The 115,343-nt window shown below is 55.3% G+C and carries 86 protein-coding genes, 2 tRNA genes and 3 pseudogenes (2 of these 91 running past the window's edge); 45 read left to right on the forward strand and 46 right to left on the reverse strand.

What is annotated here, in order from left to right:
• Nucleotides 1-657 carry the start of an arginine--tRNA ligase gene (gene argS / locus VQ830_RS04260; protein ID WP_337266829.1) on the reverse strand. It extends 1,101 nt beyond the left edge of the window, so only the first 657 of its 1,758 coding nucleotides appear in the window; it begins with the start codon at nucleotides 655-657; the stop codon falls past the left edge of the window.
• Nucleotides 658-721: 64 nt separating this feature from the next.
• A complete protein-coding gene (locus VQ830_RS04265; protein WP_337267127.1) occupies nucleotides 722-1,939 on the reverse strand; it encodes a deoxyguanosinetriphosphate triphosphohydrolase in 1,218 nt (405 codons plus the stop codon).
• A gap of 176 nt (nucleotides 1,940-2,115) precedes the next feature.
• On the opposite strand from VQ830_RS04265, the gene erpA reads away from it, so the two are divergent.
• Together erpA and xth are read left to right on the forward strand one after the other, a co-directional pair.
• Nucleotides 2,116-2,448: an iron-sulfur cluster insertion protein ErpA gene (erpA, locus tag VQ830_RS04270; protein WP_337266830.1), complete on the forward strand. Its 333-nt coding sequence runs from the start codon at nucleotides 2,116-2,118 to the stop codon at nucleotides 2,446-2,448.
• 99 nt (nucleotides 2,449-2,547) lie between these two features.
• Entirely contained in the window at nucleotides 2,548-3,333 is a 786-nt protein-coding gene (gene xth / locus VQ830_RS04275) for an exodeoxyribonuclease III (protein ID WP_337266831.1), read from the forward strand.
• Between the two features lie 120 nt (nucleotides 3,334-3,453).
• Here xth and exoR read toward each other — a convergent pair whose 3' ends face one another.
• From exoR to VQ830_RS04300, 6 genes and pseudogenes are all read right to left on the reverse strand, one after another.
• Nucleotides 3,454-4,257: an exopolysaccharide production regulator ExoR gene (exoR, locus tag VQ830_RS04280; RefSeq protein WP_337266832.1), complete on the reverse strand. Its 804-nt coding sequence runs from the start codon at nucleotides 4,255-4,257 to the stop codon at nucleotides 3,454-3,456.
• Between the two features lie 648 nt (nucleotides 4,258-4,905).
• A complete protein-coding gene (locus VQ830_RS04285) occupies nucleotides 4,906-6,171 on the reverse strand; it encodes an OmpP1/FadL family transporter (protein ID WP_337266833.1) in 1,266 nt (421 codons plus the stop codon).
• 511 nt (nucleotides 6,172-6,682) lie between these two features.
• Complete coding sequence (locus VQ830_RS04290; RefSeq protein WP_337266834.1) at nucleotides 6,683-9,526, reverse strand: valine--tRNA ligase; 2,844 nt, start codon at nucleotides 9,524-9,526, stop codon at nucleotides 6,683-6,685.
• A gap of 210 nt (nucleotides 9,527-9,736) precedes the next feature.
• Nucleotides 9,737-9,943 (reverse strand): annotated as a pseudogene (locus VQ830_RS28780) (PopZ family protein); the annotation flags it as partial.
• Between the two features lie 524 nt (nucleotides 9,944-10,467).
• Nucleotides 10,468-10,603, reverse strand: a pseudogene (locus tag VQ830_RS28785) (DUF2497 domain-containing protein); the annotation flags it as partial.
• A 233-nt stretch (nucleotides 10,604-10,836) separates the two neighbouring features.
• Nucleotides 10,837-11,502 carry a protein-L-isoaspartate O-methyltransferase family protein gene (locus tag VQ830_RS04300; protein WP_337266836.1) on the reverse strand — a complete coding sequence of 222 codons (666 nt, stop codon included), beginning with the start codon at nucleotides 11,500-11,502 and terminating at the stop codon, nucleotides 10,837-10,839.
• 143 nt (nucleotides 11,503-11,645) lie between these two features.
• Between VQ830_RS04300 and VQ830_RS04305 the strand changes: the two genes are divergently transcribed.
• Complete coding sequence (locus VQ830_RS04305; protein WP_337266837.1) at nucleotides 11,646-11,801, forward strand: hypothetical protein; 156 nt, start codon at nucleotides 11,646-11,648, stop codon at nucleotides 11,799-11,801.
• Between the two features lie 421 nt (nucleotides 11,802-12,222).
• A complete protein-coding gene (locus tag VQ830_RS04310; protein ID WP_337266838.1) occupies nucleotides 12,223-12,369 on the forward strand; it encodes a hypothetical protein in 147 nt (48 codons plus the stop codon).
• Between the two features lie 403 nt (nucleotides 12,370-12,772).
• On the opposite strand, the gene VQ830_RS04315 is transcribed toward VQ830_RS04310, so the two are convergent.
• The 3 genes from VQ830_RS04315 to VQ830_RS04325 form a co-directional block, all read right to left on the reverse strand.
• Nucleotides 12,773-12,846: transfer RNA gene (locus tag VQ830_RS04315), tRNA-Cys, on the reverse strand.
• A gap of 244 nt (nucleotides 12,847-13,090) precedes the next feature.
• Nucleotides 13,091-14,995, reverse strand: coding sequence for a L,D-transpeptidase family protein (locus VQ830_RS04320; RefSeq protein ID WP_337266839.1), 1,905 nt, complete (start codon nucleotides 14,993-14,995; stop codon nucleotides 13,091-13,093).
• Nucleotides 14,992-15,261 carry a hypothetical protein gene (locus VQ830_RS04325; protein ID WP_337266840.1) on the reverse strand — a complete coding sequence of 90 codons (270 nt, stop codon included), beginning with the start codon at nucleotides 15,259-15,261 and terminating at the stop codon, nucleotides 14,992-14,994. The genes VQ830_RS04320 and VQ830_RS04325 overlap by 4 nt, the downstream gene beginning before the upstream one ends.
• A gap of 128 nt (nucleotides 15,262-15,389) precedes the next feature.
• Here VQ830_RS04325 and fumC point away from each other — a divergent pair, with 128 nt between their 5' ends.
• Together fumC and VQ830_RS04335 are read left to right on the forward strand one after the other, a co-directional pair.
• The gene (fumC, locus tag VQ830_RS04330; protein WP_337266841.1) at nucleotides 15,390-16,781 is read left to right on the forward strand and encodes a class II fumarate hydratase; all 1,392 of its coding nucleotides are present in this window, start codon (nucleotides 15,390-15,392) and stop codon (nucleotides 16,779-16,781) included.
• A gap of 270 nt (nucleotides 16,782-17,051) precedes the next feature.
• Nucleotides 17,052-18,131: a GGDEF domain-containing protein gene (locus VQ830_RS04335; RefSeq protein WP_337266842.1), complete on the forward strand. Its 1,080-nt coding sequence runs from the start codon at nucleotides 17,052-17,054 to the stop codon at nucleotides 18,129-18,131.
• 43 nt (nucleotides 18,132-18,174) lie between these two features.
• Here VQ830_RS04335 and VQ830_RS04340 read toward each other — a convergent pair whose 3' ends face one another.
• The 3 genes from VQ830_RS04340 to VQ830_RS04350 form a co-directional block, all read right to left on the reverse strand.
• The gene (locus VQ830_RS04340) at nucleotides 18,175-18,786 is read right to left on the reverse strand and encodes a pyridoxamine 5'-phosphate oxidase family protein (RefSeq protein WP_337266843.1); all 612 of its coding nucleotides are present in this window, start codon (nucleotides 18,784-18,786) and stop codon (nucleotides 18,175-18,177) included.
• 169 nt (nucleotides 18,787-18,955) lie between these two features.
• On the reverse strand, nucleotides 18,956-19,318 hold the full coding sequence (locus tag VQ830_RS04345; RefSeq protein WP_337266844.1) for a gamma-butyrobetaine hydroxylase family protein: 363 nt from the start codon (nucleotides 19,316-19,318) through the stop codon (nucleotides 18,956-18,958).
• A gap of 29 nt (nucleotides 19,319-19,347) precedes the next feature.
• A complete protein-coding gene (locus tag VQ830_RS04350; RefSeq protein WP_337266845.1) occupies nucleotides 19,348-19,929 on the reverse strand; it encodes a J domain-containing protein in 582 nt (193 codons plus the stop codon).
• Nucleotides 19,930-20,268: 339 nt separating this feature from the next.
• On the opposite strand from VQ830_RS04350, the gene VQ830_RS04355 reads away from it, so the two are divergent.
• A complete protein-coding gene (locus tag VQ830_RS04355; RefSeq protein WP_337266846.1) occupies nucleotides 20,269-20,442 on the forward strand; it encodes a hypothetical protein in 174 nt (57 codons plus the stop codon).
• A 10-nt stretch (nucleotides 20,443-20,452) separates the two neighbouring features.
• Here VQ830_RS04355 and VQ830_RS04360 read toward each other — a convergent pair whose 3' ends face one another.
• Nucleotides 20,453-21,691, reverse strand: coding sequence for a DUF763 domain-containing protein (locus VQ830_RS04360; RefSeq protein ID WP_337266847.1), 1,239 nt, complete (start codon nucleotides 21,689-21,691; stop codon nucleotides 20,453-20,455).
• A gap of 125 nt (nucleotides 21,692-21,816) precedes the next feature.
• Between VQ830_RS04360 and VQ830_RS04365 the strand changes: the two genes are divergently transcribed.
• The 4 genes from VQ830_RS04365 (at nucleotide 21,817) to VQ830_RS04380 (ending at nucleotide 26,568) form a co-directional block, all read left to right on the forward strand.
• Complete coding sequence (locus tag VQ830_RS04365; protein ID WP_438617317.1) at nucleotides 21,817-23,034, forward strand: HlyD family secretion protein; 1,218 nt, start codon at nucleotides 21,817-21,819, stop codon at nucleotides 23,032-23,034.
• Between the two features lies 1 nt (nucleotide 23,035).
• Nucleotides 23,036-24,646 carry a DHA2 family efflux MFS transporter permease subunit gene (locus VQ830_RS04370; protein WP_438617227.1) on the forward strand — a complete coding sequence of 537 codons (1,611 nt, stop codon included), beginning with the start codon at nucleotides 23,036-23,038 and terminating at the stop codon, nucleotides 24,644-24,646.
• Between the two features lie 97 nt (nucleotides 24,647-24,743).
• Nucleotides 24,744-24,950, forward strand: a complete 207-nt coding sequence (locus VQ830_RS04375) for a hypothetical protein (protein ID WP_337266849.1) — start codon at nucleotides 24,744-24,746, stop codon at nucleotides 24,948-24,950.
• Nucleotides 24,951-25,113: 163 nt separating this feature from the next.
• Complete coding sequence (locus tag VQ830_RS04380; RefSeq protein WP_337266850.1) at nucleotides 25,114-26,568, forward strand: cryptochrome/photolyase family protein; 1,455 nt, start codon at nucleotides 25,114-25,116, stop codon at nucleotides 26,566-26,568.
• Nucleotides 26,569-26,652: 84 nt separating this feature from the next.
• Here VQ830_RS04380 and VQ830_RS04385 read toward each other — a convergent pair whose 3' ends face one another.
• Nucleotides 26,653-27,288 (reverse strand): ChrR family anti-sigma-E factor, encoded by a 636-nt coding sequence (locus tag VQ830_RS04385; protein WP_337266851.1) that lies wholly within the window; start codon nucleotides 27,286-27,288, stop codon nucleotides 26,653-26,655.
• A gap of 238 nt (nucleotides 27,289-27,526) precedes the next feature.
• Between VQ830_RS04385 and VQ830_RS04390 the strand changes: the two genes are divergently transcribed.
• The 4 genes from VQ830_RS04390 to VQ830_RS04405 are packed head-to-tail and all read left to right on the forward strand — an operon-like array spanning nucleotide 27,527 to nucleotide 30,757.
• The gene (locus VQ830_RS04390) at nucleotides 27,527-28,567 is read left to right on the forward strand and encodes a cysteine synthase A (RefSeq protein WP_337266852.1); all 1,041 of its coding nucleotides are present in this window, start codon (nucleotides 27,527-27,529) and stop codon (nucleotides 28,565-28,567) included.
• Nucleotides 28,568-28,570: 3 nt separating this feature from the next.
• Nucleotides 28,571-29,311 (forward strand): alanyl-tRNA editing protein, encoded by a 741-nt coding sequence (locus VQ830_RS04395; RefSeq protein WP_337266853.1) that lies wholly within the window; start codon nucleotides 28,571-28,573, stop codon nucleotides 29,309-29,311.
• Nucleotides 29,312-29,322: 11 nt separating this feature from the next.
• A complete protein-coding gene (gene sseA / locus VQ830_RS04400) occupies nucleotides 29,323-30,192 on the forward strand; it encodes a 3-mercaptopyruvate sulfurtransferase (RefSeq protein ID WP_337266854.1) in 870 nt (289 codons plus the stop codon).
• 4 nt (nucleotides 30,193-30,196) lie between these two features.
• Nucleotides 30,197-30,757: a GNAT family N-acetyltransferase gene (locus VQ830_RS04405; protein ID WP_337266855.1), complete on the forward strand. Its 561-nt coding sequence runs from the start codon at nucleotides 30,197-30,199 to the stop codon at nucleotides 30,755-30,757.
• A gap of 163 nt (nucleotides 30,758-30,920) precedes the next feature.
• Here VQ830_RS04405 and ald read toward each other — a convergent pair whose 3' ends face one another.
• A complete protein-coding gene (ald, locus tag VQ830_RS04410; protein ID WP_337266856.1) occupies nucleotides 30,921-32,039 on the reverse strand; it encodes an alanine dehydrogenase in 1,119 nt (372 codons plus the stop codon).
• 141 nt (nucleotides 32,040-32,180) lie between these two features.
• Here ald and VQ830_RS04415 point away from each other — a divergent pair, with 141 nt between their 5' ends.
• From VQ830_RS04415 to VQ830_RS04425, 3 genes are all read left to right on the forward strand, one after another.
• A complete protein-coding gene (locus VQ830_RS04415) occupies nucleotides 32,181-32,642 on the forward strand; it encodes an Lrp/AsnC family transcriptional regulator (protein WP_337266857.1) in 462 nt (153 codons plus the stop codon).
• 104 nt (nucleotides 32,643-32,746) lie between these two features.
• On the forward strand, nucleotides 32,747-33,643 hold the full coding sequence (locus VQ830_RS04420; protein WP_337266858.1) for a DMT family transporter: 897 nt from the start codon (nucleotides 32,747-32,749) through the stop codon (nucleotides 33,641-33,643).
• A 161-nt stretch (nucleotides 33,644-33,804) separates the two neighbouring features.
• Nucleotides 33,805-35,793 carry a bifunctional 2',3'-cyclic-nucleotide 2'-phosphodiesterase/3'-nucleotidase gene (locus tag VQ830_RS04425; RefSeq protein WP_337267129.1) on the forward strand — a complete coding sequence of 663 codons (1,989 nt, stop codon included), beginning with the start codon at nucleotides 33,805-33,807 and terminating at the stop codon, nucleotides 35,791-35,793.
• 149 nt (nucleotides 35,794-35,942) lie between these two features.
• Here VQ830_RS04425 and VQ830_RS04430 read toward each other — a convergent pair whose 3' ends face one another.
• Entirely contained in the window at nucleotides 35,943-36,911 is a 969-nt protein-coding gene (locus VQ830_RS04430) for a LysR family transcriptional regulator (protein ID WP_337266859.1), read from the reverse strand.
• A gap of 127 nt (nucleotides 36,912-37,038) precedes the next feature.
• Between VQ830_RS04430 and VQ830_RS04435 the strand changes: the two genes are divergently transcribed.
• Nucleotides 37,039-37,653, forward strand: a complete 615-nt coding sequence (locus VQ830_RS04435; protein WP_337266860.1) for an FMN-dependent NADH-azoreductase — start codon at nucleotides 37,039-37,041, stop codon at nucleotides 37,651-37,653.
• A 73-nt stretch (nucleotides 37,654-37,726) separates the two neighbouring features.
• On the opposite strand, the gene VQ830_RS04440 is transcribed toward VQ830_RS04435, so the two are convergent.
• Entirely contained in the window at nucleotides 37,727-38,056 is a 330-nt protein-coding gene (locus VQ830_RS04440; protein WP_337266861.1) for an HlyU family transcriptional regulator, read from the reverse strand.
• Between the two features lie 116 nt (nucleotides 38,057-38,172).
• Nucleotides 38,173-39,423 carry a threonine ammonia-lyase gene (gene ilvA, locus VQ830_RS04445; RefSeq protein ID WP_337266862.1) on the reverse strand — a complete coding sequence of 417 codons (1,251 nt, stop codon included), beginning with the start codon at nucleotides 39,421-39,423 and terminating at the stop codon, nucleotides 38,173-38,175.
• 217 nt (nucleotides 39,424-39,640) lie between these two features.
• On the opposite strand from ilvA, the gene VQ830_RS04450 reads away from it, so the two are divergent.
• Nucleotides 39,641-39,725, forward strand: a tRNA-Leu gene (locus VQ830_RS04450).
• Nucleotides 39,726-40,833: 1,108 nt separating this feature from the next.
• Here VQ830_RS04450 and VQ830_RS28790 read toward each other — a convergent pair.
• Together VQ830_RS28790 and VQ830_RS04455 are read right to left on the reverse strand one after the other, a co-directional pair.
• A pseudogene (locus VQ830_RS28790) lies at nucleotides 40,834-41,238 on the reverse strand (recombinase family protein); the annotation flags it as partial.
• 284 nt (nucleotides 41,239-41,522) lie between these two features.
• Nucleotides 41,523-41,978, reverse strand: coding sequence for a recombinase family protein (locus VQ830_RS04455; protein WP_337266863.1), 456 nt, complete (start codon nucleotides 41,976-41,978; stop codon nucleotides 41,523-41,525).
• Between the two features lie 1,206 nt (nucleotides 41,979-43,184).
• Between VQ830_RS04455 and VQ830_RS04460 the strand changes: the two genes are divergently transcribed.
• The 6 genes from VQ830_RS04460 to VQ830_RS04485 all read left to right on the forward strand — a co-directional run bounded on the left by VQ830_RS04460 (nucleotide 43,185) and on the right by VQ830_RS04485 (nucleotide 57,692).
• The gene (locus VQ830_RS04460) at nucleotides 43,185-46,160 is read left to right on the forward strand and encodes a TrlF family AAA-like ATPase (RefSeq protein WP_337266864.1); all 2,976 of its coding nucleotides are present in this window, start codon (nucleotides 43,185-43,187) and stop codon (nucleotides 46,158-46,160) included.
• Nucleotides 46,161-46,457: 297 nt separating this feature from the next.
• Nucleotides 46,458-49,970, forward strand: a complete 3,513-nt coding sequence (locus VQ830_RS04465; protein WP_337266865.1) for a helicase-related protein — start codon at nucleotides 46,458-46,460, stop codon at nucleotides 49,968-49,970.
• Nucleotides 49,967-51,298 carry an AAA family ATPase gene (locus VQ830_RS04470; RefSeq protein ID WP_337266866.1) on the forward strand — a complete coding sequence of 444 codons (1,332 nt, stop codon included), beginning with the start codon at nucleotides 49,967-49,969 and terminating at the stop codon, nucleotides 51,296-51,298. The genes VQ830_RS04465 and VQ830_RS04470 overlap by 4 nt, the downstream gene beginning before the upstream one ends.
• 1 nt (nucleotide 51,299) lies before the next feature.
• Entirely contained in the window at nucleotides 51,300-51,938 is a 639-nt protein-coding gene (locus VQ830_RS04475; protein ID WP_337266867.1) for a retron system putative HNH endonuclease, read from the forward strand.
• 5 nt (nucleotides 51,939-51,943) lie between these two features.
• Nucleotides 51,944-54,841 (forward strand): DUF1156 domain-containing protein, encoded by a 2,898-nt coding sequence (locus tag VQ830_RS04480; RefSeq protein WP_337266868.1) that lies wholly within the window; start codon nucleotides 51,944-51,946, stop codon nucleotides 54,839-54,841.
• A gap of 13 nt (nucleotides 54,842-54,854) precedes the next feature.
• Nucleotides 54,855-57,692 (forward strand): ATP-binding protein, encoded by a 2,838-nt coding sequence (locus tag VQ830_RS04485; RefSeq protein ID WP_337266869.1) that lies wholly within the window; start codon nucleotides 54,855-54,857, stop codon nucleotides 57,690-57,692.
• Nucleotides 57,693-57,913: 221 nt separating this feature from the next.
• Here VQ830_RS04485 and VQ830_RS04490 read toward each other — a convergent pair whose 3' ends face one another.
• The 6 genes from VQ830_RS04490 to VQ830_RS04515 all read right to left on the reverse strand — a co-directional run bounded on the left by VQ830_RS04490 (nucleotide 57,914) and on the right by VQ830_RS04515 (nucleotide 63,928).
• Complete coding sequence (locus VQ830_RS04490; protein WP_337266870.1) at nucleotides 57,914-59,479, reverse strand: hypothetical protein; 1,566 nt, start codon at nucleotides 59,477-59,479, stop codon at nucleotides 57,914-57,916.
• A 183-nt stretch (nucleotides 59,480-59,662) separates the two neighbouring features.
• Nucleotides 59,663-60,751, reverse strand: coding sequence for a dsDNA nuclease domain-containing protein (locus VQ830_RS04495; RefSeq protein ID WP_337266871.1), 1,089 nt, complete (start codon nucleotides 60,749-60,751; stop codon nucleotides 59,663-59,665).
• Between the two features lie 112 nt (nucleotides 60,752-60,863).
• Complete coding sequence (locus VQ830_RS04500) at nucleotides 60,864-62,699, reverse strand: AAA family ATPase (protein ID WP_337266872.1); 1,836 nt, start codon at nucleotides 62,697-62,699, stop codon at nucleotides 60,864-60,866.
• A gap of 8 nt (nucleotides 62,700-62,707) precedes the next feature.
• On the reverse strand, nucleotides 62,708-63,214 hold the full coding sequence (locus tag VQ830_RS04505; RefSeq protein WP_337266873.1) for a hypothetical protein: 507 nt from the start codon (nucleotides 63,212-63,214) through the stop codon (nucleotides 62,708-62,710).
• Entirely contained in the window at nucleotides 63,204-63,590 is a 387-nt protein-coding gene (locus tag VQ830_RS04510) for a hypothetical protein (protein ID WP_337266874.1), read from the reverse strand. Before VQ830_RS04510 ends, VQ830_RS04505 begins: the two co-directional genes overlap by 11 nt.
• Nucleotides 63,587-63,928, reverse strand: a complete 342-nt coding sequence (locus VQ830_RS04515; RefSeq protein WP_337266875.1) for a hypothetical protein — start codon at nucleotides 63,926-63,928, stop codon at nucleotides 63,587-63,589. The genes VQ830_RS04510 and VQ830_RS04515 overlap by 4 nt, the downstream gene beginning before the upstream one ends.
• A gap of 174 nt (nucleotides 63,929-64,102) precedes the next feature.
• Between VQ830_RS04515 and VQ830_RS04520 the strand changes: the two genes are divergently transcribed.
• On the forward strand, nucleotides 64,103-64,408 hold the full coding sequence (locus VQ830_RS04520; protein ID WP_337266876.1) for a helix-turn-helix domain-containing protein: 306 nt from the start codon (nucleotides 64,103-64,105) through the stop codon (nucleotides 64,406-64,408).
• Nucleotides 64,409-64,711: 303 nt separating this feature from the next.
• On the opposite strand, the gene wrbA is transcribed toward VQ830_RS04520, so the two are convergent.
• Nucleotides 64,712-65,311, reverse strand: a complete 600-nt coding sequence (gene wrbA / locus VQ830_RS04525; RefSeq protein WP_337266877.1) for an NAD(P)H:quinone oxidoreductase type IV — start codon at nucleotides 65,309-65,311, stop codon at nucleotides 64,712-64,714.
• Nucleotides 65,312-65,639: 328 nt separating this feature from the next.
• Between wrbA and VQ830_RS04530 the strand changes: the two genes are divergently transcribed.
• The 3 genes from VQ830_RS04530 to gpt all read left to right on the forward strand — a co-directional run bounded on the left by VQ830_RS04530 (nucleotide 65,640) and on the right by gpt (nucleotide 68,137).
• Nucleotides 65,640-66,416, forward strand: coding sequence for a competence/damage-inducible protein A (locus VQ830_RS04530; RefSeq protein ID WP_337266878.1), 777 nt, complete (start codon nucleotides 65,640-65,642; stop codon nucleotides 66,414-66,416).
• A 90-nt stretch (nucleotides 66,417-66,506) separates the two neighbouring features.
• A complete protein-coding gene (locus tag VQ830_RS04535) occupies nucleotides 66,507-67,349 on the forward strand; it encodes a universal stress protein (protein ID WP_337266879.1) in 843 nt (280 codons plus the stop codon).
• 290 nt (nucleotides 67,350-67,639) lie between these two features.
• Entirely contained in the window at nucleotides 67,640-68,137 is a 498-nt protein-coding gene (gene gpt, locus VQ830_RS04540) for a xanthine phosphoribosyltransferase (RefSeq protein WP_337266880.1), read from the forward strand.
• 123 nt (nucleotides 68,138-68,260) lie between these two features.
• On the opposite strand, the gene VQ830_RS04545 is transcribed toward gpt, so the two are convergent.
• Nucleotides 68,261-70,171 (reverse strand): methyl-accepting chemotaxis protein, encoded by a 1,911-nt coding sequence (locus VQ830_RS04545; RefSeq protein WP_337266881.1) that lies wholly within the window; start codon nucleotides 70,169-70,171, stop codon nucleotides 68,261-68,263.
• A 713-nt stretch (nucleotides 70,172-70,884) separates the two neighbouring features.
• Here VQ830_RS04545 and VQ830_RS04550 point away from each other — a divergent pair.
• Nucleotides 70,885-74,697, forward strand: coding sequence for a vitamin B12-dependent ribonucleotide reductase (locus tag VQ830_RS04550; RefSeq protein WP_337266882.1), 3,813 nt, complete (start codon nucleotides 70,885-70,887; stop codon nucleotides 74,695-74,697).
• A gap of 295 nt (nucleotides 74,698-74,992) precedes the next feature.
• Here VQ830_RS04550 and VQ830_RS04555 read toward each other — a convergent pair whose 3' ends face one another.
• The gene (locus tag VQ830_RS04555; protein WP_337266883.1) at nucleotides 74,993-76,441 is read right to left on the reverse strand and encodes a GGDEF domain-containing protein; all 1,449 of its coding nucleotides are present in this window, start codon (nucleotides 76,439-76,441) and stop codon (nucleotides 74,993-74,995) included.
• A 158-nt stretch (nucleotides 76,442-76,599) separates the two neighbouring features.
• Complete coding sequence (locus tag VQ830_RS04560; protein ID WP_337266884.1) at nucleotides 76,600-80,616, reverse strand: PAS domain S-box protein; 4,017 nt, start codon at nucleotides 80,614-80,616, stop codon at nucleotides 76,600-76,602.
• Nucleotides 80,617-80,823: 207 nt separating this feature from the next.
• Between VQ830_RS04560 and VQ830_RS04565 the strand changes: the two genes are divergently transcribed.
• Together VQ830_RS04565 and VQ830_RS04570 are read left to right on the forward strand one after the other, a co-directional pair.
• The gene (locus VQ830_RS04565; protein WP_337266885.1) at nucleotides 80,824-81,417 is read left to right on the forward strand and encodes a dual specificity protein phosphatase family protein; all 594 of its coding nucleotides are present in this window, start codon (nucleotides 80,824-80,826) and stop codon (nucleotides 81,415-81,417) included.
• A 273-nt stretch (nucleotides 81,418-81,690) separates the two neighbouring features.
• A complete protein-coding gene (locus VQ830_RS04570; protein WP_337266886.1) occupies nucleotides 81,691-82,692 on the forward strand; it encodes an SDR family oxidoreductase in 1,002 nt (333 codons plus the stop codon).
• 26 nt (nucleotides 82,693-82,718) lie between these two features.
• Here the strand turns inward: VQ830_RS04570 and VQ830_RS04575 are convergent, their stop codons facing one another.
• The gene (locus VQ830_RS04575) at nucleotides 82,719-83,018 is read right to left on the reverse strand and encodes a hypothetical protein (protein ID WP_337266887.1); all 300 of its coding nucleotides are present in this window, start codon (nucleotides 83,016-83,018) and stop codon (nucleotides 82,719-82,721) included.
• Nucleotides 83,019-83,309: 291 nt separating this feature from the next.
• On the opposite strand from VQ830_RS04575, the gene VQ830_RS04580 reads away from it, so the two are divergent.
• The gene (locus VQ830_RS04580) at nucleotides 83,310-86,246 is read left to right on the forward strand and encodes a PAS domain S-box protein (RefSeq protein ID WP_337266888.1); all 2,937 of its coding nucleotides are present in this window, start codon (nucleotides 83,310-83,312) and stop codon (nucleotides 86,244-86,246) included.
• Between the two features lie 43 nt (nucleotides 86,247-86,289).
• Here the strand turns inward: VQ830_RS04580 and VQ830_RS04585 are convergent, their stop codons facing one another.
• From VQ830_RS04585 to VQ830_RS04600, 4 genes are all read right to left on the reverse strand, one after another.
• Complete coding sequence (locus VQ830_RS04585) at nucleotides 86,290-87,396, reverse strand: YihY/virulence factor BrkB family protein (RefSeq protein WP_337266889.1); 1,107 nt, start codon at nucleotides 87,394-87,396, stop codon at nucleotides 86,290-86,292.
• 133 nt (nucleotides 87,397-87,529) lie between these two features.
• Nucleotides 87,530-89,272, reverse strand: coding sequence for a glycoside hydrolase family 15 protein (locus tag VQ830_RS04590; RefSeq protein WP_337266890.1), 1,743 nt, complete (start codon nucleotides 89,270-89,272; stop codon nucleotides 87,530-87,532).
• Between the two features lie 238 nt (nucleotides 89,273-89,510).
• Nucleotides 89,511-89,747 carry a DUF378 domain-containing protein gene (locus tag VQ830_RS04595; protein WP_337266891.1) on the reverse strand — a complete coding sequence of 79 codons (237 nt, stop codon included), beginning with the start codon at nucleotides 89,745-89,747 and terminating at the stop codon, nucleotides 89,511-89,513.
• A 155-nt stretch (nucleotides 89,748-89,902) separates the two neighbouring features.
• Nucleotides 89,903-90,541, reverse strand: a complete 639-nt coding sequence (locus VQ830_RS04600) for a TetR/AcrR family transcriptional regulator (RefSeq protein WP_337266892.1) — start codon at nucleotides 90,539-90,541, stop codon at nucleotides 89,903-89,905.
• Nucleotides 90,542-90,633: 92 nt separating this feature from the next.
• Between VQ830_RS04600 and VQ830_RS04605 the strand changes: the two genes are divergently transcribed.
• From VQ830_RS04605 to VQ830_RS04630, 6 genes are all read left to right on the forward strand, one after another.
• Complete coding sequence (locus tag VQ830_RS04605; protein ID WP_337266893.1) at nucleotides 90,634-91,713, forward strand: efflux RND transporter periplasmic adaptor subunit; 1,080 nt, start codon at nucleotides 90,634-90,636, stop codon at nucleotides 91,711-91,713.
• Nucleotides 91,710-92,792, forward strand: coding sequence for an efflux RND transporter periplasmic adaptor subunit (locus VQ830_RS04610; protein WP_337266894.1), 1,083 nt, complete (start codon nucleotides 91,710-91,712; stop codon nucleotides 92,790-92,792). The genes VQ830_RS04605 and VQ830_RS04610 overlap by 4 nt, the downstream gene beginning before the upstream one ends.
• Nucleotides 92,789-95,851 (forward strand): efflux RND transporter permease subunit, encoded by a 3,063-nt coding sequence (locus tag VQ830_RS04615; protein WP_337266895.1) that lies wholly within the window; start codon nucleotides 92,789-92,791, stop codon nucleotides 95,849-95,851. Before VQ830_RS04610 ends, VQ830_RS04615 begins: the two co-directional genes overlap by 4 nt.
• Before the next feature lie 200 nt (nucleotides 95,852-96,051).
• On the forward strand, nucleotides 96,052-97,152 hold the full coding sequence (locus tag VQ830_RS04620; protein ID WP_337266896.1) for an alpha/beta hydrolase: 1,101 nt from the start codon (nucleotides 96,052-96,054) through the stop codon (nucleotides 97,150-97,152).
• Between the two features lie 2 nt (nucleotides 97,153-97,154).
• Nucleotides 97,155-98,159 (forward strand): Lnb N-terminal periplasmic domain-containing protein, encoded by a 1,005-nt coding sequence (locus VQ830_RS04625; RefSeq protein WP_337266897.1) that lies wholly within the window; start codon nucleotides 97,155-97,157, stop codon nucleotides 98,157-98,159.
• Nucleotides 98,160-98,276: 117 nt separating this feature from the next.
• A complete protein-coding gene (locus tag VQ830_RS04630; RefSeq protein ID WP_337266898.1) occupies nucleotides 98,277-98,798 on the forward strand; it encodes a DUF4334 domain-containing protein in 522 nt (173 codons plus the stop codon).
• A 36-nt stretch (nucleotides 98,799-98,834) separates the two neighbouring features.
• Here the strand turns inward: VQ830_RS04630 and VQ830_RS04635 are convergent, their stop codons facing one another.
• Nucleotides 98,835-100,616, reverse strand: coding sequence for an EAL domain-containing protein (locus VQ830_RS04635; protein ID WP_337266899.1), 1,782 nt, complete (start codon nucleotides 100,614-100,616; stop codon nucleotides 98,835-98,837).
• Between the two features lie 514 nt (nucleotides 100,617-101,130).
• On the opposite strand from VQ830_RS04635, the gene VQ830_RS04640 reads away from it, so the two are divergent.
• Nucleotides 101,131-102,096 (forward strand): magnesium and cobalt transport protein CorA, encoded by a 966-nt coding sequence (locus VQ830_RS04640; RefSeq protein ID WP_337266900.1) that lies wholly within the window; start codon nucleotides 101,131-101,133, stop codon nucleotides 102,094-102,096.
• Nucleotides 102,097-102,221: 125 nt separating this feature from the next.
• Here VQ830_RS04640 and VQ830_RS04645 read toward each other — a convergent pair whose 3' ends face one another.
• The 4 genes from VQ830_RS04645 to VQ830_RS04660 form a co-directional block, all read right to left on the reverse strand.
• Nucleotides 102,222-102,632 (reverse strand): hypothetical protein, encoded by a 411-nt coding sequence (locus VQ830_RS04645; protein ID WP_337266901.1) that lies wholly within the window; start codon nucleotides 102,630-102,632, stop codon nucleotides 102,222-102,224.
• A 254-nt stretch (nucleotides 102,633-102,886) separates the two neighbouring features.
• Nucleotides 102,887-103,078, reverse strand: coding sequence for a hypothetical protein (locus VQ830_RS04650; RefSeq protein ID WP_337266902.1), 192 nt, complete (start codon nucleotides 103,076-103,078; stop codon nucleotides 102,887-102,889).
• Between the two features lie 54 nt (nucleotides 103,079-103,132).
• Entirely contained in the window at nucleotides 103,133-104,026 is an 894-nt protein-coding gene (gene yghX, locus VQ830_RS04655; RefSeq protein WP_337266903.1) for a YghX family hydrolase, read from the reverse strand.
• A gap of 284 nt (nucleotides 104,027-104,310) precedes the next feature.
• Nucleotides 104,311-105,789: a hypothetical protein gene (locus tag VQ830_RS04660; RefSeq protein WP_337266904.1), complete on the reverse strand. Its 1,479-nt coding sequence runs from the start codon at nucleotides 105,787-105,789 to the stop codon at nucleotides 104,311-104,313.
• Nucleotides 105,790-106,022: 233 nt separating this feature from the next.
• On the opposite strand from VQ830_RS04660, the gene VQ830_RS04665 reads away from it, so the two are divergent.
• From VQ830_RS04665 to VQ830_RS04675, 3 genes are all read left to right on the forward strand, one after another.
• Nucleotides 106,023-106,547, forward strand: coding sequence for a (2Fe-2S)-binding protein (locus VQ830_RS04665; RefSeq protein ID WP_337266905.1), 525 nt, complete (start codon nucleotides 106,023-106,025; stop codon nucleotides 106,545-106,547).
• Nucleotides 106,544-107,560 carry an FAD binding domain-containing protein gene (locus tag VQ830_RS04670; protein ID WP_337266906.1) on the forward strand — a complete coding sequence of 339 codons (1,017 nt, stop codon included), beginning with the start codon at nucleotides 106,544-106,546 and terminating at the stop codon, nucleotides 107,558-107,560. Before VQ830_RS04665 ends, VQ830_RS04670 begins: the two co-directional genes overlap by 4 nt.
• Nucleotides 107,561-107,663: 103 nt before the next feature.
• Nucleotides 107,664-109,913 carry a xanthine dehydrogenase family protein molybdopterin-binding subunit gene (locus VQ830_RS04675; protein WP_337266907.1) on the forward strand — a complete coding sequence of 750 codons (2,250 nt, stop codon included), beginning with the start codon at nucleotides 107,664-107,666 and terminating at the stop codon, nucleotides 109,911-109,913.
• Nucleotides 109,914-110,066: 153 nt separating this feature from the next.
• Here the strand turns inward: VQ830_RS04675 and VQ830_RS04680 are convergent, their stop codons facing one another.
• The 3 genes from VQ830_RS04680 to ftsZ all read right to left on the reverse strand — a co-directional run bounded on the left by VQ830_RS04680 (nucleotide 110,067) and on the right by ftsZ (nucleotide 113,869).
• Nucleotides 110,067-110,594 carry a DUF992 domain-containing protein gene (locus tag VQ830_RS04680; RefSeq protein WP_337266908.1) on the reverse strand — a complete coding sequence of 176 codons (528 nt, stop codon included), beginning with the start codon at nucleotides 110,592-110,594 and terminating at the stop codon, nucleotides 110,067-110,069.
• Nucleotides 110,595-111,247: 653 nt separating this feature from the next.
• A complete protein-coding gene (locus VQ830_RS04685) occupies nucleotides 111,248-112,753 on the reverse strand; it encodes a PAS domain S-box protein (protein WP_337266909.1) in 1,506 nt (501 codons plus the stop codon).
• 93 nt (nucleotides 112,754-112,846) lie between these two features.
• Nucleotides 112,847-113,869 (reverse strand): cell division protein FtsZ, encoded by a 1,023-nt coding sequence (gene ftsZ, locus VQ830_RS04690; RefSeq protein WP_337266910.1) that lies wholly within the window; start codon nucleotides 113,867-113,869, stop codon nucleotides 112,847-112,849.
• 368 nt (nucleotides 113,870-114,237) lie between these two features.
• On the opposite strand from ftsZ, the gene VQ830_RS04695 reads away from it, so the two are divergent.
• Nucleotides 114,238-114,534, forward strand: coding sequence for a DUF1883 domain-containing protein (locus VQ830_RS04695; protein WP_337266911.1), 297 nt, complete (start codon nucleotides 114,238-114,240; stop codon nucleotides 114,532-114,534).
• Between the two features lie 2 nt (nucleotides 114,535-114,536).
• On the opposite strand, the gene VQ830_RS04700 is transcribed toward VQ830_RS04695, so the two are convergent.
• On the reverse strand, nucleotides 114,537-115,343 hold the 3' portion of the coding sequence (locus VQ830_RS04700) for a replication-associated recombination protein A (protein ID WP_337266912.1). Its footprint extends 510 nt past the window's final position; 807 of the gene's 1,317 nt are visible here — the last part of the coding sequence; its start codon lies beyond the right edge, outside the window — the gene reads right to left on this strand; its stop codon occupies nucleotides 114,537-114,539.

The following is a 115,343-nucleotide window of genomic DNA, read 5'->3' on the forward strand; positions in this document are numbered from 1 at the left end:
GCCGTATTCATTTGCCAACGACTGCCCAACCGGAACGAGGTAATCACCGGGATAAAGACCTGACGGAATTTCTCCTATGTCCTCCCCAAGTGCCTCGCGATACCGCAAGAAAACTGACCTCGCCAGAACATCGATCTGCGCACCGGCGTCGTTGATGTAGTATTCCTTAATGACGTCGAAGCCGGCGAACGCCAATAGATTGGCAAGCGCGTCGCCGACAACGGCCCCGCGGCAATGGCCGACATGCATCGGCCCGGTCGGGTTGGCGGACACATACTCAACATTGACCTTGCGCCCTTTGCCGAACTCGGAACGGCCGTAATTCGAGCCGGCCGCAATCATTGATGCGAGCAAGCGCTGCCAGTAAGCGACGCCCAGCCGAATGTTGATGAAACCCGGGCCTGCAACGCTCACATCGGCGACGTCCGCATCCTCACGCAGTTTCGTTATGATGACATCTGCAAGCGCACGCGGATTGGTGCCCAGTGGCTTGGCCAACACCATCGCCGCATTTGTTGCAACGTCGCCATGGCTGGAGTCGCGAGGTGGCTCGACCGTGATACGATCGAAATCAAGTTCGGCGCGCTTTTCCTTAATCAACTCGATAGACTCGAGGGCTGATTTAATTCTGGCTTCAAAATCGGTAAACAGGTTCATAGCGCTATTCCATGCGATGGGCTTTGCGGCGGTCAGAGGGCCTGCCCGGCCGGGCGAACGCTGCCTATCGCAAATCAGGTGTATGGTCAAACAAGCGCCGATGGGCGCTAATCGCATAGGTATCCGTCATACCAGCGAGGTAATCCGCCACATGGCGGGCTTTGGCCGGCTCGGCAAGCCCTGCGATATGATCGACCCAGTAATGGCTCTGCATCTCTGTCGGATTTTCCATGTACACATGGAAGAGGTCCGTAACAATCTGCGCAGCATTTGCGCGGATGCGCATGATATCGGGGTGTCGGTAGATGCGCTTGAAAAGCACCGCCTTGATCTGGCGATCGGTCTCAGCCATCTCTGGTGAAAAACTGACAATGGTACGGTCGGCGTTACGCACTTCCTTGGCGCTTTGCGGTTTCAATTCGGCAAGCCTTGCCTGTGCAACACCAATGACATCTTCCACCATACGCGTAATTTGGCGGCGCGTGATTTCGTGAGTAAAGCGGCTCTCCTCCAATTTGGGATGACGCTCGCGTACCTCTCGCATCAGACCGGCAAGAAACGGCACATCTTCCAACATATCGAAGGTCAGATATCCGGAACGAAGACCGTCATCGATATCATGCGTGTCATAGGCAATATCATCGGCAATCGCCGCACATTGAGCCTCGAGACTGGCAAAGCTTGCCAGCTCGAGATCATAGATTTCGCTGTAATCTAAAATTGGTTGGGGAACCGGTCCCTTTATGCCTTTGCCCTCGCGGTCGATCAGTGGACCATTATGTTTGACGAGCCCCTCCAGGCTTTCCCACGTCAGATTGATTCCGTCGAAGTCCGCATAGCGCCGTTCAAGCTTTGTCACGATCCTCAGGGACTGGGCGTTGTGGTCGAAGCCACCATAGGGGATCAGTACCTCGTGCAGCGCGTCCTCACCGGTGTGTCCAAACGGCGTGTGACCAAAATCATGAACGAGAGCGACCCCCTCAGCAAGGTCCTCATCGAGCTTCAAGGCTCTCGCCAAGGCTCGCGCAATTTGAGCAACTTCGATCGTATGGGTAAGACGGGTTCGGTAGTGATCGCCGTCCTGTGCTATGAATACCTGTGTCTTATGCTTGAGACGCCTGAATGCGGTGGTATGGACAATGCGGTCACGGTCTCGTTGGAAATCGGAGCGTGTTACACTGCCGCCCTCTGGATATAAACGACCGCGCGAGTTCCATGGATCGGCGGCATAGATAGCCCGCTCGCCATAACCAAAACCCAAACTCCGCGTATCGATCGCCATCCGCCACCATCTATTGCCTGTCGGAAGCCGCCCACCCATTGACGCGGCATCGCGCTCTTCATACCTATAGAACATGATCTTAAAAAGTCATGTCCGGCTTTCGCGGGATCATCGCGAAAACAATATCATAGGCCTATAGTTCGTTCTCCGGGAACTTGAACCCGGCAGGGGGAAAGATGACACAGACAAATATCACGCTCTCGGATGCGGCGGCGAAGCGTATCTCCAAGATCGTAAGTGCTGATCCTGGAAAAACTGCTTTGCGTGTTTCGGTCGAAGGCGGTGGCTGCTCCGGATTTTCATACAAGTTCGATCTGGCAGAAGATGCACAATCGGACGATATCGTCATTGAGAAAAACGATGCGAAAGTGCTGATCGATAGCCTATCGCTCGTTTACATGGAAGGTTCGGAAATCGACTTCGTCGATAACCTTATGGGTCAGTCTTTCCAGATCAAAAATCCGAATGCCGTCGCGAGTTGCGGTTGCGGAACCAGCTTTTCGATTTAGCATCGCCATTTCCAAAAGGCTGTGCACCTTTCCTCGCTTGTATCTTGCCGCAGCGCGCATGCTGGAGGTAGATATGGTGCATAGCAAATGGATGACGGCATGAAAATCGCGACCTGGAATATCAATGGCGTCAAGGCGCGTATCGAGAACCTCATTGAGTGGCTGAGGGATTCCAGTCCGGATATCGTTTGTCTCCAGGAAATTAAAACAATCGACGAGGGCTTTCCGAGGCTGGAGATAGAGGCACTCGGTTACCACGTCGAGACGCATGGCCAGAAGGGCTTCAACGGCGTTGCGATATTATCTAAGACGAAGCCCGACGAGACATCGAGAGGCCTCCCAGGCGATCCTCTTGACGAGCAGGCACGTTTTCTCGAAGCCGTTTTCTCTCTGTCCGGCAACAAGATCCTGCGCGTCTGCAGCATTTATCTTCCCAACGGAAATCCCGTCGATACGGAAAAATACACGTACAAGCTGGCATGGATGGAGCGGCTTAGAAAGTTTGCTGCCCAGCGTCTGGCATATGAAGAGATCCTTGTGCTTGCAGGAGACTATAACGTCATTCCAGAACCGCATGACTGCTTTAATGCCAAGCTGTGGGAAACTGATGCCCTCTTTCTACCGCAGACCAGGGCAGCGTTCCGCCGCTTGGAAAATCTTGGTCTGCTTGATGCGGTGAGAGCGACAACGGACGAAGTGCCTCTCTACACCTTCTGGGACTACCAGGCTGGTGCCTGGCCGAAGAACAACGGCATTCGCATCGATCATCTTCTTTTGTCGCCCGAAGCAGCAGACAAATTGACGTCAACGGCGGTGGAAAAGCATGTCAGGGCGTGGGAAAAACCATCTGACCACGTCCCGGTTGTCGGCTACTTCGACCTTTGAGCAAGTCAGAGCTATCACTCTCTATTCCATCGCACTGTCCGAGCGATACCGCGGGGCGAGCCAGGGGCAGAGGGATCGAAGGTTAGAACAGGCAACGAGCGTGATATTGGAACGGTTTGGCTAGTTGTCGCCGCTGTTGGCAATCGTGCGCGACATCGCAACCGCTGTCCTTCGGTCACCTTCGCTTGCAACGGAAAAGGCTTGCTCTTGAAGATCTTCCATCCAAAGACAGTCCTTCGGCTTGCAGCGATCGAGCGCCGCAGTCATCATGGCTAGGCCGCGTGCCGACTGTCCTTCGTTGAAAAGGATATTGCCAAAGACGGCAAGAGCCCCAGGATGACCGCTTTTGCGCGCTTGGTTCAGCCACTTCTTTGCCTGCTGGACGTTAGCCGAACCACCCTCACCTGCCAGCATCATCTGAGCCAGCTGAAATTGCGCCTCAGGAACACCGAAGGTGGACGCCACCTGGAAATAGAGCTGCCGAGCTTGGTTCAGATCAATTTTTACCGGGCTCCCGCTTATGCCATGCTTATAATAGTTGGCCAGCGACATCAGCGCGTTGACAAAAAAGCCCGTATCCTCTGATCCAGGCTCAACTCCCTGCTGAGCAATCTCGCTGTAGATCTTGAACGCTTCGAAGTCGTTCTGCGCGACACCATCGCCATCGGCATACATATTGGCAAGAGCCCAGCGAGAACCTGTATGCCCCTTCTCAGCGGCGTATTTATAGGCCTCTACGGCTTCTTCCTTCTGTCCGTTCTTATAAGCCTTGAAACCAAACTTAAACAGGTCGAACGGACCAGACTCTTTGGTAACTCCGGCATTCATGTCAAAAGCGTAAACGTGTTCGGACACCATTCCACACAGAGCAACGGAAAGGCCCATCAGCAGGAATTTGAACGATCTGCACTCAAACTTAAGCATTTCACTCAGCTTCTTTCGCTTCCGTCGTGCCAATGCCGCTTGGGACCTTCGTACTTAACTCGCCCGCATGCGCAATCAAAGCATCTTGCGTCTTCACCTTCGAACGCCTCAGGTCCGCGCTTCGCCAATTCGAGTTGCGAAACTTCCAGAGCTTCGAGCATCCCTCGACCGGATGAAAAGCTTGATAATCACAAAATGTGACGAAACCGGTATCGACGTTAACAACCGCTGCTTCTGTCCCCCCTCGCGGGGCATTCACATGCGAGACGCCATCCGGCCCACGTCCCAATGCTCTCGCTCGCTTCCTATTTCTTACCCCTTGAAAAAGAAGCTTAATCGGCGCTACCGACAGCGGTCTCCCCGCCGTCTCTCCGCCATATGCACGTCCCCCCGGCAATTCACTCATTTTACGCTTGGAAACCACCCTGATCTTTTCATTTCACGCCCGCTTGCTTATATCGCTGCGCCTAGTTTGTGGCGGGAAATGGACAAATTACGGTGTGGAAGATGCTAATGAAGCGGTGTTCAAAACACTGTTGCTGAATCGTCACAAGGAGCCCGCCGCGAAGCCTTGGCAATCCTCCTTCTCAACAAAAAACCCGGCATGAAGACCGGGTTTTCTTAACTCGTTCTATGCGAGCAACCGCTTTAGAACTTGAACTTGATACTGGTATTCACAGCAGCAAAGATATCATTGCCGAACGAGTAACTTGCATCGTTCGTGCCAGCGATAACAGTTCCGTTGCGAATGATTGGTCCAGAAGAGCCACTCGTGAGCAAACCGATAGCGCCACCGAGACGCCATTCAATATGTTCCGTCGGCGTGTAGGCCGCACCAACGCCAAGCGTCCAGGTATCCGTCTGCGCGCCGTAACCCGTGCTCGTGCCACGATCCCAAGCAAGGCTGACAGCGCCTGCCCACTGATCGTTGAACTTATGACCGATACCGCCCGATATCGTCCAACCGTCTTGATAGTACAGACCAAGGGACGTCACCCCGCCCGGAGGGCATGGCAGCCCGGATGATGCCTGTGGGCATAGATTGATCGATTGCAGAACGCTCCAATTCGTCCATTTCACCGAGCCAAAGGCAAGCCAATCAGGCGCGATACCACTTTGAAGCTTCATTTCGAGGGAATCTGGAGCATCTGCAGATCCAACGATCCCGAATTTCTTACCTGTAAACGGTGCCAGAACAGTGGGAGGTACCTGAGTAAGATCAAGCGTCCCCGTGAGGTTGTCGTACTTGACGCGACTGTTATAGATCAGGCTCGCCCTCATTGCGTATTCAGGGATTTCATACGCGATACCGGCGCGCCAGCCCCAAGCGCTGTCATGCAGCGTCAAACGACCGCTTCCGTCGAAGATCGTCGAAGCCGGAAATGGGATCAACGCCGGATCGAGAACGATGCGCTCCTTCGAGCCGTTGATTTCCTGATAGAACCCGCCGCCGATAATCCGAAACTGGCCAGGTCCCATATCGAACTTATAAGAGCAGGTTCCGCCGTAATTGTTGCTTCGAATTCTCGTCTCAATGTTATTTTCTGCACCGACCCAGCCGTCTCCGGGGGTCAACGTTGCGCCGAAGGGCTGCGAATAATCAACCAAGCAGTCGACAGGACCATAGCCTGCTTTGATGCCCAGATAGGGAACTGCATAATCACCGGTATCATCAGCCGTGGTTGAACGGCCCGTCAGCGAACCGTCGCGTGGATTGATATCCCGGGCATTCTTCAACTTTCGGTGCGGCGAAACGTAGGTCACTCCGCTTTCGACCGAGTACTGCGATGAGTCGAAGAGCTGATCGATGTCATAGCCGCCACGCTCCAGACCACCAGCAGAGGCTGGAGCAGCAAGACCGACAACTAACGCCAGAGAAAGAGTGCTCCCGGAAAATATTTTATTGAAACTCATGGTGTCTCCCCCACCTTTAAACATGCCAGGAACATATGCTCAAAACCCCTTCATATTGGCAATGTCGAACCAAGTTGGCGCTCTTCACCGGGCGCAATGCGAATTTACGTAAAACTTTGACCCGCACGTAAATTTCAGGGAATTTCGAAAGAAAATTCCCCGCAGTCGCGCAGAATCGGCACAAACAGAAATATCATCCCAAGCCTGCCTGTACCTGTAGCAGACAAACAACAGGATGGATCTTCGTCGTTTAAATGGGGGAACCGGTTTATAAGCCCCGGCGGATTGCCATCGCCACGGTGTTAACTTCGACGCGCAGCCGTCGAATCAAATCACTACTGATGGTTTGTCCGTCTGCCGGCAAGGATCCTTGATGATCTTATTCAGCTTCATGAAAAAGGGCTCCTAAACAGGAGCCCTTTTGCCTAGCAAGACCGTAGCAGATCTCACTCTATTCGTATCAGCAGCCAAGTCGGTTCTGCTTCAGAGCAAACTGTCACCAACGATCTTTTCAACCTGCGTCGCTCACTTGAGACAAGGCAGTCTTCAGGCTCGCGAAGCGGCCTTCTAGCTCTTCCAGCCTCTCGCGCTCAGTTGCGACAATCTCCGGATCTGCATTTGCGACGAACTTTTCGTTCGCGAGTTTGCTTTTCCCGCGTGCAATATCAGCCTCAGTCTTAGCGATGGTTTTTTCCAGACGGGCTTTTTCAGCCGCAATATCAATGAGCGACCCTAATGGTATACAGGCCGTTGCTTCACTGACCACCAATTGAGCCGCACCACGGGGCGCAATATCCGCAAAGGAAATGTCGTCCACGCGGGCCAGCCGACGAATGGCTGCAGCGTGTCTTTCAACGCGCTCATGAGTCAGTGCGTTTGCACCGACAATAACGAGCGGTGCAATGGCACCGGCGGGAACGTTCATCTCTGCCCTCACAGAGCGAATGCCGGAGACAAGTTCTATCAGCCAGTTGATTTCGTCAGCCGCCGCATCATCAGCATAGGAAGGAACAGGCCAACCCGCATGGCATAGCAAACTGTCGCGCTGCTTGCCTTCTCCAGCAGTGTGAGCCCATAGCTCTTCCGTCATGAACGGCATGAAGGGATGAAGAAGCTTGTAGATCTCTGCGAGAACATGCGCGGTACAAGCCTGCGACTCAGCCTTCGCGGCTTCGTCTTCGCCTGCAAAAACGGGCTTCAAGAGCTCGAGATACCAATCGCAAAACTGGTTCCAGACAAACTTATAGAGCGCCCCGGCCGCATCATTGAAGCGATAGCTCTCCAATGCTTCCGTAACATCGCGTTCGGCGCGCGCAAGCTCGGTCAAAATCCATCGGTTAAGTGTCGACTTCGCGCCCTGTGGATCGAAATCCAAATTCGCGGCCGCACCATTCATTTCGGCAAACCGGGTCGCATTCCAAAGCTTGGTTCCGAAGTTGCGATAGCCAGCGATACGCGCTGGATCGAGCTTCACGTCTCTCCCCTGCGCCGCCATGATCGCCAGCGTGAAACGCAGCGCATCGGCGCCATATTCATCGATCAGGTTCAACGGGTCGATCACGTTGCCTTTCGACTTTGACATCTTCTGCCCGTTCTTGTCGCGGACCAAGGCATGGATATAAACGGTGTGGAACGGCTCCACCGGTTCGCCGCTTTCATCCTTCATGAAGTGCAGGCCCATCTGCATCATACGGACGACCCAGAAAGGTATGATATCGAAACCTGTAACGAGGACATTCGTCGGATAGTATCGAACCAATTCGGGGGTGCTGTCCGGCCAGCCCAGCGTTGAAAACGGCCATAGCGCCGAGGAGAACCAGGTGTCGAGCACGTCTTCGTCCCGAACGAGAATCTCGCCCGGCTTGAAGTTTTCAAGCTTTTCCTCGACCCATGCTTTCCAGGGTCCTTCATGGCTCAGATAATGCTGAATCGCAGCCTGGAGAGCCTCTTCTTCCGTCTTCTCGACAAAGACCTGACCATCGGGACCGTACCAAGCAGGAATTTGGTGACCCCACCAGAGTTGCCGTGAAATGCACCATGGCTGAATGTTTTCCATCCACTGGAAATACGTATTTTCCCAGTTCTTCGGCACGAACTTTGTCCGCCCTTCGCGCACGGACGCGATCGCGGGACGAGCTAGCGTCTTGTTGTCCACCCACCATTGTTCGGTCAGACGCGGCTCGATCGGCACGCCACCTCTATCGCCATGCGGAACCATGTGTTTATGCGGCTCGACGCGATCTAGCAGGCCGGCCTCTTCGAAAATTTCGACAATGAGTTTGCGTGCGACGAAGCGGTCCTGTCCCTCGAGACGATCCCAGGCGCCATGCAAGGCAGCAGGGTGATCCAGATCTTTGAGAAAATCCTCGTTCTCTTTGATGGTAATCGTTGCATCGATATTGAGGACGTTGATTTGGCGCAAACCCGCGCGTTTGCCAACTTCGAAGTCGTTGAAGTCATGGGCAGGTGTAATTTTCACCGCGCCCGTGCCTGCGGTGGGATCAGCATAATCATCGGCAACGATCGGGATCTTGCGTCCAACGACCGGCAAGATCACATGCTTTCCGACGATGCTCTTGTAACGCTCGTCGTCAGGATTGACGGCAATACCCGTGTCGCCCAGCATGGTCTCAGGACGCGTGGTGGCAACAACGATATAATCGCGCTCTTCGAACTCAGTCGGCTTTCCCTCTTCATCGAAGGCAATCGGGTACTGATAGGTCACGCCCTTTTCGAGCGGATAGCGCAGATGCCACAGGTTGCCGTTGACCTCGATCTGCTCCACTTCCATATCGGAGATCGCCGTCAGAAGCTTTGGATCCCAATTCACCAAGCGCTTGTCTTTATAAATGAGACCCTGCTTATAAAGGGTGACGAAAACTTCCAGAACGGCCTTGGAAAGGCCCTCGTCCATTGTAAAGCGCTCACGCGACCAGTCGCATGATGCGCCCAAGCGTTTCAGCTGGTTGAAAATCAAGCCGCCGGACTCGGCTTTCCATTCCCAGACGCGATCGATGAAAGCATCTCGTCCCATCTCGCGCCGTCCCGGCAGTTGCCGTTCCATCAGCTGACGCTCGACAACCATTTGGGTCGCGATCCCGGCATGGTCCATGCCGGGCTGCCAAAGCACATCCTTGCCGCGCATACGCTCGAAACGAACGAGAACGTCCTGTAGCGTATTGTTGAGCGCGTGACCCATGTGAAGAGAGCCCGTGACATTTGGAGGCGGGATCACAATGGTGAATGTCTCAGCACCAGGCTTTGCGTTCGCGCCTGCCCTAAATGCCTCGGCCTCGTCCCAATTGCGGACGATTTTCGGTTCTATCTCAGCGGAATCGTAGGTTTTCTCGAGCATTACGGGACCATTAAAGGTTCTGGAGCGGCATGGACGATTTGGTCCAGAACCCCTCTCATTTCACGATGGGACTTCGTGGATGGCGAAAGATCAAATGACGCCATACTCGAGGTCTTGAGGTTGGATTTTGTAAATAGGATGACCCTGTGCAAGTCAATAAAAAAGCCGCCCCAAGACGGGACGGCACTCAACTTGCAAAATGCCCAGCTATTAGCGGCGAGGTCCGCGCGCGACGCGCTCGATTTCCTCGCGAACGAGACGTTCGACAAGTGGAGGAAGATTATCGTCCAACCACTCCTGCAGCATTGGTCGCAGAAGATCCTCGGCGATCTGATCGAGAGAGCGGCGCTCTGCCCCGTCGATAGCAGCAGCAAGCTCTTCAAAAGAGCGGGAAATTTGTAGTCCAGCCGTTTCTGAAATCAACGAGGATGTTTGCTCTGCGATCATGCTCTGAAGGGCATCAGCAGGCGACCGCTGTGTTTGAGCATCCATCTCATGAACCTGATGTGGTGCCGAGGCTGCCGCGACATCCTGTTTGGTTGCTTCCGGCTGCTCCTCGGCTGGTTCTGGATGCGCCGCGGTGACCATGGTCGGTGGTTCAGCCTGCATCTGCGGAACAGCACGGACGGGATCGGAGGCACCGCGCAAGGGTGCATCTTCAACGGGATTGCGAGCCAAATGCTGCTGCTCGACCGCATGCGAGGGCTCTTGCACCTGGGCAGAAGGCTGGCGAAGCGGCGCGCCATGGCGTTCTGACGCTGCGCGAACACGGGCTGCCACATCGGCAAGCGACATGGCGCGGCCTTGCATTTCAGGCTCGGGCACTGAACCGGAAGAGTTCGCCGCAACAAAGCGTGGATCAGAGCGCGTGACCGGCTCCGGAAACTCGACACCGGCATAGGCCTCGTCGACAGTCAAATGTATGTCGGAATCGATATCTTCCTCATCACCGTAGACAGGGGGCAATGAAGTCGAGATGGACCGGCCGGCGCCTGGCTCGTTACTTTCAATGATCTGGCGAATGGAAGCCAAGATCTCCTCCATGGAGGGTTCGCGCGCTACGCTGGATTGAGCCATGATTATCCCTGCTCTGCTTGATCACGCTCGGACTTATGCATTCCGCATCCGAATCACCTGACACTAGAATACGCCGATGAGGAATAAAATCATCGCGAAATGAATGATCGCGGCCATACACAGTTTTGTCGAAATTTGTACCGCTGGCTCCAAAAAGCAAAACGGGCGCCGAAGCGCCCATCATAAAGTCATTCTGTTCAAGCACTGCGTTACGGCAGCTAGCTTGCTATGCCTTAAAAAACGAAGGACGGCGCCTTTGCAAATCCTGGCAGTGGTTTCGCGCCAACGTTGAAGTAGGTGGTTTCGGATACGGCGCCGCGCTCGCGCGTGAACACAGTCGCACGGCCGGCATGGCCCTGCCCTTGCACGGCAATAAGCTTTCCACGTTCCGCAAGCTGCTCGAACAAAGATGTTGGGATCTCTTCGACTGAACCGCTCATAAAGATTACGCTGTAGGGTGCCCCGCTCGCATATCCCTTTTCAAGTGGCCCCTGCACGACGGAGACATTCTCGTAAGACGAAAGGTTCGACTTTGCCGTCGCGGCGAGCTCTTCGTCGCACTCCAATGCCACAACCTGGCCCGCCACATGCGAAAGGATCGCAGATACATACCCGGTACCGCAACCAACGTCTAGAACCCGATCCTGTTTGTTGATCGCTGCAAGCTGCAAAAGTTTGGCGACTGGCGACGGCTCCATCAAGTAACGGGCAGGTTTACCTGCACCAGCTGGACTGATTTGCAAATCCTTGTCGATGTAAGCGAAAACCTTCAAATTCTCTGGAAGAAAATTTTCTCTTGATACGGCGTAAAACGCCTTCAAAAGAGAATGCGACGTCACATCAGTCGTCCGGATTTGGCTTTCGACCATATTCGCGCGCGCAGCTTCGAAATTCATCATCGTCCTCTCGCCATGAAAGCGGCTTTCTGCATGTCTCTTAATCGGGAGAGTGAAGGCTTTCAAGACTTGCGGGACATCATGGATGACAAATCGAAGCAATTAAAGCGCTGCTGTGAGATCCAGAAATTAGCTAGGGGTAAATCATGAAGAGGCGTATGATGAAGATGGAGGAAATGGAGGAGTATATCATGTCTATGGTCATGAACGCATTTTCGCATCTTTCGACGTTCGATATCGTCGTCATGCTCATCCTTGTCGGCGTCTTCGGCCTTGCGGCCTATGAGCACCAACATAACTAATCTACTGCGATCCTGACAAAGAACGCGGATTGAACGCCTCGCAGGATTAGCGCTTCGCGCTGCCTTGACCGCACTCGGGTTGGGGTGAGGTAGCGATTGTGCAACCGGCGACTGACATCATCTTTGCCGTCATAAATCCTTCGCACAATTGCGAAGGATTGGCCGGCTCGCGGCAGATTTTGTCTGAGCGTGATCTTATAGGTCTGGTCTGAGGCTGCCTTGATCTAGCGCTCATACCCGTCCAACCCTTCCAAGGTTCCCCCGAATACTGGGGTCCCCGGCAATGGCGGGACGGCAATTCTGATCCGTACGGTGGTAGTGCGCCTTTCGTGAAATGCACAAAAACATCCACTTTGCTTTTCGCCTTCAGCTACCCGTCAGCTTCGATAGCTAATGTATTCTGATGACCGCAGGGGGAATCATGACCAATAAATGCTCGACGATGGGTGCTGTCTTCATTGCCGCCTTTATTCTGATCGTGCTTCTCATCCCTTTGATCAGCGTCAGCGCGCCAAGCGTCGCAATTGCTGGCATATCTCCCGTTGCTTCGCTGAAAAGCCAGCAATAGCGGTTCCTGAGAAAAGTTTGTGCTGAAGGCTGCCTGACCGATAGCGGCTCGTACGGACTATCGCGCACGTCGACGCGACAAAACCCAAATGAGCACCTTAAGCAACATGACCACGTTCAAGCTACCGCGCAATCGCGGTGCAAGCTGCTCTTGAGATTTATTTACCTCAGTAGATTCAACATGCCTATCGGCACTGCGTCATGCTAAGAGCAATATATAGCGCCGAACAGGTTGCTCAATATCTCGGGCAGGAAGATGAAACGATGCCATTGAACTACGGAAAGGCAGCAGAACTGAACGCGGTTACGGGTCCGATGGCTGAAATATCGCCCTGAAATTCGCGTGAGATTTAGACAACTTCTTGAAAAGTGTCTAAACGCGATCTGCTAAGTGGTTGATTTAATGGAGGCCTCGCCCGGAATTGAACCGGGGTACAAGGATTTGCAGTCCTCTGCGTCACCACTCCGCCACGAGGCCTCACTGGTTCGAAACTCAAACCGTGGCCAGCGTTTAGAGCGATCTTCCTAAAATCGCAAGAGGGATTTATGGGAACCCGCGTCTTTTTCCGCGCGAGCTGAAAACTCGTTTTCCTCAGATCGGAAGACAGCCGAAACTTGTCCGAAGGCCGCAGCGAACCTCACGAACAAAAAAAGCTCAGGGCCTCCGTCGACCCTGAGCTTGCGGTTTTCAGCATAAGCTGTTGGTGATCAGCCGATCGCGTTTAGATCTGCGCGCCACGTGCCTTGCTGGTCGCTTCGAACGCCTTCTTTACGTAGGCATCGCGACCATAGACATCGTCGAAATATTCGATGACCCCATCCTTATTAGGCCAAGCTGTGAAGTAGGCCACATAGACCGGCATCTTCTGCGGAACCTGAACCGCATGATTCTTGCCAGTCGCGATTTCCTTCGCAACTTGATCAACGCTCGTGCCAAGAACAGCCGCCGCCATTGCGCGCGGATCGGCAAGACGGACGCAGCCGTGGCTGAGCGCGCGCATGTCACGCTTGAAGAAGCTCTTCGACGGCGTGTCGTGCATGTAGATGGCATGCGCGTTCGGGAAGAGGATCTTCAGCTCGCCCAATGCATTATCGCCACTTGGCGGCTGGCGGACCGAGATGTTCTGGGTTGAACCATACCAATCGACGCTGGACGACGGCACGGCTTTACCGCCAACAGCAACCTCGTATCCCATGCGATCAAGATAGTTGGGATCGGCTCTCAGTTTCGGAAGCATCTCGTTCACGATAATGGACTGCGGCACGCCCCAGAACGGGTTGAACTCCACCGTCTCGATTTGATCCTCGAAGAAGAACGTCTGATGGCTCGGCTGACCGATGACGACCCGCATCGAAAGCTGCTGTTTGCTGTCGTTGAAGTAGTAGACCATGAAGGCGGGCTGATTGATGAAGACGTAGCGAGAGCCAAGGTCATCGGGAAGCCAGCGTGCCTGCTCCATCGCCACGACAAGCTTGTCGATCTTCGAGCTGTTGTTGTCGCCACCTGCCATAATACGCGCGGTCGCCTGTCCGATGACGCCATCCGGCTTCAGGCCACGCTCCTTCTGGAAGTCTTCCACGAGCGAGACGAGCTCAGGCGAATAGACCTCGCTTCCATTATAGGCGGCGATGGTCTCTGCATTGGCTTTACGCAAAGCCTCTGAGCCATGCTTGCTGACAGCCTTGATGATATTGGGCAGCTGCGGCGAACTATCACCTGGACGCACCAAACCCGAAAGCGAGATTTCGATCCGCTCGCTGTCGCTTGTCTCAGCGCGCAACCTTGCCAGTTCATTTTGTAGCGCGACAAACTGTGGACCATGCGGCGATCTGCTCTTCAGGTACGCCGCCACATCCGGGCTCAGAGCCAACATCTTGAGAATCGGATTCAGATTGACGTCTTTGCGCTTGAAATCGTGATATCCGGACAGCTTATTCGGGTCGACGCGACCGCGGATCGTGTCTTGGGTGTAGGCTAGCACCTTGGAAGAAAGATCGAGCTCAAACTGCGTAAGCGCGCGGCCACGCACCGCAGGATCTGGATTGGCCGCATCAATAGCAGGCATGTCGACGGTGTAGTCAGCAGGGTCAAGGCCAACAGAAGCAGCGTCTGCCAAGACAGCAACAGCTGCCTTTGCCTTGTCGGTCACTCCGGCCGTATCGACCCAAACGAGAGGATTCTTCTGGTCACCGTAATAGGCTTCCAGAGCGGCAGCGACCTCAACAGGCGCCTTCACCTTGGCGTCAACAAGGAAGCGTCGCTCAGTCGCAAGTTCGGGATTTTGAGTTTGAGACGCATCGGCAACCGACCCGGTGACCATCGCATCGGCGAATTTGGACGTGTTGATAACCCGGACAGGATCTGCCTTGTACGTGTAATAGCGCGGGCTGCTGACCTTCGGAAGCGGCGCCTCAGGATCACCGTCATTGGCTATTCCGCGCTGCCCCTTACCCGGCGCCAAGGCACGACCGTTGGAAGGATTATCCATGAAGATCGGCGCCTGATCACGGGAGCGACCACTCAGCATATCCATCAGCGTGTAGGCATGCGCGGGAGCCGACGTCACTGTCGCCGCGCAACAAGAAAGCGCCAATGCGGAAACCGCGTTCTTAAGGGAGAGGGTCATGCTATCTTCCAGTCCAAATAATGCAGTTGCAATGCGCCGAGTCCAGGGTCGTCAAAGCTGTATTCTTCTGGCAGAAAATCAATACGACCGCCAGCCGCTTTGAAGGCGTTCCTGATGAAGCAATCAAGCCCGGCATTCTTGGCGAGTTCACACAAAATTATGAAATTATTGGTTAATATTTTAGCCAAAATCGCCTGCTCCGCTTTTCGTGAAAAACGGATGAAAAAAAGATAAAGTTCCAACGTGACAGAAACAACACGCAGCATCCGGACACCCGGCTACGCGGCGAGCAATTTTCAGTTAGCTCCTGTTTTCTCAAATGGATTTCGCACCTATAAGGACACTCCTTATCAGGCGTGAAACCGCGCGAACGACGACGACAGGAAGGAACATAATGACCTCGACCCGCACCGAAACGGACACCTTCGGTCCCATCGAAGTTGCCGACGACAAATATTGGGGCGCACAAGCGCAGCGTTCGCTTGGCAACTTCAAGATTGGGTGGGAAAAACAGCCCCTGCCGATCGTTCGTGCTCTCGGAATTGTGAAGAGAGCGGCAGCCGAAACCAATCACTCCCTCGGCCGTCTGGACGAGACGCTCGCAAAAGCGATCATTGCCGCCGCTCAGGAAGTCATCGATGGCAAGCTTGACGATCACTTTCCGTTGGTGGTTTGGCAGACTGGTTCCGGCACGCAATCCAACATGAATGCCAATGAAGTCATTTCCAACCGCGCCATCGAAATGCTGGGCGGCGAAAAGGGCTCTAAAAAGCCGGTGCATCCGAATGATCATGTGAACATGAGCCAATCGTCGAATGACACATATCCAACTGCGATGCACATCGCATGCGCAGAAGAGATCGTTCATCGACTGCTACCGGCCCTGCGCACCCTGCGAAACGCCCTCAACGACAAGTCAGGCGCCTTCAACCACATCATCAAGATTGGCCGCACTCATACACAGGACGCAACACCGCTCACTCTCGGTCAGGAATTCTCGGGATATACGCAACAAGTCGAAAACGGCATCCAGCGAATCGAGCAGACCTTACCCGGCCTGATGCAGCTTGCGCAGGGTGGCACCGCAGTCGGCACCGGTCTGAATGCACCTGTCGGTTTTGCAGAAGGCGTTGCAGACCGCATCGCAGCGATTACAGAACTGCCCTTCACCTCGGCGCCGAATAAATTCGAGGCGCTTGCGGCTCATGACGCAATGGTGTTCAGCCATGGCGCCATCAACACTGTGGCTGCCTCTCTTTTCAAGATCGCCAATGACATACGCTTCCTTGCTTCGGGACCGCGTGCTGGATTGGGCGAATTGCAGCTTCCGGAAAACGAGCCGGGCTCATCGATCATGCCAGGAAAGGTCAATCCGACGCAGTGCGAAGCCATGACGCAAGTTTGTGTTCAGGTATTCGGCAATCACGCCGCCCTCACCTTTGCCGGCAGCCAAGGTCATTTTGAGTTGAACGTGTTCAACCCTGTCATGGCTTATAACTTCCTACAATCCGTGCGCCTGCTCGCAGATGCTGCCGTGTCCTTCACCGAAAATTGCGTCGTCGGGATCGAGGCGCGTGAAGAGAACATCAAAGCAGGTGTCGATCGCTCCTTGATGCTTGTGACCGCTCTTGCTCCGAAGATTGGCTACGACAACGCGGCCAAAATTGCCAAGACAGCGCATAAAAATGGCACAACCCTTCGCGAAGAGGCGTTGGCTAGCGGACTTGTTACCGGTGAGGATTATGACGCGATCGTTCGCCCGGAGACGATGATCGGACCAAGCTGATCTTGCCGCGATAGCAAGCATAATGATTTTCCTATCTCTAGAAATAATCTTCTGACGGCGACATTTGTCGCCGTCTCTACTCTTGTTTTATTTGAATTAAAGTGCTGAGTTCTGCTCGGAAGACAACTTGTTCTTAAATTAAAAACAGGTGACTACATTAAGCGTACAGTTTTAGCGAAATTGTCTCCAACATCTGCTTTTAATGAAATTCCAATACTTTCCGCTTAAAATAACTAAGGTTGCTATTTGATGGTGTTGAGGAGTGGCCGGATGAATACTGTGCCGGTTAATAAGGCGCGCGTCGGTGACGTAGCCGGCCAGATCACCTATGCCATGCGTTCGATGGGCGTTTCGCCCATTCCTCGCAATTATGAACTCTTCTACGAGGCCTATATCGGCTCCAACCCTGCTTTGACGCGGGAACTTGCAGATCTTGGCAGTCATGCCTCCCAAGAAGAACTGGATGCAATCGCCGCCAAGTATTTTACGACAGCGCGCAGCGAGATCTTCGAAAATACCCATTCTCGGATGGCTGAAGGCGTCGAAGCGCTTTTACGAGCACTGCAGCAGGAGCAGAGCTCACTCGAAACCTACAACCGGCTGCTTGACGAGACATGCAAACGCATCACATCAAAAAGTGCAGCCAGCCGAGAACTGATTGAAAATGCCATCAAGATCCTGAGCGATGCCACGGGCGCTAAGATTGCCCATGGGGAGCAAACGACATCGGATGTCCAGCAATGCTCGCAGGAAATGGATGACGTTCGTAAAGAGCTGGACGAATACAAGCGCATCGCAAACACCGACTCGCTAACACGTCTCGCCAACAGGCGCGCCTTCGACGAGCGTCTGAGCACGATTTATGATAGTCCGTCCCTGGCGCCCGTGACCGGGCTGGTTCTTGCTGATATCGACAATTTCAAGCGGATCAACGACGCCTATGGTCATCCAGTCGGAGACAAGATTCTCGCAACCGTCGCATCTGTGATCCGCGCAAACGTAAGACGCGATGTTTTCGTAGCGCGATCAGGCGGTGAAGAATTTGCCATCATCTTTTCCGGCAACACTGAGGAAGAGATACATGCGGCAGCCGAACGCATTCGCACGACATTGGAAAAGACGCCGTTCCGCAACTCACGGACGAGAATCGATTATGGCCCTGTAACCATATCCATCGGACTTTGCATGGCTTCGGCGGGCGTGAGCCCCAGCGATCTTTATCTCAAGGCCGACGCAGCTCTCTATAGTGCAAAATACAACGGCAGAAATTGCACGATCATCTTTGAAGAAGGAATGCAGAAGGACTTCTCAAAGAGCTGGTTGATCTACAAATCGGATCAGACCAGCTGATTCACCGACGATAGGGTGCGTCTGCGTCGCGCCTATCGAACGATCACCACATGGTTTTTGCGGCACGCTCAGGCCACTCTCGATCATAGGTGACCTCATCGAAATCTCCGGCAAGCGCTTTCAGCATTGCGCCTGGGGTCGGCAAGTCCTGAGGATTGACGAAAGTCTCCGGGCTCCACAGCTTCGAGCGGATCAGAGCCCGCGCGCACTGGAAATAAACTTCATCAATTGTGATCACCACGACAGTGCGTGGATGCTTTCCATCCATCTCAAACGACTGGAGTAGCTCGCCATCGTTTGAAACGACCCCGCGGCCATTGATGCGCATGGTCGTGTTTGACCCCGGAATGAGAAACATTAATGCGAGGCGAGGATCTCGTACGATGTTGGAAAGCGAGTCGATACGGTTGTTGCCGCGCCAGTCCGGCAAATGCAGCGTTTTCTCATCAACGACCCGAACGACGCCGCCAAGATCGCCGCGCGGCGAACAGTCCAAGCCTTCAGGACCGACAGTGGCAAGCGCCATGAAAGGCGCCGCTTCGATCATACGGCGATAAAGCGGTGTCAGCGCATTGGCGACTTTAGCAACGGACGCCTGGGTGAGGCCCGCGGAATAAATATCCTGCAACTCTTCTACGCTTTCAATAATCTTCATTGTCCTATCCCGTTACCGTCCTGCGATGTTGGATACATGTCCTGCCGCAATACTTCCAATTTCCCAAATGCAATGGCCCAGCGTGAACAGCCTTGGTTCATTTTCATGTCGATCCCTCAACGCATTCATCGCGCATGCAAAGGACTACAGAGCAGTCCGCAAACCAGATCTAGGCAGGGTCGCGGCTCAATCGTTTCTCGCGCAACTCTTCTTCGTATGCTGAAAATAGTTCATCGCCGCGCTCTCCCAATTCCCTTAAATAGGTCCAGGTAAAGATCCCAGTATCATGCATGTCATCAAAGCCAATGCGAACGGCGTAGTTTCCAGTCGCGGTCACGGTTATGATACCGACGTTACGCTTGCCCGGTACCGTTATTTTCTGCCCGGGACCATGCCCTTGCACTTCCGCCGAAGGTGAAAGCACCCGTAGTCTTTCGGCCGGCAGGTCGAAGGCGGCGCCATCATCGAAGCGAATGCGCAGCGTGCGTCGATCGCTTGTGATGCGGATTTCGGTCGGCCATGTTTCCGTCATCGGTAAAACCTTATGATTTGCTCAACGTGCTATTCGGCAGCACGAACCTCGACAACCTCGACCGCGTAACGGTAGCCTTCCAGCATGGTATAGGCCTGCTCCACCGCTTTTATTTGCTTTTCAGCCTTGGATATGGCTTCGGCAAGCGTATCGCTGCGCGCACGTAACATGCTTCCGAGCACGTCCGCACTTGGTCTTTCGCTGATGCGGTCGAGATGGTTGCGAATTCGTGCCCTATGCCGTTCGAGTTCAAGGATATGAAAACGAGTATTGACGATTTCGTCCGTCAGCCTTCTCCGCATGAGAGCCACTGGATCAAAGCTGCCGGGATCCCTTTCATCGAGGATAAGTTCGTTGACAAACTTGTCGAGAACCAAAAGCCCCTCGAGATCCTGAACGTCAGCCAGTTGCGGATCATAGCCGGTTTCGTCGTAGATTTTACGTCTGACGGGATCCTTCAACAAATCATAGGCGAGGGTCAGGTGCTCGAACTCCTGCTCGCTACCCCCGGTATCCGGATGAGCCTTCTTAACCCGCCGGCGATAGGCAGCTCGCACTTCCGCTTCCGTAGCGTGACGGGCAAGGCCGAGGGCTTCGTAGGGATCAATCAAGATGCATCCTCGCTGTTATCGGCATAAGCCAAACCATACAGCATATGGCCCCGCGATGGGGAATGATTCCGGAAAGAAACGGCGCGTCTTGCGAAAACGAAGCAGCGCGATTTCCACTTTCGCCCAGTTCTAGATTGGGACAAAGGCAATCTCAAGATCGCTATGAGACTGTCCACGTTCAGACGCTGCAGGCACTGGTTATCAAACCGGGAAATACAGCAACTTTGTGCCAAAATGGATTTCAGGAGTGGATTAACCATAAGCCTTAGAGATTGATTCATCCTCTCGCAGCAGTTTCCCGCACTGTGGCTGGGAAACAACGACAGAGGACGAAAAAAGATGACCTATGGTATCCTTTTTGCGGCAGCGCTGACGGCATGCGTGTTGACAATAGCAGCAATTGGCAGCCAGCCGCCAGCCGATCATCTAAACGGCGAAGGATGGCCACAGATACAGGTTCAGAAGGCTGCTCGCCTGGTGCCTGACCAACCGCTTGTGGCACCCGCACAATAGACTTTGAAGATTATGACTCCCAGCCAAAAACGCTTCTGCCACCGAGGGAGGATGACTGCCTGAACTCTCCGGCAACGATTTCCTTGAGGTCGGGGCCAGTCACATAATTTTCCAGCCGCCGAGATTGTTCGTCCAGGCGCTTCAGGGCCTCAAGCTCTTCCTCTCGTCCAAGACGGGCTTTCGAAACGGCTGACTTCATTACGCTGATCGTTTCGTCATAGACCTTGATCGGAACAGGAAATGGGTGTCGATCCTTCCCGCCATGGGCAAGAGAAAAACGAGCAGGATCGGAAAACCGACAGGGCGCGCCGTGAATGACTTCCGCAACCATGGCAAGCGCCTTGACGGTTCGTGCTCCGACCCCGGGCACGAGAAGCAGTTCTTTAAAATCCGCAGGACCCTGCTCGACGGCTGCGGCAATGTTTCCAGACAGTCTCTTCATATTGATATCGCTTTCACGAACGTCGTGATGCGCCGGCATGATCAAGTGCGGCAGTTCCAGTTGGTCTTTCGGCGCCGACTTCTTTGATCCGCATTCCTGAACCATGAGAGCTGCAGCCTCTTTGGCGATGCGTTCCGGTGAGAGATTCTTGAGGAGATCCAATTGACCATTGCGGGAAAGATCGGCCCTGCGATCTGCAAGGTTCAGGATCTCACCCTGACCCCTGCCCTCAATCGCAGCATGTGGCGAATCGACAAAATTGGTAAGTCCTCGGGAGCGCCAGTGGTAACGGCGCGCCTGCCGCGTTTCGCCGTTCATGCCCTGTTGTATGACGACCCACTTGCCGTCGTCTGCAACGACAAAGCCGTGCAGATAAAGGTCAAAGCCATCCTGCACCGCGGCGCTGTCGACTTTAGCAACAAGGCGGCTTGTTTCCGCCAATCTCCCGGCATCGAAACCGACACGATTGCCAACCTCGAAAAGTTCGCTCGGCGTCTTACGCGATTGCGCCCCGCGTCCGCCGCACACATGAAGTCCAAGCTCGTTGCTTAACGGATTGAGGCCCCTTTTTAGAGCGCCGATGACGCTGGTGGTGATGCCGGACGAATGCCAGTCCATCCCCATCACAGCACCGAAAGATTGGAACCAGAACGGATGAGACAACCGATCGAGAAACTCCTCTCGGCCGTAATGGTGGACGATCGCCTCAGTTATGACCGCTCCGAGGCGCGTCATTCTCTCACCAAGCCACTTTGGGACTCTGCCGCTGTGAAGAGGCAGGTCGGCGCTGCCGGATCTGTTTGCCATTGATTTCCACGTTTATGTTTCGTTCTGTGTAGCGCATCCTGTGACAGATTGCATCTGGTCCACATAGGAACTTGTGTGGTGGCGAAGCGTTAAAGGGCGTTCCTTCCTTTCATATATCGAGATCTATTGTGGACCAGCACCCCAACGTTAAAAGCGCCGATGGGAAAAAAGCTCTTCCGTCCGGCCAAGATGAAAACCAGCGGCAAGAGGAGCGTTCGAAGTCTGTTCAAGACGTCTCCAAGGACGAAAGCGTACAACAAACTGCCGATGAGGCAGATACCGATGCAGATGCCGGTGAGAAAACGCCCCCTATCTGGCGCCGCCACCCCCTCCTCATCGCCGCCATCCTCGTTGCTTTGATCGCGATTGCAGTTGCGAGCTATTTCGTCTGGCTGATCTACTTCCATCCATACGAGACCACAGACGATGCCTTTGTCGATGCGCGAACCTTTTCCGTTGCCTCCAAGGTATCAGGCTATGTTGCCGACGTCAGAGTCTCAGATAACCAGCACGTCGCGACAGGTGACGTCATTTTGACCATCGACCCAAGCGATTATAAAATCGCGCTCGATCAGGCCAATGGTCAGGTTGGCGTTGCCAAGGCAAGTATCGCTAATGCAGATGCGCAGATCGCAGCCGCCGGAGCCTCAATTGATGAAGCGAAAGCACAGCAAGTCTCTTCAGAGGCCGCTTTGCAATATGCCAGGGATGAGAACGACCGTCAGCAGCAATTGGTGAAAAGCGGTGCGGGCTCGCAGCAGGCAGCGCAGCAAGCAGCATCGAACCTGCGACAGGCTCAGGCGAATTATGCGCAAGCGCAGGCGAGCGTAACATCGGCAACAAAGAACAGATTATCCGCGGAGGCGCAGCGTGCGAGTGCTGTTGCAAGTCTTCATCAGGCTGAAGCACAGGTAGAATCGGCTGAACAGAACCTTAAATACACAACGATCACGGCTGCCCAACCCGGCCGGATCGTTAAGCTGTCTGGCTCCAAGGGACAGTTTCTCCAGGCTGGTCAGGCCGTTTCCATGTTCGTGCCGGATGAAGTTTGGATCACCGCGAATTTCAAGGAAACGCAACTCGCAGATATGCGGCCAGGCCAGCCGGTCGATGTCACAATCGATGCTTATCCGGCAGCTACGCTGCATGGAAAGGTCGATTCTGTTCAGCCGGGCTCGGGAACTGCCTTCTCGCTACTGCCAGCAGAAAATGCCACTGGCAACTACGTGAAGGTAACGCAGAGAGTTCCGGTCAAAATCGTAGTGACCGATTGGCCGAAAGATGTCTCTATAGGTCCTGGCATGTCGGTTGTCCCGAGCGTCACCGTAAGGCCGAGGAACTAACGTGAGCACAGCCGCCGCTTCTGCAGGTGCAAACGAGGGATCGGCGCGCGCCGCTAACCCTTGGGTCATCGCGATGGTCGTGTCGCTTGCGACTTTCATGGAAGTCCTGGACACAACCATCGCCAATGTCGCCCTTCGCTACATTTCAGGAGGCCTCGCCGTCAGCTCTGACGAAGCCTCCTGGGTGGTCACGACCTATCTCGTGTCCAACGCAATTGTCCTCGTCGCTAGCAGTTTCATCGCCAAGCGCTACGGCCGGCGACGTTTCTATCTGATATGTCTAGCGACATTCACAGCATCTTCGATCCTCTGTGGCCTCGCCTGGAACCTCGAATCACTTTTGCTTTTTCGAATGATCCAAGGCTTTGCCGGTGGCGGCATGGTGCCGATTTCACAGTCCATCCTCGCGGATTCGTTCCCGCCCTCGAAACGCGGTCAGGCTTTCGCTCTATTCGGCGTTGCTGTCGTTGTCGCTCCTGTCGTCGGACCGACGCTTGGCGGATATCTTTCCGATAATTTCTCCTGGCATTGGTGCTTCTTGATCAATGGACCTGTCGGCGTCCTGGCCTTCGCGCTGATCTATATGCTGGTCAATGAGCCCGCTTCGTTGAAAAAGGAACGCGAAGACATGCGCAGAAAGGGAGTTCGCTTCGACATCGTCGGCTTTCTGCTCGTTGCAACATTCCTTGGCGCGTTGGAACTTGTCCTTGACCGAGGTCAGACGGAGGATTGGTTCGGTTCGAATTTCATCGTCGTCAGTACGATGATTTGCGTCGCCGCATTCCTATTGGCGATCCCGTGGCTCATAAGCGCCCGCAATCCTGTGGTTGACGTCAGGCTGCTCGCAAGCCGGCAGTTCGGCTCCTGCTTCATCGTCATGCTGGCGACCGGTGCCATTTTGATTGCAACAACGCAATTCATTCCGCAGGTTCTGCAGGAAAATTACGGATATACAGCGACATGGGCCGGAATGGCATTATCTCCAGGCGGTCTGGTCACAATGTTTATGATGTTCGTTGCCGGACGCTTGAGCGGACGCTTCCAGCCGAAATACATGATCGCGATCGGCATGGCGATCATCGGCCTTGCCATGTACGATCTTACGCGCCTAACGGCAGACGCTAATTTCGGCTTCTTCGTCTGGTCGCGCATCTTCTTGGGAATAGGCCTGCCGCTGATCTTTATTCCCATGACGTCAGCCTCCTACGACGGTTTGCGTCCTGACCAAACGGACCAGGCCTCCGCGCTTATCAATGCGGCTCGCAACACCGGTGGCTCTATTGGCGTTTCCATCGCGTCAAACGTGCTCGCTCATCGTGAACAATGGCACCAGAGCAGACTTGTTGAACACGTCATCCCGTCTGACCCAGCGTATAATCAGGCGATGCAGACTGCGACACAGGTTTTCGTGCAGCGTGGATCAAGCTCAGGTGATGCACAGTCGCAAGCCATGGGATGGATCTGGCAACAGGTTCAGCAGCAGTCAAGCTTCCTCGCCTATATCGACGTGTTTCACGTCTTGATGCTGATCTCGCTCGCGATGGTGCCACTCGCCCTGATCTTAAGACGCATCGATCTGGGCAACGACGATCACCCCAAAGCCGCCCATTGATGACTCGAACCGCGGAAAATTGATTGGTTACAGCGCCATAGGGAACAATCAAGGCAAGCTCACGTTTAGAGCTAGCAACGAGCCTGGGGAGTTCTCTATGACAGAAATTCGAGAAAAAGAGCGACGCAACCGCACAATGCGCGGTCGTCCCTATAGTCTCGCCGAGTTCATGGCGAAGTACGACCTTTCGGAACAGGAAGCCGGAGATCTTTATACGCGTTTCGGCCCTTCATCGGTTGAGCTTGATCTTTTAATGGCTGCAAAGCGTCGTATTCCTGCACTCCCGGACCCGGTAGCGGAATAAAGATGCGCTCGTAGCACGTAAGAGAGCTGGAAGTTGTGATGTCCGAAGGCAAACAAGCCTTCGGACTTTTTATTTGAGCTGATCTCGACAAAGTCTAGCTCGACGGCGATCTACCTGCTGGCTTCATACGTAGAGCATAAAAATGCCAAAGGGAAAGTTTTGAATGACGCAGGACGAGCCGCGCTCCATTATTTTGTGGTTCAGAAAAGATCTTCGACTTGATGACAATCATGCCCTCAATGCTGCGGCTGAGAGCAATCAGCCCATCATACCGGTTTTTATTTATCAGCCGGACGCAGACAAGGGTGGCCCCCTGGGCGAAGCCCAAAAATGGTGGCTGCATCACTCCCTGCAAAGCCTTTCGGACAGCTTGGATCAAAAGGGAGGAAAACTGCTCCTTGCGTCCGGTGACGTCCAAGACATACTTCGCGAGCTGACGCAAGCCACCAACGCGCAGGCGATCTATTGGAACCGATGCCATGATCCCGTGTCAGCTGAAATCGATGAGCAAGTCGAGCAAATTTGCGACAAAGCCGGTCTGAAAACCGAGATTTTCCCAGGTCAGCTGCTTCACGATCCTGATAGGATCAGAACAGGCGGCGGCAGCGGCTTTCGCGTTTACACGCCATTCTGGCGGGCCCTTGAAAAGGAGCCGGAGCCGGAAGAGCCGCTCTCAGCCTCCCGTAAACTGCTGTTTGCCGCCCACAAGGTGAAATCGGAACGGCTCGACGATTGGAATCTCCTGCCGAAGAAGCCGAATTGGGCAAGTCATTTTTCCGAGCTTTGGGAGCCAGGCGAGGCCGGCGCAAAGAAACGGCTTCACAGCTTCATAAAGAACCATATCTCCGGCTACGCGAAGAACAGGGATATCCCTGCAGTCGACGGTACCTCGCGGCTTTCTCCGCATCTCGCACACGGAGAAATTTCGCCGAGACAGATCTGGCACGCCACCCGAGGCCTCGGGCACCAGGTCGGAAGAGAAGATGTCAGGCGCTTTCGCCAGGAACTGGTATGGCGCGAATTTTCCTACCATCTCCTGCACTATTTCCCCAAACTTGCGTCAGCAAACTGGAACGAGCGTTTCGACAGGTTCGCTTGGCGAGGGGATAATGCTCAGTTTCGCGCATGGGCGCGTGGGCTTACAGGTTATCCCATCGTCGACGCGGGAATGCGTCAACTCTGGAAACATGGATACGTCCACAATAGGGTTCGGATGATTGTCGGCTCGTTTCTCATCAAAGATCTGATGATCGATTGGCGCAAAGGCGAGGAATGGTTCCGCGATACGCTGCTCGACGCAGATCCTGCCAACAACGCAGCCAGCTGGCAGTGGGTGGCCGGAAGCGGAGCAGATGCATCACCGTTCTTCCGGATATTCAATCCCATTACGCAGGGAGAAAAGTTCGACCCGAACGGCGATTACATCCGGCGTTACGTTCCAGAGCTTGCCAAGCTCGACACTGCTTACATCCATAAGCCCTTCGCGGCGCCGGCCAGCGTTCTCGAAAACGCCTCCGTGGTTCTGGGTAAAACCTATCCGAAACCAATCGTCGATCACGCCACAGCACGAAACCGTGCACTTGACGCCTACAAAGCGGTAAAGAGTAGCGACGATTGACGGGAGCAAGAGAGCTACCCCAATAGTCACGACAGCCTCGAACTCTCGCGAGGTGAAGTCTAAGCTGTGGGGCGCTGGAGCAAACTATCCAATGAGGTCGCCGATGATCTGGCGAAACGACCCAGTGAGTTTGAGCGGCGCATCGAGAACCGAATAGGCAATGCAGGGACGCTCGCTCTCTGCAACAGGCTGGTGATCAAGATCTCCGTCTGCAACGGAGATATCGCCCGGTCCAAAACGGCCATGCCCATCACTGTAGGCACCGTCGAGCACCAATGTCAGCTCAACGCCCTTATGTGTGTGAGCAGGCATCTTACGGCCAGGACGAATCCACATCATACGCACGTCGAGCCCATCCAGTTCGATCTGATATTCCTTGAAACCCGGAAGCTTTGCTCGCCATGGAATATCGGTTTCGTCGTAACCAATCATTCGTTGAATGGGTGGCGGAACAAGCGATGCGCGTTTGCGGGTAAGCGCTGGCTTCGGCGCCGGAGATGAAAAAATGGATTGAAGCGCCTTTTGCCTGTTCGTCAACGACGTCGCAGGCATACGGTCCAATTCATCGCCTGCAAGGGATTCAAGACCGGCAACTACGTCGCGATGATCTTTCTTCATCCAAAGATGAGACTCCATCAAAACATGCACGGGCTGCGGAAGCGAACCAGCCACATAATAAGCCATCAAGGCGTCTATCGTATTCATGTCGTCGTGGATCATTAGACCTGAAAGCAACCTTTTTTCTGGACCTCAGTTAGTTTTTGTTGATGACGGATTTCATTGTCAATCATTTCAATCCTAACTACGCGCTGAAACTTAAATCTCTACGGGACCTACAGAACTTTTGGGGTCTAATTTTGTTGCCAGCGGCAAGAGGAGGAAATGTCATTTCTTGTCAGCTCTGCCTTGTGAAGGGAGAAGAGCGTTCATACAGTAAGGCTATCGAAAGAGGCAGATCATGACAGTCCATCCTTCCGTTCTAGAAGCCATCGGCAATACGCCCTTGATCAAATTACAATCCGTTTCAGAAACGACGGGCTGCACGATCTTGGGTAAAGCCGAGTTTCTCAATCCAGGTCAGTCCGTCAAAGACAGAGCCGCACTGTACATCATCCGCGATGCGGAAAAGAAGGGATTGCTGCGGCCAGGCGGCGTGATTGTCGAAGGCACGGCCGGCAACACTGGGATCGGTTTGACAGTGGTTGCCAAGGCGCTGGGCTATCGCACCGTTATCGTCATTCCAGAAACTCAAAGCCAGGAAAAGAAAGAAGCCTTGAAACTGCTCGGCGCAGAGCTCGTCGAGGTGCCGGCGGTTCCCTATAAGAACCCAAACAATTACGTCAAGATTTCAGGGCGTCTAGCAGAGCAGTTGGCCAAGATCGAACCGAATGGCGCGATCTGGGCAAACCAGTTCGACAATATCGCCAATCGTCAGGCTCATATTGAAACGACGGCGCCAGAAATTTGGCGTGATACCGAGGGCAAGGTTGACGGTTTCATCTGCGCCGTCGGATCAGGTGGAACGCTGGCCGGAACTGGGATTGGCCTAAAGGGCTTTAACTCCAATGTCAAAATCGGACTGGTCGATCCCGACGGCGCGGCGCTCTACGAGTACTATGCGCATGGTGAGCTTAAGTCGGAAGGCTCCTCCATAACCGAGGGCATTGGCCAAGGCCGCATAACGGCCAACCTGGAAGGTTTCACGCCGGACTTTGCCTGCCGGGTTTCGGACGCCGAAAGCCTGCCTTATGTTTTTGACCTCATTGAGCATGAGGGGCTTTGCCTTGGAGGATCTTCTGCAATCAATATTGCAGGGGCTGTTAAGCTTGCCAAGGAACTTGGACCTGGCCATACGATCGTGACGATCCTGTGCGACTATGGCAACCGCTATCAATCGAAGTTGTTCAATCCGGAATTCCTTGCCTCCAAGGGTCTGCCGGTTCCCGCGTGGCTGACGAAGTCGTCCAATATCCGCGTTCCTTACGAAACGGCAGCATAATCGATGACCGTCCAGGCGCTTTTTCGCGATGACTTCTACCTTTCGACCTGTGAAGCCACTGTCACAGCCGTCCATGAAGACGGCGGTGTCGAACTCGATCAGACCTGCTTTTACGCCACATCTGGCGGCCAACCGGGCGATATCGGTTTCTTCGAGCGGGCTGATGGGAGCCGGATCGAGATTAGACAGGCACGTCATGGAGATACAAAGGACATCATCATTCACGCTGCGGCACCCGATAGCCCACGGCCGGAGCTTGGCGAGAAACTTGTCCTGCATATTGATTGGCCCCGCCGCTATCGCTTGATGCGCATGCATACGGCTTGCCATCTTTTGTCGGTCGTATGCCCCTTCCCGATCACTGGAGCCGCCGTGGGAGAAGAGGAAAGCCGTGTCGACTTCGACTTGACGGAGACTGTTGATCGGCTCGACATCAGCGAAAGGCTGATGGAGTTGGTTCGGCAAAATCATCCTGTCTATGTCCAATGGATTACGGATGCCGAGCTTGCGGCGAACCCCGGCATCGTCAAATCAAAGAACGTGCGTCCTCCGATCGGGCTTGGCCGTGTCAGCCTTGTCTGCATCGGCGAGAACGCAAGCATCGATAGCCAACCATGTGGCGGCACACATGTCTCTGAAACGCAGGAAGTTGGCGAAATCCACATCGCCAAGATAGAAAAGAAGGGTAAGGAGAACAGGCGGTTCCGCATTCGATTCGGTTCTGCAGATACGGACGCCGCATAAGGAGTGCGAGAATGAGCAACGAAACGAGCCGCTTCGTCGTATCGGCCGATTGGCTGCGAAATGAGCTGGGCAAGCCTGATCTGCGCGTCGTGGACGCCTCGTATTACCTGCCGGCTCACGCCCGTGATGCAAACGCTGAATATAAGGCAGGGCACGTTCCAGGCGCCGTTCGCTTTGACCACGACAAGATTGCCGATCACTCCGTGCCGTTGCCGCACACCGTTCCCTCACCTGATCTGTTTGCTGCCGAAGTCGGAAAGCTCGGGATCGGCGCAGATGACCGGATCGTGATTTATGACGGATTTGGCTTCTGGTCGGCACCGCGCGCGTGGTGGCTTTTCAGGATCATGGGCGCGAGAAACGTGTTCGTCCTTGATGGCGGCCTTGATGGCTGGAAAGCAGCCGGCCTTCCCCTCGAGGCAGAAGTTCCACATTATGACGCCAAGATTTTCAAAGCTGACTTCGATCAAGGCCGGGTCGTTGATCTCGAGACCATGCGGGACATTGTTTCAAGTGGCGCCATGCAAATCGCCGATGCGCGAGCAGCAGGCAGATTTACTGGAACGGAGCCCGAGCCACGCGCTGGCATGCGATCTGGACATATGCCTGGTGCTCGCAATGTGCCCGTCGGCTCGCTCTCGGAGGGCGGCAAGCTGAAGTCGCTCACCGAGCTCAGGCAGATCCTTGAAACTGCCGGCGTCGATCTATCGCGGCCAGTCGTCACTTCCTGTGGTTCAGGCGTGACAGCGGCGGCGATCACGCTTGCGCTGGAATCGCTCGGACATACGGACAACAAGCTCTATGACGGCTCATGGAGCGAGTGGGGCAGCCGGCAGGACACCTCAGTCGTGACGGGCGCGGCAGAACTGGTCAAAAAGTAAATCCATGGTCAAGTCTCCCTCCTCGCTCAGCGTCCATATCACTCGCCTTGAAATGACGGCTCCGCCGAAAGCAAGCCTACCTATGCCGGTCAATATCCAGACCGCCATCATGCGGGCGCCGGAAATTCCCCTGCCCTTTTATCGATATCTTTATCGGCAGGTCGGCGCACGCTGGCAATGGGTCGACCGCTTGCGGCTGAGCGACGATCAGCTCACCGCAACGTTGCACGACAAGCGAAACAACATCAGCGTGCTCTACGTCAATGGCGCGCCGGCTGGGTTTTATGAATACCTCGTCGAAGATGACGATCAGATCGAGCTCACCCATTTCGGTCTGATGGAACATGCCTTAGGCCTCGGGATTGGCAAGTGGTTTCTTCTCCAGGCGCTCTACGCGATCTGGCTGCTCAATCCGCAGCGGGTGGTGACGACGACCAACACGCTCGATCACCCCCGCGCTCTTCAGCTCTATCAAATGTTTGGCTTCTCGCCAGTATCGACTGGGACTGGGATCGTCAGACCCTTGTCTGACAAAGAACTGCTGGAACTTGCGAAAAAAGCCTAGCCAACGACCCTGCAAACAATCTCTGCAGGCCCGGTCGAGCCTGTAGAAGGCGCTCGGCCCGTTCAGCAAAACGAGCCGTTCGAACAGGCAACGAATATCCATTTCCGCCCTGATACAGCTTATAGTGTATCAGCGACTTCGATCCCTTCACAAAAGCCTGATACTAGGCAACAGCGAGCACGCTTTCGGAGGAATGGACTTGATAGCCCAAGGCTTCACCAACCGCCTTATTGGTGATGCGGCCCCGATGCACGTTCAGACCATTCCGCAGATGTTTGTCCTCGACAAGCGCACCAAGTCCACGATCGGCCAACGCAAGACCATGATGCAGAGTGGCATTGTTAAGGGCATGAGCGGAGGTCACAGGCACCGCACCGGGCATATTCGCCACGCAGTAATGAATAACGCCGTCGATTTCGTAAGTTGGGTCTGAATGGGTCGTCGCATGGGATGTTTCGAAACATCCGCCCTGATCGATCGCAACGTCGACGATCACGGCACCCTTTTTCATTCCCGACAGCATTTCCCGTGTCACGAGCTTTGGAGCCGCTGCGCCTGGGATAAGCACGGCGCCGATAACGAGATCAGCGGAAAACACTTCCTCTTCCAGCGCCTGCAAGCTTGAATAGCGTGTATGAACACGTCCAGCAAAGAGATCGTCAAGTTGTCTGAGGCGAGCCAAGGAGCGATCGAGGATCACGACATCGGCCCCAAGTCCGACAGCCATGCGAGCGGCATGCAGGCCAACGACACCACCGCCGAGGATCGTCACCTTTCCAGGCGCAACACCTGGAACACCTCCCAGAAGAATCCCACGCCCGCCATTTGCCTTTTGAAGGCTTACCGCGCCTGCCTGAATGGATAGGCGTCCGGCCACTTCCGACATAGGAGCGAGAAGGGGCAGACTACCACGCTCATCCGTGACGGTTTCGTATGCCACCGCGGTCACGCCAGACTCGATCAAGCCTTTCGTCTGTTCAGGATCGGGCGCCAGATGCAGATAGGTGTAAAGAATCTGTCCGTCTTTCAGGAGACACCACTCAGAAGGCTGGGGCTCCTTGACCTTGACGATCATGTCGCACTTTTCCAAGATATCTTTAGCGGTCGCCACGACCTTTGCACCAGCGGCAGCATAAGCGGCATCATCGGCGCCAATGCCCAGCCCCGCTTTCGTCTCGACCCAAACATCGTGACCGTGCGCCACATATTCCCGCACTGCAGCGGGGGTCAAACCGACACGATATTCGTGATTTTTGATTTCTCTTGGGCATCCTACGCGCATCTTTTCCTCCTCGTCACTGCTCTTTCGGTACACGGAAGTTTGGCATCGACGGCGCGCAATGTCCTTGCGATTATCTGTTGCAAAGGCCGCAGTTTCCGAAGAAAATTGCGCCATTAAGGTCATTATTCGAAGGTTCTGAACATGCATGATCTCGATGCGACGGATCTTGCCATTTTGCGCCAACTTCAGGCGAACGCCAGAATGACGAATTCGGACTTGGCCGCAAAAGTCGGGCTTTCGGCCTCGGCCTGTTCACGACGTCTCGACATTTTGGAGAAGAGCGGTGTGATTGGTGGATACCATGCCCATATTGCTCACAAAGCACTCGATTACAGAATGATCGCGATCGTCCACATCTCGCTGTCCGGGCAATTTGCAAAAACGCTTTCGGAATTCGAGTCAGCGGTGAAGCGATGTCCAAATGTCCTCGTCTGTTATCTTATGTCAGGCGAATACGACTATATTCTTCGCGTTGCCGCGCGGGACTTGGAAGATTACGAACGCATCCATCGCGACTGGCTGTCGGCGCTGCCGCACGTCGTGAAGATCAACTCCAGCTTCGCCCTGCGGGAGATCGTCGACCGACCGAATGTCGGGCTTTGATGGTGCTGCGCCAACAGCAAATTTATGAAGTACATCCCCGGTTGGCGGGTGGCAGGAGGGAAATTTTCCTGTAGGTGTGAACGACACCCCAACCAGAAAATATCATGTCTTCCAAAACTCAAGGCTACCTCTTCGTTCTGCTGGCGATCACCATTTTTTCCGTACAGGACGCAATTTCAAAACATCTCGGAAGTGCTTATCCGCCGATCTTCATCACGATGATTCGTTATTGGGCCTTCGCATCTTTCGCCACGATCTTTGCTGCCAAAGCACCTGGCGGCCTTACCGCAGCGATAAGAACCAAGCGTCCAATGCTGCAAATCCTACGGGGGGTCCTTCTCGTTTCGCAGATCGTAACGGTCGTTTATTGTTTCGCCTCGATAGGACTTGCCCACTCGCAGGCAATCTTTTCCGCTACACCGCTTCTGGTCGCGCTCCTATCCATTCCCTTGCTCGGTGAAACGGTCGGCTGGCGACGTTGGAGCGCGATCGCGGCAGGCATGATCGGGGTCTTGATCATCCTTAAACCAAGCGGAGATGTTTTTGACGTCAAACAGCTTCTGGCGATCTTCGCAAGCTTGTTGTTTGCCTTTTACGTCATTGTCACACGGCTGGTCAGCCGTGACGATTCGTCCGTCACGAGCTTCTTCTACACCGGCGTCGTCGGTGCAGTTTTTATCACCGCGCTCGGTCCATTCTATTGGACCTCATTTTCCGGCTGGGACTATGGCTGGATGTTCATGCTTTGCGTCACCGGAATATCCAGTCACTATTTCCTCATACGCGCTTACAACGTACTGGACGCTGCTGCCGTACAGCCCCTCACCTATTTGCAACTGGTTTATGCCTCCGTCATCGGTGCGACCATCTATGGCGAACAATTGACGAGAAATATGGTGTTGGGCTCCGTGATCGTCGTTAGCGCCGGGATTTTCACCATCTGGCGCGAGCAGATTGTCGCACGACGTGTTCGCCTCGCGCAGCAGCAGCCGAACCGGTAACGACACTGTCATTTTAGGCTAGTAAACGATAGGTCGCCGAGAAATTGCACGAGCCACATAAAAAACAATCTGTATAGTTCGATTACGACCAGGCACGCCCACCATTCATGCCGGTAAGTGTGCGGGGTGAGTTGGTCCTGATAAGTTAGAGGGATGTTATGATGAATACACGTCAGCACGATTTTACAATGACACGGCGCGGCCTGCTTAGCGGCATTGCAGCCACCTCGGCGCTGGTCTTCCTCCATCCCTTCAGCGCACGGGCGGCAGGCAACCAAGCGCATTTGCGGCTGATGGAAACCACGGACATCCACGTCAACGTCTTTCCTTACGATTATTATGCTGACAAGCCCAACGACACATTGGGCCTGACCCGCACCGCGACGATCATCGACAAGATCCGTGCAGAGGCTACGAACGCGCTACTGATCGACAATGGTGACGTGCTCCAAGGCAATCCGATGGGTGATTACATGGCCTATCAGCACGGCATGAAGGACGGCGACGTTCATCCTGTGATAAAGGCAATGAACACCCTGGACTACACCGTTGGAACGCTTGGCAATCACGAGTTCAATTACGGCCTCGACTTCATGTTCAAGGTCCTTGGGGGCGCAAACTTCCCCTTCGTCTGCGCCAACCTCACCAAGGGAAAGCTTGCAAGTGATCCGCGCAAAGACGAGCTTTTCTTCAAGCCCTATATGATCGTCGAAAAGACCATCACCGACGGTGCCGGAAACAAAAGCCCGATCAAGCTTGGCTTCATCGGTTTCGTTCCGCCACAGATCATGATGTGGGACGTCAAGAACCTTGAGGGCAAAGCGCAGACGCGCGATATCGTTCAGGCTGCAAAGGCTTGGGTTCCGCAGATGAAGGAAGAGGGAGCCGATGTCATTATTGCGCTCTCGCACTCAGGTATTGACGGGGCTCCGCAGACCGAACGCATGGAGAACGCGGCGCTTTATCTTGCGGCCGTCGACGGAATCGATGCAATCTTCACGGGGCATCAGCATCTTGTGTTTCCAGGTCCGAAAACTTGGGACGGGGTGGCCGGGGCCGATCCCGTTAAAGGCACCCTGCGCGGAAAGCCTTGCGTTATGGCGGGCTTCTGGGGCTCGCATCTCGGCCTCATCGACCTTCTTCTCGAGAAGGATGGAAAAAGCTGGAAAATCGTCGACTTCACGAGCGAAGCAAGACCGATTTACCACCGTGACAGTTCCAAGAAGATCATCGCCGATGTAACCGACAAGAAGGAGGTCGCGGAAGCGGCGAAGGCCGAACATGAGGCAACGCTGAACTATGTTCGCACGCCTGTCGGCAAATCGTCTGCGCCGCTTTATTCCTACTTTGCTCTCGTCGCCGATGATCCTTCCGTGCAAATCGTCAGCCAGGCACAGCTGTGGTATATAAAGCAAATGTTGGCGGACACGAAATACAAGGATCTGCCGGTACTTTCAGCAGCCGCTCCCTTTAAAGCTGGTGGCCGAGGCGGGGTCGACTACTACACCGATGTTCCTGCCGGAAACATCGCCATCAAAAACGTCGCCGATCTCTATCTTTATCCCAACACGGTCCAGGCGGTGCAGGTTACTGGCGAACAGGTTCGAAATTGGCTGGAAATGTCAGCCGGGATCTTCCGTCAGATCACGCCCGGCACAAAGGATTCAGATCTCATCGATACCTCTTTCCCGTCGTACAATTTCGACGTGATCGATGGCGTGACCTATCAGATCGATCTGTCGAAACCGCGTCGCTTCGATAACGATGGAAAGCTTGTCGATGCGACTTCATCGCGTATCGTCGATCTGAAGTTTGATGGAAATCCGATCGATCCCGCGCAGAAATTCATCGTCGTTACCAACAACTACCGTGCAGGCGGTGGCGGAAGTTTCCCCGAGATTGCCGCCGATAAAGTCATCTTTCAAGCGCCTGACACCAATCGCGATGTTCTCGTGCGGTACGTCCATGAACAGGGGACCATCAATCCGACGGCAGACGGCAACTGGACCTTTAAACCAATGCCCGGGACCAGCGTGATCTTTGACAGCGGGCCGAAGGCCAGGAACTATGTTGCCCAAGTCAAAAGCGTCAAGATCGAGGAGGCTGGAGATGGTCCGGAAGGCTTCGCTCGCTTCCGGCTCATCCTCTAATCGTCCTTCAGCCGCGATGAGACAGAAATAGGCGACCGCTTGCACAGAGGCTCAGGCCCGGAAAATCAGGAGTGATTCCGGGCCGGCACCACCGGCGGCGCAGCAATCACTAAGCACTCGCCCCCTTGTCTTCCCGCAGGATTGGGGAGCTATTCGGCAGCTTGCGGGAGATCCGCTTCTCGGAGAGCTTCCAAACGGCTATTGAACTCGTGCTTTGATGGGCACCGCGACAGAATTTCTCGGAACTGGTCGATCATCCACCGGCCAGCCGGTCCCGGCGGAAATGCGCGCCGATGGATTGCATAGAGTGGGTACTCACCCTGTTCATAAGCCTTCAGATCCAGATGGACCAAGCGTCCGCTGCGCAAATCGTCGCGTACCACAGCAGCCGGCAATCCGCCCCACCCAAGCCCGTTGCGTATGAGTTCGTGCTTGGTCGCAATATCGCCGACACGCCATGTATGGTAGGAGAGAACGTTGAAGTCCCTGCCCTTGGTAAGCCCGGACGCATCCGTCACCACCAGCTGGGTCTCTTCCCTGACGTCCGCCAGAGCGAGAGGACGGTTTAGCATTGCTAATGGATGGTCCTGCGCGGCTACGGGCAACATGAATGAATGACCGATTCGTTCTATCTCAAGCCGATCGTCATTCTCGTCAAGCGCCGTTCCGATGCCAATCGATGCCGTTCCATCACGGACCATGTTCATCACCATACCGAGTTCGCCTACATTCAAAACAGGCGCAACCGAGGGGAAATGAACCTTGAAGGCATGAAGGACTTGAATGACCGCCGCGGACGGCACCATGACGCTCAGCGCAATCGACAGCTCTGCTTCAAGGCCTTGCTTGAGTCCGGCGACCCGAGCGCGGATCGTGTCAAGATCGCCAAGAAGCCTGCGGGCATCTTGCAGCAACGTTTTGCCTGCTTCTGTCAAACGCGGCTGCCGGAGCCCTGTGCGTTCAAACAATTGAAGCTCCAACTGCGCTTCAAGGTTGGCGATCGTATAACTGATCACCGATTGTGCTCGATTTAGAGCGCGGGAGGCACCGGAAAAGCTGCCCTCTTCAGCAACGACCTTGAACACCTGCAACTGATCGAGCGTGGGATTCGGCTGCATCTATCAATTCCTTCGATTGAATTCATCGATATTATTCCAGTTTATTGGATGGGGCACCAGATCTATTTCTCACAGCGAACGAGCACGATTTCGTGCCTCAGTCGCAGACACACAGAGGGAATTACCGATGTCCTCCATTCTTCTTCTCACCTCCAGTCCCCGCGCCGACTCACTGTCGACCCAGATTGCGGTCGAGCTCGCCGACAAGCTGAAAGCAAAAAACGCGGGCAGCATCGTCACGCGTCGCGATCTTGGATTGAACCCTCTTCCTCATATCGACGATCTTTTCACGAATGCGATCCGTAAACCGACAGACGCGCGTACGCCTGAGGAAAATGCTGCCGCCAAAAAGTCGGACGAGCTAGCTGAGGAGCTTCTGGCAGCCGATACGCTGGTGATCGCGACCGGGCTAATCAACTTCAATATCTATTCTTCCCTGAAAGCGTGGATCGACCATATTGCGCGCTCAGGCGTGACCTTCCGCTATACCGAAAATGGTCCAGTGGGCCTTGCAACTGGCAAGAAGGCGTACATCGTCTTGGCTTCCGGCGGCGTCTACTCACAAGGTCCGGCTGCACCCCTCAACCATGCCGTCCCCTATCTGAAATCGGTCCTGGCCTTCATCGGAATTACCGATGTCGAGACTGTCTATGTTGAAGGCCTAGCATTTGGTCCGGAAGCTGCAGAAAAAGCCATCCAAGCAGCCAAGGAGCGTACCGAGGCTCTGGCACTCGCTGCCTGAGGCGTTCTTTAAATAAAGAGTCGGCCGAAGAAATCTCGGCCGCATCTCTGATAAGCAGCGATAAAAATCGCCCTTACACTTGGCGTTGCGCGGCGCCATCAGCAAAGAGCGAGGCGCCGTTTTGATCGATGATTTGCTCGGCCTTGCGAATGGTAAATTCCACCGCTTCGTCTGCCGTAGAAAAAAGGTCTGCACGAATGAAGCTTCTCGTCAGTACCTGATCGCCTACCGTTTTTGTAATACGTCCGGCTAGGCGGTATTGCGCGCCTTCCTTCATCGGCTCCGGATAGATGGTGCAATCGCCGTAGGGCTTTGGATCCGCAGACACTGCCGACGGCGATGCGCCGCTTTTTGAGCCGCCGCCCGAAAACATCGAAATAAGGGACGAAAAGATCGAAGCCATCACCGTTCCACAGTTGTCATGCACATTTTTGTTAGCCGCCCCCGGCCGGTATTTTTGCGAGGGCAAGCCTGTCGTCTCTGCTTAGCCTTAACATGCGCCCTCGACAGCTCGCAAACTTAAATGATCAGGTTCGCCAGGATCTCGTTTTCGGTGATGTCTTCAAATCCAAGAGCCGCGTTCTCGAAATTTTCAATCAGGCTCGCAAAGTTTTCCGGTGCTGTCGTTTCGATGCCGATGAGAACCGAACCAAAGTTACGCGCCGTCTTCTTAAGATATTCGAATCGGGAAATATCGTCATCCGGTCCAAGCAGGCTGAGAAAATCGCGCAGTGCACCGGGTCTTTGCGGCAAACGCAGGATGAAGTATTTCTTCAATCCCGCATAGCGCATGGCGCGCTCCTTGACGTCGGGCAAACGCTCGAAATCAAAATTACCACCTGACACAACGGCAACCACCGTCTTGCCCCTGATGTGATCTTTGTTGATCGTGGCGAGAGCCGTCAGCGCGAGCGCGCCGGCAGGTTCAAGAACAACACCCTCGACATTGAGCATTTCCGTGATGGTCACGCAAATAGCGTTTTCGGGGATAAGCATGACCTGCTCGGGCCGGAAATGGCGGAGAGCGTGAAAATTCAGGTCGCCGATCCGAGCGACTGCCGCGCCGTCCACGAAATTGTCGACCTTCGACAAGGTCACCTGATGGCCGGCTTCCAAGCTGCGACGCAGGCTCGGCGCACCAGAAGGCTCGGTGAAAAGAAAGCCTTGGTCATCGACATGGCCGTTCAGATAGCCAGTGACACCGGCAGCCAAACCGCCACCGCCGACCGGCAGAACCACGAGATCAGGCTTGGTACCCGCAGGCAACTGCCGGAGGATTTCTGCGCCGACAGTTGCTTGCCCTTCGATAATATCAGCATGATCGAAGGGCGGCACCATGACGCCGCCGATCGCTTCGACATGGTCGCGCGCTGCCTGATAGCACTGATCGAAAAAGTCACCCACCAGCTTGATCGTAACAAAACCGGCTCCGAAAATCCGCGTCTTATCGATCTTCTGCTGCGGTGTCGTCACCGGCATGAAAACAATGCCCGTAACGCCAAAGTGCCGACATACATAGGCAAAGCCCTGGGCGTGGTTTCCAGCTGACGCGCAAACAAACACCTTGTCCTTTGCACCATCAGCAAGAGCTTTTCGAAAGAAGTTGAAGGCGCCGCGAATCTTGTAGGAGCGGACGGGAGATAGGTCTTCGCGCTTTAGCCAGATCGCGGCGTCATAGCGTGCCGAAAGGTGATCGTTGTATTGAAGCGGCGTTTCCGGAAAAAGTTCACGGATCGCCTCTTCGGCTTTGTCGACATCCTGCTGTTTCATCTGTCTTCCATCCATTCGAGGCATGGCTATCGCACAGATGCCGAGACGGTTGAAGTCTATTTGATCAACGAGTGCCAAGAGCGGCTGTCAGGAGGCAAAAACGGACAGTGTTTTGCCGTCGCGCTGATGTCGGTTACGGCAGCATTTGCAAAATCGCGGGACTTTTTTGCAAAACATCAGTTGACTGAATCTTTCAGCTGCTTGAAAAGCAACGCATGCGGGCGTGGCGAAACTGGTAGACGCAAGGGACTTAAAATCCCTCGGCCTTGGCTGTACGGGTTCGACCCCCGTCGCCCGCACCATCCTACCTTTTGTGGCGGCTACGTCTGCTAACACTTTGAATGGCAGTGTGTTTTCGGCGGTTCGAAAGCCCAGTTCAGGGGCATATTGAAGTTTGTCGGTGAATACTAATTTCCTTACCGCACGACGATCTGCGATATTTCCAGTTTCCCATAATTTCCAAGGGCTTGCCAAAAAAATCAAAGCGGTTCGTAAGGTTGCGTCGAAATCCGGCAGGACATCATGCGAATTTTCGATTTTCTCGACGAGCGCAACCTTCTTTCGCTGAACTTCGACGAGTCGCGCCTCGTAGGCTTTGATTAATTCCGGGTTTGTGGTGTCCGCGATACGGTCGATCAGGAGCCCAATGTGCTTCTCGGTGGAGTTTATTTCCTTTTGCAAAATAACAGTCTGTTCCGCAGTACCGGCCGACCGTTTCTCCCACGCTTCTCTGAAGACGTCGGTCGCGAGGTCAACGACTTCAACTGTGGGCGCCATCCTTTTAAGCAGAGCCTCAAACTCGTCGTGCATTTTTTCGCTACTAAACGACTTCCTATAACGCCGGCATTCCTTGTTTAAGCAGAAATAGTAGGGATATTCTGTATGGCGTCCCCGTGAATAGGCGCCTCCTAAAAGCCGGCCGCAATGAGCGCATTGAACAGCTTGGCGCAGAGGAAAGTGGTGGCTAAGATCCGCTCTGGCTGGCGCCTTAGCGTTCTCGTTCAGACGCATCTGAATTCTTTGGTATGTCTCGTAACTTATCAGCGGCGTGTGGTGCCCCTTCCTGATCGAAACGTCCCACGGCAGGTATTCAATCATCCCGGCATGAAGGACATTCGTTAGCATTTCTGTCACTCGATCAATTTTCACTGAACCATCCCGCAGCTTAGGGAAGCCAGGGCATTCTTGCAGGAAGCGTTGAATTTCCGCTTGTGTTTGAAACCTTCCGCTAGCAAACCCTTCGAGGGCTTCGGTCACGATTGAAGCAATCGGCTGCTGGGGAACAAGGACGTTCTGTCCGGCGATTCGAGAAAATGCGTATGCAGGGGGCTTTGAGGAAAAGCACCAGTAGCCGTTCAGCAGGCGCCCTCGCATGCGATTACGGACTTGCTCGCCATTCTTCTGCCGCTGGTGCTGGCTGACGCTTGCGAGAAGGTTCTCGACCAGGATGTCGTCTGGGCCATCACCAAACTCATGTGATGGGCATTCCAGCCGAGCTCCGGTAGCCGCAATCGCAGCCCTCAATTTGTGGTGCACGATCACACTGCGAGCGAGGCGTGTAATGTCATCGATTATAACGATGCAAGTAGCCGAGCGGTTCTTTAGCAAAAATCTGAGCATCTCGGCAAAGCCTGGCCGATCATCGGTGCCTCCGGTCTTATCATCCTTGAAAATCGTCGCTGGGGGTGGGTAGGCCCGATTACGCGCGTGTTCACGAATGCGTGCTTCCTGTGAGCCCAATCCGTCGCCTTCTTTGACTTGCTTCTTGGTTGAAACGCGGGCATATCCCAGCGTCAGGATGATCTTTTCCGACATGTTTTGATTTTCCTTTTGCTTGGCATTTTGCTGGCCTGTTGCGAGTGAGCCGCGCGCTAGTCTTGCGCGTAGCACCTTCCTTTCGTCTCCGACGTGGCGGCATTAGCGCCGTCGTGGGAGTGAAGACTTTTGTTGGGGCCGTCACGCGCTGGACGGAATCGATGCCGAAGGCGCGATCGACGAAGCTTTCCATGATCGCCGTTATAACGGTGACCAGATTTGCGTCAGCGCCGAGCGGTCCGCTTCCCCATTCGAGAAGCGGTTTTCCAGATTTGAAAGGAGGCTCAGTCATCTTCGCCAAGTCCTCCCCGGCGCCGCAAATGATCCTCTATATGGTCTTTCCGCTGGAGTTCTCGCCGGTCACCGCCCGCAAGCGGTCCCAGATCTGCCTCTTCGGCATACTCAATCTTGATACCTGCACTGTTGAGGAAAGAAGTTATCTCTTTCAGCAACACGGGATTTCGGGCGAGGCGCGTTCTGTCGGTGGTTAAAACGAGATCGAAAGTTTGCGGGATGGCAGCCGCCGCGCTCATTACGTTGGCAAGGCCGGGCCGAGACATGTTGATTCCTGACTGCGAGGCGTCAGAGGCTTCGCCCACGATGCCATACGAGCGTTCCAGCGCGTGCTGTCGCAGACGCCGAAGCTGCTCATCTACTTTCGCACTTGGCGCATTCTGCCTCTCTGACGCGGAACGCGCGTATATAACCGCGCGGACGGGCGCACGCAAAATTGGGCACATATGGTTCCTCCGTACAAATAACCAAACAGCCAGATCAGTTGCATGTGTCTTTCAAGCTCGTTGGAGCACCATCTCCACGGTTGATTTGCTGATTTGGAGACAAGCGTATCGCTTCGCAGACTACTCGTGGCTAAGGCGCCCGGCCCTCTGGATGAACAGGCTGCGACGGCTCCTCAGCTTGCAAACATCTGGAGACGGTCAACTCGGGGCTAGGAGCGACAAGCGGAACAATCACGCAGGCTACGATGTCAGACGAACCCAATCTTGGAGTGCGGCTCTCCACTAGCAGCTCACGACGGCGCCGCCGTAAATGACGGGCTGTGAATCGTCTCCTAAAGTTGGAACCGCGGCGCCGTGCGCCGGGTAGTCGTCGCGAACTTGTTTTGTCCAGTTGAGACCTGCGCATTGTCCATCCTTTCCATCTAGTCGCTTGCCAGTGCCGCACCCCGTGACGCGGAATCGCGACCAAGTTCGACATGCTTCCCAGGGTTGTATTATTCTTGCTTGGCTCTTACATATCGTAGCATCAGCTTGCCACCGTTGCAGTGTTTTTGCAACCGCCCTGATCACTAGGGGAGATATCAACCAATTGTAATTGTTGACAAATGTCCACTGATTTGGCTTGGCGTGGTTGACTCGTGCGTTGGAATGGAAAGGATTCGTCGACGAAAATCCGCTGCAACTCATCGTCGAAAATATGGTCCAATTGGAAAACGAGAAAGGACCAAATTGAGAACTCGAAGGACTCGTCGCTCTTACGAACCAGAAGGGTTGGCTGCCGGTGCAGGCAGATGAGAACGGGCCAAAGCTGAAGCAAATATCAGTAGCCTGGATCAGCTCGATGACGGTCGTCCGCAGGTCCGCTCTTGGACGCGCTGCGTCAAGCGAGGGGTGGTTGCGGTAGCACAGAGCCGTGCCCCGTTCGTAAGATGACCCATCTATGGGTTGCATTAGAAGTCAGGAGCTGCACTCGTTGACCGGTCGCAAAGAAGCGACAGCGCCGGGGTCAAGTAGGTGCTGCAAGCCGAGGGCACGTCTGACGTCTATAGACAACCGGCAGACATTTTCGGGCGCTTATCCCGGATCACGTATGAAATTATTGCTTGAGATTGCTTTCTTGCGTTAATCCTGCGGTAGATGAGTGGGGAAACGAGCTTCGTCCAGGTTGCATCGAGGCGATCGAAGAGTTTGGTAGGGCTAGGGCATATGATAAGTCGCGGGTCGGAGTGGCATCGATGGGAGCCGCATATTCACGCTCCGGGCACCGTACTCAACAACCAGTTCGGGGCAGCCGACCCCTGGAATGCCTACCTCACCTCGCTTGAAGAGCTGACGCCGAAGGTAGAGGCTATTGCGGTCACCGACTACTATGTGATGGACACCTACGAGGAGTTCCTCAAGCGCAAGGCGGCCGGTCGCTTGCCGGGCGTAAAGCTCTTATTTCCAAACGTCGAGTTGCGGCTTGATGTGGCGGCAAAAACGGGCTTCGTCAATGTTCACCTCTTGGTGAGCCCAGAGGACCCCGACCACGTCGCCGAGGTTAAGCGCATCCTCAAGCGCTTACAATTCGGAGCACATAACGACCGCTTCGACTGCACGCGAGAAGAGCTGATCAATCTCGGCAGGCGGTCCGACCCCACAATCATCGATGAGGGCGCGGCGCTCCGGCACGGTGCGACACAAGTCAAGGTCAACTTCGACCAACTGCGCAAGGTCATCCATGAAAGCGAATGGGCCAAGAAGAACATCTTAATTGCGGTTGCCGGCGGCGCAGGGGATGGCACGTCCGGCCTGCGGCAGGCTGCCGATGCGACGATGCGCCAAGAGATCGAGAAGTTCGCGCACATCATTTTTTCGAGCAGTCCAGCGCAGCGAGAATTCTGGCTCGGCCAGCGCGGCGTAACGGTCGAGGAACTGCGTTCGCGCTACGATGGCTGCAAGCCTTGTCTCCATGGCAGCGATTCCCACGATCAAAAATCGGTGGGCCAGCCCGTCGACAATCGCTTTTCGTGGATCAAGGGGGCATTGGAGCTCGACGCCCTACGGCAGGTCTGCATCGACCCCGAGAGTCGTGCCTATGTAGGCGAGCAGCCGCCGCGCTCGGCGATGCCATCGCAGGTGATTTCACTTATCAGGATTGACGAAGCTGACTGGGCGTCAACACCGGACATCCCACTCAACCCTGGCCTTGTCGCAATCATTGGTGCTCGGGGCTCCGGCAAGACTGCCTTGGCAGACGTCATCGCGGCCGGGTGCGATGCGATTACCCCATCGGGCTGGGACGAAGACGAGAGCATCAGTCCGTCCTTCCTAGCTCGTGCGCGCCGGCTCATCGGCAATGCGAAGACGACGCTGACCTGGGGCGGTGGCGCGAAGGTCAACCGCGCCCTCGATGGCAGTGATGCCAACGGCCATATGTCGTTTCCGCGCGCGCGGTATTTATCCCAGCAATTCGTAGAGGAGCTCTGCTCGGCCAAAGGCGTTTCCGATGGTCTGGTCAAGGAGATCGAGCGGGTAATATACGAATCGCATTCGCCTGATGATCGTGAATGGGCGCTCGATTTCGCCGAGCTGCGGGAGCAGCAGACCTTGCGCTTCAAGCAAGCGCGCGAGCGCGAGGCCCAGGCGATCGCGGACATCTCGGACCGCATCGCCACCGAGTTCGAGAAGGAGAGTCTCGTCTCCTCGCTGACCAAGCAGGTCGGGGAGAAGAACAAGCTGATCGGCGACTATACGGCCGATCGCGCCAGGCTGGTCGTCAGAGGCACCGAAGCTCAGGTAGCCCGGCATACGCAGCTTAGCGAAGCCGCTCAAAAGCTCCGTAGCACCATCCAGAATCTCGGGAACCAGCGCCGCACCTTCGTAGCCCTGCAGGACGAGGTCCGCTCCATGCGAGCGACCGGCTCGCCGGAGATGCTGCGGCAGGCGCAGTCGCGTCATGCCAATAGCGGGCTCAATGCAACGCAATGGGACGAGTTCTTGCTGATCTATAAGGGCGACGTTGACAAGAGCCTCTCAGCTTATGTGAACTGGGCGGATGGCGAGATCCGCAAGCTTCAGGGCATCCCGCCGCCCCCCGGTGATCCCGATGTCGCACGGATCGCCGATACGGCCGATATCTCAACACTGCCGTTGGCGCCGATCGCTGCTGAGATGAAGCGGCTGGAGGCGCTGTTCAGCGCCGACAAATTGGTGCGCGATCAGTATACGGCACTCACCAACCGAATCGCGCAGGAGAATTCAGCGCTCCAAACGCTTCAGACTCGCCTTGCAGATTCCGAAGGAGCCGCAGCCCGACGAAAGGATCTGCAGAGCGAGCGTGACAACACCTACGGGCGCGTATTCGAGGCAATAATCAACGAGCAGAATGCGCTGGCCGGGCTTTATGCACCCCTGATGAAGCGCCTTGCGGCCGCGTCTGGGACGCTAAAGAAGCTCAGCTTCTCAGTGCGCAGGATCGCTGACGTCGAGACCTGGGGCGCTTTCGCGGAGGAAGAGCTTCTCGACAGACGCAAAGCCGGTGCCTTCTACGGGCGCGGCTCACTGATCGCCGCGGCCACCGAGGCTTTAAAGACGGTATGGGAGACGGGATCGGCGGCCGAGGTCCAATCTGCTATGACGGCGTTTATGGCAAAATACCTGCGGGACATGCTGTCTCACGCACCGTATGCGCCGACGCAGCAAGCCGATTATCGTACGTGGTCGAAACAGTTCGCGCATTGGCTCTTCAGTACCGACCACATCAGCGTCCGATATGAGATTTCCTATGATGGCGTAGACATCCGCAAACTCTCGCCCGGCACCCGTGGCATCGTACTTCTGTTGCTATATCTAGCGCTCGATGATTCCGACGATCGGCCGCTGATCATCGATCAGCCCGAGGAAAATCTTGATCCGAAATCCGTGTTTGACGAGCTCGTCTCGCTCTTCATCGCGGCGAAGGCCAAACGCCAGGTGATCATGGTTACCCACAATGCGAACCTAGTTATCAACACCGACGCGGATCAGATCATCGTGGCAGAGTCAGGTCCTCATCCATCAGGCGGTCTTCCACCGATCAGCTATGTGGCCGGCGGCCTAGAAAACGCGGAGATCCGCAAGGCGGTCTGCGACATTCTTGAAGGTGGCGAGGCCGCCTTTCGCGAGCGCGCGCGGCGACTTCGCGTGCGTCTCGACCGATAGGTCTGGTAGAAGGCCCGATTGTTACCGCCGTGTTCGAACGCGAGGCGTTTGCATGAAACTGATCGCAGATAGATTCAAGTTCTCTGGTTCAAGACACTCACCGGCTGCCGGTATCACTCTTGTCAAATAAGCGAAGATCTGACGAGGTCGGCAACTTATCTTGCCCTTCGATCAATATCGTTGCGTAGCAAATTACAGAGAAGTGCAAAACATCGCATTTCGGACTCTCTCGGTTGCCCAGAATGATTGCTTTGTGTTTAGAGGAAGTGCCGCCAAAAAAAGGAATCGACGCCTCTCATGAAGGTTGAAGACATAAAGGTTGGCCAGAGTTTATCTGGGATAGAACCGTCGCAAGTGGTGACGGTTGTCGCCCTCGTGCCTCTAGGTGAAGGTTCCGTTCAGCTCATCTATCGGACTCCTGATGGCGGGATGAAGGAGCAACTTCTAAACAGGGGTGACGAGTCCTCCGTTGATGTTGCTACGGCGGAGCGGCCATTTTCGTTCGATGGTGATGGCGCAGCGTTCCAACTCGCATGTGAAGCAAAGCGGATCGACCTGGCGTTCTTGTTTGACCCGATGATGGCAGTCCACAGTTCAAATGTCGAACCGCTGCCGCACCAGATCACTGCTGTCTATGAATCGCTTCTGCCCCGGCAACCGCTTCGGTTCGTTCTTGCAGACGATCCCGGTGCCGGCAAGACGATTATGGCGGGGCTCTATATCCGCGAACTCATCATGCGCGCGGACTCGCATCGCATTCTGATTGTCGCGCCAGGCAGCTTAGTCGAGCAATGGCGGGACGAGCTTTACGAGAAATTCGGGCTGGAGTTTCACGTCTACTCGCCACTTCTGGAGCAGGCCTCGCCAAGCGGGAATCCGTTCGACGACTATCCGCGTCTAATAGTCCGTCTCGATCAGATCTCCCGGAACGAGGAGCTTCAGGACAAGCTCTGCGCCCCCGGCTGGGACCTTGCCATATTTGACGAAGCACACAAGCTCTCCGCGCACTACTTTGGCTCGAAACTGGAGAAGACCGGCCGCTTCCGCTTCGCGGAGAAGCTTGGCGCACACGTTCGGCACCTCCTGCTGATGACGGCGACGCCGCACAACGGGAAGGAAGCGGATTTCCAGCTTTTCCTTTCACTGCTCGATTCCGACCGCTTCTACGGCAAGTTCCGGGACGGCGTGCATAAGGTCGACGCGTCCGACCTTATGCGCCGCATGGTCAAGGAGGAGTTGGTCAAGTTCGACGGCACGCCGCTTTTCCCGGAGCGAAAGGCGTACACCGTCAACTATGAACTCTCGTCCATCGAGGCTGCCTTGTACGGGGCCGTCACCCATTATGTGCAGATCGAGATGGGCAAGGCCGACCAGCTCGAAGGCGCGCGAAAGGGCTCCGTTGGTTTCGCCCTTGCCGCGCTGCAACGGCGTCTTGCCTCAAGCCCCGAAGCAATCTTCCAATCGCTCAAGCGTCGCCGCGAGCGGCTTGAGAAAAGGCTGCGGGATGAAAGACTTGGCATCAAGGGGCGTTACGCCATCGACGAGATCAGTACCGGCGCACCGGAAGACGATGACGACCTTAGCGCCGAGGAGCAGGAAACCCTGGAGGAAAACCTGATCGACGACGCGACGGCCGCCAAGACCGTCATCGAGCTTGAGGCCGAGATCGTAATCCTGAAGGGGCTCGTGGAGCAGGCCAAGGCCGTTGTCGCCTCCGGGCAGGATCGCAAGTGGGATGAGCTGTCCAGAATTCTTCAGAACCACCCCGAAACGCGCGACGCATCTGGTCGCCAGCGCAAGATCATCATCTTTTCCGAGCACCGTGACACGTTAAACTATCTCGAGGCTCGGATTGCAGGCGTACTCGGCAATTCGGACGCCGTCGTGACCATCCACGGCGGTACGCAGCGGGATGAGCGTCGACGCCTTCAGGCACTTTTCCGCTCCGATCCCGATGTCCGTGTGCTGGTGGCGACCGACGCCGCAGGCGAAGGCGTGAACCTGCAGAACGCGAACCTAATGGTCAACTATGACCTTCCTTGGAATCCGAACAGGCTGGAGCAGCGGTTCGGCCGTATTCATCGCATTGGGCAGACCGAGGTTTGCCACTTATGGAATCTGGTCGCTAAGGAAACTCGCGAAGGCGATGTGTATCACCGCCTTCTGATGAAGCTGGAGGTGGAGAGCCAAGCGCTTCACGGTCGCGTCTTCGACATTCTCGGCGAGGTCTTCGAGGAAACTAGCCTCAAAGACCTCCTGGTCGAGGCCATCCGCTACGGGGACCGGCCCGAAGTCCGCGCTCGCTTGACCCAAAGAATAGACAAGGCGCTCGACCACGAGCACCTGAAGTCTCTCTTGAACCGTAACGCCCTCGCGCAGGAGACGATGAGTGCAGAGCGGCTTTTTGCCGTGAAGGAGGAGATGGAGAAGGCGGAGGCTCGGCGGCTTCAGCCGTTCTTTGTTCGGGCCTTCTTCAACAAGGCCCTCGATGCGCTCGGCGGTACGGCACATCCTCGCGAGGCCGGACGCTACGAGATCACTCACATCCCATCGGCGATCCGCGAGCGCGACCGTCGACTGACCGGCCGGAGCCGCCGCGACCATGAGCCGGTCTTGCGGCGTTACAGCCGCATTTGCTTTGAACGCCAGGCCATCCAGCCGCTCGACAAGGCGGGGCTGGAGCGCGCTGTTTTGATGCATCCCGGCCATCCGCTTATGCTCGCCATGTCGGATATGATCCTCGAGCAGCACACCAACCTTCTGCGGCAGGGTTCGATCCTTGTGGACCCATCCGACGAAGGGCTCGACCCGGCGCTGCTGTTCCTGCTGACGCATGAGATTAAGTCCGGCGACAACACCGTGCTATCTAAGCGCCTGCAATTCGTGCGGGTCGGCCCGGATGGCCAGGCGACATTCGCCGGCTGGGCGCCCCATCTCGACCTGGAGCCGTTGCCGGAAGCCCGCCGTGCATTGGTCGCGGACGCGCTCGACGCGCCTTGGTTGTCCTCCGGTCAGGAAAAACGCGCCATGTCTCTCGCCGCAACGACTTTGGTGCCCGAGCACTATGGCGAGGTCGCGAAGCGGCGCATTGACCATGTGGAGAAGACGCTGAGTGCAGTCCATGAGCGGTTGAGCAAGGAAATCGCCTTCTGGCAGGATCGTTGGATGAAGCTTAAGGACGACGCCGACGCCGGGAAAGACGTGCGGCTCAACGTCCAGAATGTCGAGCGCACCCTTGGCGACCTTCAGTGGCGTTTGGACAGTCGAAAAAAAGAGCTTCAGGCCATGCGTCATGTGGTGAACGGGACGCCGGTGGTGCTGGGCGCGGCTCTTATCGTACCGGCGGGCTTGATGAACAAAATGTGCGGTGACGAACCGGCGGATCCGGTGGCGGCGACTTTTGCTGCCGACGCGGCGGCACGCTCGCGCATTGAACAACTTGCCATGTCGGCGGTCCGGCAATCTGAGGAAGCGCGGGGCTGCCGTGTCGTCGATGTGTCCGCCGCAAAGTGCGGCTGGGATTTGACTTCCTATCCCCCGGCCGTTGACGGAAGACATCCCGATCCCAGGCACATAGAGGTGAAAGGCCGGGTGAAGGGCGCGAGTACCGTCACAATCACCCGCAACGAAATGCTCTACGCCTTCAATCAGGGCGACAAGTTCGTACTGGCAATCGCACTCGTCGGCGAAGACGATAGCACTGAGGGGCCGTACTTTATTCCTTGCCCGTTCGACCGCGAACCCGGCTGGGGCGTAGCTTCCATCAACTTCCATTTAGGCGATCTCCTCGCCAAAGCGGAGGCCCGATGACGGCGCTACGTCTCGACAAACTATCACTGACGAATTTCCGTTGCTTTGCTCATTGCGAAGTCGCATTCCATCCCAGCCTGACTGTTCTGGTCGCTGAGAACGGTAGCGGCAAAACCGCCGTGCTGGACGCTGCCGGAGGTGCGCTCTCGGTCTTCGTCAACGCGATTTATCCACAGGAGACGATCCGGCGGATCGAGCGGAGCGACGTGCGCCTGAACCCTGGTCTTGACAGGAGGATGTCACCCTGTCTTCCGGTTGAGTATGAAGCGCATGCTACGGTTCAGAGTGCGGCCGTAGCTTGGAAAAGTGCCGTCACAACCTACGGCGACAAAGTTCGGCCGAGCACTCGACACTTTGCCGCGATTAAAGAGGCAGCGCAGCCATTCCTGTCTGACATCGCGGTTCTCCCGCTAATTGCCTATTACGGAACTGGCCGCCTATGGAGCGAGCAGCGCCAAACCGAATATCGTCGCTCCTCCGTTACCAATATCGAGGAGCGCGTCGCCGGCTATACTGATTGCCTTACGTCGTCATCGTCCTTCAAAGGGATTTCGGCATGGTTCGAGCATCGCTTCAGACAGACAGCATCGCCTTCATACCGGGAGAGTCTGCAAACCAATCTTGCAATGATCGAAGGGGTGAAGACTGCGACCGATGCGGTTCTTCAGCCCACCGGATGGTCGGATCTTCGCTGGGATGACAAGCTTAAAACCCTGACGGCCAGGCACGAGACGCGAGGCGAACTGCCATTGTCGATGTTAAGTGACGGCGTCCGCACCATGCTTGCGCTCGTCGCCGATGTTGCCCGCCGGTGCGCCAGCCTCAATCCGCAACTGAGTGATCGCGCCTGCTTCGAGACTCCCGGCGTACTTCTCGTTGACGAAGTGGACATGCACCTGCATCCCCGCTGGCAGCAGAAGGTGCTCGGCTTGCTGCAAAGTGCGTTTCCAGCTCTACAGATCATCGTGAGCACCCACAGCCCGCATGTCCTTTCGACGGTCGATAAGTCGTCGATCCGGGTCATTCACATCAAGAACGGCGACGTGGTGGTCGAGACGCCGTTGATCCAGACCCGCGGCGTCGAGAGCGCGGATGTCTTGGCGACCGTGATGGATGTCGATCCGGTTCCGCAGGTCGAGGAATCGATCGCTCTTAGCGCCTATCGGGGACTGATCGAGGCGGGCCATGCCGAAAGCAAGGAAGCTTCTTCTTTGCGGCAACACCTGATCGCGCATTACGGAGAGAGCCATGCCGTTATGCTGGAATGCGACAGGCTCATCCGCTTCCAGCGGTTCCGGCTCGCCAAGAGCCGTCCGGAAGGCGGGTGAGATGCGGAAACTTGATCGCATGATTTGCCCCGCACCGGCTTGCCTTGGAGGCTATGTACACGGCGTTCATACATGGGACGATGTGTCCCCCGCGCACAAGGAAGAGATCAGAACGCAGCTTGAGGCCATGCAAGGCCGCCGTTGCGCCTACTGCGAAGGTAGTATCGACAACCTCGGACAGCATATCGAGCACTTCCGACGCAAGAACCGTCACCCCGCCCTGACGTTTGATTGGAGCAACCTATATTGGTCCTGCAACGAGACGGACTCATGTGGTCATTTCAAGGATAGCGGTGCTGGCACTTATAACGTGTCGGACCTAATTGACCCTTGCCTTCATGACCCGGATGCCTTCTACGTCTTCCGATCTGACGGAACGATCAGCATCCGGCATGGCCTATCAGCGTCAGATGTGCATCGTGCGAAAGAAACCCTGCGCGTCTTTGCTCTTGATGCTGACTGGGGAAGACTCCGCGCAATGCGCAAAGCGGCAGTATCGGGATATGTCAGCGACGCAGATGAAGCGTTTAGTGCCGGCTTATCTCTTGCAGATATTCAGGAGTATTTTGCCGATGCGCTCGATTGTGCCGAGAGCCTACCGTTCTCCACGGCCATACGGCACGTGCTGACAGAAAGATAATAAGAATGACGGGTACCGTGAAAACACCGAAGAAGCTTATCGAGGTCGCGCTCCCGTTGGATGCCATTAACGAGGCTGCCGCGCGTGAAAAGTCGATTCGCCACGGGCATCCGAGCACGTTGCATCTGTGGTGGGCGCGGCGACCTCTTGCGGCGGCGCGGGCGGTAATCTTCGGGCAGATGGTCAACGATCCTTCGTGGAAATGGGAGCTTGAACATCCGGGTGAGATTCCGCCGAATAACATTAAGGCAAGTTGGGCGGCGAGTCGAAAGCGCCTCTTCGCTATCATCGAAGACTTAGTGCAATGGCAAAACACAACCAACAAAAGTGTTGTGGAGAAGGCGCGCGCCGAAATCTTGAAATCGTGGCGTGAGACCTGTGAGCTCAACAGAGACCATCCACAAGCGGCCGAACTGTTTGACCCCGAAAAGTTACCCGCCTTCCATGACCCCTTTGCAGGCGGTGGGGCGATACCACTCGAAGCGCAGCGCCTCGGGCTAGAGTCCTATGCGTCCGATCTAAACCCAGTCGCCGTTCTCATCAACAAATCGATGATCGAGATTCCGCCGAGGTTCGCGGGACGGCCGCCGGTGAACCCAGATGCGCGCGCTAGCCGTGATGCTTGGAGCACGCAATGGGTAGGCGCCCAAGGTCTAGCAGAAGATGTACGCTTCTACGGTCAATGGATGCGCGAAGAAGCGCAAAAACGCATCGGTCATCTCTATCCGCCGATCGAGATTACGGCGGATATGGGAATTGAGCGTCCGGACCTGATGGGGTTGGTGGGACAGAAATTGACCGTCATCGCGTGGATTTGGGCGCGAACAGTAAAGAGTCCCAATCCAGCCTTCAGGCACATTGATGTCCCACTTGCCTCGACCTTCATACTTTCCAGCAAAGCCGGAAAGGAAGCTTACATCGAGCCGATCAGGGACGGCGACAGCTATCACTTTGCAGTAAAGGTTGGGAGGGCGCCGTCCGAAGCAGAGGAAGGAACAAAGCTTTCCCGTGGCGCGAACTTCCGCTGTTTGCTTTCTGGCACGCCTATCGAGCCAGATTACATAAAGTCGGAAGGCCGCGCGGGCCGCATAGGCGCACGATTGATGGCCATGGTTGCCGAAGGGCCGCGCGGTCGCGTGTACTTTGGGCCGACAACAGAAATGGAGCGTGTAGCGCAGCAGGCACAACCCTCGTGGCTTCCCGACACGGTTTTGCCCAATGATCCACGTAACTTCTGGACCGTGGACTACGGTCTAACCAAATATGGTGACCTCTTTGCGCCGCGTCAGCTTGTGGCGTTGGCTACTCTCAACGACCTTGTTGTCGAAACCATACCGAAAATCGAGCAAGACGCGATTGCTTCCGGTTTAGCTAAAACCGAAGTCGGGCTGAGCGGAGGCGGCAAAGACGCTCGCGCTTATGCGGAAGCTGTCGCCATCTATTTGGCGTTCTCGATAGACAAATCCGCAGACTATTGGTCAACGGTATGCACTTGGCATTCTAGTAAGGAGCTAATTAGGAATACATTCGGCCGGCAGGCAATTCCGATGACCTGGGATTATGCTGAAACAAACGTCTTTTCTGATTCAACAGGGAACGTATCGAGTGGTATCGAATGGGCTCAAAAGGCGCTCCTGAATTTCCCTACAAAACCCAATGGCTATGCGACACAGGCAGATGCGCAACGTCAAAGCATCAGCCTTAGAAAAATTATATCTACCGATCCTCCTTACTACGACAACATCGCTTACGCGGATCTTTCAGACTTCTTCTATATTTGGCTTCGCCGGTCGCTGCGGCAGGTTTTCCCTGAACTCTTCGCGACGCTTACGGTCCCCAAGGCCGAAGAACTTGTGGCTACCCCCTACCGTCATGGTGGCAAGGACCGCGCAGAGGCGTTTTTCCTCGATGGCATGACGCAAGCAATGCGGCAGCTTTGCGAACAGGCGCATCCTTCGTCGCCTGTGACTATTTACTACGCCTTCAAGCAGTCTGAGACCAAAACCGTCGAAGGCACTTCGAGTACAGGATGGGAGACCTTTTTGGATGCTGTGATTCGGTCAGGCTTTGCTCTTACCGGAACGTGGCCCATGCGGACGGAGCTTGGGAATCGTATGATCGGGTCTGGGACCAATGCCCTTGCATCTAGTATTGTGTTGGTCTGTCGCACGCGACCAGCAACAGCGGAGACCGTGTCCCGCCGCACCTTCCTGCGCGAGCTGAATCAAGTGCTTCCCGAGGCTCTCGATGAAATGACGCGCGGATCCGGCGACGACCGTTCGCCCGTCGCTCCGGTCGACCTCTCGCAGGCGATCATCGGCCCCGGCATGGCGGTGTTCTCGAAATATTCTGCCGTTCTGGAGGCGGACGGCACGCCTATGACCGTGCAGGCCGCGCTGAGGCTAATTAACCGCTTCCTCGCCGAGGATGACTTCGACCACGATACCCAATTCTGCCTGCACTGGTTCGAGCAATACGGCTGGAAGGACGGCCGCTTTGGCGAAGCCGACACGCTTGCGCGCGCTAAGGGAACGAGCGTTGATGGCGTAAAGCAGTCGGGCGTGCTCTTTGCCGCTGCCGGCATTGTACGTTTGTTGAAATGGGCTGAATACCCGTCCGACTGGAATCCTGTTGGCGACGACCGCCTGCCAATATGGGAGGCCCTGCATCACCTGATTCGCATCTTCAAAGCCGAGGGCGAGAGCGGCGCGGGCAAGGTGCTTGCGGCAGTCACGGCCAAAGCCGAAGCGACGCGGCAGCTTTCTTACCGCCTCTATACGCTTTGCGAGCGAGCGGGATGGGCTGAGGATGCCCGCGCCTATAACGAGATTATAACGAGCTGGAGCGCCATCGAAGCCGCCGCCGCGGCACCGAAGGCGCATCAGGGCGACCTGTTTGGTTGAAGGGGAGCGAGCGATGAAGCCTTGGAGAGAAGTGGCTGTTCCACACCAGGACGTACTTGAAGGCACGTTCCAGCAATCTGAGTTCGCAGCGGACATTACGGCGGTCAACACTGGGAAGGCAAGCCGCGAATATCAGGATGCCGGCGCGTTCTTTGACCGAACCTTCATCACAGAGGGGATGGCGCTCCTGCTGACGCAAGTTGCGCAGCGCCTCGCCGGTCGGGGTGGTGAGCCGGTTGTGCAGCTTCAGACCGCCTTCGGCGGAGGCAAGACGCATACCATGCTCGCCGTCTATCACCTCGCCACCCGCAAATGTGCGTTGGCCGATCTCGCCGGCATCCCCGCGCTTGTTGATCGAGCAGGCTTAATGGACGTTCCACAGGCCCGCGTCGCAGTGCTAGACGGAACCGCGCACGCGCCGGGCCAACCATGGAAGCGCGGAAGCCAGACGATAAAGACCTTGTGGGGCGAAATTGCATGGCAGTTGGGGGGCGCTGAGGCATTCGCGCTTGTCGCCGAGGCTGACGCCACCGGCACTTCCCCCGGCAAGGATGCGCTGCGCGAACTTCTTGAGCGCCACTCCCCATGCGTCGTTCTGATCGACGAGCTAGTCGCCTATATACGGCAGTTCCCGGAATCGCAGGCGATAAGTGGCGGCAGCTACGATTCAAACCTGTCCTTCGTGCAGGCGCTGACCGAAGCCGTGAAGCTGGTACCGCGCGCCATCCTGCTCGCATCGTTGCCTGAGTCGGAACTTGAAGCAGGCAGTCAGCGCGGCGCCGCGGCGCTGCGCGCCCTCGAAAAGACCTTCGGGCGCGTTCAAGCGCTTTGGAAGCCGGTGGCTACTGAGGAAGCCTTCGAGATCGTACGCCGTCGGCTGTTCGAGCCGGTGCGAGACGAGAAGACTCGCGAAGCCGTGTGCCGCGCCTTCGTCGACGCCTATATCGCCGAGGGCGTGAAGCTCCCTGCAGACACGCAGGAACGGCACTACTATGACCGGCTCTTACACGCCTATCCCATCCATCCGGAGGTGTTCGATCGCCTTTATGAGGACTGGACGACCATCGACGGATTTCAGCGCACGCGCGGTGTTCTGAAACTTATGGCAAAGGTCATCTACCGGCTGTGGAAGGACGACAACAAAGACCTGCTCATCATGCCCGGCAGTCTGCCGCTCTATGAAGGCAGCAGCCGTAACGAGCTCACTTATTACCTGCCTGCAGGCTGGGATGCAGTGATCGAGCGCGACATTGACGGCGACCGCGCCGAAACCACAGCTTTAGAGAACAAGGAACCACGCTTCGGCCAGGTGGGTGCGGCTCGCCGCATTGCGCGCACGATTTTTCTCGGCAGCGCTCCGTCCTCGGTAGCCTCCAAGGTGGCCGCGCGGGGCCTCGACCGCGCGCATATCATTCTCGGTTGCCTTCAGCCGGGACAAGCGGCGTCCGTCTATGCCGATGCGCTCGGCCGGCTGGCCGACCGGCTGCACTACCTCAATTCCTCGGGCGATAAAAGTCATGACGCAACCCGCTTCTGGTTCGACACCCGCGCAAATCTGCGGCGGGAAATGGAGGATCGGAAACGCCGGTTTGACGACCGGACGGAGGTACGCGGCAAGATCGCTGAGGCTTTGAAGAAGACAATCGGCAATGCCACATTCTTCGACGGTGTGCATACCTTCACTCCACATGGCGACGTCCCGGACGATACCGCCCTGCGCTTGATGGTTCTACCGCCGGAGACTTGGTACGCTCGTGAGGAAAACCGTCTCGCCTTTGAAGGGGTGCTGGAGATCATCAGCAAGAACGGAGCTAAGCCACGCTATCGTGGCAACCGGCTACTCTTCCTTGCCCCTGATCATGGCGCGCTTTCTCGTCTCAACGACGTCACGCGCGTCGTGCTCGCATGGGATTCGATTGTCGAAGACGTCAAGGTAGGCCGCCTGAACATCGACCTCTTGCAGAAGAATCAGGCCGAGAAGGAGCTGAAGAGCGCTGAGGACGCGCTGCCGCGCGTAGTCCGTGAGTGCTATAAATGGTTGCTCTGCCCGATGCAGGACGCGCCGACCGATCCGAAACCCGCCATTGAGGCCTTCGCCCTTAACACGACCGGCGGTTCTATCGGCGGCGCAATCGAGCAGGTTTGCACCGAGAATGAATTGGTCATCACCACCTGGTCGCCGATCCATCTCCGCGCCAAGCTCAACGAGCTCTATTGGAAAGGTGCACAGAATGCCGTGAGTGCGGCGACCTTCTTTGAGGACACCCTCCGCTATCTCTACATGCCGCGCCTCAGGACGCGGGATGTTCTAGTGCAAGCAATCCGGGCCGGCGCGGTCAGCAAGGACTTTTTTGGCACCGCATACGGCGAAGCCAATAGCAAGTTCGAGGGCTTTTCCTTCGGCGGCGGCAATGTCATCGTTGACGACACCTTGCTTCTGATCGAGCCTAAAGCAGCTCAAGTCTATGAGGAGGAAAACCGGCGGGTACAAGCTGCCGCTACTCCGACAGTTTTCACTGCCAAGGGCACAGGCGGCGCGTCCGAGGCTCCGACTGTCTATGCTTCCGATGGCGGGAGCGCATCGCCGCCGATGGCAATCACACCTACGCCGGCCCCTGCGAGGCCAAAAACCTTCTACGGTTCCGCCGAGGTTCAGCCCGCGACCGCGAAGATGCGCCTTGTGCAGATCGCCGAGGAAATCGTGTCGGTGCTCGCATCCGACCCTAATGCGACCGTGCGCCTTGTCGTGGAAATTTCGGCCGAGTTCCCAGATGGAGCAGGCGATGGCGTGAAACGTGCAGTTTCGGAGAACGCCCGCAGCCTCGGGCTCAAATCAGCAGACTGGGAATAAAGATTCGAATTGGTTCAATGGCCCATATCTGATCGCGGCCCTCACACTGGAGGCCTTCTCTCGCTTGAACGCGAGCTTCGGAATGAAGACGGATCGAGCGAGGCGTAATTTGGCAGCGCTTGGGACAATGTTCGAGGATCACGACTTCCCCCTTCGGGTTCCACACCGGATCGACGACGCCGAAGACCGCGGATAACTAATCAGGCGGCGCTGGGGGCAGGTCATTCCATTGCCAGGATCTTCCGGAAATAGGGATCGAAAAATGCCTTCACAGCTTCGAATTCCTTTTCCCTGAGAACCTGACGCTTCGCTTCTCCGTACGTGGCGATCGCGACCCCATTGAGATCCAATCCCGTCGCGTCCTCCGTCGCAACGATCGTCTGTGCGTCGTCTGGCAGGTGGTCGAAGATGAACTTCATCATCTGGGGCAGATGAACCTTGTCCTGTCCCTGCTGGTTCGGAGAGTCGATCACGACCGGAAACCTGACGTTGTTCGTGAATTCCATTTTCGTGTGGAGAAACGCGTAGTAGTACGCGAGAAGGGCGCGCGGCCCTTCGCTTCCTCTCGCGGCCTTCACCGAGTAAATCGACTGCTTCTCGGGGTCGTCGAGGTATACGTCTAGTTCCTGCGAGAAGGCCGAGAGCCGCGTCCGGTAGGACTTCCGGATGTCCGCTGTCCTCTTCGCGTCGGTGTACTCGTTCATGGAAGATCTGAAGGATTCGACCCTGTTCCTCGAACCGTCCGCCTCGACGATCTTCTCGTTGAGGGAGACGCGGAGAATCCTTGCGGCCTCCGTCTTCCCCGCGGACAGCAGGACGTCGTTTAGCGAGAGCGACCGCTTCTGCACTTCGAGGATCTTTTCAATTCTAGCGAGACTATCGCTAACTTCGCCGAGTTTGCCGCGCTCGGTCCGCTCTTTCTCTGAAACCCTTTCAAACTTCGACCTGGCGTCCGTCAACGCCTTTGACAGCACACCCTCGTCGGCGATCAGCGCGAACCGGTCGGCGAACGAGTTCTGGTATTCGTGTCCACAGGTCGGGCATTCGACCTCCCGCGGCAGCGACGACGCCAACTCGAACTCTCCGCGCATCTCCTTGAGTGTCTGTGCGATGAGATCGGCCTCCCTTCGCAGAAGATGGCCTTCCTCGTGCAGATCGGCGATTATCCGGCGGCGTCGGGCTTGCACGGAAAGAAGCCGTTCGCTTTCAGCCACGAGGTCGTCGCACTCGCTCGCGAACTCCTGCAGGTCGTAGGTCGGCGTTAAGCCTTCGATCTCCTGAATCTGCGCGACTGCCTGCCGAAGCGTCTCGACGGCGGTGTCGAGGTTCGACAGCGCGATTTTCTCCTTCGTCAGCTCCGCCTTGGCGGCGTAGTACCCGTCCGGCTTGATCCCCGAGTGGTATTCGGCAAGCGTGGAGATGCTCTCGGGCAGATAGAAGTCCGTGAAGGATTTCCACGGGTCCTTCCAGCCGCCGTCCTGATCGACGTAGAACGGGGCGACCAGATATGCCGGAGGCGGTACGATCGTCTCACCGTCCTTGTCCACCATCTCGAGCTTGAAATCGAAGAAGCGCGCGAGCTGCGGCCCCCAGTCCTTGACCAAGCGCTGGCCCCAGAAACGTCTGGTCCCCTTGTCGTCGAAAAGCGAATAGACGCCGAACGCCTTCACGGCGAACCATGACGAACCCTCGAACTCGAATTCCAGACAGCTCGTGACGTCCGCGGCCCTCCAGCGCTCGTCAATCTTGTTCGGCGTCGTTCCTAGAGCTTCGTAAAGGCTCTTCATTATGGCCGACTTTCCAAAGCCGTTTGCGCCTTGGATCAACAGCTTTGGCGAGTTCAAGGGTACGTGCAACGCTCTTTTTTCGACCTGCGACAACAGGTAGAGATTTATGAATTTTACCCTTGGCACTGCTGCTCTCGCTCAGTTTTCGAAGGACGCGGCGAAGTCTCAACGTGTCGTCGCTCGTCATGTCATCGTTTCCATCAGTTCAACGATCATTGCGGACTGGAGATCGTAGGGCGCGGATGATGGTTCGTCCAGACCGTGCGCCTTCAAGGCTACGACCGCCTCGAGGACGCTGTCCATCCCGTCCACGGGTGTCTTCGCGATAGCAGCCCTGATCACCACGCTCAGCTCGGAGGCCGCCATCTCGCCGGCCCGGCGCGCGTTTGCGTAGGTCATGCACATGTTCTTGATCCGCTGGACCTGCAGCGCTCGCCTGCCTTCTCCGACGAGCTCTTCATGCACGCTCGGCCACCACTCGACGAGGTTTTTCGCCCGTCCTTGGACCCTGGCGATCATGCGGCTGATGTCATCGCGGTTGAGAGACACGCGCTCTTTCAACTCTTCCACCGTGGCCGATTTCGTCTTGTTGCCCGTGCATTCGCCCGCAGCAGCCAGGAGCGCAGTGAAGAACGGGCTGGCGCACGCCGCGAAGTCGGGGTGAAACTCCTCCAACATCGTGACGACCCTGCCGAGCACGGTGGCGCGATAACTGTCGAGATCGAACGGAACCCGCTGAAAGGTCAGCAGGTTCATGTGCGCCTTGTCGAAACCGCCGGGAAAGTCGGCTTCCAGCGATTTGATCAGCGGCGTCTGATCGTCGGCGCAGAGATCCGCCACCGACAACTCACCGTCGTGCAGGGCGGATGCCGCCGATGCCGCCAACATCGCGCTTAGCGGCCGGTTCGATACGATGGACGCACGGCGGATCTCAGGGCCGAAATGCGCAATGTTGTAGTAGGCCTTGCCGACGATGGACTTCGGCAACTCGCCCTTCGCAGCACGTTTCGCCAGCCTCGCCGCTGTCCAAGTCAGCTCGCTGGTCGACTTCACCTGATAGAACGATAATTCGGAGTCTTCGCCTTCTCCGACGAAGAGCACCAGATCGTCATGATGGTCGAAGACGGCGACGAACTCCTTGCCCTGTCGATATAGGTCGAGGATGCGCGCCATCGATACGTTGACCTGAAAGTCGAAGGCACGAAACGCGTCGGATCCTGCGGTCTCGCGAGGCTGTTTTTCTGCTACTGTCGATAGAGAAGGTTTTGGCAATGAGGTCAGTTCCAGAGGGATCGGAATCTTTTACTACTTGCCGCAGAAAATGGAAGTGGACACACAACTGACGGGACCGGCGCGATCGTGTTAACTACCGGCCAATTTTTGGTCACTCCCGATGCTCCGCGTCGAGGTAGATCCTGCCCTTATCCAGAAGGTCCGACGTCAGCTTCAGCAGTGTCTTCCGTTCCGCCCGGAGCGAGGCTTTCACTTTCTCCCACTCGTCCAGAAGGATTCGATCGACCTCGTCTGTTATCCTACTGGGGGCTCGGAAAAACTGATCGACTCGTTTCCGGTCGACATAAAAGCGAGGCACTTGTCCCATGCCCCAACTTGCGACCATAAGCTTTGCAATTCCCGTCGCTATATCGATATCCGAGCCGGAATGCCCGCCCGCCCCGGTGCTTTTACTCCCGATCTCTACCTCTTCGGCAGCAAGCCCAGCCAACGAAATCCTGATCTGTGCCCTGAGAACGTCTTCCGTTGGGAGAATCCGATCTCTCATGTCGTACCGTACCTGTCCTCCTGGCTGCATGACACGGCCCTTAAACACTGTGTCGGATAGCTCAACCGTGACGGCGTCGACAAAGTCGCACGAAAGAGCGACAACGGCGTGCCCACATTCGTGTAGCGCGATACGACGGAGGACCTCGTCTGACAACGTCACCTTTGCTGGCATACCGTTCTCGACATCCTCGTCTTCGACTCCGCGCCTGGCAGCACGCGCCGACCTCTTTATGGCGCGACCAATGCGTTCAAGGTCAGCCGGACTGAAGTCATAGAGCTGGTCCGTCCAGCGGCGAAGCCGGTCTATGTCGAAGCCGCCCAGGTGGTAGGAGAGGATTTCGGCGCGTTCGTCACGCGTCGGAAGGTCAACGTAGATGTGGCGTTCGAAACGTCCCGAACGAAGAATGGCCGGCTCGATATCTTCCGAGCGGTTGGTCGCTGCGAGCAGCACGACGCCGGGCGTCTCCTTGCTCGTGAGCTCCAGGAAAGTGTTGACAACCTGTGTCTCGTAATAGGCATGGTTGCTCTGATGGCTGCGGTTCCCGATTGAATCCAGTTCGTCGATAAAGAGAAGCGCGCCAGACTTATAGTCCGCCGCCTCCTTGAAGGAGGAACGCATCGATCTCAACATGTCGCCAAGATAACCATTCCCGGCCGACTGCCATTGACCGGCCGACGTCGAGATTATGGGCAATCTCAGTTCGGCGGCGAGAGCTCCCGCGCACATTGTCTTCCCAACGCCGGGTGGGCCGATTAGCAGCGCTGCCCGGTCGACGGTAGACCATTCCAGCTTACCGGCTTTCCATGCCACTAAGTCGGTCACGAGTTCCGACACCCACGAGCGGACGGAAGCGAATCCAGGAAGTTCACTGAGGCGCGGTCCCATGAACTGTGTATCCTTGGAACGCGCCGTAGTTTCGACCGTAAGGCAATCGAGCGACTGTCGGCAGAGCAGCGCGTCAATGATACCCCAATTCTCGTTGACGAGCTTCCTCGCCGTCTCCACATCAATCTTGCTTCTTCCAGTCAGCTTCCTGACCGCATGCACGTGCCGAACCGTCGGATTGTCAACATACACAATCTCATCCGCCGCCATCCTGACCTTCTCGGATAAGGCATCGAAGCTGTCGGTGATCACGATCGTCTGCGCCAAAGATCGAAGGACGTCGAGATCTACTCTCTTTTTCACTCCCGTCTCGATGCTGACTACTTGATGCCGGGAGGTTTCGGCGTTGAAGAACGCTTGCCTCTGGCCGGAGAGAAGGAGCTCTCCTGCGCGATGAAATCGACCGATCCAATCCTTGCCAACAATGACCACAAGGATGCCGCCGACGGCGCCTCGGAACTGAGGGGTGTGTCGGAGAGTTCGACGAAGCACGAAGTAAGCAAGCATCACTCCAGGTCGTTTGCGAAGTTCTTTAAAGGCGCTTCTGCTCATCCGATGCTTCATTGTTCAGTGCCTTCACGGACAGCACCCAGGCAAGCTCCGGAGGCCCCGACCTGCTTACGGATGACATCCAACGACACCTGCGGCTTGTATGCGAGTGGCACCATGACCGAGAATTTCAAACTGTCGATCGCCTCTACTGTTAATTCCGCAAAATGCTTTCGCCCCGAACGGCGGCAAGTTGCATTTATATGGGCTGCGATAGAAGGTGGATCGAACGCATAGACGTCGGCTTTCGACGGGCGAAGTAGGTGCGGCCAGAGCTCGATAAGATCCGTACCTGCGAGCTTAGCCGCTTTCCGATGGTTGTCGCCAACCTCTTTGGTGTCAACAATGACGACCACAGTAGATGGAGCGCCGTTCCGGAGCCGATGCTGTGATCGAAGAGTGCGGCCGAATCCTGCACGCAAAAGAAAAACGCCAAGAGCTTCCTTACCGGCGTCGCGAGGTCTGCGCAAAGAGCTCCTTGAACGGATTTGAATGATGCGGTCGTTGCTATAGACCATCCGGAAAGCTCCAGTGGTTAACGGCTTGTTCCGCCAGCGGCGACGGTCTGCCGAGGCGATACCAATGCGTCAGAGAGCGGGCCGCCTTTGCTTCTAATGAAATCAGCTCCAGTGGGGTGCTAAAGCTCAACCAGTCGGGGGGAAGACCGGCGGGCTCTCTAGGATCTTGAAATCGGCCAACAAGCATCGGGCACACATATTTCTCGATCGTCCAGTCCTCGACTAACGTCACAACATCCGGGTTGAGGTATGGAATGGCCCGCTCCGTCGCAAGCAGCCGGAGATCGCCTGCCAATTTCTTGTGATTGCGCAGTCTCAAATTGATAGCCTGAAGCGAGGAGTTGCCGTGCGATTCACCGAACCTAAGAAGTCTCATCCGCGTCGGCCTCCAAAAGAAACGGGATCATCCACCGGTGCATGGCCAGAACTGCTTCGCCGACTGAGCCGGTACCAGCGGTTAAGGGTTCGAATGAGGTGCTCATCTTCGTCAGGGAAATATGCCCACACCTCGCTCGTGGAGATGAAGTGACTGTCCGGGACGGATGGGTGCCCTTCGACAATACCCTCCCGGCAACTTCTGAAGCCGTGACGCCAACTCGAAAGGATCGGTGACGCCACAAGTGCTGAAGCGAAGATACCGCCTGCTTCCATCCGCTCGAGGTCGGAAGTGAGCTTCTTCAAGCCAACTATCGGCGATGTGATGTGAATTTGCATGATTCGTATCCCTGTATGGATTCGGAACGAGACAGAAAGATTCCCACTCAGGGAATCGAACCGCATGAGACTTTAAGGCGCCATTGGCGTCTGAGTATGCGCAAACAATTGCGGGCGTCAACAATTATTGCCGGCGCGTTTTACCCTGCCCAAAAACTGTGGTTATGAATCCTTATGAAAACGGTGCCACGCCCAATCTTGAAGATCGCTAGAGAGTTCCTCGGCCTGAGCCAGGACGACGTCCAAGCATTGATTGGAGTTTCGCGCAAAACCATCCAGCGAATTGAACGAGGCGACGATGTGATCGTTCACTACGTCGCCTCCATTCAGCGCTTCTATGAGGATCAAGGAATAGAGTTTGTACCACCTGCTGGCGATAGAGGGTGGGGCGTGTTCAATGCCAATACCAAGGCAGACCCAGCAAAGTTGAACGCCCTAGAAAATATCCCGCCCTCGAAGCGTAAGAGAGCCGAGAACTGATCCGAAATGGCGGTCAAGATGTTTCGCGGCTCCACTTCGAAATTTATGTCGACCTAGCGCAGACCAGTCTGTGTTAGGACGTCCGCCCACGTCGACATTTCGAGCACCGCCAACCATATCTGGTTCGAACTTTCTCCCGTTGGCTGCACCAATTCATCGATCGGTTGTTCTGAAAGCTTAAACGTCACAAGCCCGGCGGTTTTGAGAAACGACCGGGCTTGCGGATATCAGCTTTGTCCAAGTTGCTTTGCTTATATTAGCTCGTTTGAGTGGGCCTCCATAAAAAGCAAGCCATTCGAAAAATCAGGCTCCGAGTTTCGACGCAAGTCGGGCTACATGCGCGCCCTGGAACTTTGCTGCTTCAAGTTCGACTGCAGATGGCTGGCGCGAACCATCGCCATCAGTAATCGTAGATGCGCCATAAGGGCTTCCGCCCTTGATCTCATCAACCCCCATCTGCCCCTGAAAGGCATAGGGAAGGCCAGCAACGACCATGCCGTGATGGAGGAAAGTCGGAATGAAGCTCAAAATTGTTGATTCCTGACCACCATGCTGTGTGGCGGTCGATGTGAACACGGAGCCTACTTTGCCGACGAGCTTACCACCAAACCACAAGCCACCGGTCTGATCCCAAAAGTTTCTCATCTGAGATGCGACCGTCCCAAAACGCGTACCAGCGCCAACGATGATTGCATCGTAATCGGCAAGTTCATCCGGCGTTGCAATAGGTGCAGCTTGATCGAGCTTGAAATGAGAACTGCGAGCGACATCTTCTGGAACAAGCTCAGGAACCCGCTTGACGACAGTCTCGGCGCCAGCCGACTTCGCACCCTCAGCAACTGCATGGGCCATCGTCTCGATGTGGCCGTAAGAAGAATAGTAGAGAACAAGAACTTTGGTCATCGAATGTTTCCTTCCGATTATGTGACACGATCAACTCGTCAGGTCATCCCGACGGTCGATACCGGTTTGAAGTCCAGCGAAAAGCTAACCTAAGGCAGGCGTCAGGCACAGATGTGTCATGAGAACGCACTGTTCATTTTATGACGACGAACTATACAGAAAGGAGCATGAACAGCATCCAGCCTCCTCTTTCTAACGGTGGGCATCGCCGGACATAACGAGGGTTTGCAGGCGCTGCGACGAGCCGTGCGAAAAGTTTCTACATTTTCCCCGCGCTGCAATTTTCGACGGCGCGCCCATGCCATCCTAAATCAATTCGGATTTAAACATGACTCAAGACAACATTGTAACAGCGGCCATGCTTGCGATTGGCGACGAGCTTCTGTCCGGTCGCACCAAGGACAAAAATATCGGCCACCTGGCCGACATTTTGACTGTGGCAGCGATCGATCTTAAGGAAGTACGGATTGTCGGCGATGAGGAAGACGCCATTGTCGAAGCTCTGAACGCGCTTCGTTCGAAATATGATTATGTCTTCACCTCTGGCGGTATCGGGCCGACGCATGATGACATTACAGCAGACGCCGTGTCGAAGGCGTTCGGTATCCCATGCGAACATGACGCCAAAGCAATGAAACTTCTGGCGGATATGTACGCAAAGCGCGACTTGGAATTCACCGAGGCTCGCCAACGCATGGCGCGCATGCCGCAAGGGGCGCAGCATATTCCCAATGCTGTGTCGACTGCGCCCGGCTTTATCATTGGCAACGTCTATGTGATGGCCGGCGTGCCGCAGGTTTTCGATGCCATGATCAATGCAGTTCTGCCTGAACTGAAAACCGGAACGAAAGTGTTGTCGCTGGCGATTTCCTGTCCCTTTGGCGAAGGTGATATCGGCACGAAACTCGCACTTGTCCAAAAGAGCCATCCGGACACGAGCATCGGCTCATACCCTCGCTACATTGGCGGTAGTTTTTCGACCGAGCTTGTCGTTCGTGCGCGGGACGAGACAAAGCTGAATGCAGCAGCGAACGACATCAGGGCAATGATAGAGGGCATTGCCAGAAGCAAAGCGGCTGCTTCGGGTCAATCTCTAGAGGCCTGACAGCCCCTTCCTTCAACATCTGTTAATTGGGCGAACATCGGGTACGGCCCTATGTTCTGATCATAAGTGTCGATAACAAGGAAGAAGTTCATGTCTTACAAAACACTGCTCGCGGTTCTCGATACGGTTGAGAAAACGGCCAAGACGGCTGACTTTGCTTTTGACCTCGCCCGACAGCATGATGCTCACGTCATAGGTCTGCACGCTGAAACGGTCTCTGCTGTTCCGATCGCAGCGCCGATGAACATTCCAGATCCGATTGCCCTTGAGGCTTTGCAAAGCGTCGCACACGATCAAGCGGAAAAAATCGAAGCGGCATTCCAGACTGAGGCCGGGAAAGTCGAGAGCTCGTCAGAATGGCGGAACTATCCAACGTCAACGGGCTATAACGCACTGCCAGTCATTGAAGCTGCACGCAGCGCGGACCTTTTGATCGTATCGCAAACCAATCCGGAAACCTCGCTCGATATGGGCATTGATGTCGACAATCTGCTTTACGAAATCGGTCGACCGCTTTTGGTGATCCCGTTTGTGCTGCAGAACCCGAAACCAATCCGACGTGTGCTTGTTGCTTGGAACGGCTCGCGGGAGGCCGCGCGTGCCGTTTTTGATTCCTTGCCTTTTCTCAAGAAAGCCGAGGAGGTCGAAATCTTCATGGTCGACTCCAATGAACATCACGTCCAAAATGCAACCTTGAGCGGGGCGGATATTGCCGCCACACTGCGACGCCATGGTGTCCAGGCCCGTTTGAGCAGCAAAGCAAGTGGCGATCAAAGTACATCGGCCATCATCGAAAGCCGACTTGCAGACGGCAGCATCGATCTTCTCGTCATGGGCGCTTATACACACTCCTGGCTGTGGCAAACATTGTTCGGCGGGACGACGAAGAACCTGCTGAAGTCGATGACGGCACTGACGCTTTTATCGCGGTAGTGGATGTCGCGATCACGGCAACTTGGTCACGGGTGCCTTCACCCAGCGTGCTCCTCAACAATCGGTATCGGTTGACAGGGTTTTCCTCGGTTAGCGCGTCCAACCCTAAGCATCGGAGCGAATGCCACGTCGCTCCATACGCACCCGCGCCAAGGCGAGGCATTCGCAAGACTTGCCTTTGAACCGCAAATGACGCTAATTGCCCCGACCGTTGCTCCCGCATTTCGATCTTAACGGGAAACGGTCGCCGTCAACCGGCGTGTCCAATTTTCCATGCGCGGAGCTTGAGCATGTCCCTTCCCGAAAAAGCATTTCCCGTTTCATGGGATCAATTTCATCGCGATGCGCGCGCGCTGGCTTGGCGTCTTGCTGGCCTTGGCCGAGAGTTCAAGGCGATCGTCTGCATTACCAGAGGCGGTCTTGTCCCGGCTGCGATCATTTCGCGCGAGCTGAACATCCGTCTCATCGAGACCGTCTGCATCGCCTCCTATCATGACTACGTCAATCAGGGCGAAATGAACCTGTTGAAAGGCGTTGCGCCTGCTCTTCTCGAAAACGACGGCGATGGCGTCCTCGTCGTTGATGACCTGACGGACACGGGCAAGACAGCCGCGGAAGTGCGCGCCATGCTGCCAAAGGCTCACTTCGCCTGTGTCTACGCCAAGCCAAAAGGCGTTCCGACCATCGACACGTTTGTGACCGAGGTCAGCCAGGACACGTGGATCTACTTCCCTTGGGATATGGGCTTTACCTACCAAGAGCCGATTGCAAAGGGCCATAAAGGCTGACTTCATATTCTTGGACGACGTTGACTGCGCCCGCATCTCAGGCACTCGCGTCATCCTAGAAACCACAACCAACAAAAAAGCGCCGGGTTCTTCCGGCGCTTTGAAGTTTCAGGATCGCTTGGATCAGGCAGCTTGGCGTTGGCTCGCCCTATAGCCATGACTTGAAGCTTCGAGGCGGAATTTTGCCAACTGGTTTTGCAGACGTTGGGCCTCATTCGCCAGGACCTGACTGGCGGCTGTTGTTTCCTCGACCATTGCCGCATTCTTCTGGGTCATCTGATCCATGCTGTTCACGGCAGTGTTGATCTCGGCAAGCGCGACGGATTGCTCCTGCGCAGCCTGGGCAATGCCGGAAACATGATCATTGACGCGGTTAATGAGCTTATCGATTTCGCTCAACGCTTCCCCGGTGGACAACACCAGTGAAACGCCGCCCCTCACTTCGTCCGCCGAAGCGTTGATCAGGGTCTTGATTTCCTTGGCTGCATTGGCCGAACGCTGTGCAAGCTCGCGAACCTCCTGCGCAACGACAGCAAAGCCTCTGCCCGCTTCGCCTGCTCTTGCAGCCTCCACGCCAGCGTTCAGCGCCAGAAGATTTGTCTGGAAGGCGATCTCGTCGATGACAGAAATGATCTGACTGATCTTCTGCGACGACTTTTCGATTCGCTCCATGGCAGAGATGGCATTGCGAACGATTTCGCCGGAGCGTGCCGCGCTTCCCTTCGTTTCGTTGACCATACCGGACGCTTCGCGTGCACGCTCAGTCGAGGTTTTGACGACCGTCGTGATTTCCTCCAACGCAGCCGCCGTTTCCTCGAGAGACGCTGCTTGCTGCTCGGTGCGGCGCGAAAGATCGTTCGCTGCTGAACTCAATTCAGTAGAGTTCCCGCTGATGGTGCTGGCTGCATCGCGGATGCCATGCATCGTCTGGCGCAGGGTTTCCATCGTTCCGTTGACATTGACCTTCAGTTCCGCAAAGGCACCTTGGAAGTTGCCTTCCATCTCTTCGGTGAGATCGGCATTGTGAAGCGCGGCGATCACGCGCCGAACCTCGGCAACACCAAGATCAACGTTCTGAACGAGTTCGTTCACGCCATCGGCAAAGCGGGCAAGATCCTTGTCTTCATAGGTCTTGGTGATGCGCTTGGAAAAATCGCCAGCCGCGGCGGCAGCGACGATCGTGCTGATGCTCGATTGCAAATCCTTGCTTTGAGCATGCAGGGCAGCTTCCTGCGCTTCCATTTCGCGCATCTGTTGTTCATTGGCGCGAAACACTTCCAGTGCCTTCGCCATCTCGCCGATCTCATCCCTGCGTCCGGCATCCGAAATGGCGTCCACAGGCTTTCCTGAGGCAAGGTCTGTCATCGCGAGGGTCAGGCGTCTGATCGGACCGACGATACCGCGACGGGCCATGAAGAAGCTGGCTGCGACGCCAGCGATGATGCACACAGCAGTGACGCAGCCAAGGATCACGACGGTGCTAAAGGATGTTGCCAGGGCATCACTGCGAGCCTGGGAGAGGCTTGAAGCGGAATAGTTGCTATAGACCTTGACGGCAGCGGTCACGGTCTTCTGAGCATCGAGCGCCTTGTTCAACTCCGCAACCATCGTCGCTCCATCCTTGCTCTTGTCGGACGCGGCAACAGCCAACATGGAACGAATCTGGTCGAAATAGGCGTTCAGCGCCGTTTTGATATTGTCGAGTTGCTTTGCCTCATTTTCATCAGCGGTCGAAGCGATCTTGGGCAATCTTGCCAGCATCTCCTTTGCGCGCGATTCGGCTTCAGTACTGAAGTCGGCAGCCTTTTGCGGCGCAAGCGCCAACTGATAGGTCATGCGGCTGATTGCGATGATGTCTACACGAAGATCCATGGCTTCGCGGGCAACCTCTTCGCGGGCACCAGTGTTTCGAAGCGAGGCGCCGAGAGAAAGAAGTCCGCTAGCGCCTACAGTGGCGATGATTGCCGCAGCGACCCCCATCAACCCAACAAGAAGACCAATCTTCTTGATGATCGAAAGATTAGCGATGTTCATGTGTTTTCCCTACCAGCCGCCGCTACGTCGTCCTGACGATGCACAGCTCATCGGTCCTGGCTTCATACCAAGATAGTTGCTGGCCTTATTTTTGGTGCAAAACCTTTCGATATCATTTCTTTGCGACTCATGTTTCAGAAAAGAACGATCGCGATGCGTGCGTTTTTCGCAACAAGCCCCTGTCCTTATCGATCAATTCATACAAGAATTCATCGATGGAATCCTGTGTCGGCCTGGCGCTATCTCTCAGATGAAAGAAAAAGCCGAACGATTCCATTGAGATCGTTGTTTCCCCGTTTTCCACAGCTATACACACAAGATGTGGGGCTTTGGATTTAAGCATCGCCTAGCTCTTGACGCGGCAAGGCTAATCAAAGTTAATGCTTCCTTGCGTTGCGTAGGCGACCGGGCGGGACATGCTTAGTCCTGCTCTTTCCAGAAGATGGCGAGGAATGATCACGAGATGCGCTCTCGAGCGCAAAATTTGTGAGTTTTTCTAAAGCTATCATCTGCCGGAAAAAGTGACTGGAGAAACTGGCACAAATATGTGTAAACTCTATATATGGTATTGCGGCAGCAAGTCAGACCACAATATACGGTTTCATACTTCCGGTTGACTGAACTGAACACGGATTAGAACAGCGAACGCTCTGGTGCGGAGCGGGCGATAGGCCTTTTTGCGCTCTCGAGCGCACAGCAGACGAGGAAAGAAGATGCGCATAGAACGCCGTTTCACCAAACCCGGCCAATCGCCTTACGCGGAAATTCAATTCCGCAAGGCCGTGAGCGAGATTAAGAATCCAGACGGTTCGATCGTGTTCCGTCTTGAGGATATCGATGTTCCCGCGCAGTTCAGCCAGGTTGCGACTGACGTTCTCGCGCAGAAATATTTTCGTAAGGCGGGCGTTCCCAAGATCTTGAGAAAGGTCGAGGAGAATGATGTGCCCTCATTCCTGTGGCGCTCTGTCGCCGATACGGAGAAGTTGAAGGCTTTGCCTGAAGGCGAGCGCACAGGTTCTGAGGCAGATGCCCGTCAGGTTTTTGATCGTCTTGCAGGCACCTGGACCTATTGGGGCTGGAAAGGCGGCTACTTCTCTTCTGAAGAAGATGCTTCCGCTTTTCGTGACGAGCTTGCCTACATGCTGGCCACGCAACGGGTCGCGCCGAATTCGCCGCAATGGTTCAACACCGGCCTGCACTGGGCCTATGGTATCGATGGTCCAGGCCAGGGCCATTTCTATGTCGATCCATTCACCGGCAAGCTGACAAAGTCCAAGTCAGCCTACGAGCATCCGCAACCTCACGCCTGCTTCATTCAGTCCGTCGAGGATGATCTCGTCAACGAAGGCGGCATCATGGATCTCTGGGTTCGTGAAGCGCGTCTCTTCAAATACGGTTCCGGCACCGGTTCAAACTTCTCCTCGCTCCGCGGCGAAGGTGAAAAGCTATCCGGCGGTGGAAAATCATCGGGCCTGATGAGCTTCCTGAAGATCGGCGACCGGGCAGCTGGCGCAATCAAATCGGGTGGCACCACACGCCGCGCGGCAAAAATGGTGGTTGTCGACATCGACCATCCCGATATCGAAGATTACATCAACTGGAAGGTCAAGGAAGAGCAGAAGGTTGCCGCCTTGGTTACCGGCTCGAAAATCGTTGCCAAGCATCTCAAGGCCATCATGAAGGCCTGCCTGAATTGCGAAGCCGGATCCGAGGCAACCAAGAACGATTGCTTTGACCCTGCCAAGAACCCTGCGCTGAAGCGCGAGATCCGCGCCGCAAAGCGCGATCAGGTCCCGGAAAACTACGTTAAGCGCGTTATCCAGTTTGCCGAGCAGGGCTATAAGGATATCGAGTTCAAGACCTACGACACCGATTGGGATTCTGAGGCTTATCTGACTGTGTCCGGTCAGAACTCAAACAACTCCGTTTCGATCAAGGATGACTTCCTGCGCGCTGTCGAAAATGACGGCGACTGGAACCTCGTCGCCCGCAAAGACGGCAAGGTTCTGAAAACGCTGAAGGCCCGCGATCTTTGGGAGCAAATCTCCTACGCCGCCTGGGCCTCTGCTGACCCTGGCCTGCACTTCAATACGACGATGAACGATTGGCATACCTGCCCGGCTGCAGGCCCGATTCGCGCATCCAATCCGTGCTCGGAATACATGTTCCTTGACGATACAGCCTGCAACCTTGCATCGCTCAACCTGATGCAGTTCAAGGATGCGGCAACGAAGAACATCAACATCGCCGATTACGAACATGCCGTTCGTCTCTGGACGATCGTGCTCGAAGTCTCGGTAATGATGGCGCAGTTCCCGTCACGCCGCATTGCCGAGCTGTCCTACGAATATCGTACGCTTGGTCTCGGTTATGCGAATATCGGCGGACTGTTGATGTCGTCGGGCATCCCCTATGACTCCGACGAGGCCCGCGCCATTGCAGGCAACCTGACGGCCATCATGACTGGTGTCTCCTACGCAACATCTGCAGAAATGGCCGCTGAACTCGGTCCGTTCCCAATGTTTGCCCCCAACCGGGAAAACATGTTGCGGGTGATGCGCAACCATCGGCGCGCCGCGTACGGCGAAACCTCTGGCTATGAAGGTCTGTCCGTCAATCCTGTGGCGCTTGTCCATAGTGAATGCCCCGATCAGGCACTCGTGGAACATGCGAAGGCCGCCTGGGATCGCGCGCTAGAACTGGGCGAAAAGCACGGCTACCGTAACGCGCAAGCAACCGTCATCGCTCCGACCGGAACGATCGGTCTGGTGATGGACTGCGACACCACCGGCATCGAGCCAGATTTTGCGCTGGTAAAGTTCAAGAAGCTGGCCGGCGGCGGATATTTCAAGATCATCAATCGCGCCGTTCCTGAAGCGCTTCGTTCGCTTGGTTATAGCGAAAGCCAGATTGCGGAAATCGAGGCTTACGCCGTCGGCCATGGCAATCTCAACCAGGCTCCGGCCATCAACCCGTCGACCTTGAAGGCAAAGGGCTTTACCGACGAAAAGATCGAGACCGTCAACGCTGCGCTCAAGAGCGCGTTCGACATCAAGTTCGTCTTCAATCAGTGGACGCTTGGCGCGGACTTCCTCAAGGATACCTTGAAGGTCTCCGACGAACAGCTGACCGATATGAGCTTCAACCTGCTCGACCATATCGGCTTCAGCCGCAAGGATATCGAGGCTGCCAACATTCACGTTTGCGGTGCGATGACCCTTGAAGGCGCTCCTTTCCTGAAGTCCGAGCATCTGCCAGTCTTCGATTGCGCCAATCCCTGCGGCAAGATCGGCAAGCGCTACCTGTCGGTTGAGAGCCACATTCGTATGATGGCTGCCGCCCAGCCTTTCATCTCGGGTGCGATCTCCAAGACGATCAACATGCCGAACGAAGCAAGCGTTGAGGATTGCAAGAACGCCTACCTTCTGTCCTGGAAGCTTGGCCTCAAAGCGAACGCTCTTTATCGCGACGGTTCGAAGCTTTCGCAGCCGTTGAACGCCTCGCTGATCGAAGACGAGGAAGACGAAGATGCATTGGAAGAACTGATGGCGCAGCCAGCCGCTGCTCAGGCAGTGACGGTCACCGAAAAGATCATCGAGCGTGTGATCGAAAAGGTTGTTCGCCAGCAGGAAAAGCTTCCGAGCCGCCGGAAAGGGTACACGCAGAAGGCTAAGATCGGCGGTCATACGATCTTCCTGCGTACCGGCGAATACGATGACGGTCGTCTTGGTGAGATCTTCCTCGACATGAACAAGGAAGGTTCGGCGCTTCGTGCCTTCATCAACAACTTCGCAATCTCGGTATCGCTGGGCCTGCAATATGGCGTTCCGCTTGAGGAGTATGTTGACGCCTTCACCTTTACCAAGTTCGAGCCCGCTGGCATCGTGACAGGTAACGACGCGATCAAGAATGCAACATCGATCCTCGATTACGTCTTCCGTGAACTCGCGATCTCCTACCTTGCTCGTCATGATCTTGCTCATGTCGACACGTCCGATTTCAACAGCACGGCGCTGGGTCGCGGCGTATCGGAAGGCAAGGCAGATGTAGTTTCCAAGGGCCTGACGCGCGGCTACAAGCCAACTCTCGTATCAAGCTCGGAGCGGCAGGCCTCTGCTGAGATCAAGGGAGCGACAGGCGGAACGCCTGTGCGTGCTATGGGGTCAGCTTCGGTAACCGCATTTGCCGGGAACGCGCTTAGAAAGCTGGAAACCGTTGCGAACTCTTCAAATGAAGTCGTTGCCTTCAAGCGCGATTACGAGGAGCGTGCAAGAGAACTGGCTGAGGAGATCGCAGAAGAGATTGCCGCCGAAGAAAGCGTCAGCTCCGCAGCGAGTGGGCTCTTCTCCGACCAGGCTGCAGCCGATGCATCGACGGCGAAAAAGGTAGAAGCTGAACGCCGCGCTCGCGCCGTCATGCAGGGTTATACCGGCAACATGTGCACCGAGTGCCAGAACTTCACCATGGTACGAAACGGTACCTGCGAGAAGTGCGATACGTGCGGCAGCACAAGCGGATGCTCTTGATCGGATAAGCTGATGATGCTGACTGGCAGCTTGACTGACGGTCAGCGCTACGGATCGTTTTGAAAATCGAGTTGAAATTCGAAACGCATGATATCGAGACGATAAAAACGAAGGGCCGTGCATCAGTCTTGATGTACGGCCCTTCATATGAGAAGTGATTTTAGTCCAATGAAGTGGGCGACCTACCGAGAAAGGCTTCTTTGCTATTCTCATGTTGTTCGCATTTGTTGATCGCTGTGACGAGCAAGGCGCTTTGCACGCTGCATGAGCCGAGGCGCAACCTATGCCACGCTGCTTAGGATGCCTGTCGAAACGGCTCAGGCTCCGTCGAAATATGATCTTTAGCGCTATCGGACCTCGAAGAGGTAACAACGATGGCCCCCCGTCCCTCTGCCTTGGCGAGATAAAGTGCCTCATCCACCAACTTCAGTGTCTCGAAGCATCCTGTCCCAAAAGCCGCCTCGCCGACACCAAATGAAGCGCCGACGATGACATGGCTGCCGTCGATCGCAATTGGCCGTGAAATAACATCCGATAATCGCCTGCAAATGCGCGCAGCATCAGTCGCTATTGTCGAGGAGAGGAACAGAACGAATTCATCTCCACCAAGTCGGAAGACAACATCATCGTTCTTGATCTCTGAACGCAGCCGCGCCGCAACCGTCTTCAGCAATTCATCACCGGCGGCGTGGCCGTAGTTGTCGTTCACCTTTTTGAACCCGTCGAGATCAAGGCATATGACGCTGAGGGGGCCTTTTAGAACGCGCGCGCAAAATTCCGGCTCCAACAAGGTCCGGTTCGGAAGTGTCGTCAGAAAATCGTGGGTCGCGGCATGCCGCATTCGCTCTTCTTCCATCACCAGGGCGCCGATGGTCCGCCTGGACGCGCGAAATATGAAACACCCAGCGCTGACGAGAACCAGAAAGACTGTGGTGATCAATGGCAAGGCCTGATGAAGCAGGTCCAAAGCCGGAGTCGGGGAGCGCCAGGACAAAACCTGCGCTTCTCCGCCATTACCGACTGCGATTTCGACATGTGCGCGGCCTTGCGGGAGCGTTGCCAACTCCGTTACTTGCGGATCATCCAAAAGAAAGCGATCACCAAAGAAGCTCTCGAGACTTCCGGTGATGGGCATGGCTGTTACCAGGACAGGCGCGCGGTCGCCTTTAGGCAGAGCTATCCCGAAATCGGACTGGAAAAGACTGACGGTCAAAAGCACCGCCTCGTTTCCGAGAACTTCGATGCGACTGGATGTCAGAGGCTCAGGGATTTTGTTGCTTGCCGGATCATGATGCCGACCGACTCGAACCGACGGTTCCTGTCGGCGCACGTCCTCGAGGAGCGCCTTCGCATCGGAAACGACAACTTCGGGGCCTCGCAGAAAAAATGGGCGGTTGCGGACTTCATCAGCGGTCTTGGAATAGATAATTTGATCTTGCGCACCGAGCACGGCTGCAAAGCGTGTGCGCGATGTCCCGATCAGGGACTGACCGATATTGCGCTCTGTCCACTCGACATCGAAATCATTGTCGAGCTTGGCAATTGCCTCATCCCAGACAGTCCAAGATGTAAGCGAGAACTCGACATCCTTGACCCACAACGCAATATTTCGCTTTACCAGAGTTTCCTGGCGTTCGCGTAGCTCATCATCAAGTCTTGCAACGCCGTAATAGGGAATGGCAGCGAGACCAGCCACCAAGAAACCGATCGTAACGATCGCTGGGCCTACAAGTTTTAAATACACAAACCGACGTTTCAACACAGGCCCTCAAAGAAGTCCTGTCGAACTTAAACCTCAAGTCTTTAACAGCGCTTTACTGACCTATAAATTCAACTCTCGCAAAACTTCAGCGTCACGCTGATTATCAAGGCTGAACCTGTCGGCGCACGGCGAAAAGAAGACTAGGTTTCAATCGACATTGTAGAGACAGCCTTGATCGCTCGGCCAAGTTGAGCGGTTCCGAAAGGTTTCGAAAGCAACGTTACCCTTTGCGGATCCGGCAACTCGCAGACTTCATTGCGGCCCGTTGCGAACACGATACCGATATGAGGCCATCGCTGACGGACCTGTCTGGCCAATTCCTCACCAGACATGCCTGGAAGTCCGAGATCTGTCACCAGGATATCGATGGAATCGGTTTCCAGAATAGACAGGGCTTCCGAACCGGACTCAGCCTCAAAGGCCTCATGACCGAGGTCGGCGACCATGTCGACATTTCCCATCCGTATCAGCATGTCATCCTCAACAAGCAAAACGCGCAGATTCCTGCCAATATCACCGACTGGAGACCGGTCATGCACTGCTTGTTCGTTGGTTCGATCTTTCTCAACTTCGGCTTGAGCTTGATGATTGTTGAGGACCTGCCGGATTTTGCGTGCAAGCTGTTCGCGCGTATAGGGTTTCGGCAGGAGCTGAACCCCGGGATCAAGCCGTCCTTCATGGACGATCGAGTTTTCCGTGTAACCCGATGTGAACAAGACGGCGATCGATGGAAAGCGCTCCTGGACTTTCTTTGCAAGCTCAGGGCTCTTCAGTGGACCGGGCATCACGACGTCGGTGAACAGGAGATCAATTGACGCTCCGCTTTCGATAACCGTCATCGCCGCTTCCGCATCACGGGCTTCCAGAACCCGGTAGCCGAGTTCATGAAGGATCTCGACAACGGTTGCACGAACGCCGTCATCGTCTTCGGCGACGAGGATGGTCTCAGAGCCACGCTCCAACGTACCGCCCGTCACTTCCTCTTCCCATTGTTCCGCGCCAAACGCCCGAGGCAAGAACATTCTGACGACCGTTCCTTTACCGACTTCGCTTTCGATTTCCACATGACCACCGCTCTGTTTGACAAAACCATAAACCATTGAAAGGCCGAGCCCGGTGCCCTTTCCTTCCGGCTTTGTTGAGAAGAACGGTTCAAAGACCTTTTCCATAACCTCAGCGGACATGCCTGTACCGGTATCCATGACCGATATCGCGATATACTCTCCCGCTCTTAGGTCCTCATATTTGGGCGCCTGGTCCGCCTCCAGGGCAAAGTTTTCAGCTCTGATCGTAAGTATGCCGAACCCGCTCATTGCGTCGCGCGCGTTGATGGCGAGATTAAGCAATGCGTTTTCGATCTGCGTCGGGTCCACGAGAATATTCCAAAGACCCTCAGACACGACGGTATTGACTTCGATACCGTCGCCGATCGTGCGCCTCACCAGCTCGTCCACGCCATTGACAAGACGACCGACATTAACAACGCGAGGATCGAGCGCCTGACGACGTCCGAATGCCAGCAATTGCGCAGCCAGCTTCGACCCTCGATTGACGCCTTCCAGCGCGTTGGTGACCCGACGCAGCGCCTGTTCGTTCCCTGCGAGATCCCTCTCAAGAAGTTGCAGATTGCCAGAAACGACTTGAAGAAGATTGTTGAAGTCGTGCGCAACGCCGCCAGTCAGGTTGCCGATGGACTCCATCTTCTGCGCCTGCTGCAAAGCAAGCTCGGTCTTGCGCAAGGCCGACTCGGCCTCGAGCCGCTCAGTGATATCGCGGCCAACAGCGTGCATGAACTGAGCATCCGGCGTGGCCGTCCAGGATATGATCCTGTAGCTGCCATCGCGGCACTGATAACGATTTTCGAAGTTGAAGGTCGTAGCGCCCTGCTGAAGCCTACCCACTTCGTTCAAGGTCGCATCGATGTCATCAGGATGGATGAGGTCGAGAAACGACGTCTGCAGGAGATCTTCTTCAGACCAACCCAGCACACGTGTCCATGCAGGATTGATGGCGATAATTTGCGCGGAAAAATCGGCAACAAGCATGATGTCTTGAGAAAACCGCCACATCCGGTCGCGATCGGCCGTACGCTCTGCAACACGCTCTTCCAAGGTGCGGTTGAGTTCTTCCAGCTTCTTGCGGGTCGCCCGTTCTTCTTCAATATCGGTGCTGGTCCCTACCCAGCGGCGGATGTGACCATTTTCACCCAAGATGCTGATCGCGCGGGCCGTATGCCACCGATAATCACCGTTTTTGCTGAGAAGCCGGAACTCCGCTTGATAGGTTTGTCCGGTTGCAACCGCCCGTGACCAAAGCTGTCTTACAGCATCGACATCCTCCGGATGAAGGATGCTTGTCCAGCCGTCGCCTCCCAACTCTTCAAAAGAACGACCTGAAAATTCGTAGACACGTTCGTTATACCAGTCGAAACTTCCGTCCGGTCGCGCGGTCCAGACATGCGTCGGGATAGCCTGTGCAAGCGCCCTGAATCGCGCCTCGCTGTCGCGCAGATCCTGCTGCGCTTTCCGGCGCTCAGTCACGTCTTGCACGACGCCGACGAACCGCACCGGAGCCGTCCCTTCCTCGTATTCAAACTCGCCCTTGCGCGCGATAACGCGTTCTTCCCCGTTATCGGCGCGACGAATTCTGTATTCAGCGCTGAGTGTCGAGGTGCCCGTGCGACGACCGACAGGATTGGAAGCCAGATCTTGATCCTCAGGCACGACAAGGTTTTGGATCGTCGTGATCGGAACCAGTTGGCTTTCGGGCAGCCCGAAAATCCTGCAGAATTCTGGAGTGGCTGTCAAAAGGTCGGCCGCCATATCCAGCGTGAAAAGTCCGACGCCACCAGCTTGCTGCGCTCGGCGCAAGCTCGCTTCAGCGTCTTTCAGGGATTGTTCTGCGAGATGCTGTACTGTTCGATCGCGCAAGACTTTCACAAACCCGACCGGCAAACCGGATACGTCGCGCAGCAGGTTTATTTCGCCGTTCGCCCAAAAACGTTCACCGTTCTTACGCTTGTGCCAGCGTTCATGGCACGCACGTCCATCTTTCAGTGCCCTATCCATCGCTTCGCGAGGCATCTGCAACGCACGGTCTTCTTCGCTGAACAAGATCTCCCAGTCTTGCCCGACCACCTCATCTTGCGTCCAACCGAAACTGCGCCTCGCTCCTTCGTTCCAACGCAGGATCCGCCCTTCCATCGTCAGCGCGACGATGGCGTAATCGACGGCACTATCAAGGATCTGACGGCTCTGCTCCTCACTCGAGCGCAGCGTGTCCTCGACAAGAACCCGATCGGTGACATCCGAACCTTGAGCAAAGATGCCGACAATCTTGCCTTCCGGATCCGTCACTGGTTGATAGATGAGGTCGATGTATTTCTTTTCGGGCTGGCTGCCTGGTTCGTTTTGAAAGATGATCGGGATTGAATGACCGACGTAAGGTTTCCCGGTCGTATAAACCTGATCGAGCAGCTCGAAATATCCTTGCCCTTCCAAATCCGGATAGGCTTCACGAGCGGGCTGGCCGATGACATCCCTGTTGCCGACAAGCTTCAAATAGGCTTGATTGACAAGCTCGAAGACATGTTCCGGACCGCGCATCATGGCGACGAAACCGGGAGCCTGATGAAACATGTTCCGAAGACGGTCTTTCTCGCCTTCGAGCCATCGCTTCGCTTTTACCTTTTCACTCGTTTCGATGACAACGGCAAGAATCCCAAGCGGCTTGCCATCACTTCCGCAGATGGGGGAATAGTCGAGATCGAACCATGCCTGTGAAGACCGTCCAGGCCGATCGAGTGTAAACTCTATATCCCGATAGCTGATCGCCTCGCCGCTAAGGACACGACGAACAACGTCGAGATTGAAATCTGCTGCCTCTGGCCACGCCACATCAACCTTCGAGCCGAGAATAGATGGGTGCCTCGCCCCCGAAAGCTCAGCGTAGGCGGCGTTGTAAATCAACACACCGTCCTGACCCCAGATAGAAGCCATAGGTAGCTTTGAACGAAGAATAAGCGAGATTGTGGTCTTCAGCACATCGGGCCACGCAGAAATTGCGCCCAGCGATGTCTCAGACCAGTTGAAACTAGCAATGAGGTCGGCGAGTTCGCCACCGTCATGAAGAAAAGCATGTTGCGAGATGGCAGCCACCCACGATTTATATCAGCGACCCGGTAGTTAGGGAGACTTGTTCAAAAATAAAGTCTTGATCGCAAAGCTAGATCTGCCTTTTGACGGGGGTCGTTGCGCTCTTTCAACAAAATAGTCTTTGGCGTCACATGATCAGCGCACTTATTCAGGTCTACGTCAGTTAGCCATGGCATCTCCTACTCAATATGATTTGTAGGATTTGCTTCGATGGTTAGAAAGAAAATTCTTTTCATAGCGGCTTCTTTGCTCGCCGCCGTTGGCACTTCGTTCGGAGCTTATGCCGCTTATCTGCAGGTGGTCGGAAATTTTCATACAGTTATTGATGGAGAGGTATACCGTTCCGCTCAACCAACAACGGCCGAGTTGAACGCCTATGTGAAAGAACATGGGATTAAAACAGTCATCAATCTGCGAGGATCGAGCAACGATTCGTCCTGGTACCGCGATGAAATCAAGACGTCACAGGAACTCGGCGTCAAACACATCGATTTCAGGATGTCCGCTTCACAAGTGCTGAGTCGCGAGCGGATCGACGAAATTACGGCGATCATGGCGTCCGCTCCCAAGCCAATCCTGATCCACTGTCAGTCCGGTTCGGACCGTACCGGCCTGGTATCAGCTATCTACGCCTATCGCATAGCTGGCGAGACCGAAGACGCGGCCGAGGGGCAACTGTCTTTCTACTACGGACACGTGGGCATACCCGTCATCTCTTCGGCCTGGGCTATGGACAAGAGTTGGGAAACATTGGAGCATCGAGCCAATAACAGCGTCTCAAACTTGCCTAACGCAAGGGGTTGAGAATGACGGGGCGGCATATGCTCCAGTTGCGAAATTAAGCTAATCCAAATGGACTAACCCGGACTCAAGAACGGAACCTCATCTTACCGACAGCGCCCTTGGGACAGTGCGGCAGACGCGCTTCACAAGAGCAAGACGTCGAGGAGCACGTGCGGCATCCTCAAGGGCCTTCAGTTATCCCACAACCACACTTTAGGTCTGTTTGAGACCTCACAACTGGAACGTTCAGCTTCATTGTTTGTTACTCACGCATCGTCAGCAAGGTAACAAGCAATGAAAAACACGCAGGACAACGGCCTCACCCGCCGGTCGATGATCGGTGGCACCGGCCTCCTTTTGGCAGCAGGTTCGGCGCCAGTCGCTGCTTCCGCAGCGACAAGCCAGGGCACGGAAACCAAGATGGATGATCCGCGCACGAAATATCCGAAACCGCCATTCCGCTCACAGTCTCAGCCGTTTCCCGGCCTCGCCAGCAAAATGGATCCTAAGCCAGATCATGGCGAGACGAGCTATAAGGGCTCAGGCCGATTGGCGGGCCGAAAGGCACTGATTACGGGCGGAGACTCTGGAATGGGTCGAGCAGCTGCGATCGCCTTTGCGCGCGAAGGAGCAGATGTAGCGATCAACTATCTCCCGGAGGAGGAAGAGGACGCTCGGGAAGTCATCGATCTCATCAAGAAGGAAGGTCGCGTCGGTGTCGCGATACCGGGCGACCTACGCCATGAGGAGACATGCAACCTGATTGTTTCACAGGCTGCAAAAGAGCTTGGCGGGCTGGATATCCTTATCAACAACGCGAGCAGACAGCAACAAAAGCAGTCGCTCGCCGAAATCACGACAGAGGATTTCGACGCGACCATCAAGACCAATATATACGGTATGTTTTGGCTGACACGGGCGGCTCTTGCTCATTTGAAAGAAGGTTCCGCTATCATTCAAACAACGTCAGAGCAGGCCTACGATCCCTCCGCCAATCTCGTGGATTATGCGATGACCAAGGCCGCCATGATGAATTTCACCAAATCGCTGGCAAAACAGCTCGCCCCGAAAGGTATCCGTGTGAATGGAGTTGCGCCCGGTCCTATCTGGACGCCGTTGCAGGTCAGCGGCGGCGCGACACAAGAAAAGCTCGTCAGCTTCGGAGGCGACACCCCGATGGGAAGACCGGGACAACCAGCAGAACTTGCTTCGATCTATGTCCAGCTCGCCGCTTCCGACGCAAGCTATGCAACCGGTCAGGTTTATGGCGCAGCAGGCGGGGGTGGACAGCCCTGACAAGTGCCCAAAGTCGGCAGTGCCTCTCAAATTTCAGCCCGATGCTGATCATCGGGCTGGAAGCCGATGACGAACTCGATGACCTTGTCCGACGACATTTCGCATGGCTTCAGAGTCAGGAATCCGCCGGATAAGCGATATAGGTTAAAGCTGACGATATCCTGTCCAGCCAAGTCCTCCGCAAAGAAACTGAGCCGATTTCCGTCCGCTGATCGCTTCAAGCTCGCCCCCCAGCGGCCTCCACGAGAACTGCCTTCGCAATAGCCGTGTGGGATCGCGCTCAGGGCGGCGATGAAAGCAGGCGGAAGAGGTGGTGTGAACGTCATATCATCTCATTCTTGCTTGAACTCTAATCGATGAGAAAGCCGGCACAATTTTTCTCGGATGCGCCTCCCTTCTCAAATTGGGTTTGCGGTTCAACATTGTAAATTCGAAGGTCTCTCGCATTTCGCTTCTCCATCAACTGCTATGAGCCACGACAGGTCCAACTGCCTTGAAGAAAATGAGCTTTATTCCATATACGGACATTGGGCAAACAAGCTCCGCCTAATGCAGCAGTTGTCAAAAGATGCGGATCCCTGCAGTCAAGCGAGCTTTTCGAGAGGATCAACAGGCAGATGCCAGGGTCTGACAACGACCATGCAATACATGTCAGGCATCTGCTGGATGCGTTCAACCCAACCTCACCACTCGGCCCTCCGCCGCAGTGGCCAGACCATTTGCGCACGATCGTGTCGACGATGGTTGCTGCGCCTTTGCAAATCGTTCTGTTCTGGGGGGAAGATTACGTCGCTCTTTATAACGACGCCTACGCCCCGACGATAGGCAATAAGCATCCTCACGCGTTCGGACGACCAGCCTCGGAATATTGGACCGAGCTTTGGGATGATCTGAAGCCCTTGCTCGATCAAGTGCGGCAGAAGGGCGAGCCGATCTATATGAAGGATAGGCCGTTTTACATTGAACGGCACGGAAGACCCGAGACGGTTACCTTCGATATTTCCTATTCCGCAGTGAGCTGTCCGAAGGGAAAGACGGATGGAGTTCTTTGCATCGTCAACGAGACGACAGATCGCACAACTTATGAAAAGCGGTTACGCGAAAGCGAGGCGCGGTTCCGCAATATGGCGGATCATGCGCCCGTCATGTTGTGGCTCGTCGACGAGAACGGCCACTGCACATACCTCAACACTCGATGGCAAGAATTTACGGGCCAACAACAGGGCGAAGGCAATGGTTTGGGATGGATCGATGCCGTCCATCCAGATGATCAGCATCGCTTTAAGACCGCTTTCCATGAGGCGCTTAACCGCCGCGCGCCATTTTCGGAAGAGTATAGGCTGCGCCGGCACGACGGGGTTTACCGTTGGGCGATAGATACTGCCGAACCGCGCTTCACATCAGATGGAACCTTCCTCGGCTACATCGGCTCTGTCATCGATATCGATGAACGCCACGAGTACGAAAGGCAACTCCGCGAGCGGGGCGAAGAACTCAAAGCCTTGACCAACTCGATTGATCAAATGGTGTGGTCGACGCGTCCCGACGGTTTCCACGACTTCTACAACGACCGCTGGTATGAATATACCGGTGTACCCTACGGCTCTACCGATGGCGCGGCGTGGAACGGCATGTTCCATCCAGAAGATCGGGAGCGAGCCTGGAGTGAATGGCGCGAGTGCCTTCGGACCGGAAAACCCTACCATATCGAATACAGGCTTCGGCATCATACAGGTGAATATCGCTGGGTGATCGGACGGGCGAAGGCCGTTCGCGACGAAAACGGAGCAATTACGCGCTGGTATGGGACCTGTACTGACTTCCATGAACTGAAGACGACGGAACTACGGCGTGCGGCAATCATCGAACTCGAAGCAAAAACGGCAAATCTTGACGACCCTGGTGCGATCGCATTTGCAGCCGCCCAAATGTTGGGCGACCATCTCGCGGCAACCCGCGTTGGTTACGCGACTTTCGACCCTGTCGACGGCAAACTCCTGATCGAGCGGGACTGGACAAAAGACAGCATCGAAAGCCTGTCAGGCGTCAGGAATCTTCGAAGCTATCGGAACCTGAAAGAGCTTTTGCAACGTGGCGACATGCTTGTCGTCGACAACGTCAGGGGTGATGCGCGAACTTCAGGTAAAGCAAAAGATCTCATTGCTCTTCATGCAGTTTCGTTTGTCGCAGTGCCCGTGCATGAGCAGAACGGTCTGGTCGCATTGATGTTTGCTACTGATGATACGCCTAGGACTTGGACGGACGAAGATTTGGCTTTCATACGGGAAATCGCTTCCCGCACGCGTTACGCCGTCGAGCGCAAACGCGCCGAACACGATCTTCGCCAATTGACAAGCAGCCTTGAGGACCAGGTCGTCAAGAGAACGGAAGAACTGCGGAAGTCGGAGGAAAGACTTCGCCAAAGCCAGAAAATGGAAGCGATTGGCCAGCTTACTGGGGGTATTGCGCACGACTTCAACAATAACCTCGCCATCATCATGAGTGGTCTCAATCTTCTGAAGAAGCGCTTTATGCGCGGCGACACGCGCGATGTGGAGCGGCTGATCGATGGCGCGACAGAGGGCGCGCAAAAGGCCGCTAATCTTGTTCAAAGGCTCCTGGCATTTTCCCGAAGGCAACCGCTTTCTCCCGAACCTCTCGACTGTAACAATCTCATCAATGGCATGAGCGAGCTTCTTTCGCGATCGATCGGCAAACATATTGAGGTCAAGATGGAACTGTCCGACGACTTATGGTGGACGACAGCAGATCATGTTCAGCTTGAAAACGCCCTTTTGAACCTTGCCGTCAACGCGCGTGACGCGATGCCCGATGGCGGCGTGCTGAGTATTTCCACACGAAACGTGACCGTGAGCGGGAATTCTCTCCGAAATCATGGAATCCCAGCCGGCGAGTATGTCCGGATTTCCATCGCCGACAATGGTACAGGCATGCCTGACGAGGTGCGCGAAAAGGCATTCGAACCTTTCTTCACCACCAAATCGGTCGGCAAGGGCAGCGGGCTCGGTCTCAGCCAGGTTTTCGGTTTTGTCCGCCAAAGCGGCGGCTATATCCGCTTGGAGTCGCAGCTTGGCCACGGGACCGTTGTCACCATTCAGCTCCCTCGGCTGATCGGTCACAAACCGTCCATTGTGAAATCCTCGCCTCATGGTCCAGACTTTCAGGGTGGCGGACAGAAAATCCTTGTGGTCGAAGACGAGGATCGCGTTCGATACTTTGCGAACGAATGCCTCCGTGAGCTTGGCTACGACGTGACGCTCGCCTCAGGTAGTGCCGAAGCGATCCAAATCGTCAACACCGGTCGAAAGTTCGATCTTCTCTTCACGGATGTTGTTATGCCCGGGATGAATGGGAGGAAGCTTGCCGATGCGCTCGTCAAGCTGCAGCCCGATTTAAAGGTCATCTATGCTTCGGGATACACTGGCGACGCTGTCATGCTGAACAACGCCCTCGACCCGGAGAGAAATTTCCTACAGAAGCCTTATACGATTGAGCAACTTGCCAAGAAGCTTCAAGCCGTCTTGCAAAACTAAATACGACGTCGGGAGAGAGCGCGCTGCGAAGAATCGCCTGACTTCAGTCGATCGTCTTTCCAAGTGTATCTGCCACATGAGCACGTCTTTGACCCATGGGTTTTGGTTGACCAATTGTCGTATCCACAGCCGTTTGATGCTCTAGCTCGGCATTCAACTCTGCACCGACGATTAAGATCGCAACCGAAAGCCAGAGCCAAATCAGGAAGCCCATCATCGCACCGAGTGCTCCGTATGTGGCACTGTAATTTGCGAAATGCGCCAGATAATAAGAAAAGCCGACAGACATAAGGAACCACGCCAGGGTCGCAAATGCCGCGCCCCATGTGAGCCACCGTAGCTGCGGCGGATTTCGACTTGGACCGAACCTGTATATGGCCGAAGCGGCGCCAAAGACCAAAATGAGAAGAAGAGGCCAACGCAGAACGAGCGCCATCGTTTCTGTCCACTGATCGATCCAGATCATGCGAAAGATGGCGGGCATAATGCCGATCAACGCCACGATGATCATGGCAATGATCATACAGCTAAGCGTGAAAGCAATGCCAATGAGATTGAGCCGCACGAGGCCTCGCTTCTCCTTCTCCTCATAAGCAATATTCATGGCATCGAAGACCGACAAAATGCCGCTATGCGAGCTCCAGAGAGCGATGGCAAGGCTGAAGAAAAAGGTCAGTCCAAGCGATGACACCTTCCGTTGCATGAGCATGTCGATCTGCTGTGATACAATGTCAACGGCTCCTGGTGGCAGGACTGCGCTGACCGCGCTCAAATTATGGGTGATCTGGCTGGGATCCGCAATGAGGCCATAAAGCGAGACAAGGGCAGTCAAGCCGGGGAAGAGAGCAAGGACGAGATAAAAGGCAACGCCAGCTGCAACCAGCAGCACCCGATCGTCAGAGACTTCGGAAACAACGCGCCAAAAGACGTCCCTCAGTCCTTTTCGCGGAATAGCTTCGGGAACAGCCGCGTCTCTGCCATGAGGATCTAACTTGGTCTTTGTGGTGCGGCTGAAATCGGCCGGGCTTGGGCTTAAAAGAGCGAGTTGCCGTTTTCCGGCGACCCCCTTGGCGGCCGTAAGTGCCCCAAGAACAGCAAGGGCTGCTACAGCCAGCGTCGACGCACCCGATCCAGTCACACGATTTGTCATTTCACCCTCCAGCTGCCGCTCCGCATAAACGCGCACTACTGCCGAAAGTGCCAATCCAAATGAAATAATGACTTGAGGTTCAAGCCGCACACCAAAGGTAAACCTCTGGGATGAGTTATGGCATCCATCGCGATCAGCTGTTTTCCTGTATCGATAAAATGGCATGGAGTAAGGCAAGATGGCTGAGCCCTTGCGGCATATTGCCGAGAGCCGCTCCCGTCAAAGGATCGATTTCTTCGCCAAGTAGTCCAAAATTGTTGCCAAGCTTTTCAAGGAGTAGGCAGAGGCGCGTTTCAGCTTCGGTGGGCTCACCCAAAAATGCATATGCCTCGACAAGCCAACAGGAACAGGCGACGAAAGCTCCCTCCTCTCGCTCTGCCCCTGTATACCGATAGACGAGCGACCCAACGGAAAGCTCTTTCTCGATTGCGGCTCTGGTCCTTCTAAGGCGATCATCATGCTCAAAGCCGAACCGTGTCGTTAAAAGTAGAGCGGCATCAAGACGGTCCGTTCCAGCGAAGAAGACATAAGATTGCTTGTCAGCAGACCAGCAGTTTTCATCGATCCAGGTTCGAATGTTATCTCGTTCATTCGCCCAATGCGCGGCGTGTTCCTCGTTAATATGCCCGGCATGAGAGAGCTCGACAGCCCGAGAGAGTGCCAGCCAGCAGCCGATTTTGGAAAACGTGTAATGCTGTAACTGCTCCAGTTCCCAAATCCCGGAATCTTTCGATCGCCACCTGTCGACACACTCATCGGCAAGATCTGCGAGAAGATGGCTGCTTCTTTCATCAAGGATGTGTCCAAGACTGACGAACAGGGCAGCCGTTTCGAAGATGTCGCCGAAGCAGCTCAATTGGACCTGGTTGCTGGCACGATTTCCGACACGCACGGGCTTGGAAAACTGATAACCGGGAACGTTGATTGTCGTCTCCTCGGGTACATGTTCACCGCGAAGCGTATAGACGACCATTGGATCATGGCGCCTATCAGCAACCGTTTTCATCAACCAGGAGAAAGCAGCAACAGACTCGGCAAGTGCTCCCACCCTCAAGAGCGCTTTAACGGTGTAGCATGCGTCGCGGACCCACGCATAACGATAGTCGTAGTTTTTGTCCCCGCCTAATCGCTCGGGAAGTCCTGCAGTTGCTGCTGCCGCTATAGCGCCTGTCGGCGAATAGAGAAGAAACTTCAAAGACAGTGCGCACCGAACGAGATCATCTCTGAAACGACCTCGATAGGTCAGTTGACCAGACCAGCGCTTCCATTCCTCGTCGCTAAGGTCGATGCGGGAATCGATACTATCTTGGTCAGGAACGCAGAGAGGTGAATCGTGAGAGACAAGATAAGCAAGACAAGTCTTGCTTCCTGGTGCAGTCGTATGACGCGCCGCTATCTCGCCGTTTCTCTCCACTGGTTGATCAACACTATCGTCATAACAGAAGGCGGTTGTCAGTTTGCCCACGTATAAAATGGAGCGATGGCGTAGAACCCGCCGACCCGCGTCAATCGATTTCGCCGGCTTGACGACAATTCTAAATTCAACCTCGCCCTCGAGACCTTCGATACGGCGAGCGAGCTCGCACCATGGCAGACGTCCGGAGACGCCACTGTTGAGCGATTCCGTGATCCTCGCGCGGCCGTTGACGGTCACGAACACCGTCTCGAGCACATTGCTGTCAGGCCGATATCGACGCTCGATCCGAAAAGGATCGACCGGCGTGACCGCAAACAGACCATCATCAGGATCGTGAAGTCGATTGAAGAGAGGGGGCGAATCCATGTTCGGCGCGCACCACCAGTCGATAGAGCCATCCGCACCAACAAGCGCGACGGATCTGCCGTCTCCGACTGCAGCATAGTGCTCGAGGGGCAAGAAACCATCTGTTCGTTGGGGCTTTAGATCGTGAAGCACAGCGTAGCGCGTCGTTGTTGTCAGGGGCAGGCTAAGGATGGACTCTCTCAAAAACTCGATTGAGCGGGTTATGCGCAACAGGAGGAACCACCAGGTTTGATGCTGTGAAAAGCAATCTCCAGTAATGCCTGATGCGTTCATCCAAAAGAAACAGCGCGTCACCGTCGCTCAGGAAGGCATGCGCGCTAGATCTCCGATATCAGTGGCGAGGGGTATTGGCTTCCGCAGCCGTTTCACCAATCGATATAGCCCTTGCAAAGGGCATCAACTGCCAGAGTGCCGACAGCCCAACGAGAATGTAGACAATACGGGACAGAACGCTGTCCTGACCGCCGAATATCGTGGCCACAAGATCAGTGTCAGCGATACCGACGAGAAGCCAGTTGATGCCGCCAACGATCACCAGCAGCAAAGTCATTAGATTAAGCGCGCGCATGAGTTCTCCTTTTGATTGCAAGGAGCGAACCGAGACAGCAACCACATGTTCCCGGACACGGCGCGTAATCTGCGGTGAGTGGGAACTACGAAAACGGACGCAGGCGGCGTCAGCGGTTGTCATTCAATCATGGAATGCGGCGAAGACCAGAAAGCCTAGGTCGCGTCCCGATGGGACGTGAGCGAGTGAATGACGAGGTCCACATGAGCTTGCGAGAACTCTTTGATGTCCAAGTGCTGCCGGCCCTGGAAAACCGTCCTCCAGAAACACATCATCATAGCCGGTCCGCCGACAACCTCTGCCATCTTCGTTGAAGGACCTGCCCGAAACTCACCGCTTGCGACACCTTGATCAATGATGGCCTGCAATCGGTCAACCATTGGCTGCACGAACATTTTATGATGGCGGTCAGCCATGTCTGGGAACCGTGGGCCTTCCGAGACAAGGAAACGAAAGAGCTGACTTGCATGCTGGTCATCGATAACCCGGTCATAGAGTAATTGAATCAAGCTTCCAAGCTTTTCCGAACAGGTGCCTGTCAGTTTGTCGATCTCCGGGATCAGTGAAACGAAAGACACCGATATGTCCTGCATCACCGCTTCGAACAGATCCTCTTTGGTGGGATAGTAGACATAGACGGTTCCTTTTGTGACGCCGACTTTGGCGGCAATATCTTCAACGCGTGTCGCCAGAAAGCCATTGTTGGAAAATGCTTCGAAAGCTGCATCAAGGATCTGCCGTGGCCTCATCGCTTTCTGTTCGGCGCGCGTGATTTTTTTTTGAGGTTTTGCCATGCCCGAATACTCCAGATACCAAGCGGCACTATATATTGACTGACCCGTTAGTCAATGATATCGAATTTGATGCTCGCCACAAGGGATCGCGCATGCACTATTTTCGTTATGGCTTAATCCTTATGGGTTGCGCCCTCATATTGGCCTCCTGTCAAAAACAGGAAGCCGCCGAAGGCAAAAAACCCACAAATGTTATTGCAGTTAAGGTCGATGAGAAGCCGCAAACGAAAGCGGCTATGGTGACGGGCGATGTTCGCGCCCGCATCCAGTCGGAATTGTCATTTCGTGTCAGTGGTAGAATAGTCGAGCGATTCGTTGACGTCGGATCACGAGTGAAGGCCGGCGATCTCCTCGCTCGGCTCGATGCCGAGGAGCAACTGGCTGAGGTTGCTGTCGAGCAGGCCAATCTGGAAGCTGCCAAGGCACAGGAAACGCAGGCACAACTTGCCCTCCAGCGCCAGGAAAGTCTCTTTCAAACACAAGTGACGACGAGAGCCGCGCTGGATGAGGCGAGGCAAAATCTAACAACGGCCCATGGAACCGTTGTATCGGCGCAAGCACAGTATGATACGGCCAAGGATGCCCTTTCCTATACAGAACTGCGTGCGGATGCAGACGGCATCATCACGGCGCGCAATGCAGAGGCTGGACAAGTCGCACAAGCGGCAACATCCGTATTCTCGCTAGCCCATGACGGTCCGCGCGATGCCGTCTTTGATGTATTCGAGGCGCTATATCTCGGTCAGAAGCCCGAGGGCAATGTGACCGTTGCGCTGATATCTGATCCAACGCGCAAGGTGCTTGGACATATATGGGAAATCTCCCCCACCATCGACACGACAAAAGGAACCATCAAGGTTAAAGTGGCACTGGACGAGAAGAGCGACTTGCCGCTTGGAGCGCCTGTCGTCGGTACGTTCCAGTCACATGCGATGCCGCGCATGCAGGTGCCCTGGTCAGCTTTGACCTCCTTGGCTGGCCGTCCGGCCGTTTGGGTGCTGGATTCGGCATCTTCAACGGTCGCCGCCAAACCAATCGAGATAGCGAGTTACCAAACGGACAGCGTGCTGGTGCAATCCGGCCTCAACAAGGGAGACCTCGTGGTGTCCGATGGGCTAAAGTTTTTACATGAAGGCCAGAAGGTGACGTACCAGGAGGCGCACGAGAAATGATGCTGCGCAATCCTCTTCTCATTCTCGGTTTTTCCGCGTTTTTACTGACTGCTTGCGACAGCAAGGAGCAGGAAAAACCACCGGTTGTACGGCCGGTTCTGAGCGTCATTGCAAAGAATGATGCAAACATTTCCCTGACGGCGGCAGGTACGATCGAACCTCAATTTACGACCGAACTCGGTTTCAAGGTGCTTGGCAGGGTCATCGCCCGCAATGTTAATGTCGGCGATCAGGTCAAAAAGGGCGAAGTCGTTGCTGCGATTGATTCCCTTTCTCTTGAACTTGCAGTCAAAAGTGCCGAGGCAGACGTGTCGAACGCGCTTGCCCAACAAGCCAACGCCGCGTCGACAGAACAACGTCAACGCAGCCTTGCTCAGTCTCGCTCGGGCACAGAGGCTGCTGTCGAGCAGGCTGAGGAAGCGCTGAAGACGGCCAATGCCAATGTTGCCAAAGCACAGGCAAATCTAAAGAAGGCTCGCGAGGAACTTGACGACGCGCAGCTTCACGCAGAGTTCGACGGCGTGGTCACTGCCACCAACGCGGAAGTGGGACAGATCGTGTCCGCCGGACAAAGCGTCGTCACGATTGCCCGCCCGGATGTACGCGAAGCGGTTGTCGATATTCCCGAGGGAATCATTGGACAGCTTACAACCGGTGCCGCGTTCCAGGTTTCCTTGCAGCTTGATCCGAAGATCACCACCAAGGCCGTTGTCAGGGAAATCGCCCCCGTCGCTGATTCAACGACGCGCACAAAGCGGGTAAAAATGACCCTTGCGGATCCGCCCGATGCGTTCCGGCTGGGCTCTGTCGTTACGGCGACCACTAAGGCAAAGGGCGACCCCGCAATTACTCTGCCGGCAAGTGCGCTGCTTCAGAAAGACGGAACCTTCGTCTGGATCGTCGATGAGCAGGCGGGAAAGGTGACTCGTCGCCAAGTTCGTGTGCTCTCCCCTGCCCCCGATGCAACAACGATCAAGGTCCTGGAAGGAGTGAAAGATGGCGAGCGGGTCGTCGTCGCGGGAGTCAACCAGTTAACCGATGGGCAATCGATCCGTATCGACGAGAGGAACAGCCTGTGAAGACTTTTAACCTTTCGGACTGGGCGCTCTCTCACCGATCGCTCGTCTGGTATTTCATGATCGTCTTTATCATTGCGGGTATATTTTCTTATATCGGCCTCGGCCGGGAAGAAGATCCGGCCTTCACCATTAAAACGATGCTGATCCAGGCACAGTGGCCGGGCGCTTCCGCAGAGGAAGTGACAAAGCAGGTCACTGACCGGATCGAGAAGAAACTCGAGGAACTCGACTCCCTGGATTACACGAGAAGTGTCACCGTCGCGGGCCAAACAACGATCTTCGTTGAACTGCTTCCCACGACAAAAGCAAAAGACGTGAAACCGACCTGGATGCGGATCCGCAATTTGATGGCCGACATTCAGGGCGATTTTCCATCTGGCGTCGTCGGCCCCTTCTTCAACGATGACTTTGGCGATGTATACGGCAACATCTATGCCTTCACCGGTGATGGACTGACACAACGCCAGATGCGCGACCTCGTCGAGAGTGCGCGCTCGAAAATCCTGACGGTCCGCAATATCGGCAAAGTCGATATTATCGGTGCGCAGGATGAAGCGATCTATCTCGAGTTTTCCACACGCAAGCTCTCAGCCCTCGGCCTTGATCGGCAAACCGTCATCAATACGCTACAGAGCCAAAACGCCGTCACGCAATCGGGTTTCATCGAAGCGGGGCCGGAGCGCATTGCGGTGCGGGTTGGCGGATCGTTCACGTCGGAGGAAAGCCTGCGGGCAATCAATCTTCGCGTCAACGATCGCTTCTTCCCACTCAGCGATATCGCGACGATCCGGCGTGGCTATGTCGACCCCCCGACATCGCTTTTCCGAGTCAATGGCCAACCTGCCATCGCTCTTTCAATCGGCATGAAAAGCGGCGCAAACCTTGTTGAATTCGGCAAGGCGCTTGAAAAGGAAATAGAACAGGTGCAGGCGGAAATGCCTGTCGGCGTCGACATTCACAAGGTCTCCGACCAGCCTGCGGTGGTCGATGAAGCGGTGTCCGGATTTACCCGGGCGCTGTTTGAAGCCATCGCAATTGTCTTGGCCATCAGTTTCATCAGCCTTGGAATGCGTGCCGGTCTGGTTGTTGCCGTCTCCATCCCGCTTGTTCTGGCGATAACCTTCTTGGTCATGGCCTATCTTGGCATTTCGCTACAGCGAATTTCGCTCGGCGCTTTGATCATCGCGCTCGGTCTTCTGGTCGACGATGCGATGATTGCCGTTGAGATGATGGTGGCTCGACTGGAGGTTGGCGACAGCCTGCATAAAGCCGCCACCTATGTCTATACGTCGACGGCCTTCCCAATGCTCACAGGCACCCTCGTCACGGTCGCCGGCTTCATTCCAATTGGTTTGAACAACAGTGCAGCCGGTGAATTTACCTTCACACTATTCGTCGTGATCGCAGTGTCACTGCTGACGTCCTGGATTGTCGCGGTGCTGTTTACGCCACTGCTTGGCGTGACCCTGCTGCCGAAATCGATGAAGAAGCATGAGGATCACAAGGGGCGTTTCGCCAGGCTCTTCGAGGGTGCTCTGAAACTCGCGATGCGCTGGCGATGGGTCACGATTGTTCTTACCGTGCTCGCGTTTGGCCTTTCCGTCATGGGCATGGGCTTGGTTCAACAGCAGTTCTTCCCGAACTCGGACCGACCGGAACTCATCGTTGACTGGAATTTGCCGCACAACAGTTCGATCACCGAAACAAACCGGCAGATGGCAAAGTTCGAGAATGAAGCGCTGAAGGGCAACCAGGACATCGACCACTGGACGACCTATGTCGGTCAGGGCGCACCCCGCTTCATCCTGTCTTTCGATGTCCAGACGCCGGATGCCAGCTTCGGCCAGACGGTAATCGTGACCAAAGGGCTTGACGTCCGAGACAAGGTCCGAGCGCAACTCCAGGATTACCTGACAAAGACCTTCCCGGGCACCGACGCCTACGTCAAGCTACTGGATATTGGCCCGCCTGTCGGTAAACCGGTTCAGTATCGTGTCAGCGGACCGGATATTCAAAAGCTCAGACAATATGCTCAGCAGGTCTCGGGTATCGTTGGAGGGCACCCGCTCCTCTCCAACATGATCCTCGACTGGAACGAGCCGTCCCGCGTCGTCAAGGTCGATGTTCTGCAGGACAAGGCAAGGCAGCTCGGCATCTCCTCTCAGGATATTGCGACCGCTCTGAACAGCGTCGTTCAAGGCGCAAGCATTACCCAGGTGCGTGACGACATCTATCTCATCGATGTTATAGCCCGAGCCCAGCCTTCGGAACGCGGCAGCATAGAGACGTTCCAGAACCTTCCCCTTACCGGGGGCAATGGTCAGACTGTTCCGCTCTCCGCCGTTGCAAGCCTTCGTTACGAGCTTGAGCCTGCAATGATCTGGCGCCGATCAAGGGTTCCGACTATCACCGTGAAGGCGGCCGTCCTTGGTCCGACGCAACCGGCAACGATCGTCAACGAACTCCAGCCGCAAATTGACGCTTTCGCCAAGACGCTTCCCGCCGGTTATGCCATCACCGTCGGCGGCGCTGTCGAGGAAAGTGGCAAGGCACAGGGTCCGATTGCCGCCGTGGCTCCGCTCATGCTGTTCATCATGGCGACGATCCTGATGATCCAGTTGCAAAGCTTCAGCCGCTTGTTCTTGGTCTTTGCGGTTGCGCCGCTTGCGTTGATCGGCGTGGTGAGCGCCCTATTGCTCAGCAACGCACCGATGGGCTTTGTCGCTATTCTCGGCATCCTCGCCCTGATCGGAATTCTTATCCGCAATTCGGTCATCCTTGTTGTGCAGATCGAGCATCTTCGGCAGGAAGGAGTGCCGCCCTGGCGGGCCGTTATCGAAGCAACGGAACATCGAATGCGTCCCATCATGCTCACCGCAGCTGCAGCGACTCTCGCGCTTATTCCGATATCGCGCGAAGTTTTCTGGGGACCCATGGCCTACGCGATGATGGGCGGGATTGTGATGGGAACGGTTCTCACACTGCTGTTCCTCCCAGCACTCTATGTCGCATGGTTTAGGATACCGGCAGAAAAGCAGGCAGAACCGATAGAAGCGTGATCGAACGATCAGGTTCAACGCATAGTCGATAGAGAACGCAGAATACGCCAAGACATCCATGGCGTATTCACGCAAAAGCAAGACGATATTAATGCCCGCAATGGGCGAGCTGATTTTTCATCCGATTTGGTAGCGCGGCGATCCGCGGCCATAATGAGACAATATCGATGACATCATCCCTGTCGGCAATCAGATGCCTCATGTTTGTACTCCTTGCAGCACTTGCGGGATGTGCAGCTCGCCCTGGTCCGGATGTTTTGAAGGTTAGCGCGACAACCCAACCGGTTCCCGGCGCAAGGACCGTCAAGGTTTACGTCGCGACGACGCGCGAACGGAAGGCGCCCGGCGAGAATATCTTCACCAATGGCCGCTCGTTCAATATCAACTATGCCGAGTTCACGATTTCAGTGCCGCCAGGACATAAGGCCGGAAATATCGAATGGCCCTCGGGCAAACCTGATCCCAGACGTGATTTTGTCACGATTGAACAAAGAGCTCTCGACCGGACCTCTTTCGAACGCGAGATTGAACGTTCCAAATCGCCGCGAAAGCCCGACGTTGGCGTGTTCGTCCACGGCTTCAACAACAACTTTCAGGAATCTCTTTATCGCCTGGTCCAGATCAGTGCCGATGCGGGCAATAAAGACGTTCCAATCCTTTTTGCCTGGCCATCGCAAGCAAGCATCACTGGTTATGTTGCCGACAAGGATTCGGTGACTTTTTCGCGCGATAGCCTCGTCGATACACTGACCATGCTCGGAAAAAACCCGAAGATCGGCAAGATCGACGTTCTCGGTCACAGCATGGGCACATGGCTGACGGTGGAGGCTGTGCGCCAATTACGATTGACGAAGCAAGACGCCGTCATTCATCGTTTGAACGTCATACTCGCCGCACCCGACATCGATGTTGATGTGTTCCGCGAACAGCTTGCCGTCATCGGCCCGCTTTCGCCGCCCATGACGTTGCTTGTCTCGAAAGACGACAAGGCGCTGGCGGTTTCCAGCTTCATATCGCAGGATCATCAGCGGCTCGGAACGATCGATGTTAGCGATCCAGAGGTCCAGGCCGCTGCGAAGAAGGCCGACGTTCAGATCATCGATATCTCCGAACTTTCTGCGGCGGATGGCTTCAACCACGATCGCTATGCGCGCCTGGCAGCCATGTATCCCCAATTGGCGGAGAAGGACAAAAACGGCTCAGGCAATATCCGCAAGGCGGGCGCCTTTATATTCAATTCAGTTGGGGCAACCCTTGCCAGTCCTTTCACCTTGGCAGGCAAAGTCGTTTCGGGCGAATAGCAATGATCGACGCCTACGCCACAATTGATCTGTCTCGCAAGCTCATCAGCTTCGCTGCCTGGATTCTGAGAATGGCGGCCACACTAGTGGGCGCCTGGACGGCATTGGCGCTGTGGTTCCAGTTTCCGAAGCCGTTATCGCTCGTCCTCATCGGGATTGCCTTGCTGATTACAGCTTTCGTGGTGCGTATGGCGGGGCGTGGTCCGATCCGCGCCTGGCTCGTCTTTTCCATCTGCCTTGTCATCGTTGTAAGCTGGTGGGGCAGCATTACCCCATCACAGCATAAAATCTGGGCAATTGAGGACGCTAAGGGGGTAACGGCCGATTTCAGCCCTGATGGCGACATCCAGATTCACAACATCAGAAATTTCGACTGGTTTACTCAGCGCAATTTCAAGCCCGACTGGGAAACAAAAACCTTTCGTCTGGACCAGCTGAAAGCTGTCGATCTTGTCTCGTCAAGCTGGGGTATGCGCGCTATCGCGCATACGATGATAAGTTTTGAATTTGCCGATGGACGTCACTTGGTATTTTCTCCTGAAGTGCGTCGAGAGAAAAGCGAAGCCTTTTCGGAATTTGGCGGTTTCTTCAAACAGTTCGAGCTCGTTCTTCTCGCCGGCGAAGAGAACGATATCTTGCGGTTGAGAACCAATATTCGAGGAGAGACAGTGTCTCTTTTCCGATTGAAGCTGTCTCACGATCAAATGCGCGATCTTTTCATGTCCTATCTGCGGCTGGGCAATAAGCTCTCTTATGACCCGGAATTCTATAAGCCGCTGACCACGAACTGGACCGCAACGATTTTCAAGCTTGTGGAAATGACCTCACCCGGGACGGCTCTAGACTGGCGTGTTTTTCTACCCGGATATTTTCCCGATTATCTTTACGACCATCATATGCTCGCATCAGATCTTCCCCTTGCGGAGTTGAAGAGTGCGGCTGACATCACTGACCGAGCACAAGCGGCACCCGCCGCAGACTACTCCGAAAGCATAAGGAGCCCCTGATAAGACCACAGCCAGCGTAGATACCGAGGTCGCATTCGAGAACAGCAGGAACGCATCGACCATAGAGGCGTTTGGATCATCATCTGCAGTTTACAGTATGAAAACCGGATATCAGACTTGCCTGAAAACCCTCTGCAAACCAGCAATCCCGCCAATCTGTTTCAATCGCTTGCCGCGTTGGAGTTAAGCGATCTTGTCGGACTTTGGCGCGGATCTCATGTCCCGAGCGGCCATCCGCTGGATGGCGTGCTGGAGAATTTGGGTTGGTTCGGAAAACGGTTTCATCCAAACCTTCGGGCCGATGCGCTCTTGTTTCGTACCGGCCCTGCGCGCCTAATTCCCATTGATCCTCGCTTCATACCGCTTCCCTTGGCTTTGCGGTTGACTAGTTTCGGACGTTCGCGAGTTGCACGAAACTGGTTTCCCTATGTTCAGAAGATGCTCCGCGCCAAAGGTCCGACGGCAACGCTACAACTTCTTGATCTGGAGAACACACCGACTGTTGCAATGGTCTACGACCATCAGCCTGTGACAGACTACTTCAGGCGGATAGACGACCGGACCATCCTTGGAATGATGTGCCTCAAAGGTGATGCAAAGCGCTTTTTCTTTACTCTGACCAAAGTTGCCGAGACCTGATGTCGATACCGTCCGATCGAATGCCAGCGTTGAACGTCAGGCAACCCTAGCATTATGACGACGACCGGCTGCAAGAGCGATGAAATCTTCCGCGCTGACAGCCCTGGAATAGAGGTAGCCTTGGGCGAAATGACAGCCAAGTGTTGCAAGTGACGTAGCCTGAACCTGCGTCTCCACCCCCTCGGCTACCACTTCCATTCCTATTTTTTCCGCAATCGAAACCAGGCCTTCGATAATCGCCCTCGCACCTGCATCGCGCTCCATGAGACGCGTGAATGATTTGTCGATTTTGATGATATCGACGCGCATAGCAAGGAGATGGGCCAAAGCGGCATAGCCGGTGCCGAAGTCGTCCATGGCGATTTGGAACCCAGACTCGCGAAGGGAAACCATAGCGGCACGAATATATTCGCCTCGCTGCTCGAGATAGACGGATTCGGTGACCTCGACGATTATAGAATGCGGTGCGAGACCGGCAGCATCGGCGAAGTGCAAAAGCTGCTCGCGAAGATTGCCTGTCTGGAAATCCGCAGATGTCACGTTGAGCGCGACGTGGCCCATAAAAAGTCCTGCGCTGCGCCAGTTCATCACGTCAACGCCGATTTTCCTTAGCATCCGGCTCGTAATCTCGGATGCCACATGCACGTCATGGGTTGCTTCGAAGAATTCTGCGGCCTGCATCACGACGCCATCCGGGCGACGAATCCGGCAAAGAGCTTCAACGCCGGCAATCTCGCCCGTCTCGAGGTCGATAACCGGCTGGTAGAAGGGAACAAGCCGATCCTCCGCGAGAGCCGACGTGACCTCTTTGATCGCAGCAAAGCGGCGCGTGATTGACGTCGTTGTGGTCTCGTTGAAGATTTCGAAACGGCCCCTCGCCGTTTCCTTGGCATGGTAAAGTGCAATGTCCGCCCGGTGCCTTGCCGTTTCCATTTCAAGGCCGGCGGGGCATAGGGATGCACCGATGGTGGCGAGCGGCACCACGCTGTGACCGTTGCACGAGGTTGGTGGTTTTAAAACATTGAGGCACTCTGCACCCAGAGTGGCAAGATCCGCTTCATTGGCCGCGTCGCAGATGATGGCAAATTCATCGCCACCGACCCTGAACACGTGATCGCACATTTTCTTGAGACGGTTTGCAACTTCGATGATGAGGTCATCACCCGCCCTGTGCCCAAACGTGTCATTGACGAACTTCAAATTGTCGACATCGAGCAACATCAGCCCGAGGTTTTGCCGAGCCGACTGGCGGACGTGCAAATCGAAAGCAGCTCGATTTGGAAGACCGGTCATGGAGTCATTATAGGCAAGCCGGTGACGCTCCAAGACTCTCTGATGCCGTTCAATAGCGATCGTGCAAAGATGGGCGGAGGCTGCGACGAGTTTCTCCTCCGTCTCGCTCGGTCCGCGTGCTGTACGGTAATAGAAGACGAATGTGCCAAGAACCCGGCCGTCTGCGCCAATGATAGGACTTGACCAGCAAGCCATGAATCCCAGCGCTTTCGCGAGCGCCTTGTAGGGCGCGCATCTCGGATCTCTCAGCATGTCAATGATTGCAACCGGCATCTTCCAGAACGCCGCGCTTCCGCAAGAGCCAACTTCTGGACCGATCGGGAGTCTATCCACAGCATCGCTGTATTCAGCCGGGAGGCTAGGTCCAGCAATATGACGCAGCACATCGTCTTCGACAACAAGAATGCCACAAGTTATCGAGGGAAGAACCTCTTCAATAAAGCGGCATAGAGTGTTCAACGTCGCGTCCAGACTTTCACCAGACGCAATCATCTCCAGGATTCGGTTCTGCAGCTTCAAAAACATGAAGTTGTCCTCCGAAGTACTTGGTAACCCATCTATCCTTGCAAAGTTATTTACGAGTTACCTAAAATAAAGTTTGCTAAAGCATTTATATTTTCAAATCGTCTGGTCCCGCAGCAGTCTCAGCGCTCGTGAGCAGCAGAACCAAGCGTCGCGACATCTAATTGCTCGGTGTTCGACAGGAGGTTCGCAAAGCCTAATGAAACCTCTTTAACCAAGTCTGGGTGTATGCCATGCGCCACCTCCACAAGCACGATCCGTTTCGCCCGCTTGTGACCACTATCCGAATGCGTTGAACCGAAATGCAGGTCTTCTGAATGACCATGCCCTGATCAGTCCGTCTTCGGCATCAAGGTTGCCATCGCGCCCTGAACTCGAGAAGCCACCTTCCCTTTTCCTTTGTCGCTATCGCCTTACCGCTGGAGTGGAAGATGCTTTTCTCGGCCTGAACTGCACGGGCGGGAACGAGAGGCCGATACAGGCCGTTTAGGAGGGCTGTAACATTGAAAGTTTCGTCATGAGCACGATTGCTGCTTATCTTTACCGGGATGGAAAAAGAGCAGAAACATTTGATTTAGAAGACAACAAGTTACCAGATGCTCGAAATGAATTTGTATGGATCGGCCTGCACGATCCAAGCGAAGAAGATCTTCTTTCCCTCCAGAAAACGTTTCGTCTACATTCCTTGGCCGTTGAAGATGCAGCCTCCCCGCATCAAATGCCGAAGATAGACATTTATGATGACCAGCTTTTCATCATCGCTAAAACGGCAACCCTGGAAGGCGATATCATCAATTACGGCGAGACGGCTGTGTTCGTCGGGCCGCACCATGTCATCACAGTTCGCCATGGCTCCGATCGCGGCTATGCGGAGCTTCGCAAGCAATTGGAAGCCGCGCCCCAGGTCCTAAAGAACGGCAGCGACTATGTGCTGCACGGAATTTTGGACTTTGTCGTCGACGGATACCTGCCGATCATTCAGAAGATCGAGGATCGAGTTTTGGGGATGGAGCAGGACATGCTCGATACATTCCTCGAGCGTTCGCAGATAAAAAGGCTTTTCCGTCTCCGGCGGCAAGTGATCCGCTTCCAGCGTATTTTAGGCCCAATGACAGAAGTATGCGGCAAACTCGTGCACTTGGACCTGCCCTGCGTCGATGCCGAAGCAAAGAAATACTTCAAGGACGTCTATGACCATGTCGTGCGGGTCGAAACGATGACCAGCGGACTGAAGGACATCATCATATCGGTGTTCGAAGCAAGCAATCTTCTAGAGCAGCAGAGGCAGGGAACGATCACGAGGCAGTTGGCCGCCTGGGCCGCAATCGCGGCGGTCCCTACTGCGATTGCAGGCATTTACGGCATGAACTTCGAAAACATGCCTGAACTCAAGACCCAGTATGGGTACTACGTCGTGCTTGCAGTCATTCTTAGTCTCTGCGGCATCCTGTTCATCCGCTTCAAGAAATCCGGCTGGCTCTAGTCTGTCAATGCAAACACATGCAGAAGCGAAACTCCGATCTTTAAAGACACAGTAGGATTTCCAAAGCTAAAGCCGAGGTCTGGGCGCATTTGAAGCCCAGCCTCGATTTCCGAACACACGGCGCGTTAGCGGCGGCGCGGCCCACGCGGAAGCAAAAGCGGCAAGAGCAGGGTAAAGATTGGCACGCCCCTCAACATGCGAGCGACAAGGAACGTCCCTGCCATCGCGCCAGAGAGCTTAAGCCACGGATGGTTGCCCAGCTGCTCATGTGCGCTGGTGTCAAGCCATTCGGCATGCGCCTTCCCGGCTCGACGGGTCTGTTCCTTTATGAGAGTCATCCGGGCGCGAAGATGCTGTAGTTCCTCACGAAGCTTAGCAAGCTCCACCATTTTTTCTGCGCTCTCATCACCAGATGCTGGCTTCTTGAGCAAATCATCTCGAAGAGCCTGCCGCTCCAGATCAGCAAGGTGTCGTTGAACATCACTGCTTGTGTCAACGCTTTCGCCGATCGTGTTCGTCGTCCTGATCTCTGTCATGATCATCCTTCTTTCGATTTCCTGCCATTGGACTTAAGACCGTCGATCGCATCGATCAGTCGCTGAGCATGAAACGCAATGGCACGAAAAAAGATGCATTCTGCGTCTTCGTCGCAGGAAGCGGCACCATTCCACCTTTTCCTGAGGGAACTCATCGGACAACCGCTCGTTGAGGTGATGAAAAGAAGGAACCCGTTATGTCTCGATATCTGGAAACCAACAAAGATGCCATCTCTCCGCCCGCTTCGCCGAAGCTAAACGTGCTCCAACCAACCCATGCCACCAAGCGTGTCGCTTGGTCCATCTTTAGCGTCCTTATTGCCGTCGCTGTAGCCGGAACGATCGGCTACAGAATTATGGGCTAGCTGGGATATTCCGTCTGCTGGAATAAGAGCCCGAAAATCAAGAGCGTTTTCGGGCTTCAAGCCTTTAATGCGAACTGGCATGGAGCTCTTCACGGGCTGCTCCGAGCTTCAGCCGATTAGGCGACAAGATAGTTCTCAGGCGATAAGATATTTCCTGAACCAGTCGATCGTTCGCTCCCATGCAAGCTTAGCTGCCTGCTCGTCATAACGAGGCGTTGAATCGTTATGAAAGCCGTGATTGACGTTGGAATAGACGTATCCTTCATAAGTCTTGCCGGCCGCCTTCAATGCTGCCTCGTAGGCAGGCCATCCATCGGTAATCGCCTTGTCAAGTTCGGCGTAGTGGAGAAGCAGCGGGGCTTTGATGCGTGGCACGTCGGCTGCAGCAGGTTGACGCCCGTAAAACGGCACGGCAGCAGCCAGTTCGGGATAAGCAACAGCGGCTGCATTTGCCACACCACCACCATAGCAGAAGCCCGTGATGCCGACCTTGCCGGTCGTCATGTCGCTTTTCATCATGAATTCGACAGCGGCAAAAAAGTCATTCATCAGCTTTTGCGGATCGACCTTCTGCTGAAGTTCCTTGCCCTTTTCGTCATTGCCTGGATAGCCGCCGACTGATGTCAAGCCGTCCGGAGCAAGCGCAATAAAGCCTGCTTTCGCGACCCTGCGGGCCACGTCCTCGATGTAGGGATTGAGGCCCCGATTCTCATGAACCACAACGACAGCAGCAGCCTTCCCCTTGAGAGCGGCTGGCTTAACGAGATAAGCGCGCACTTTGCCGTTTCCGTTCGGCGACGGGTATTCAATATATTCCGGGACGATATCGGGATCGGTGAATTCTACTTGCTGCGCGAGTGCATAATTCGGGCTCAGCGAAGAGAGAATTGCGGCGGCTGTTAAACCGCCGACGGCATATTTCGCCGCGCGGTCAAGAAACTCTCGCTTGGTCAAATGACCATGGGCGTAATAGTCATAGAGCTCGAGGAGCTCCTGCGGAAAGTCCTTTGCTGTTAAACGCTCGTTCATGCAGTCTCCTCCACGACAAAACCTATGCCGAGGAAACTAGCGGACACTGAGGCAATGTGTAGTCACGTTTCCGCGACACGATGGACTAAAACATCGAAGTCTTTCCGGCGTCCATGATCGGTGATCCGCGATCGCGGTCTGGGCAATCTCAGACTGCATCGCGGCTGATCATAAACGCTATAAAACTGCACGAGCTTAGACAGGCCAATAGAGGCTTGGCGGTCGACATCTAATAAAGACGCCCTCCCCGCCAAAACCTTTCGTGAAACCTTAAGACGCCCGAACTAGTTCTGCTTCGCTGGCGTATCAGGTCCCTTGAGCTGCTGACCATTGACGCTGACCGAGCCATCCGGTTGTGCAACGACTTCCCAGCGGGACCGGCCGTCGGGATCTGTCTTGGCGAAGCCTTTCGCCATCATCAGCCCCATCGAAACATTGTTCGCCCTCGGATCTTGCTGTGCCGCGGCCTGAACGGCTGCAATCGTCTTGTCGATGTCGCGCGCAAGGATCGTTGCTTTGACAACCACATCTTCGGCTTTTTCATTCAAAAAGCGTCCGGAAAAGGTACCGGATATCTGAAAGTCGTAACTATCGGACACGGCCGAAACGTTGGGAAATTCAACGAGCAATCTACCGTCGGGCAACATTGCGCGAAACTCGCGATCACCGGCTGCCGAGGCTTGATCTCCCTTTTGTTTCCAGTCCTGCTTTTTGAATTCCTGCCAAAAGGCATCAAAGTTCAGGTTCGGCATCGCCACTTCGACGTTCAAGGATTGCGGAACAAATCCTGCATAGGCTGGAGGCAAAATAGCGCTGTCCACAGATGCTCCGTCAGACCGGATTGAAAAACCGATTCGCATCGCCTCGGGAGCGCCATCCAGAGAAGCGCCATAACTCAACGCCGAGACTTCTCCTAAAGACTGATCCGCGGTAGAGAAAGACACGTTTTTCAACGTGAAATCCTGCTTGTAGGATTGCAAGAGAGGAAAAGCTTTCGGCAGCTCTTCCTTTATTTCTTGCTGCATCTCAGCGGGCTTTTCGGACTTTGCGGAAATTGCACTGCTGATTTCGTTGATCACGCGAAGTTTGATACCATCGAAAAGCGAGGAAAATTCAGCTGACTGCGCCTTCATCGTAAACGAGGCTTGCCCAGGCTGAGTAACCTCCGCCACCATGTCACTCATGGAGCCCGTTGTCTTAAGGGCCTGCGCGGACCCGTCAGCGGTATCATTAACATCGATGCCGTAATTGATCCCTGCAATCTTGAAAGCGGTGCGCTTGTCTGCCTCTGCCAGGTTGACGCCGAGATCCTGCAGTTTGAAGGTGCCGTTTCGAATGTAGTGCAAGGCAGGATCGAATAGCGCATTGGCGCTGCTTGAATCGACGTTCGCAGTGAAGTCGGTCGCGGGTTTACCTGGCGGGCTGAACTTGCCCTTAAAGCTCAGCTTGTTGTCGGCCTCGATAAGCCAGCGCCCGTCATCCCGCGGGGTCGCAAAGCTGATGAACGGCTGAACCTCATCCAGCGTCAGGTTGGGAAGGGTTAGCTTTTTGAAAAACCTTTCAAAATCATAGGTGATCTTGTACCGACTGCCGTCCGGTTGAACTGTAACGCTATCTTTTACGGAAGGCGCCACATACTGGCTGCTTAGAAGATCTTTCTTGAGCTTTTCTGCGCCTTGTTGATCCACAGGCGCTGCGGCGGCAGTATTAAAGGATAAAACGGAAATTGCAGCAGCGCTGGCAAGATACTTCAACCTGGTCATGATCATGCATCCTTGGGGTCGGTATTCTTCTTAGGACTGCAACAAACGAATTCGTTTTGCATAAGTCAACCGCCCGCGTCTTAAGCGGTAAATTTTCAGCTTCTTCGTCTCGCAGCTTGAAACTTAAGAACCTGCCAGCAACGCGCTATTTCGCAAATCACGTTAACCGGTCTGAGGAACAAACGGCGGAGGGCTCCGTTACACGATCAACCTTTAATTGAGGCGGCATCATCATGAGTCATTTCACTACTCCCCCCGCAGATACACTCTGTCCGGTTTCTCTGACGATCAACGGCAAATTCCATTCATTGGACGTTGCTCCCTGGACCACGTTACTGGATCTTCTGCGAGGACCGCTGGACCTGACCGGCACCAAGAAGGGCTGCGACCATGGTCAGTGCGGAGCCTGCACAGTCCTGATCGACGGCGAGAGGATGAACGCTTGCCTTAAGCTTGCAATATCTTTGGACGGCTCTGAGATTGCGACGATTGAAGGCATCGGTACGCTTGGCGATCTGCATCCCATGCAGCAGGCGTTCATCGATCACGATGCATTCCAATGCGGCTACTGCACGCCAGGACAGATCTGCTCCGCCGTTGGGCTATTGAAAGAAGGTCACGCGCATAGCCGTGAGCAGATCCGGGAACTGATGAGCGGCAACTTATGTCGCTGCGGAGCCTACACCAATATCGCCGATGCCATCGAAGAAGTCGCAGGACTTTACGGCCGTCAAGGCCTTCAGGAGGCCGCCGAATGAAACCCTTTGACTATCTTCGTCCCGAAAAAGTGGAAGACGCAGTTACTGCTCTGGCATCGACACCCCAAGCTCAGGTCCTCGCAGGTGGCACCAATCTCGTCGATCTCATGAAGTACGATGTCACGCATCCCGACCTTGTCATCGATATCAACAGGCTTCCTCTAAAAGCTATTGAAGAAACGGCCGACGGCTCCCTGCGGATCGGCGCCTTGGTCAGCAATTCCGCCCTTGCCTATGATGCGGTTGTTCAAGAACGTTATCCTCTTCTTTCCAGCGCAATCCTGGCGGGCGCGTCGCCACAGTTGCGCAATGCAGCCAGCACTGGCGGCAATCTCCTTCAGCGCACCCGCTGTTACTACTTCTATGATCCCTCAACACGATGCAACAAACGCGATCCCGGTTCCGGGTGCTCGGCCATTGGTGGCGTTAACCGCATTCATGCGATCCTGGGTGCCAGCGAGCACTGTATCGCGACCCACCCATCGGATATGTGCGTTGCCCTCGCCGCTTTGGATGCGACCGTTGAAGTTCAGGGAGCGCAAGGTAAAAGGGAGATACCGTTCGCGGATTTCCATCGACTTCCAGGTGATCAACCCGAAAAGGACAACACCCTGGAAAAAGGCGAGCTTGCAACGGCGGTCAGGCTTCCTGCCAATCATTTTGCCAAGCATCACAGTTATCTGAAGATCCGTGACAGACTATCCTATGCCTTTGCCCTCGTCTCGGCAGCAGTGGCTCTCGACATCCAAGACGGTACGATAACAGAGCTGCGGGTTGCCCTGGGCGGCGTGGCACACAAGCCCTGGCGCGATCCGCTGGCCGAGGCAGAGTTTGCGGGAGCACCTGCCAATGAAGAAAGTTTTCGAGCCTTTGCGGCACGGCTTTTGACGGGCTCGATCGGCCAGGGTGGGAACGACTTCAAGATTGGGCTGGCAGCAAAAACGATCGTTCGCGCACTTACGCAGGCAAGTGTGAGGCAGCCGCAGGTACAATCTCACAAAGCAATATTCTAAAACCTTTCGGCTCCATGAGCCAGGACGCACTCATTCTTCAAATAGCCGCATCACGCCGAAATCCATGTGGTTTCAGGCTGATGCCCGTCAGGGGAGCCGAAACATGCTGCATCACACAAAAACCGTGGGACGCGCGACACCGCGCATCGATGGAGCGGCGAAAGTCACGGGGTCTGCCCGCTATGCCGCCGAACACACTCAATCTGAACTGGCACATGGCTATGCTCTGCTTGCGACGATCGCATCGGGTCGTATCCTTCGCATCGAGACCAGTGCCGCAGAGCGCTATCCAGGCGTGCTGAAGATCTACACACATGAGAACCGTCCATCGGCGACCAACAGCGATAAAGAATGGAAAGATGCGGTTGCGCTTCCCGGCCATCCATTCCGGCCGCTTGAAAACAACCGAATTCTTTTTGATGGCCAGCCAATTGCCCTTGTGGTTGCAACCAGCTTCGAATCTGCAAGAGATGCTGCGGCTTTAATCTCGGTGGACTATCAAGCGGACTCCGCACAAACTGACCTTCTGAGAGCACAGGGTGACAGCTATGTTCCGCCTGTCGTTCGAATGGAGTCGCTTGCGCCGCCTGATCCGCGAGGAACCGCCGAACAGGCATTTTCCGATGCGGCTTTCAAATTTACCGGCGACTACGTCATGGAAGGCGAGCACCACAATCCGATGGAGCTCTTCGCCAGTACCGTCATTTGGGAAAGCGACGGTCAGTTGACCATCCACGATAAGACACAAGGCTCACAGAATAGTCACGACTACATCTGTGGCGTGTTTGGGCTTGAGCCTGAAAAGGTTACCGTCAAAAATGCGTTTATCGGTGGTGCTTTCGGCCAGGGACTTCGACCAAAACATCAACTTTTTTTCGCCGTGATGGCAAGCCTTGATTTAAGCCGGTCGGTGCGTGTCGAAATGAGCCGCCAGGAAATGTTTTCGCTGACATGGCGTCCATCGAGCATTCAGACCGTGTCTCTCGCCGCAGACGAAAACGGCACGCTCCAGGCGATCCTTCATCATTGTACGCATGCCACATCGACATACGAGGACTATCAGGAAAATGTCGTCAACTGGTCCGGGTTGGCCTACAGGTGCGACAATGTCACGTTAACCTACAAGCTTGCGAAGCTGGATATGTCTACGCCTGGTGACATGCGTGCCCCTGGAGCGGCGACTGGGGTAACGGCGCTTGAAACGGCACTGGACGAGCTTTCTTATGTGGTTGGTATAGACCCGCTCGAACTGAGACTACGCAATTTCATCGAGCGGGATCAAAATGAAGACAAAGACCTAACATCGAAAGCTCTCGATGCCTGCTATCGACAAGGTGCCGAGCTTTTTGGCTGGTCTCGCCGTTCGTCCACCCCGCGGTGCATGAAAGAAGGAAACGACCTCGTCGGATGGGGAATGGCCACAGGGATATGGGAAGCAAGTCTGTCTCCGGCTCAGGCGAAAATCAAGCTGACAAGAGACGGGCAAGCCACAGTCGCGGCAGCCGCCTCCGATATCGGAACCGGCACCTATACGATCGTTGCTCAGCTCGCTGCAGAGGCCTTCGATTTGCCTCTGGAGCAGGTGGAGGTGCAAATTGGAGACTCCAACCTTCCAAAAACAAGTGTTGAGGGAGGTTCATGGACGGCCGCCTCGACCGGCTCAGCAGTTCAGGCAGCAGCGCTGGAGGTCAAGAAAGACCTTCTTTCCTACGCTCAGAAGACGTCTAACTCCATCTTCGCAGACGTCGGTGTAGATCAAGTCGCCATCGTTGATGGACGCTTGGTACTCGATGCAAACCACCAAATGGGCCTTGCCATCAACGACATCATGAGCGCCAACGGGCTGGACTTCATCGAGAAGACTGGAAAGGTCGAACCAGATGAAGACCTGATGAAACGCTATTCCAGCTACACGCATTCGGCGGTCTTCGTTGAGGTGAAGGTTGATGAACAGCTAGGCGTAACAAGAGTGACGCGCGTTGTCAGCGCCATCGCCGCCGGCCGAATTCTCAATCCCCAGACCGCTCGTAGCCAAATCCTCGGTGGCGTTGTGATGGGGATAGGTATGGCGCTTCATGAGGAGGGTATGATCGATCATCGGATCGGAAAGATCATGAACCACAACTTGGCGGAATATCACATCCCGGCTCATGCAGATATTGATGACATCGAAGTCATCTTCGTTGAAGAGGAAGATCAGCTGACGAGCCCAATCGGTGTAAAGGGCCTTGGAGAGATTGGCATCGTCGGCGTAGCGGCGGCAGTCTCCAATGCCATATTCCATGCGACGGGAAACCGTATCCGGAGTTTCCCAATCACAATCGACAAAATCTTGTCCCCATCGCTTCAATAATATTGCAAACAAGCAAAAGGCCCATCCAGGAAATCCCGGATGGGCCTTTTTCTATTGGCGCGCCCTGTGTCCAAATGGACAGAGGACGCGCCGCGCGATGGCCACAATCATCAGCCTTTCATCAGGATCGAAGACGATCCTGAGGCTTTCGCATTATCCGGCGGGGCGAAGCTGCAGGCGGGCAACACCAGCCGCAACATTGAGGCCCGTGCCCACTTCACCGCTGAGGGGCTGCAGGCCAAAGTTCTTGCCGCTACCGCCTACGAGAGCATTAGCTCCCAGTCCAACGCCTGCCGATGCACTTGCGGATGCGCCGACATAGGTGCCAGCCAAGGCGTCATCACCGACACGGGTCGGCTGAACGTTATAGACCAGCCAGGTCATGTAGGTTTTGCCGGTAATGCCGACATCCAGACCGAATTTTCCGATCGAACCAGTGTAACGCTCGATCTTGCCGGTACGCTGACGAAACTCACAAGTGACGTCCTTCTTCGAGGCGATCACCAGACCGATGCCGCCCGCAACTTGGCAAGACAAGGTACCGACACGCTCGCGTGGCTCATTGGCGACTGTTTCCTTCTTCACAGCATGTCGTTTCGTGCTGTGATGGGTGGTTTCCGCCAAGGCGGCGGAGCCGACTGCCGTTGCAGCGATCAATGCCAGGCTGATTATTTTCTTCATCGGAAGATCCTTTCTGGTCTAAATGAAAGTTGAACTATGCGCGCCCTCAACGCTCCTAATGAAAAATCGTTCAATCTCAAGAGATTATACAACCTTCAATAGAATTCGATGTAATTTGAAATTCACAGACGACTCGGCTGAGACAGAACTCGCCAGCAACGGCCGCCGCAATTCGGGCGGCCGCATAACTGGGAACGTGACCCGTCAATTTCACGTATCCTGGCCCCGGGATAACTTCGATCCGCGCCGCCTCGAGTCCTTCCGTATAGGCCAGCAAACACTGCAAGGCCTGGCAGGTCGACACGGCAGATGGCGTGGGCGTGCATGGGGTGGACCGAAATGAAAAAAGCATGACGAACTCTTCTCTCAACAAATATTCTTCTGCATGAGCAAGGCCGAAAGACCCCGCTGCCACTGCGTTGGTAGCTTGAAAAATAGGGAAGAGAGAAAGGCAAATGCAGGCAAGAAGATACCAGAAAAACTAGTATGTCTTAACCTTTTTTAGCTGAAATTCGGTTTACAAAACTAACGAGGTCGACTGGCAGCATCAGTTTCTGGGAATGCGGTTCGTATGCGCCAGCAAAACCAATTGTACTGGGACCAGATATCGTTGCTAGGACGGCGGACAAGGCGCTTGGGTCAACCTTTCAATCCTATGCAGGTTTTCGTTTGCCCAGCCGTTTCGGCGATGTCCCAGTGAAACCTCGCTCCCTCGCCCAGATAATGGCGGCCGAGCGACGATTGACGCCAATCTTGCTGTATAAAGATGCGACGTGGTTGCGAATGGTATTCTTCGAAAGGTGAAGCGTTTCGCCCATTTCCGCATCGCTCAACCCATTGCAGATCAGCCCAAGGATTTCCCGTTCACGATCCGTCAAGTCGAGCAGTTGCGCACGTGAGACACTACCTGTCGATTTCTGCTTCAGTGTTGCCAGTCTCTCCACAACGGAGCGGCTGAACCAGGATGTATCGGCCATCACGCTTTCAATGGCCTCAATCAGTTCTGCTTCGCTTCTTCGACGCTCGGTCACGTCCTGCAGCGCCCAGATCACACACTGACTGTCATTGATCTCGACACGTTCTGCAGAGACCTGGCATTCCGCAAAACTTCCGTCTTTCAATCGAATGCGCATAAGCTCGTTTCGCACGAGCCCGTTGTCTTTGAGGGTTTGCTCAAGCGTGCGCCGCGCTGCAATATCCTCCCAAAGATGAAGCTCGGCTGCACTACGGCCGATGACCTCCTCTTCCTTTCGCTCGCAGAGCTGAAGGAACGCGTCGTTGACCTCGATGAAGACGAAATCCTTGAGGCGCGAAATTGCCGTCGGCGCCGGGCTAAGGCGAAACGATTTCGAAAAACGCTCCTCGCTTTGCCGTAATGCGTTTTGCGCTTTCCTGCGTTGGTCAAGATCGGCGAAGGTAAAGAGCATGCAGGGTTCTTCAAACACCTGTATCGGTTCGCCAGCAACGATGACCAGCCTATCGCCTCCGTCGGCTGTGGGCAAAAGCGCCTCGCGCTGGCGGATGTAGCGTCCCTCGTTAAACTTCTCGAGAGCGTCTTCCCCCGTTTCGCAACCGGAAAAAAGACCGATCTCGTCGATCGTACGGCCAATGACGTCTTCACGCGGATGACCGGATATTTCCACGAAGCCAAGGTTGGCGCGGATAAAACGGCGGTCTTCAAGGCGACAGATCAAACCCGGAGCTGGATTGGCGTTGAAGGCGCTCTCGAACCGTTCCTCAGCCTCGAACCGGGGCGTTTCGTCCCGGATAATAAGCGCAAGAAGATCGGCATCCTCCGGATCATCACCGATCACAAGGCTGCGGACCGTGTGAACCCACACGGTCTCCGGCGTTTCCACGGGAAAAATCTCAACCGTCACGTCATCGACAGTCTCTCCCGCGATGAGTTTCTCGATGGGATATTGGCCCTGCTCCAGAAGATGATTGTTCCGATACCGCAGAGTAAAGCGCCGGCGGTATTCACCGATGTCGCTCCCAAGGTCCGCGAGCTCGCCGACACGGTGCATATCAAGCGCGGCTTGATTGGCCCAGGTTATCTGGCCCCCCTTATCAACGAGGATGAGACCATCGCTCAAGCCCACAATCAATTGCAACAACACAGATCGATTGATCTTGGGAGGGCTTTCTGGCTCGGACACGCGGCACCGTTGTCTGGTTGGTCTGATCCCTTGCTTACAGCAAAAAAAACGGCGCGTCACGGGACGCGCCGCCGGCTGTCATTCAGGTAGAGACTACTGCAAGGTGCGCGGGATCATGTCCGGCATTGGCTGGCCGGTGGGCTGTGCAGCAGCGCGTGAACCTTCAAGACCGGTAGCCACGACTGACACCCGGAAACGCCCGTCAAGATCGCGATCGAAGATGGCGCCGACAACGATATCGGCATCGTCCTGAACTTCGTCACGAATGCGGCTGGCCGCTTCGTCGACTTCGAACAGAGTCATGTCAGAGCCACCGGAAATGGAAATCAGCACGCCCTTTGCACCACGCATCGAAATATCGTCGAGAAGAGGATTGGCGATAGCAGCTTCTGCCGCACGCAAAGCGCGGCCATCACCGTCCGCCTCGCCCGTCCCCATCATCGCACGGCCCATCCCGCGCATAACGGACTTCACGTCAGCGAAATCGAGGTTGATCAGGCCTTCCTTGACGATCAGGTCGGTGATGCAGCCAACGCCCGCATAAAGAACACGGTCAGCCGTCATAAACGCATCTGCAAAGGTCGTCTTGGCATCGGCAATCCGGAAGAGGTTCTGGTTCGGGATTACGATCACGGTGTCGGCAGCCTCGCGTAGGGCTTCGATACCCCCTTCAGCCGTGCGAAGACGCCTGTTGCCTTCAAATGTGAAGGGCTTGGTGACCACGCCGACCGTCAGGATGCCTGCATTGCGTGCAGCCTGCGCGATGACAGGAGCAGCGCCCGTGCCGGTGCCTCCGCCCATACCAGCCGTGACGAAGCACATATGAGAGCCGGCAAGATGATCCATGATCTCGTCGATGCTTTCTTCCGCAGCCGCGCGACCAACTTCCGGCAACGAGCCTGCGCCGAGACCTTCTGTCACGTGAGCACCAAGCTGGATCCGCCGCGATGCTTTTGATGTCGCAAGAACCTGCGCATCTGTATTCGCTGCGATAAACTCTACGCCTTCCAGCTTCTCCGCAATCATGTTGTTGATCGCGTTACCGCCGCCGCCGCCAACACCGATCACGGTGATCCGCGGCCGCATTTCCGAAATTCCGTTCTTGGGGTCCGCCATCGCACTCTCCTTCGCGAACATCGTCACCGGACTCGAACTCATGTCAGCCATGAAACGAATCGGTGTGCTTATATTGCCGCAAAAAGGCAGAGCCGGGGCGAAAGAACAAGCTCTTATCACACAAGCCAGCGATGAGGGCCTTTGCAGCCGCTCAACTCAGGAACGAAATCCACTATGGCTCAACCGAGAACCAGCATCTTGAATGCAAGATCAAGGTAGCATCTGGCATGAAGGCAAGGCGCCGATTAGCCCGCGCCCATAAGTATTGCTCAGCAAAATCTAGGAGCGGGGTCATCAAGCAGTTTTTAAGATGACTACGAGACAATGACGGCTCAATCGACACTCTAGCCCGTAGCCGAACTGCACTCATGCTAAAACCGCTTTTCCGCTTCACTCATTACGATCTCAACGAGCAACCGGCGGGTGCACTCGTGGAGGTGACGCTCAGCGCCGTTGCCAACGTGCGGCTGATGACGTCCGGAAACTTTCAACGATTTACGGAAGTTCTCGACTTCAAATATGTCGGCGGGGTGGCTCGCAAGTCGCCAATCAAACTTGCCATTCCGCATGGCGGACATTGGCATCTGGTTGTCGATATGGAAGGTCACCACGGATTGGCGGAGTCCAGCCTGAAGATAATCATGCCACAGCGCCGGGCATCCTGAGATCAGATTTGCTGGCGCTCTTTGCGCAGTTTTTCCCACCAGTCCAGACGCTTGCGGATATCGCGTTCGAACCCGCGTTCGGGTGGGTCGTAAAATGTCTTTCGGCCCATCTTCTCGGGAAAATAATCCTGTCCGGAGAAGGCGTCCGGCTCATCATGATCGTAGCGATAACCTTCGCTATACCCCTCACCCTTCATGAGTTTCGTCGGTGCATTGAGAATATGCTTCGGGGGCAGGAGCGAACCGTATTCCTTGGCAGCGCGCATCGCCGACTTGAAGGCGACGTATGCCGCGTTCGACTTCGGAGCCGTCGCGAGATAAACGCAGGCCTCGGCCAGAGCGAGTTCGCCTTCAGGTGAACCGAGGTAATCATAGGCGTCCTTGGCAGCATTGCAGATAACAAGCGCCTGCGGGTCGGCAAGGCCGATATCCTCCACAGCCATCCTCACAAGCCTGCGTCCTATGTAGAGCGGGTCTTCACCAGCATCGAACATCCGGCAAAGGTAGTACAAAGCCGCATCCGGATCAGAACCGCGTACCGATTTATGCAGCGCCGATATCAGATTATAATGACCATCTTGCGCCTTATCGTAGACTGGAGCGCGGCGCTGGACGATCTGCGCCAGCGCCTGACTGTCGAAAACCTCATCGGCGCGCGCCGCTCTCCACACCTCTTCGGCAAGCGTCAGTACCGCTCGACCGTCTCCATCGGCCATTCGCAGGAGGCTGCCTCTCGCCTCGTCAGTCAAGGGCAGAGGCTTTTGCTCCACCGTCTCGGCGCGCTTCAACAATTCTGCCAAGCTCTCTTC

Source organism: Oryzifoliimicrobium ureilyticum (assembly GCF_037199735.1).
GTDB lineage: Bacteria > Pseudomonadota > Alphaproteobacteria > Rhizobiales > Rhizobiaceae > Rhizobium > Rhizobium ureilyticus.

What these genes read in the sequence shown, in the direction of transcription:
- VQ830_RS04265 (WP_337267127.1), bottom strand. Translation starts at nt 1,939, where the DNA reads ATGGCGATCGATACGCGGAGTTTGGGTTTTGGTTATGGCGAGCGGGCT.
- erpA (WP_337266830.1), top strand. Translation starts at nt 2,116, where the DNA reads ATGACACAGACAAATATCACGCTCTCGGATGCGGCGGCGAAGCGTATC.
- xth (WP_337266831.1), top strand. Translation starts at nt 2,548, where the DNA reads ATGAAAATCGCGACCTGGAATATCAATGGCGTCAAGGCGCGTATCGAG.
- exoR (WP_337266832.1), bottom strand. Translation starts at nt 4,257, where the DNA reads ATGCTTAAGTTTGAGTGCAGATCGTTCAAATTCCTGCTGATGGGCCTT.
- VQ830_RS04285 (WP_337266833.1), bottom strand. Translation starts at nt 6,171, where the DNA reads ATGAGTTTCAATAAAATATTTTCCGGGAGCACTCTTTCTCTGGCGTTA.
- VQ830_RS04290 (WP_337266834.1), bottom strand. Translation starts at nt 9,526, where the DNA reads ATGCTCGAGAAAACCTACGATTCCGCTGAGATAGAACCGAAAATCGTC.
- VQ830_RS04300 (WP_337266836.1), bottom strand. Translation starts at nt 11,502, where the DNA reads ATGATGAATTTCGAAGCTGCGCGCGCGAATATGGTCGAAAGCCAAATC.
- VQ830_RS04305 (WP_337266837.1), top strand. Translation starts at nt 11,646, where the DNA reads ATGAAGAGGCGTATGATGAAGATGGAGGAAATGGAGGAGTATATCATG.
- VQ830_RS04310 (WP_337266838.1), top strand. Translation starts at nt 12,223, where the DNA reads ATGACCAATAAATGCTCGACGATGGGTGCTGTCTTCATTGCCGCCTTT.
- VQ830_RS04320 (WP_337266839.1), bottom strand. Translation starts at nt 14,995, where the DNA reads ATGACCCTCTCCCTTAAGAACGCGGTTTCCGCATTGGCGCTTTCTTGT.
- VQ830_RS04325 (WP_337266840.1), bottom strand. Translation starts at nt 15,261, where the DNA reads ATGCTGCGTGTTGTTTCTGTCACGTTGGAACTTTATCTTTTTTTCATC.
- fumC (WP_337266841.1), top strand. Translation starts at nt 15,390, where the DNA reads ATGACCTCGACCCGCACCGAAACGGACACCTTCGGTCCCATCGAAGTT.
- VQ830_RS04335 (WP_337266842.1), top strand. Translation starts at nt 17,052, where the DNA reads ATGAATACTGTGCCGGTTAATAAGGCGCGCGTCGGTGACGTAGCCGGC.
- VQ830_RS04340 (WP_337266843.1), bottom strand. Translation starts at nt 18,786, where the DNA reads ATGAAGATTATTGAAAGCGTAGAAGAGTTGCAGGATATTTATTCCGCG.
- VQ830_RS04345 (WP_337266844.1), bottom strand. Translation starts at nt 19,318, where the DNA reads ATGACGGAAACATGGCCGACCGAAATCCGCATCACAAGCGATCGACGC.
- VQ830_RS04355 (WP_337266846.1), top strand. Translation starts at nt 20,269, where the DNA reads ATGACCTATGGTATCCTTTTTGCGGCAGCGCTGACGGCATGCGTGTTG.
- VQ830_RS04360 (WP_337266847.1), bottom strand. Translation starts at nt 21,691, where the DNA reads ATGGCAAACAGATCCGGCAGCGCCGACCTGCCTCTTCACAGCGGCAGA.
- VQ830_RS04375 (WP_337266849.1), top strand. Translation starts at nt 24,744, where the DNA reads ATGACAGAAATTCGAGAAAAAGAGCGACGCAACCGCACAATGCGCGGT.
- VQ830_RS04380 (WP_337266850.1), top strand. Translation starts at nt 25,114, where the DNA reads ATGACGCAGGACGAGCCGCGCTCCATTATTTTGTGGTTCAGAAAAGAT.
- VQ830_RS04385 (WP_337266851.1), bottom strand. Translation starts at nt 27,288, where the DNA reads ATGATCCACGACGACATGAATACGATAGACGCCTTGATGGCTTATTAT.
- VQ830_RS04390 (WP_337266852.1), top strand. Translation starts at nt 27,527, where the DNA reads ATGACAGTCCATCCTTCCGTTCTAGAAGCCATCGGCAATACGCCCTTG.
- VQ830_RS04395 (WP_337266853.1), top strand. Translation starts at nt 28,571, where the DNA reads ATGACCGTCCAGGCGCTTTTTCGCGATGACTTCTACCTTTCGACCTGT.
- sseA (WP_337266854.1), top strand. Translation starts at nt 29,323, where the DNA reads ATGAGCAACGAAACGAGCCGCTTCGTCGTATCGGCCGATTGGCTGCGA.
- VQ830_RS04405 (WP_337266855.1), top strand. Translation starts at nt 30,197, where the DNA reads ATGGTCAAGTCTCCCTCCTCGCTCAGCGTCCATATCACTCGCCTTGAA.
- ald (WP_337266856.1), bottom strand. Translation starts at nt 32,039, where the DNA reads ATGCGCGTAGGATGCCCAAGAGAAATCAAAAATCACGAATATCGTGTC.
- VQ830_RS04415 (WP_337266857.1), top strand. Translation starts at nt 32,181, where the DNA reads ATGCATGATCTCGATGCGACGGATCTTGCCATTTTGCGCCAACTTCAG.
- VQ830_RS04420 (WP_337266858.1), top strand. Translation starts at nt 32,747, where the DNA reads ATGTCTTCCAAAACTCAAGGCTACCTCTTCGTTCTGCTGGCGATCACC.
- VQ830_RS04425 (WP_337267129.1), top strand. Translation starts at nt 33,805, where the DNA reads ATGAATACACGTCAGCACGATTTTACAATGACACGGCGCGGCCTGCTT.
- VQ830_RS04430 (WP_337266859.1), bottom strand. Translation starts at nt 36,911, where the DNA reads ATGCAGCCGAATCCCACGCTCGATCAGTTGCAGGTGTTCAAGGTCGTT.
- VQ830_RS04435 (WP_337266860.1), top strand. Translation starts at nt 37,039, where the DNA reads ATGTCCTCCATTCTTCTTCTCACCTCCAGTCCCCGCGCCGACTCACTG.
- VQ830_RS04440 (WP_337266861.1), bottom strand. Translation starts at nt 38,056, where the DNA reads ATGGCTTCGATCTTTTCGTCCCTTATTTCGATGTTTTCGGGCGGCGGC.
- ilvA (WP_337266862.1), bottom strand. Translation starts at nt 39,423, where the DNA reads ATGAAACAGCAGGATGTCGACAAAGCCGAAGAGGCGATCCGTGAACTT.
- VQ830_RS04455 (WP_337266863.1), bottom strand. Translation starts at nt 41,978, where the DNA reads ATGTGCCCAATTTTGCGTGCGCCCGTCCGCGCGGTTATATACGCGCGT.
- VQ830_RS04460 (WP_337266864.1), top strand. Translation starts at nt 43,185, where the DNA reads ATGATAAGTCGCGGGTCGGAGTGGCATCGATGGGAGCCGCATATTCAC.
- VQ830_RS04465 (WP_337266865.1), top strand. Translation starts at nt 46,458, where the DNA reads ATGAAGGTTGAAGACATAAAGGTTGGCCAGAGTTTATCTGGGATAGAA.
- VQ830_RS04470 (WP_337266866.1), top strand. Translation starts at nt 49,967, where the DNA reads ATGACGGCGCTACGTCTCGACAAACTATCACTGACGAATTTCCGTTGC.
- VQ830_RS04475 (WP_337266867.1), top strand. Translation starts at nt 51,300, where the DNA reads ATGCGGAAACTTGATCGCATGATTTGCCCCGCACCGGCTTGCCTTGGA.
- VQ830_RS04480 (WP_337266868.1), top strand. Translation starts at nt 51,944, where the DNA reads ATGACGGGTACCGTGAAAACACCGAAGAAGCTTATCGAGGTCGCGCTC.
- VQ830_RS04485 (WP_337266869.1), top strand. Translation starts at nt 54,855, where the DNA reads ATGAAGCCTTGGAGAGAAGTGGCTGTTCCACACCAGGACGTACTTGAA.
- VQ830_RS04490 (WP_337266870.1), bottom strand. Translation starts at nt 59,479, where the DNA reads ATGAAGAGCCTTTACGAAGCTCTAGGAACGACGCCGAACAAGATTGAC.
- VQ830_RS04500 (WP_337266872.1), bottom strand. Translation starts at nt 62,699, where the DNA reads ATGAGCAGAAGCGCCTTTAAAGAACTTCGCAAACGACCTGGAGTGATG.
- VQ830_RS04505 (WP_337266873.1), bottom strand. Translation starts at nt 63,214, where the DNA reads ATGGTCTATAGCAACGACCGCATCATTCAAATCCGTTCAAGGAGCTCT.
- VQ830_RS04510 (WP_337266874.1), bottom strand. Translation starts at nt 63,590, where the DNA reads ATGAGACTTCTTAGGTTCGGTGAATCGCACGGCAACTCCTCGCTTCAG.
- VQ830_RS04515 (WP_337266875.1), bottom strand. Translation starts at nt 63,928, where the DNA reads ATGCAAATTCACATCACATCGCCGATAGTTGGCTTGAAGAAGCTCACT.
- VQ830_RS04520 (WP_337266876.1), top strand. Translation starts at nt 64,103, where the DNA reads ATGAAAACGGTGCCACGCCCAATCTTGAAGATCGCTAGAGAGTTCCTC.
- wrbA (WP_337266877.1), bottom strand. Translation starts at nt 65,311, where the DNA reads ATGACCAAAGTTCTTGTTCTCTACTATTCTTCTTACGGCCACATCGAG.
- VQ830_RS04530 (WP_337266878.1), top strand. Translation starts at nt 65,640, where the DNA reads ATGACTCAAGACAACATTGTAACAGCGGCCATGCTTGCGATTGGCGAC.
- VQ830_RS04535 (WP_337266879.1), top strand. Translation starts at nt 66,507, where the DNA reads ATGTCTTACAAAACACTGCTCGCGGTTCTCGATACGGTTGAGAAAACG.
- gpt (WP_337266880.1), top strand. Translation starts at nt 67,640, where the DNA reads ATGTCCCTTCCCGAAAAAGCATTTCCCGTTTCATGGGATCAATTTCAT.
- VQ830_RS04545 (WP_337266881.1), bottom strand. Translation starts at nt 70,171, where the DNA reads ATGAACATCGCTAATCTTTCGATCATCAAGAAGATTGGTCTTCTTGTT.
- VQ830_RS04550 (WP_337266882.1), top strand. Translation starts at nt 70,885, where the DNA reads ATGCGCATAGAACGCCGTTTCACCAAACCCGGCCAATCGCCTTACGCG.
- VQ830_RS04565 (WP_337266885.1), top strand. Translation starts at nt 80,824, where the DNA reads ATGGTTAGAAAGAAAATTCTTTTCATAGCGGCTTCTTTGCTCGCCGCC.
- VQ830_RS04570 (WP_337266886.1), top strand. Translation starts at nt 81,691, where the DNA reads ATGAAAAACACGCAGGACAACGGCCTCACCCGCCGGTCGATGATCGGT.
- VQ830_RS04575 (WP_337266887.1), bottom strand. Translation starts at nt 83,018, where the DNA reads ATGACGTTCACACCACCTCTTCCGCCTGCTTTCATCGCCGCCCTGAGC.
- VQ830_RS04580 (WP_337266888.1), top strand. Translation starts at nt 83,310, where the DNA reads ATGCCAGGGTCTGACAACGACCATGCAATACATGTCAGGCATCTGCTG.
- VQ830_RS04585 (WP_337266889.1), bottom strand. Translation starts at nt 87,396, where the DNA reads ATGACAAATCGTGTGACTGGATCGGGTGCGTCGACGCTGGCTGTAGCA.
- VQ830_RS04595 (WP_337266891.1), bottom strand. Translation starts at nt 89,747, where the DNA reads ATGCGCGCGCTTAATCTAATGACTTTGCTGCTGGTGATCGTTGGCGGC.
- VQ830_RS04600 (WP_337266892.1), bottom strand. Translation starts at nt 90,541, where the DNA reads ATGGCAAAACCTCAAAAAAAAATCACGCGCGCCGAACAGAAAGCGATG.
- VQ830_RS04605 (WP_337266893.1), top strand. Translation starts at nt 90,634, where the DNA reads ATGCACTATTTTCGTTATGGCTTAATCCTTATGGGTTGCGCCCTCATA.
- VQ830_RS04610 (WP_337266894.1), top strand. Translation starts at nt 91,710, where the DNA reads ATGATGCTGCGCAATCCTCTTCTCATTCTCGGTTTTTCCGCGTTTTTA.
- VQ830_RS04620 (WP_337266896.1), top strand. Translation starts at nt 96,052, where the DNA reads ATGTTTGTACTCCTTGCAGCACTTGCGGGATGTGCAGCTCGCCCTGGT.
- VQ830_RS04625 (WP_337266897.1), top strand. Translation starts at nt 97,155, where the DNA reads ATGATCGACGCCTACGCCACAATTGATCTGTCTCGCAAGCTCATCAGC.
- VQ830_RS04635 (WP_337266899.1), bottom strand. Translation starts at nt 100,616, where the DNA reads ATGTTTTTGAAGCTGCAGAACCGAATCCTGGAGATGATTGCGTCTGGT.
- VQ830_RS04640 (WP_337266900.1), top strand. Translation starts at nt 101,131, where the DNA reads ATGAGCACGATTGCTGCTTATCTTTACCGGGATGGAAAAAGAGCAGAA.
- VQ830_RS04645 (WP_337266901.1), bottom strand. Translation starts at nt 102,632, where the DNA reads ATGACAGAGATCAGGACGACGAACACGATCGGCGAAAGCGTTGACACA.
- VQ830_RS04650 (WP_337266902.1), bottom strand. Translation starts at nt 103,078, where the DNA reads ATGCCAGTTCGCATTAAAGGCTTGAAGCCCGAAAACGCTCTTGATTTT.
- yghX (WP_337266903.1), bottom strand. Translation starts at nt 104,026, where the DNA reads ATGAACGAGCGTTTAACAGCAAAGGACTTTCCGCAGGAGCTCCTCGAG.
- VQ830_RS04660 (WP_337266904.1), bottom strand. Translation starts at nt 105,789, where the DNA reads ATGACCAGGTTGAAGTATCTTGCCAGCGCTGCTGCAATTTCCGTTTTA.
- VQ830_RS04665 (WP_337266905.1), top strand. Translation starts at nt 106,023, where the DNA reads ATGAGTCATTTCACTACTCCCCCCGCAGATACACTCTGTCCGGTTTCT.
- VQ830_RS04670 (WP_337266906.1), top strand. Translation starts at nt 106,544, where the DNA reads ATGAAACCCTTTGACTATCTTCGTCCCGAAAAAGTGGAAGACGCAGTT.
- VQ830_RS04675 (WP_337266907.1), top strand. Translation starts at nt 107,664, where the DNA reads ATGCTGCATCACACAAAAACCGTGGGACGCGCGACACCGCGCATCGAT.
- VQ830_RS04680 (WP_337266908.1), bottom strand. Translation starts at nt 110,594, where the DNA reads ATGAAGAAAATAATCAGCCTGGCATTGATCGCTGCAACGGCAGTCGGC.
- ftsZ (WP_337266910.1), bottom strand. Translation starts at nt 113,869, where the DNA reads ATGGCGGACCCCAAGAACGGAATTTCGGAAATGCGGCCGCGGATCACC.
- VQ830_RS04695 (WP_337266911.1), top strand. Translation starts at nt 114,238, where the DNA reads ATGCTAAAACCGCTTTTCCGCTTCACTCATTACGATCTCAACGAGCAA.